This is a genomic window from Pseudomonas sp. Sample_16 (genome assembly GCF_004307665.1).
Lineage (GTDB): Bacteria > Pseudomonadota > Gammaproteobacteria > Pseudomonadales > Pseudomonadaceae > Aquipseudomonas.
Genome location: NZ_RCOB01000218.1, coordinates 1 through 112,648, shown reverse-complemented (window position 1 = coordinate 112,648; position 112,648 = coordinate 1). Strand labels below are relative to the sequence as shown.

The following is a 112,648-nucleotide window of genomic DNA, read 5'->3' as shown; positions in this document are numbered from 1 at the left end:
TTACGGATTACCGGATCTCAATGACATGCGCCTGAGCCTGCACGACTCCTTGAATCGCGCCCGTTTGCACATCGAACGATTTATCGAAGCCTACGAGCCGCGATTGAGCAATGTGCGTGTGTACTCTCAATTACAGCAACACGATCTGCTTCGTTTGGGCTTCTGTATTGAAGGCTTGCTGGAGGTCGATGGTTTCAAGCGTCAGGTCAGTTTTGCCGCTCGCTTGGATGGCAATGGTCAGGTCATGGTGAGCCAATGATATCTGGAGCTCGCCATGTCATTTAATCACTACTACCAAAGTGAACTCACCGCGCTTCGCCAGTTGGGTCGTCGATTTGCCGAGCGCAATCCGGCATTGTCTTCTTACCTGGGGCAGACCGGGCAAGACCCTGATGTGGAGCGTTTGCTGGAAGGTTTTGCCTTTCTGACCGGACGTTTGCGACAAAAGCTCGACGACGAATTGCCTGAGCTCAGCCATTCGTTGATGCAACTGCTATGGCCCAATTACATGCGGCCGGTTCCGGCCTTCAGCATGTTGCAATTCAGTCCCCTGGCACGTTCGGAGCCTGCGTTGACGGTTGCGCGCGACACGCCAGTGGAGAGCGTACCGATCGAAGACGTGCGTTGCCGTTTTCGCACGTGCTATGCCACCGAAGTGACAGCGCTGGATCTCGTTGGGTTGAGCCACTCCGTCAAGGGTGATGGTTCGCTGTTGAGCCTGCGGCTGCAATTGACGGCTGACGGTCATCTGGGCGAGTTGCAGTTGCGCCGCTTGCGCCTGCACTTTGCTGGCGAACGTTACATCAGCCAAATGCTGTATCTGAGCCTTTTGCGGAATCTGCAAGGTGTCGAGTTGATTCCGCTGGATGAGACGGGTGAGCCGCTTGTCGGGGCCAATGATCTGCCAATGACATTGCAGCTAGCAGATGAGTGTGTGCAACCGGTGGGTTTTGCCGAAGGCGAAGCGTTGATGCCATATCCGCTGAATACCTTCCGCGGTTATCGCTACCTGCAGGAGTATTTCGCTTTTCAGGATAAATTCCTGTTCGTCGATATCAATGGTCTCGACCTGCTCAAGACCTTGCCTGAAGAAAGCATCAAGCAAGTGCGAGGTTTGGAGTTGCGCTTCGATATTCGCAAAAGCGCACTGCAACGACTGCGTCCGACCCTTGATAACGTGAAGCTTCACTGCACACCCATCGTAAATTTGTTCAAACACGATGCGATGCCGGTACGACTCGACGGCAAACAGGATGAATACCTGCTTTTGCCTGCCCGGTATAACCAGCAAAGCTGCGGTGTGTACTCAGTGGAAACCGTTACCGGCTGGCGGCCGGGTGGATTGGGTTATCGCCAGTATGTGCCGTTCGAATCGTTCGAGCATGATCCCAGCTTCGATGTGCCGACCCGGCGGCCGCATTACAGCGTGCGCCAGCGGCCGTCCTTGGTGCACGACGGCCTCGACACTTACTTAAGCTTCGGCACGCACCGTGCCGACGTGCAGGAAACCCTTTCGATTGAGCTGGTCTGCACCAACCAGAACCTTGCGCGCAAACTCAAGCTCGGTGACATCAATCAAGCCTGCGAACGGACACCTGAGTGTTTGAGCTTTCGCAACATCACACCGGTCACCGCGTGTTTTGCGCCACCGCTCAATCGGGACTTTCTCTGGAAGTTGATCAGCAACATGTCGCTCAACTACCTGTCCCTGGCGGACGTCAATGCACTGAAAGTGATTCTCCAAACGTATGACTTGCCCCGCTACTACGACCAGCACGCTGAAAAAATCAGCAAGCGACTGCTCGGTGGGCTGAAGTCGATCAAGCATCAGCACGTCGACAGATTGCACCGAGGATTACCGGTTCGGGGTTTGCGAACGGAGCTGACCATCGATCCGCAAGGGTATATCGGCGAAGGCGATCTGTTTGTGTTCGCCTCGGTCCTCAATGAGTTTTTTGCGCTTTATGCCAGCCTCAATTCGTATCACGAGCTGCGGGTCATCAGCACACAGGGAGAGGTGTACCAATGGCTACCCCGCATGGGTCTGCAGCCTCTCCTTTGAGTAGGCTGAGTCAAGTCATACGCGAGTATTCGCTGTTCCAGGCGGTGCTGGCCGTCATGGATCGGCTGCGCGAGGCGCACCCCTGCATGAGCGAAGAAGAACTGTACGAGCAGTTGGAGTTCCAGGCCAATCCAAGCTTGGGTTTCCCGGGCAGTGACGTCGACCGCGTGGAGTTTTTTCAGGAGCACGGGCAGTTGCGAGCGCGATTGCGTTTCAACCTGATCAGCCTGACAGGCTCCGGTTCACCCCTGCCTGCGTTCTATGTCGAGCAGGCCTTGGGTGACAGCGAAGACGGTAACGCGACTCGCAGCTTCCTCGATCTCTTTCACCATCGGCTGCAGCGATTGATGTTGCCGATATGGCGCAAATACCGGTATCGCGCCGGCTTCAAGAGCGGCGCCATCGACCCTTTTTCGGCGCAACTGTTTGCTCTGATCGGTCTGGGTGGAGCTGAAATCCGCAAGGCTGGCGAGCTGAACTGGAAACGTCTTTTGCCCTACCTCGGGCTCCTCAGTTTGCGTGCCCACTCGGCAGCCCTGATCGAATCCGTGCTGCGTTATTACTTCAAGCACGCCGAGATTTTCATCGAGCAATGCGTTGAGCGTCGCGTCGACATTCTGCATGAGCAACGCAATCGCCTTGGTCGTGCCAACAGCACGCTGGGCGAGGATCTGGTACTGGGCGAATACGTTCGTGATCGCAGCGGCAAGTTTCGGATTCATATCCGTGAGCTCGACTGGCAACGCTTTCATGAATTTCTGCCGGTCGGTTTCGGCTATCAGCCCCTGTGTGCACTGGTTCGGCTCACCCTGCGAGATCCGCTCGACTACGACATTCGCCTGCTGCTGCGCCAGGAAGAGATCCACGAATTTCGCATAGGCGAGCGGAGCGCCTGCCGCCTGGGGTGGACCAGTTGGGTAGGGCGTGAGCACGCCGACGGTCTTGTGACCCTGGGCAGCAACATTCATTAAGGACGTGACTGATGATCAACGTGGACCTGCAACAACTCATTCAGGCGCTGGACGCCCAAAGCCGCCGTGATCTGGAAAGCGCTGCCGAACGTTGCGTCGGACGTGGCGCCGGCAAAGTGCTCATCGAGGACTTGCTTCTGGCCTTGCTGGAGCGTCCGCAAGGTTTGCTCGGCCGTGCATTGCAAGACGCTGAAGTCGATGCGGGGGACCTGATCAGGGCTTTGCATTTGCCGGCCGAGCATAGCGCTTCACGCAACCCGGTGTTCGCTCCAGAGTTGGTGCAATGGCTGCAGGATGCTTTGCTGGTGGCGAATCTCGAATTGGGGCGCAGCCAGATAGACCAGGCCGCGCTGATTCTCGCACTGCTACGTAATCCAATGCGTTACGCCGGCAGTCGTTATCAACTTTTGCTCGCCAGGCTGAACGCCGAGCGGCTGAGGGAGTGTGCGTTGTCGGAGCAACCGCAGCACGCCACCAATCACATAGCCAAGGGCGGTGAGTCACTGTTGGAGCGATTTACCCATAACCTGACTCAGCAGGCCCGTGACAACGATCTGGACCCGGTTTTGTGTCGCGACGATGCGATCCGCCAGATGATCGACATCCTCGCCCGCCGCCGTAAAAACAACCCGATTGTGGTGGGTGACGCGGGCGTCGGTAAAACGGCTGTCGTTGAAGGTCTGGCCTTGCGAATCGTTGCCGGTGACGTACCGCCGGAGTTGCGCGGTGTCGAGCTGATGTCGCTGGACATGGGCTTGTTGCAAGCCGGTGCAAGCGTAAAAGGTGAGTTCGAGCGGCGCCTCAAAGGTGTGATCGATGAGGTCAGGGGATCGCCCAGACCAATCATTCTGTTTATCGACGAGGCGCATACCCTGATCGGCGCTGGCGGCACTGCCGGTGGCTCCGATGCGGCCAATCTGCTGAAGCCGGCGCTGGCCCGAGGCGAATTGCGAACCATCGCGGCAACCACTTGGACCGAGTACAAAAAATACTTCGAAAAAGATCCTGCACTGGCCCGCCGTTTCCAGCCGGTGCAATTGCTTGAGCCCACCGTCAGCGAAGCCGTGACGATTCTTCGTGGCCTCGCCGTTGTGTATGAAAAAAGCCACGGAATCTATTTGCGCGATGATGCCGTGGTGGCGGCCGCGAAATTGTCTGCTCGTTACCTTACGGGCAGGCAGTTGCCAGACAAGGCGATCGACGTTCTCGACACGGCATGCGCCCGAGTCCGCATCAGCTTGGCCGCTGCCCCGCAAAGCCTGCAACAGTTGCAGGCCGAGCTGGCGGAAAGTGAGCGAAAACGCCAGGCGCTACGCCGCGATGCCGAAGCGGGTGTGTTGATCGATCATCAATCCTTGCACGCTCTGGAAGCGCACCTGCACGATCTCGAAGTGGAAACAGCAGCGCTGCAGACCCGATGGCTCAAGCAGGTCGGCATGGCCGAGTCTGTGTTGAATCTACGCCGGCAACTGTTCCAGGCGCGGGCTGCGATTGGCATCGACGAGGGTGGCGAATGCTCCGAACGGCACGCCGATGAAATCCAATGTGTGGCGACGTTGGAGGCGGCTCTCACTGAGTCTCATCGTGCTCTGATCGAAGCGCAGGGCAATGAACGACTGGTGAGTTTTGAAGTGTGTCCGCGCCTGGTAGCCGAAGTGGTGAGTGCTTGGACCGGTGTGCCTCTTACGCAGCTGGCCCGAGAGCACAATGCCAAGGTCGCCGGTTTTGCCAATGACCTGCACAAGCGTATTCGTGGTCAGCAACCCGCCATTGAGGCATTGGATCGTGCAATGCGCGCAACGGCTGCCGGGCTGCACAGGCCAGACACACCGGTAGGTGTGTTTCTGTTGGTAGGTCCGAGTGGTGTCGGCAAAACCGAAACTGCGTTGGCGCTCGCAGACCTGATGTATGGCGGTGATCGTTTTATCACCACCATCAACATGTCTGAATTTCAGGAAAAACACACAGTCTCGCGCCTGATCGGTTCGCCCCCCGGTTATGTCGGTTACGGTGAAGGCGGCATGCTCACTGAAGCAGTACGTCAGAAGCCGTATTCGGTTGTATTGCTGGATGAGGTCGAGAAAGCCGATCCAGACGTCCTCAACCTGTTCTACCAGATATTCGACAAAGGCGTGGTCAACGATGGTGAAGGACGGGAAATCGACTTTCGCAATACGCTGATCCTGATGACCTCGAATCTGGGCAGTGAGCAGATCAGCGAGCTTTGCAAAGATGCCGGGCGGCCCGCCGCACAAGTGTTGGAGCAAGCCATTGAGCCTATCCTCAGCCAGCATTTCAAACCGGCATTGTTGGCGCGCATGCGTGTCGTGCCTTATTACCCCGTTGGCGGGTCGGTACTGCGCGAGTTGATTGAAATGAAACTCGACCGTTTGGGCGAGCGCATGCACCGTCGCAAGCTGGGTTTCACCTACGGACAAAGCCTCGTCGATCACCTGGCCGAGCGCTGTATTCAAAGCGACAGCGGTGCGCGCTTTATTGACCACTTGTTGGATCTGCATGTACTGCCTCGAATAGCCGATCGTGTACTCGATTCGATGGCTACAGGACAGTCCCTCAGGCATGTCCATGCGACGCTGGATGCCGATGCCTGTGTTGTCTGCGAGTTTGTCTGAAATGGGGGCGATGCTCGCGAACCTGAAGCAGCCGTTGGTGTACGCCGAGGCCCTGGTGGAGCAGTTCTCCGGGTTGTCACGGGCGGCAGATGGCGACGAGTTGCTGGGGGATTTCTTGCGCGGGGTCACGCAACTGAGTGGTTGCGAGTTGGCGCAGTTATACCTTCTGGACCCGACTCACAACGCTCTCGGGCTCAACAGCGAGTGCCTCGACGGAATTCTGCAACCCCGGGCCGGCTCGAGTTTGCAGGCGGATTACAGTGATCGAGCATTGCTGCACTTTGCGCTGCGCCAGAACCGCGTGGTGTGTCTCGGTTCATTGAGCGACAGCCTGCATGACACGGATTTCCTGCCGTTTCAGCCCAGACCCTGGCAATCGTTGTTGTGTGTGCCGTTATTGAATCAACGAAAAGCGGTTGAGGGTTTAGTGCTGTGTGCCAGCCATCGATCGATTGAACTGCAGGGATTCGCCGGCTCCCTTGGTCAGTTAGGAGCGTTCGCACTGCGCCAGACACAACTGTTGCAGCGCTTGCGCCAACCTGGCGGCAACACGCGGCCTGTGCCGGTCAGTATCCCGAATGCCAGTGGTTATGGACTGATCGGTAAAAGCCCCGCCATGCGTCGCACCTATTCCCTGATCAACAAGGTCGTTCATAGCCCCTATACCGTACTGTTGCTGGGTGAGACCGGTACCGGCAAGGAAGTAGTCGCGCGAGCCATCCACGCGGCTGGGCCTCGACGCACTCAGGCATTCATCGTGCAGAACTGTGCGGCATTCGCCGAGACCCTGTTGGAGAGTGAGTTGTTTGGCTATCGCAAAGGTGCGTTCACCGGCGCCGACCGGGATCGTCCCGGCCTGTTCGATGCGGCTAACGGCGGCACCTTGTTTCTTGATGAAGTCGGCGACATGCCGTTGTCTATGCAGGCCAAATTGTTGCGGGTTTTGCAGGAGGGAGAAATTCGACCGTTGGGTTGCAACGACACCCATAAAGTCGATGTGCGGATTGTTGCGGCGACGCACCGGGATTTGTCGTTGTTGGTCAGCGAAGGCAAGTTTCGCGAGGACTTGTACTACCGCCTCGCGCAGTTTCCGATCGAGTTGCCGGCTTTGCGCCAGCGTGAAGGCGACATTCTCGACCTGGCTCGTTACTTCGCGGACAAGGCTTGTGCACTCCTGCAACGGGATGCGGTGCTTTGGTCCGATGCGGCGCTTGGCCATCTGGCTGCATATACCTTTCCAGGCAACGTGCGTGAGCTCAAAGCAATGGTAGAGCGAGCCCTGCTCTTGTGTGACGGCGGCGAATTGTTGCCGGGGCATTTTTGCCTGCCCATGGACCTGCATGCTGAAGACAAAAGCCTGCACCTGCGCGAACGGCTGGCGCGATTCGAACGCAACCTGATGATCGATTGCCTGCGCAAAAACCACGGTAATCAGACGCGCACCGCCCGTGAACTCGGGTTGCCGCGCCGCACGCTGCTGTACCGGCTGGGGCGCTTGAACATTTGCGCTGGGGATCTCGATGGATAGCGCGCCGTCTCGGTTGCCGATTCGATTGCCTGCACTCACTTTCTTTTTCAGTTCTTCGGAGACTCCGCATGCCTGTTCGCTACTGGCCTGCCGTCTTGCTGACTTTCGTCGTTGTAAGCGGCGTGGTTGGTTGCGGTGGTAATTACAAATTCAACGACAACACCTATCGCCCCTTGGGTGATCCGCATGCGGCCCATCGCGGCCAGTGACTGCAAGGAGCATCAACAAGATGGAGCTGGTTCTCGAAATACTGAGCAGCAAGCAGTTCGTACCGACAGATTTGTGCCAGAAAACCTTCACCCCGTCAGGCGGAATGATCGGCCGAGGTGAGGATTGCGACTGGATCATTCCGGACCGCAAGCGTCACCTTTCCAGCCGACACGCCTTGATCAGCTGCCGCGACAATGCGTTCTTCCTGACCGATATCAGCAGCAACGGTATTCAGGACTGCTCAACCGGTACACAACTGCCCAAAGATAAAGCGATGCCTATCGAAACCGGCAGCGTTTATCTGCTGGGTGATTTCGAAATCCGTGCGCGACTCAATGACTTGTCCACGGCATTTGAAACCCAGGCCAGCAGGCCGCGAACGACAGTCAACATCATTCCTGATGAAGTCTTCCTCAATTTCGATCCGTTGAGTGCCGTGGATCAGCAGCAACGTGTTGCCTTCGACTTGGACGAGTTCACGGCTCTCGATACGATTTTTCAGGAGCCGATGCAATGTGCTGACTTTGCACGCATCGACATGGAAAACATGAGAGTGCCGCAGTTGGTTGATGCCCCTCAGGCATCTGAACCGCTAACGACTCACAAACCTGCCGAGCGCCTGACTGAAGATTTCTGGAAGCGTTTTGGTACTGCGCTGGGCGTGGAGCTGGACGGTCTCGAGACTGGCGCCCGCGAAGCGTTGGCCTTGAGAGCCGCGCAATTGCTCAAGCAGAGCATCGGTGGCTTACAGCAAAGCCTGCGCACCCGCAACGAACTGAAAAACGAGCTTCGGCTGGCGCAGACGACATTGCAGGGTATCCATTCAAACCCGCTCAAGTATGGGATCGATACCGAAGAGCTGTTGGGCATGTTGCTGGCCAACAAGTCAGGTCAGTTACCGGCAGATCAAGCCATCTCCCGCGCTTTCCGCGACCTTCAGGCGCACCAGGTGGCTTTGCTCGCCGCCAGCCGCGCGGCGGTCAAGGGTGCCGTAGAACATTTTTCACCGCAGCAACTGACGCTTCGTTTCGAGCGTGAAAGCAAGTCATTGCTGGGAACCTCTGGCAGTCGCTGGAAAGCCTATGGCCGTTATCACCAGGCGCTGCTTCAGGATGGTGAATGGACTGAACGTTTGTTGGCCCGTGACTTTTCCCAAGCCTATGAAGAGCAGATTCGTTTGATCTCTACCCTCCACAACGACCTTCAGGGATGACAGACATGTTTCGGCGTTCGACTGTTTTTATCAAGGCGCTGACCGCGCTGACCGCGCTCATGCTATTGACCGCATGCGCTTCGCTATCACCGTATTCCTCGTTGTCGAAAATCAATCTGAAGCTGTCCGCGAGTGACCAGCTGAACCCGGACATCAACGGTCGTCCTTCACCGATTGTCGTGCGTCTTTTTGAGCTCAAGCACCCGGTTGCATTCGAGAGTGCCGACTTTTTCAGCCTCTATGAACGAGCCGCGAAGTCCCTGGCCCCGGACCTGGTGGCAAGTGAAGAGTTGCAACTGCGTCCCGGCGAACATCATGAACTCAAGCTCAGCGTGCAATCGCAAAGCCGTTACGTAGGCATTCTCGCCGCCTACCGCGATCTATCGGAAACCCGATGGCGCTACACCGTGCCAATCACAACGGGAGGCGTCACCCACATCGACCTGACTCTTGATCAGGCCGGCATTCATGGCAGCAGCGAAGCGTTTGTACAGGCGGACAATTGAGCATGAACTTCCATAAAGTCATATGGCAGGAGGGAATGTTGCTGCGTCCGCAGCACTTCCAGCACAACGATCGATATCTGGACCATCAAATAAAGTCCCGCACTCAGTTACTGGGAAGTTTCACCTGGGGGTTCCTGAGCCTGGAAGTTGATTCGCAGTTTCTCAATATGGGCAAACTGGTGGTCAACCGTGCCTCGGGAGTCCTGCCGGATGGCAGCCTTTTTGAAGTGGGTGGCAGCACTCAACCGCTGGTGCTGGATGTTCCTGTGAATACCGGCAATACAGCGATTTATCTGGCGTTGCCTCTGGTGACCGGCAACCACATCGAAGCCCGCCGTCAGGAGCAGACGGATGTGTTGGCGCGATATGTCGCGTATGAGCGTGAGGTTGCAGACTCCAATGCCGGTGACGGTGGTGCAAGCCAGGTCAAATGCGCTCGCCCAGACTTTCGCTTACTGCTTGGCGAGCAGCAAGACGATCAGGGTTTTGTGAGATTGAAAATCTGCCGGGTCCTCGACACCACGCCCGACGGGGTCATCAGTCTCGATCCGGATTTCGTACCGACATACATCCAGATGCACTCATCGAGCTACTTGCTGTCGTGCTTGAAAGAGGTGATCAGCATGCTCGGCCACCGGGGTGACACCCTTGCTGAAAGGATCCGTTCGAATGGGAAAGTGGGAGGTGCGGAGGTCGGCGATTTCATGATGCTGCAATTGATCAATCGTACTGAGCCGTTGTTGCGTCACTATCTCAGTCTGCAACATGTTCATCCGCAAGAGTTGTATTGCACGCTATTGACCCTGCTGGGCGAGCTGGCGACTTTTTCCAGCGACAGTAAGCGTCCGCGAGCGGATATCCGTTATGAACACAGTGACCAGGGTGCGAGTTTTCGCAGGCTGATGGAGGCGATCCGTCAGGTGCTGTCGATGGTGCTGGAGCAGCATGCCATCGAGTTGCCGATGCAGGCGCGTCAGTACGGGATCATTGTTTGCCCTCTGCATGACACCCAATTAGCGGGTTCGGCTTCGTTCGTGTTGGCTGCCAGTGCCGACTGCGACAGTGAAGAGCTGCGCCATCGATTGCCCGCGCACCTCAAGATCGGCACGGTTGAGAGCATCCGCCAATTGGTCAATCTGCATTTGCCGGGTTTCAAAATCAGACCCTTGCCCGTGGCACCGCGTCAGATCGCCTTTCACGCGAACAAAACCTATTTCATTGTTGAACTCGGCTCCGAAGACCAGGCACAACTCGAACGCTCTGGTGGGTTCGCGTTTCACGTCAGCGGTGAAGTCGCGGAGCTGGAATTGAAGTTCTGGGCCATCAGGAATTGAGCGACATGATCAAGGACATGCAATACGCCCAGGATGACAAAACTGTCCTGCTCGACCGTCTCGGCCGTGGCCCGGCACACGGGCCACTGACTGATTCGGCGGCCCCACCGAAATTCGAGCAACTCGAAGACCGCATGATCTACGCCGCTCGGCAGGCGCCGCAGGACACCTTCAAAGTCAGCCGCAACGCATTGGTGGCGTCGGCATCATGCCTGCTCTCGGAAGTGGTGCGGCTCAAGCATTGCGCTAACGGTGAAGACCTGCCCAACCTCAATCGGCGGTTGAGCGCGGCAGTGGAGCACTTTGCGGTCAGCGCATTGCGTGCCGGTGTCGAAAGCAGCCAGGTTTCAACTGCACGTTATGTGCTTTGCACGGTGGTGGATGAGGCGGTGGTGACGACTGCATGGGGCAAGGAAAGCGAGTGGTCACAAATGAACCTTCTCAGCAGGTTTCACAATGAAACCTCTGGTGGTGAAAAATTTTTCCAGCTGCTTGATCGATTGTCGAAAAACCCGGTCAAGCACCTGTCGTTGCTGGAACTGATGTACCTGTGCCTGTCGCTGGGATTCGAGGGTAAATACCGAATTCAGGCGCGCGGTCTTGTGGAACTTGAAAGTCTTCGTGATGCGCTTTTCCGGCAGATTCGCCTGTTGCGTGCAGATGTTCCATACGAACGGGCAACTCGCAGCGACGGCAACGATGAAGGCAAGCGGCAAAAACTTATTCATACCGTGCCGTGGTGGATGATGGCGCTGATCACCGTGATTTGCCTGATGGTGATGTATTCGGGATTCGCCTGGGTCTTGAGTGAACAGCGAGCTGTCGTTTTGCAACCGCTCCAGCAAATTGACCAGGCCGCGATTCGATCGCAGCTTCAACCATGGAAGGGCCGCGAGTGATGACAAGTTTGTTCGCAAAAGCCGACGCCTTTCTGCGCAAAACCTGGGTGTGGAGTCTGCTGTCGGTTCTGTTGACTGCACTGCTGGTCTGGTATGTCGGGCCACTGTTGGCGATAGATGATTTCAGATTCTGGGAAAGCCCGACGTCTCGCTTGCTGAGTATCAGTGTGATGTTTCTGGTATGGGGGCTGACCATGGTTTACGTCAGCTGGCGCAGCGGTGTCCAAAAACAAGCCGAGGTGCGCGAGCAGGGCGTGGATCGTGCGCTGATAGAGCAGCGAATTGATGAACAGCGCCGGGATCTGAGAGCGCGGTTCAAGGACGCGGGTAAAATTCTCAAGACATCGAGTTTCTATCGCAAACACAGCGAGCGGGGGCGACGCGATTTGCCGTGGTACTTGCTGATCGGCCCTCAGGGGTGCGGTAAAACCACACTGTTGAATGTTTCCGGGCTGGAGTTTCCCTTCAACCAACTTGATCGTAAATTGATTGATCAGCCGCAAAAGGCACGCCCTTGCGACTGGTACTTCGCCGAAAGCGGCGTACTCATTGATACGCCCGGACGCTACCTGAGCCAGCTGGATGTCGACGTTGATGCTGACGGTTGGGCCACGTTGCTGGGATTGTTACGCAAGCGCCGCCGGACCCGCCCGCTCAATGGTGTTCTGGTCACTCTCCCGGTGCAAATGCTCCTTGCTCATGACTCCGAAGCTCTTCAGATGCTGGCGCGTAATGTGCGTGCACGTTTGCAAGAGGTGCAGCAAACACTGCATATCGAGCTGCCTGTCTATCTGGTTTTGAGCAAGGCGGACCAGCAGCCTGGCTTTGATGAGTTCTTTGATCAGCTGACTCGGGATGAAAGTGATCAAGTTCTGGGTGTGAGCTTGAGCAAAGATCCGGGCACGGCTGATCCGAGTGCAGTACGTATGGAGTTCGAAGCGCTGCTGCATCGGCTCGATGGCCAAGTGATCATGCGCATGCATCAGGAGCGCGACCCTCTTTGTCGAGGTCGTATCCTCGACTACCCGCATCAACTGGGATTGGTCGGCGAGGGCCTTTGCCAGTTCATTGAAATGGCCTTGCGCAGTCAGGGCGGAAGTACATTTCGCGGTTTCTACTTCACCAGCGCCACTCGATCAGCAAAACCGCTTGCGTACGGTGGCGTGAACAACGATGGAGCGGCTTCGCTCGTTGGTTATCCACGGTTCATCAACCCTCTGTTCAACCAGGTCATTTTTCCCGAGGCAGATTCTGTACAACTGGACAAACGTGAGCGAAACCTTGTTTGTTGGAGGCAGCGAACGCTGTACATGTCATCGCTCGCGGCGCTGAGCCTGTTCGGTTTGTGGTGGGCCGGCGGGTTTTCGGCCAACCATGAGCGACTGGAAAGCTTGCGCACACTGGTGCAAACCTGGACACATCAGCGATCGGCGTTGCCCCCTCAAGATAACGTGCTTTCGGTTCTGCAAAACCTCGATGCCATTCATGCTGCGTCTCGGGTATTCCCAACCGCCAGCGACGTTTCATACCTGGAGCGTGGTGGTTTGTATCAAGGCGAAGCTGCCAATCCAGTGATCATGAAAGCCTACGAGCGTGAGCTGGAATCGCACCTGCTGCCATCGGTGGCGTCGCTGTTGGAAGATCAGATTCGCAGCCGCCCGGTGGACCGTGAGCATTTGCTCAATAGTTTGCGTGCATACCTGATGCTGAGTCTCAACGATCGCCGTGACACGGTATGGCTGAAAGATTGGATAGCCAGCGATTGGTCCCGCCGGTACCCCGCAATCAACTCCGTGCAAAGCCGCCTGGAAGGACATCTCGAACGCTTGCTGAAGCAACCATTCAGTTTCCCGCTTAACGATTCATTGATCGTTCAGGCGCGGCAAATACTACGCAGCGAATCCATGGCCAACGTGGTTTACCGGGCGCTTCGTGATCAGGCTCGAACGCTTCCCGAATACCACCTGGATCAACATTTGGGACCACAAGGCGATCTGTTGACGGGTAGCCATGCCACGATCCCCGGGTTCTACACCCTGAACGGCTATCAGCAGTATTTTTCGGTACAAGGTGGCGCGCTGGTCACGAATATTTTGCGCGACAACTGGGTGTTGGGTGAGAGCTCGCAGATCAGTGCCATGGAACTGCGGCGCTTAATGGTCGAACTGGAACAATTGTACTTTCGTGATTACGCCAATGTCTGGGGCGATGCCATCGGGCGGATCGCATTGCAACCAATCGAGGACGCCGCGGGCGCTGCCGAACAGTTAGCCAGCATGACGTCTGCCAATTCCCCTGTGCTGCAGCTGCTGGTGCAAATTCGCGAGAACACGCGCATTCCTTCGATCGCCGACAGCCTGGATGAAGCGGCGACATCAGCGCCAAAGCTTACGAGTGGTAATTTGGGCAAACTCGCTGCCGCCAACGTTCCGAAGGCTTCCGGGACATTGGTCGGTGATTTGCCCGATACGGCGAGAAAGGCGTTGCAACGTCGTTTCGAACCCTTGCATCGTTTGCTGGATGCCAACAACGGCCCGAGTGCTGAATTGACTGCGGTACTGCACGCGCTCAATGAGCTACAGACGCAGTTGGCGAGTCTGGCTCGGGCCGGCACTCCGGACCAGGCGGCGTACGAAATGGCCAAGGTACGCATGGGTAGCCAGCGAGACGCGCTGAGCATTTTGCGAACGGCATCCGGTCGTTTGCCGCGTCCGGTCGGGACCTGGTTCAACACGATTGCCGAAGACACTTGGCGTCTGGTGCTCAATGACGCTTATCGATTCGTCAACCAGCGTTATCAGACTGAGCTGTACAACTTCTACGGCAAGTCGATCAACAAGCGATATCCATTCAGCGCCCACAGCTCCAGTGATGTGGCGCTCAGCGACTTTCGCGAGTTCTTCAGGGCGCAGGGCCTTGTCGACAGTTTTTTTGACAATTACATGCGTCCATTTGTGAGCGGCGTGCCGGGTAGTTATCGTCTTAAAACCGTTGATGGACAATCACTGCCTATCTCCCGGGTTTATCTCTATCAGATGGCATCTGCACACGTGATCCGCCAGAGCTTTTTTGCCGAAGATCCTTCCGAACCGCAAGTACGATTCAAGCTGGAACCTTACTCGCTGGATCCCGTCATCAGTCGTGCCGAGTTCAGGTTTGGCGACAAGACCATGGAGTACCGACATGGGCCGATCATTGCAGCCTCATTCAAATGGCCTGTCGATGCCGAAGATGGACGTACAAGCCTGGTGCTCGACACAATGGTCGGGCGTCCGATAGGGATCGAGAAAAACACGGGACCCTGGTCGTTGTTCAGACTGCTGGACCTGATGCAGACCGAGTATCTGATCGGTCGTGATGTGTTGGTACTCAAAGCTGATCTGGGCGGGCTGCGCGCCAACTACCTGCTCATGAGTCAGCGCGCACCTAATCCGTTCGACATGGGTGTGCTCCGTACTTTCCGCATGCCGATGCAACTCTGATGTCGAAGAGTGGCGTCTGGCGCAGTGTTGCGCGCACCGATCCCGGGAAAACCCGAGCGCGCAATGAAGATGCTTTCCTGGATGATCCGGACAAGGGTTTGTGGGTCGTCGCGGATGGAATGGGCGGGTATCAGCGGGGTGACATTGCCAGCCGGTTGATCGTCGCCAGCCTCGCCGAATTGCCGGAGCGCAACGATTTCGAGGAACGGGTCCAAGGAGTACGTCAGTGCCTGCTGTGGCTCAATCGCCGCTTGAGTCAGGAGTTGACCGTGATTGCCGGGCGACATGACGACACCATCGGCAGCACCGTGGTGGCGTTGCTGATCGAAGGCACCCGCGCCGTCTGTATCTGGGCCGGTGACAGTCGTTGTTACTTGTGGCGCGAGCAACGGCTGTATCAGTTGACCAAGGACCATTCGCTGCGGCAGCAACTGATCGACGAACAGAAAATGGACGACCGACAGGCCTTGGTTCAACCACACTCGACCGCGTTGACTCGTGCAGTAGGCGCCAGCGAGCATCTGACCCTTGATGTGCTGGAGTTTGTGGTGCATCCCGCCGATGCGTTTTTGTTGTGCAGTGACGGTTTGTATCAAGGCTTGAGCAGTGAAACCTTGGGCCGTGCCTTGGACCGCCCCGCGCCGGGGGCCGCGTTGGCGCACTTGTTCGAGCATGTGTTAGACGGTCCGGCACGGGACAACCTGACCGGCGTGGTTATTCGCCAATGAACGAGGTCGGGGAGAATATGCTGGGCGGGCGATATTACCTCGAACGTCTGATCGGTGCCGGCGGGATGGGGGTGGTGTATCGCGCACGGGATTTGTTGCAGGAACAGTTCGGTGATCCCGAGCCCCATGTCGCGCTGAAAATGCTCAGCGATGAATATGCCGATTGCCTGGACGCCAGTGCCCTGCTTTTCAGTGAGTTTGCCCTGACCCGGCGTGTGCAACACCCCAATGTGCCCCGTTTGTTCAGTTTCGAGGTGGATACCCGGCAAAAAAGGGCTTTCATTACGATGGAGCTGATGCGTGGCCTGACCCTTGATAAATTGCTTTGCGAGCGCCCCTTGGGATTGCCGTGGTCAGAGCTGCAAGGCATCGCGCTTCAATTGCTTGATGCATTAGCCCATGCCCACAGTCGTGGCGTGCTTCACGGTGATATCAAGCCGAGCAATGTGATGCTCAGCGAGGAAGGCGTTCGGTTATTCGATTTCGGTTTGGGGTTGGCCGAGGAGGGTGTATTGCCCGGTCTACCAAAACTGAGCCGTCATTGCTTGCATGCCTGGACCCTTGGTTATGCTGCCCCGGAATTGCTGGATGGCTCACCACTGACGGTCAGCGCCGACGTCTACTCGGTGGCGTGCGTGATCTATGAACTGGCATGTGGCAAGCACCCTTTGCGTCGAGTGCCTTCAAATCAAGCCCGTGATGCGGGTTTGAAAATCGAGCCTCTGAGTACCAGGCATCTGCCCAGACAGTGTTGGACCTCCCTGAAAACAGCATTGGATCTCGACCCTTCGCAACGCCCTCTCTCGGTGTCCCCACTGCGTCAGGCCTTTGCTGGTGCCCGTGATTCAACGTTTTTACCGGCGTGGAGAGGAAAGTTTTTCAAAGGGTTCCGCCAATGACTTGGTAGTCATCAACGCCAAAAATAGGCTGATCTTCTTCCAACGTATCGCGATAGTGGCGTTATCACCCAAAATCGCTACACTGCGCCAGCCGTTCATTTTTCTTTTGAGGCTTGCGCATGAAATTTCGTTTTCTGCTGTGGATGATGGGTTTGTTGATGGGCAAGGCCAGCCGAACCAATCCTGCGTTTCAGCAGCAGTTGGGTGACAAGGAACTGGTGTTTCAACTACAGACCCTGGACGGGAAAGTGGCGCGGCATTTCCGCGTGAAGGACCAGCGCATCACCAGCCAATCGGGTGTGCACGCCGAGCCTGCTTTCGCCATTGCCTTCAAAGACGCTGCTTACGGCTTCGCCACGATGCAAGCGAAAAACAAGCAGTTGGCGTTCATGACAGGTATTCAGGACAAGTCGATCCAGATCAAGGGCAACCCGGCGCTGGTGATCTGGTTTCAGGGGCTGACCAAGTATTTGAGGCCGAAGAAGGCGAAGGCTTGAAGGCACAAGGTCTTGAGGTCTTGCGGGTAGCTCCAGCGAGAAATATGCGTGAGGGTAGTCCGAGCGCCTGGTCCATCCATCGGTGTTCGAACTGAACAATCGCTCGCATCAGTGCGAGCCGTGGACATGAAGCGAGCACGATCAAAGCCGCCGTTGACCAGAGACTGATATCGGCCAGAAGCCGACTATCGTGAGAGGGGGCGGCTGTTACAGGTCTGCCGAATTAATATGCTCACTGTAATACGTTTCGTTTGATCCCACAGTCATGCATTGGACAACAGACACTGCCGACGCCCACCACGGTGCGCGTCGACAGTCCACATCTCAATTGATGTGGTTGCCCACTACTTCAACAATTCGCTGAGCGATATGTTTGACATGGGTCTCTAGCGCAAAGTGACCCGTATCCAGCAACTCCACCACCGCATTCGGATTGTCGCGCGTGTAGGCCTCAGCCCCTGGCGGAATGAAGAACGGGTCGCCCTTGCCCCAGATCGCCAACGTCGGCAACTTTGTATCGCGGAAGAACTGTTGAAACGCCGGATACAGCTTCAGGTTGTTCTGGTAGTCGTAGAACAGGTCCAACTGAATGTCTTTGTTACCCGGCCGTTCCAGCAACAGCGCGTCCAGATAGTAAGCCTCGGGGGCGATGAGATCCGGATTGCTCACCCCTTCCACGTACTGCCAGCGGGTGCCTTCCAGATGCAGGATGGCATCGTTGATCACCTGCCGATTGGTCGGCGACGGGTCTGCCCAATACTTGCGGATCGGTGCCCAAGCCTCCCCCAGACCTTCGAGATAGGCATTGCCGTTCTGCGAAACAATCGCGCTCACCCGCTCCGGATAGGCCAGTGCCAGGCGCAGGCCGGTAGGCGCGCCGTAGTCGAAGAAGTACATCGCATAACGATTGAGTTCCAGCACATCGACAAACTGGCGAATCGTCTCGCCGATGGCATCGAAGGTGTAGCGGTAATTGCGCTGCGCCGGAACCTCGGTGAAGCCGAATCCCGGCAGATCCGGCGCGATCAGCCGGTACTTGTCCGCCAGCAGCGGGATCAGGTCGCGGAACTGGTGCGACGAGCTGGGGAATCCGTGCAACAGCAGCAGCACTGGTGCATCCGGAGCGCCCGCTTCTCGGTAGAAAACCTCGACGCCATCGGCTTCGACGGATTTGTAGGCAACCTGGATATGTTGAGACACGGTCATGGCTTAGCCCTCATGTAACTTGTCAAATTGAATTTTACCGGTTACAGGAATGTATTCTGCACAAGGCATGTAACTAGTCAAATAATTTTTATAGGTTACAATCTGCGCATCGGCTCAACCGGACATTGTCATGACCGCCTCCCCCATCGAACCGCCCACACCCCTGATACTGGCCGACCATCCGGCGCTGGACCTGTTGAACACACAAATGATGGTCGACGGTCAGCGCCGCGATCTGCTGACCAGCGATGCCGACGCGGCGCAGTGGCTGGAGCAGATCGGCTTCGGACCGGCGGATGAAATGGTGGTGGGTGACGGGCAATTGCTCGCCCGATTGCGCACGTTGCGCGACTGCATCGAAGACCTGCTCGCCGCTCGCCGGGAGAATCGCGTGGCGGACCCGTCGGCACTCAATACCTTTCTGCTGCAAGCGGTGCCGCAACTGGTCTGGGAGGAAGCGGGCGTCCCGCTGCTCGATCGCTTCCGACAGGCTGACGCCACTAACCAACGCCTTGGCCGCCTGGCCTACACCGCCGCCGAGCTGCTGGCCGAAGGTGATTTCAGCCTCGTGCGCAAATGCGAAAGCGCGGACTGTTCATTGATGTTTTACGACCGCACTAAGTCGCACAAACGACGCTGGTGCAGCATGGCGCTGTGCGGAAACCGGCATAAGGTCGCCGAGTTCCGCAAGCGGCGTCAGGGGGGAGCGGACTGAAGTTGGCGAGGCTGTCCGATCAGTGCAGATGCTGTCCGACCCATTGAGCAACGGTGAAGACAGTCGCTCCCACAGGCACTGCGCAAATCCTGTGGGCGCGTGGCTTGCCCGCGTAGCTTTTAAGGCTGGGAAAATTGCGAGGCCAGTTCGCGCAGCAGCACTTCGGCTTCGAGGACTTTGCTGACCACGTCGTTGGCCTTGTCGCGGCTCAGGCCGAGGCGTTCGAGCAGGGCTTCGGGGATGTCTTCGTCGGGGCCGGAGCCGATGCCGCGGCTGCGCAGCAGGCGTACTGCCAGGCACACCAGGTTCGGGTACTCGGCGTAGTTGCCGTCGTAGGCCGGGTCGTGCTGGAAGCGTAGCGCGGTGGCCAGTTCTTCGGGCATGTCCCAATAGCGCATCAGCCACGAGCCGATCTGTTCACGGCTGATGCCCAGCAGGTGTTGTTCGATGTAGCTGTGGCACAGGTGCGGGTTGACCTCCAGGTGACGGCAGATCAGCGAAAAGTGCGGCGGGAACACGTGGGCCAGCAGTAGGTAGCCGAAGTTGTGCAGCAGGCCGGCCAGGTAGGTCAGGCCGGCTTCCGGGCGCTGGGCGCGTGGCATGGCGCGGGTCAGGCCTTCGATGACGGCGGCGGTGTAGATCGATTGCTGCCAGTACGGCGTGCTGTGTTGCGGACGATCTTTGGGCAGGCTCAGGGTTTTGCCCAGGGCCAGGCCCAGCGCCAGGTTGATCACCAGATCGAAACCCAGTACCCGGACGATGGCGTCTTCTACCGAACGAATCTTGCCCGGCGAGGCGTAGTACGGCGAGGCCGCCCAGCTCACGACTTGCGCGGCCAGTGCCGGGTCGGTTTCGACCACGCCGGTGATGTCGTCGATGGTGGCGTTGGGGTCGACGCGCAGCTTGATGATTTTTTGCGCGGTTTCGGCCAGTGGCGGAATTTCGATGGTCGCTTCCAGGCGTTGCTGGATGCGTCGCGCGGTGAACGCTTGAACGGCCTGGGTGATTTCCTCGCGGTCATCGTCGGGGCGGTCGAGGTTCGGGCGGATGCTGGTCAGCGCTTCGCCGAAGTTGGCGGCGCTGGCTTTGCTGAGCATGGATTTGAACGCTTCGCTGGAGATCTCCAGCAACACGCCCGGCTCGCCGGAATTGACCAGCAGGCTCGGCTCACGCAGCAAGCTTTCTTCGTACAGGCAGGGCGAGGTAGTCAGTGATGGCAGGCCTGGCAGCAGGCTCAGGCTGTGTTTGCCGAGCATTTTTTCCAGGCGCTCAGTCGGTACGGCCGTGAGGCGGCGACCGGTGAGTTCGGTAAGGCGATTGAGGTCGAGCAACTGATTTTGCGCAAACAGCACCATCAGCGTGCCAACGGCGTCATCGAGCAGGACGGCTTGCACCTTGCGCGCCGGATTCAGGCCGTGATGGTCCAGGACCTCTTCATAGGCAATGCCCAGCTTGCCTAGCAGCATCCGTATAACCGACGGTGCGTGCGGAAGTTCGGGAGCGAGGGCTGCGTCGGTCATGGTCTGGATCCAGTTCAAAACAATTGCAGGAGTATAACCAGCTCTGTAGGAACGAGCTGATAGAAACTGCGACGGTGCTCACACTTGGCCGTATTGCTGCCCGTGACGCAGCCAGCGGTCGAGGAGCGGGCTGACATGGTCGGGCCAGCGTTCCAGCAGGGCTTGAGCGGCATCGCGCACCGCGGGTAGCAAGTCAGCATCACGCATCAGGTCGGCGACCTTGAATTGCAGCAGGCCCGTCTGCCGCGTGCCGAGCATTTCGCCAGGCCCGCGCAGTTCGAGGTCTTTTTCGGCGATGACAAAGCCGTCGTTGGTTTCGCGCATGATGCCCAGGCGCTGGCGCCCGATCTGTGACAGCGGCGGATGGTAGAGCAAAACACAATGGCTGGCCGCGCTGCCTCGGCCCACGCGGCCGCGCAATTGGTGCAGTTGTGCAAGGCCCAGGCGCTCAGGGTTTTCGATGATCATCAGGCTGGCGTTGGGTACGTCCACGCCGACTTCGATAACGGTAGTGGCCACCAGCAGTTGCAGGTTGCCGGCCTTGAACTCGGCCATCACTGCGGCTTTTTCCAGCGGCTTCATGCGGCCGTGAATCAAGCCGACCTTCAGCTCACCGAGCGCGGCAGTCAGGTCCTCGTAGGTGGTTTCAGCGGCTTGGCAGGTCAGCTCTTCGGATTCTTCGATCAGCGTGCACACCCAATAGGCCTGACGCCCTTCGGCACAAGCGCTGCGCACCCGTTCGATGACTTCGACGCGGCGGGTATCGGTGATCAATACGGTGTTGACCGGAGTTCGACCGGGCGGCAATTCGTCGAGGATCGAAGTGTCGAGGTCGGCGTAGGCGCTCATGGCCAGCGTGCGCGGGATCGGCGTGGCGGTCATGATCAATTGATGCGGGCACATCCGCCCGCCGACGCCTTTCTGCCGCAAGGCAAGGCGCTGTTGTACGCCGAAGCGGTGTTGCTCGTCGATGATCACCAGCGCCAGGTTCTTGAACTGCACTTCGTCCTGAAACAGGGCGTGAGTGCCGACCACCATCGGCGCGCCATTGGCGATTTGTTCCAGCGCGGCGACGCGGTTTTTGCCCTTGAGCTTGCCGGCCAGCCATGCGACTTCGATGCCCAGCGGTTCGAGCCAGCGCTTGAAGGTGATGAAGTGTTGCTCGGCAAGAATCTCGGTGGGCGCCATCAACGCGACCTGATAACCCGCTTCCAGGGCTTGCAGCGCAGCGAGGGCGGCGACCACGGTTTTACCCGAGCCGACATCGCCCTGAATCAGCCGCAACATCGGCTCGTGCTGGCTGAGGTCGTAGGCGATTTCGTTGCCGACCCGCTGTTGGGCGCCGGTGGGATTGAAGCCGAGGTTGGCCAGGTATCTGGCGGGCAGCCGGGTGGCTTTGGGCATCGCCGGCGCACGCAGCGCACGCATGCTTTCGCGCAGACGTTGCTGGGACAGTTGATGGGTCAGCAGTTCTTCAAAGGCCAGGCGGTGCTGCGCCCAGTGATGACCGAGGGCGAGTTCGTCGACATCGGCATCGGCCGGTGGGTTGTGCAGGTAGCGGATCGCGTCGGCCAGTGGCGCCAGTTGATAGTCCCGGGCCAGTTCGTTGGGCAGCCAGTCGGGCAGGCTGCTGGGGCCGAGCAAGGTCAGGGTTTGCATGCACAGTTGACGCAAACGTTGCTGCGTCAGGCCCTCGGTGAGCGGGTAGACCGGCGTGAGTGTCTCGTCCACGGGCGGCGGTTCGTCGCCGGTGATGGCGCGGTACTCCGGGTGATAAATTTCCAGTCCCGATGCGCCGGGGCGTGCTTCGCCGTAACAGCGAACCCGAGTACCGCGTTTAAGCCCTTCTTTTTGCGCATTGCTGAAATGGTAGAAACGCAGGCTGAGCCCGCCGGTACCGTCCTGCAGGCGTACTACCAGACTGCGACGGCGGCCCATGACTACGTCGGCGCCGCTCACGGTGCCTTCGACCACCGCATCCTGGCCCGGGCGCAATGCGCCGATCGGCACCACGCGGGTGCGATCCTGGTAGCGCAACGGCAGGTGAAACAGCACGTCCTGAAGATTTTCCAGACCGACCTTGGCCAGCTTTTCGGCCATGGATTCACCGACACCCTTGAGTGCCGTCACTGACACTTGCGACAACTCGGTCATGGCGTTGGCTTAACCGGCCGTTACCGGTGCAGCGGGTTTAGCCACCGAGCACAGGCGAATGGAGTCAGCGAGAATCTCGATGGCCTTCGGACGCGGGAAGCTCGCGCGCCAGGCAATGGCCACGGTGCGGAAAGGGACTGGAGCCGACAGCGGTCGAACTTCGATCACCCCAGGGGCGTAGTGGTGACTGTCGACTGCCGACAACGGCAGGATCGAGATGCCGAGACCGGACGCGACCATGTGACGGATGGTTTCCAGCGAGCTGGATTCGACCGTGGTGTGCTTGGCACCGTCGTTGCCCTTGGTCAGGGTCGGGCAGGCCTCCAGCACTTGATCACGGAAGCAGTGACCTTCACCGAGCAGCAGCAGGCTCTTGTCGTTGAGCAGGCTGGCGTCGATGGATTCTTTTTGCGTCCATGGGTGCTGGGCCGGCATCAAGACATAAAACGGTTCGTCATAAAGCTGCAACGTCAGCACGTCGGCTTCGCTGAACGGCAACGCGATGATGATCGCGTCGAGTTCGCCGTTGCGCAGCTTGTCGCGCAGGACGTGGGTGAAATTTTCTTCGATGTACAACGGCATCTGCGGGGCGACCCGGTGCAGTTGCGGGATCAGGTGCGGGAACAGGTATGGGCCAACGGTGTAGATCGCACCGACTTTCAACGGCGCGGTCAGCTGGTTTTTGCCGGCTTGTGCCAGTTCGCGAATGCCCTGGGCTTGTTCCAGTACCTTTTGGGCCTGAGCCACAATGCCTTCGCCAACCGGGGTCAGGCGCACGGCGCTTTTGCTGCGCTCGAAAATCAGCACACCGAGTTCGTCTTCAAGCTTTTTCACGCCCACCGACAGGGTCGGTTGGCTGACGTGGCAACGCTCGGCCGCGTGGCCGAAGTGCTGCTCTTGGGCGAGGGTAACGATGTAGCGTAATTCTGTAAGAGTCATAGCAAGCGTCCATGAAGTTGCGAGCCAAGCATACCGGCTGCAATCGATAGACGCACGTTATCAGACAGTATGTGCTGAGTGACACCGGGCAATGCGTGTTTGCCGTTTCCAGATATGCAAAAGGCACCTTTCGGTGCCTTGCAGGCTGGTTTGAGCCGATGAGCGCGGGGAGGCGTTTACCGTCGACGCTTTTCCAGCGAATAAACAAAAGGTGCAACGATTTCGATGGAGCCGTTGTTCAGCATGTCGGCCGGTGGTTTGGGCAGCGGCTGGGCGCGGCGGATCATGTCCAGGGTAGCCCGGTCCAGATCGGCGTTACCGGAGCGGCCCACCAGTTCGAACGACAACACATTACCTTCGGCATCCACGACAAAGCGCAGACGGTTCAAGCCTTCCTTGCCCCGCGATTGCGCGCTGGCCGGGTACTTCTTGTACTTGGCCAAGTGCGCAAGCAGAGTGCCTTCCCAACTGGCCTTGGCCGCCACTTGTGCGGGTGACGGACCGGGCGCCGGCTGAGCGGATTTCTCCGTGGGTGCCTGGGTCGGTTGCGTGTCGCTCGGTTTTTCCTCGGATGGTTTTTCCTTCGGCGGCTCAGGCTTTTTCTCCACCGGCTTGGGTGGTTTCGGCTTGGGCTTGGGCGGCTTGGGCTTGGGTACCGCAATCTCGGCTTTGGGCGCTTCGGCCAGCTTCGGGATGGGCAGTTCTTCCACCGGTGCTGGTGGCTGTGGCGGCGTTATCACCTTTGGCGGTGCCGGCGGTGGCGGGGCAGGAACCGGCGCCAGCTCGACCATCATTGCCTGCGGCGGCAGTTCGATGGGCGGGCGGGCGGTCCAGTTCAGCGCCAGCGCGATGGCCAGCGCGTGAACACCCAGCACGATGGCCAGGCTACCGCTGTAACGCGTCAACTTATGGCGCGTCTCGATCATTTTTTGGCTGCCGTCTCGAGTCCGACCAGGCCGACCTTCAGATAACCGGCCGAGCGAAGGTTGTCCATTACGCTCATCAGATCACCGTAATCCACGCCTTTATCGGCCTGGAAGAAGATCGTCGTGTCTTTCTTGCCTTGGGTCTTGGCGTCGAGGGTGGCGCCAAGGGCATCGGCTTTCACTTCGTCGTCGCCGAGGAACAGCCGTTGGTCGGCCTTGACGCTGAGGAACACCGGTTTCTCTGGCCGCGGCGCCGGTTTGGCGGTGGAGGCGGGCAGGTCGACCTTGATGTCCACGGTCGCCAGCGGCGCCGCCACCATGAAGATGATCAACAGCACCAGCATCACGTCGATGAACGGCGTGACGTTGATTTCGTGGTTTTCGGCCAGATCGTCGTCTGCGCCTTCTTTCAAATGCAGGCCCATGGCCGATTACCCCACTTTCACCATGTGCGGATGCGAACTGCGCTCAGGCTGGTGATCGAGGTCGCGGCTGACCAGCAGCAGGACTTCTGCCGAAGCGTCGGACACCTGCGCCTTGTAACCGGCGATGGAACGCGCAAACACGTTGTAGATCACCACCGCAGGAATTGCCGCAACCAGGCCGAGTGCGGTTGCCAGCAAGGCTTCGGCGATGCCGGGAGCCACGACGGCGAGGTTGGTGGTCTGGGTTTTAGCGATACCGATGAAGCTGTTCATGATGCCCCACACCGTACCGAACAGGCCGACAAACGGAGCGGTGGAACCGATGGTGGCGAGAACGCCGGTGCCGCTGCTCATGTTGCGGCCGCAAGCTGCTACCAGACGCTCAAGGCGGAAGCTGACGCGTTCCTTGATGCCTTCTTTCTCGCGGCTGCTGGCCGACAGATGCATTTCTTCCAGGGCATCATGGACCAACAGGTTGGCGAGGGTGCCCGGCTTGGTCGCAGAGGCGCTGGCTTCTTTGAGTGTGGTGGCTTTTTTCAGGTGGGCGATTTCGCTGCGCAGACGACGCTTGGCGCCCATCAGCTCAAAGCCTTTGGCAATCCAGATGGTCCAGGTAATGATCGACGCGATGGCCAGGCCAATCATCACAAGCTTCACGATGATGTCGGCGTTTTGGTACATGCCCCATGGCGACAGGTCATGCGCCATGCCCAGGCTGTTGTCGGCTTCGAGGACTTCAGGGACGTTTTCGCCGAGCGCTTGCGAAGCGGCTGCTGGCTGGGCCGGGTCGATCGCGACAGGCGCGGCGTTTTCGGCCGGGGTGGATGCGGCGGCGGCCGGGGTGGCAGGCGCTTGTGCGTCTGCGAAGGCGGCGGTCGGCGCCAGCATCAGGCTGAGCAGCACGGCGGCCACTGCGCTCCAGGCGCGAGGTCGTTTGGTTGGCGAAGCGGGGAGTTGATTGCGTGTCATGCTGGCCGGACCTGAGAGAGAAAAACGGGTCATGTTCTTCCAGGCCTCGAAGGGCCGAGAACAAAAGTGGCGTGCATTATTGCAAGTAATTCTTGTTAACAAAAGTAATAGAGTAACTTTATTTACGTCCCGCGATGACTGGTTGCCTGGTCTTTCTTGAGTGAGATCGCAACTACTTCTGTAATTTTCAGCGCATATTGGCGCTGGTTGTTGACGTAATGTGAACATTTCCGATTTCCATATCGTCCCGGTTGTGGCCGTCAAAAAATGAAAACCGAAGTTTTTGTCCGGGCCTGATTTGGGGACGAGGTTTCACCGCGCAAAAATTTGCACACAAAAACGCGCATATTCCGTCGGCGGACGGGGAAAGTCTTGGTTGTTATGGCGCGTTTGTTTTCCGCTCCCGATCTGGCAGGTGCCGTCTTCAGGCGAAAGAAACACCTGAGCCTGCCAGCAGCTTTATTCAAATGCAGGCCATTTCAGAAACTCCTGATATACCGCTCATCCGCTTCCTGATGAAATAGCTCTCCAGGATCTGCATTGCGCATCAAGCACCAGGAGGGAGTCAAAGTGAGTTATCTAAAGAATTTGTACTGGAAGCGCTGGATTAGGGGGCGTAATTGCAAGCTCGCCGGCGGATTGAACTCCCTGAGCAAAAAGACTGAATTGATCCTTGAGGACGGCGTTACCTTGGGCAGGATTGATATCGATTCACCACGTCTCGATATTGGCGCCCATACCTACATTCGCAGCGGTGGTCATCTATTGCTGGTGTCGTCGATCGGCCGTTTTTGTTCGATTGGTTCGGGGGTGATCATCGGTCAGGAAAAGTACACGCACCCTACTGGGTGGTTGAGCTCACATCCCTTTCAGTACACCGCATCGCCGCTCGCTTACCAAGCCAGGGCTGAAATGGCGGAGGTTGGCCATGACGTGTGGATTGGTCACAACGCCATGATTCTGGAAGGGGTGAAGGTTGGAACGGGCGCCGTTATTGCCACGCGCGCAGTCGTGGCTGAGGATGTGCCGCCCTATGCCATCGTCGCAGGCGTGCCTGCCAAGGTTATCCGGTTCAGGCACTCGCCAGCCTTGGTTGAACGTATGTTGGCGAGCCGGTGGTGGGATATTGACGTTGCAGCGTTGAAGCAACTATCACTCGACGAACCTTCGGCGTGCCTGGAGCAGTTAGAGCAAGTTACGGCTTCGAACGCGGCGCGATACCAAAAAATCAGAGTGACCAGGCGAGGCTGTCAGCTGACCGGCTAAAGCATTTAATTCATGCCCTCCCGTTTGATCCGGCGGATCGTCGACAATAAAAAGGGCTACCCGACGATTTGGGTGGCGCTTTCTATACCCAGCGATCGAAGGTAGAGCGAAAGATGGAAAGCTTCTCGCAAATGTCTTCTGCGCTGAGCAGCCGTGTGCTTGCGTCCGCTATCCGGTTCACCAGGTTGCGTTCTTTGGAGTCATGTAAATGACCCATATCTTTTTTTCCTTCATTGCTAGCCGCTCGTCCATTACCGGGGCTAGTCTGTGCGTTTCCAAGGGGAGTTTTTCTGATGTCCGCGCCTTCTGTTTTGATCGCCGGTTGCGGTGATGTCGGCAGCCGTCTCGCCACGCAACTGCTGGCTGGCGGGTGGGAGGTCCATGGGTTGCGGCGTGACGTTTCGCGCTTGCCCGAGGGTGTCATCGGCGTTGCCGGCGACCTGTTCAATAAGGACTGCCCGCAGACCTGGCCGGTCGGTGCGGTGGATTACGTGGTCTATTGCGCAGCCGCCACCGATCACGATGAGGCGGGCTACCGTGCCGCTTATATCCAGGGCTTGCAGCATGTATTGGAGTGGCTCGACGATTATGGGCAGGTGCCCAATCGCCTGTTGTTCGTGTCCAGCAGCAGTGTCTACGGCCAGCAGGCGGGCGAATGGGTCGACGAGACTTCGCCGGCCATCGCGGCTGGTTACTCTGGGCGAGTGATGCTCGAAGCCGAACAGATCGCGCTCAACAGCGGCATTCCAGCCAGCATCGTGCGTTTGACCGGCATTTACGGTCCGGGTCGTGAATGGCTGCTGACTCAGGTCCGCCGCGGGTACCGGGTGGCGGTCGATCCTCCGCTGTATGGCAACCGGATTCATGCCGATGACGCCGCTGGGTTGATGGCGTGCCTGCTTGAGGCGGATCGGCGCGCAGTGAAGCTGGATGACGTCTACATTGGCGTCGATGACGCACCGGCAGCGTTGGCGGATGTCGTGGGCTGGTTGCGCGAGTATCTGGGTGTGACCGAATGGGCCGATGATGCCAGCGTGCGGCGCACGGGCAGCAAGCGCTGCAGCAATGCACGGGCGAAAGCATTGGGCTGGACGCCAAAGTATCCGAGCTTTCGTGAAGGTTATGCAGCCATTCTTGAAGGCCGCAGCTGACGTTCAGTCACCCGAAAACCTGTAGGAGCCGGCTTGCTGGCGATAGCAGTATCAGATTCAAAGCAGATGTTGAATTTGAAGGCCCTATCGCCAGCAAGCCGGCTCCTACAAGCGGGTGGCTTTCAATGGGTTGCTTATTGTTTCTCGAGCAACCACTTGCGATCACCCGGAGTGAACTGGGGCATTTCATCCGCCTGCGCGGTGTTCACGGTCTGGAAGATTTCCAGTTCTTTGCCTTTGCGGGCAAAGATCCAGGCATTTCCCTGGCCGTTGAGTTGCAGCCACATGTTGTCGTTGCCGCCGCTCATCGATGCGCAATCACCCGCCAGACACAGGGCATAGCGGTCACTCCCTGGCAGGCCGGTCACTTGGCCGTCGGCCTGGAACTGCACGGTATTGCCTTCACCGGGGCCGCTGACGACTTTCCAGCTGCCGCCCATGTAGGCTGAATACAGCGCGCGTTCAAAGCTGGCGCCGATCGGAGCGCCATCCGGTACCGGAATCGACGCACGGTCGAAGACCTGGGCCGGTTCGTTTTCGCTGGCGGCCTGGCTCAATTGTTTGCCGTCGCGCTTGAGCTCGCTACCGGAGCTGCCATAAAAGTCGATTTTCCAGGCGCCGGACTCTTCGCCGAGCAGCTTGCCGTCGACATTTTCAAAACCATTGGTGTAGCGGGCCTGGCCGGCCTTGGTGTTGACGTCCCATTCCAGGTTCGGGCCATAGGCCTGGAGCGCTTCACGCAGGGGAACGCCTTTGGATGCAGCGTCAATCGCCACCTGGTTGATCCAGGTGCCGCTGATATCACGGTCGGCAGGGTCGCTGGCACATCCGCCCAGGAACAGGGCGAGCAGCGAGAGAGCAAGCGCTTTGCGCATGGGTGGAATCCTTTCAAGCTTTCTTTACAGCAGAGCCGTTGGCGCAGCCATAGGCTGCGCCGCACGCATTACTCGATGACCAGGATGGCATCCATTTCAACCTGCGAACCCTTGGGCAGGGCTGCTACGCCGATAGCGGCGCGAGCTGGGTACGGTTGGTCGAAGTATTTGCCCATGATCTCGTTGACCTTGGCGAAGTGGCTCAGGTCGGTGAGGAAGATGTTCAGCTTGACGATGTCCTTGAACGAACCGCCGGCGGCTTCAGCCACGGCTTTGAGATTCTCGAACACCTGGACGGTCTGGGCTTCGAAGCCTTCAACCAGTTCCATGGTCTTTGGGTCCAGTGGAATCTGACCGGACATGTAAACGGTGTTGCCTGCCTTGATCGCCTGGGAGTAAGTACCGATGGCGGCCGGGGCCTTGTCGCTGGTGATAACGGTCTTGGTCATTGATGACTCCTTGTAAGAGGTGGCAACGTTTGTGCGCTATGCACGCATGCGGGTGATGCGAATCACCCCGGTGAGGGCACGCAGTTTCTTGATCACGCGGGCCAGGTGTACACGGTCGTGCACGCTGACCACCAACTGGACCACGCTGATACGACCATCGCGTTCGTCCATGCTGATTTTCTCGATGTTGCCGTCGGCCGCGTTGACGCTGCTGGCCAGCAGCGCGATCAGGCCACGCTGGTGTTCCAGCTCCACGCGCAGCTCGACGTTGAATTCGCCGGTGACGTCTTTGGCCCATGACAGCTGGATGCATTTTTCCGGGTTATGACGGATTTCGCTGATGTTGCGGCAGTTGTCCAGGTGCACGACCATGCCTTTGCCTGCGGACAGGTGGCCGACAATCGGGTCGCCCGGGATTGGCGTACAGCATTTGGCATAGCTGAGTACCAACCCTTCGGTGCCACGAATTGCCAGCGGACCTTCCGGGCTTGGCAACTGTTCGCCTTCGCCGAGCAGTCGACGAGCCACCACATAAGCCATGCGATTGCCCAGGCCAATGTCTTCCAGCAAGTCTTCGATCAGTTCCTGGCGGTATTCAACCAGCATCGCCTTGACCCGCTCGGCCGGGATTTTCTCCAGCGAGCTGTCGAAACCGTTGAGGACCTTGTTCAGCAGGCGTTCGCCCAGGCTGATGGATTCGGAGCGACGTTGCAGCTTGAGCGCATGGCGGATGTGTGTCCGCGCCTTGCCGGTGACCACGAAATTGAGCCACGCCGGATTCGGCCGCGCGCCGGGCGCGCTGACGATCTCGACCGTGGAGCCGCTTTGCAGCGGTTCGGACAGCGGCGCGAGACGGCGGTTGATCCGGCAGGCAATGCAACTGTTGCCGACATCGGTGTGCACCGCGTAAGCGAAATCGACCGCCGTGGAGCCTTTGGGCAGCTCCATGATCCGGCCTTTGGGCGTGAACACGTAGACCTCGTCCGGGAACAGGTCGATCTTCACGCTTTCGATGAATTCCAGCGAGTTGCCCGCACGCTGCTGCATTTCCAGCACGCCTTTGACCCACTGGCGAGCGCGGGCGTGCGTGCCTTTTGGCTGCTCGTCGCCGCTGGATTTATACAGCCAATGGGCGGCGATGCCGTTGTTGGCCATTTCTTCCATTTCGCGGGTGCGGATCTGGATCTCGATCGGTACGCCGTGCATGCCGAACAGTGTGGTGTGCAGCGATTGGTAGCCGTTGGCCTTGGGAATCGCGATGTAGTCCTTGAAGCGACCCGGCAGCGGTTTGTACAAATTATGTACAGCACCCAGCACGCGGTAGCAGGTATCGACCTTGTCGACGATGATCCGGAACGCATAGACGTCCATGATCTCGTTGAAGGCCCGACGCTTGCCGCGCATTTTCTTGTAGATGCCGTAGAGGTGTTTCTGGCGACCGCTGACCTCGCCCTGAATGCCGTCGACGGCCAGGCAATGGCTGAGGGACTCTTCGATCTTGTTGACGATTTCCTTGCGGTTGCCCCGGGCGCGCTTGACCGCCTGGTAGATCCGCGCGGAACGCATCGGGTGCATGGCCTTGAAGCCGAGGTCTTCGAATTCTATGCGGATGGCGTGCATGCCCAGCCGGTTGGCGATGGGCGCATAGATCTCCAGGGTTTCCTTGGCGATGCGCCGGCGTTTTTCGCCGGACAGCACTTCCAGCGTGCGCATGTTGTGCAGGCGGTCGGCCAGCTTGACCAGGATCACGCGAATGTCACGCGCCATGGCCATGGCCATTTTCTGGAAGTTTTCGGCCTGGGCTTCGGCTTTGGTCTCGAAGTTCATCTGGGTCAGTTTGCTGACCCCATCAACCAGTTCGGCCACGGTTTCGCCGAACTGCGCTTGCAGCGCTTCCTTGGCGATACCGGTGTCTTCGATCACGTCATGCAGCATGGCCGCCATCAGGCTCTGATGGTCCATGTGCATGTCGGCAAGAATATTGGCCACGGCAAGAGGATGCGTGACATACGCCTCGCCGCTACGGCGGCGTTGGCCGTCGTGGGCTTGTTCGGCGTAGAAATACGCTCGGCGGACCAGGTTGACCTGGTCTTTGCCGAGGTAGGTCGATAAGCGATCGGCGAGGGCGTCTATGCTCGGCATGATGTCTCCTGCCGTAAGCTGTGATCCCGCGCCGTGCTACGTCGACCAGGCATAGGCTTAGACGGCCTCGTTGGACTCGTCCTCGAATGCAGCAAAAAGCGGTTCATCTTCAACGATTTCGGCTTCAGCGATAGCTGCGTAGTCGATCAGGCCTTCAGCGATTTCACGCAGGGCGACGACGGTAGGCTTGTCGTTTTCCCAGGCTACTTTCGGCTCTTTGCCGCCGGTGGCCAGTTGACGGGCACGCTTGGTAGAGAGCATGACCAGCTCAAAGCGGTTATCCACGTGTTCTAGGCAGTCTTCAACGGTTACGCGGGCCATGGTCTTCCTCGTAGCAAATGCAATATGCGCGCTGCCCGGATGGGCGAGCGGACTCAACAGTTTAAAAAATCACCAGCGATTAGGGAAGCGCTGATTTTTTGATCAAGCCCTTCAACGCGCTGCAAGTGCCAATGTAAAGCCCTTGCAGCGGTTTTGGGAAGTGCTCTTTAACCGAGCAATTCAGCCAGCAATTTGCCGTGGCGCTGTTGCTGGCGCTTCTGAATCAGCTGATTGGCGCGAAAAATCGCCTTCAGATCGTGCAGTGCGTGGGCGAAATCGTCGTTGATGATCAGGTAGTCATAGTCGACATAGTGGCTCATCTCGCTGACGGCTTCGCGCATCCGGCCATCGATGATTTCGTCGCTGTCCTGGCCGCGATTGGTCAGGCGCTGATGCAGGGCTTCAAGTGACGGCGGCAAGATGAAAATCGAACGGGCCTGAGGCATCAGCTTGCGCACTTGCTCGGCGCCTTGCCAGTCGATTTCCAGAATCAGGTCGTGTCCTTCGTCCAGGGTCTGCTGCAAGTGGCTCTGCGAGGTCCCGTAGAGATTGCCGAACACTTCGGCGCGCTCGAGGAAATCCCCGTGTTCGATCATCTTCACGAACTCGCTGCGCTCGACGAAGTGATAGTTCACGCCGTTCACTTCACCGGGGCGCATGGCGCGGGTGGTGTGCGAGACCGAAACGCGAATTTCCGGATCGGCGTCGGTCAGGGCCTTGACCAGGCTGCTTTTGCCCGCGCCCGATGGGGCGGAAATGATGTAGAGGGTGCCGGTGCTGTGGGTCATGTCGGGGTTGCCTTACTCAATATTCTGCACTTGTTCACGCATCTGCTCGATCAACACTTTCAGGTTGACCGCCGCTTGGGTGCTGCGCGGGTCGAAGGCTTTGGAGCCCAGGGTGTTGGCTTCGCGGTTGAGCTCCTGCATCAGGAAGTCCAGGCGCCGACCGGCGGCGCCGCCAGACTTGAGTACACGACGAACTTCGATGATGTGAGTGCTCAGGCGATCCAGTTCTTCGGCGACGTCGCTTTTCTGCGCGAGCATGACCATTTCCTGCTCCAGACGCTGTGGGTCCATCTCGGCCTTCATGTCGGCGAAACGATCAAGCACTTTCTGGCGCTGGGTGGCGAGCATTTGCGGAACCAGTTCACGCAGGGTCACCACGTCTTCTTCAATGGACGTCAGGCGCTCATTGATCAGCCGTGCCAGCTCCGCGCCCTCTCGCTCGCGTCCGGCCTTGAGCTCTTTCAGGCCCTGGTTGAACAGCGCCAGTGCCTGGGCATTCAAGGCTTGCGGGTCGGTGGCGTCACCTACAAGTACGCCGGGCCAGGCCAGGACTTCCAGCGGGTTCAGTGCTGCCGGGTTCTTGATCAGGCTGGCAACGGTCTCGGCGGCGGCGACCAGTTGTGCGGCGCGTGCCTGGTCGACTTGCAGCGGTTTGCCGGTGTTTTCTTCGGTGAAGCGCAGGGTGCATTCGAGCTTGCCCCGGGATACACCTTGGCGCAGGGCTTCACGGACGGCACCTTCGAGGTCGCGAAAGGACTCCGGCAGGCGCAGGTGGGGTTCCAGGTAGCGGCTGTTGACCGAGCGCAGTTCCCAGCTCAGGGTGCCTTGGACGCCGGCGCTTTCGACGCGGGCGAAGGCGGTCATGCTGTGCACCATGGAGGTACCTCGCAGTGCAGATCGGCGCGGAACTGATGTTCAGGCAATCCGATATCAATGAATTAAAGCCGACTGGCAGCAAAGGCGCAGGATTGTAGCGCAGTGGCGCCAATGCGCCCAAACACACGGAGTGACAATCGGCTGCAGGTCGTCGGGCACGGGCTGTTCAGAGCCTTCGCTCGTCCGAGTAATTTTTTAGAAGTGCCCAGGCGTGGCTGGCGGCTCTATAATGCTTCGCAGTTTTCCGTCCCCGTACAGGTATCCCTTATGAAACGTCCAAGTGGTCGCGCTGCCGATCAGCTCCGCTCGATCCGCATTACCCGCAACTACACCAAACATGCCGAGGGATCTGTACTGGTCGAGTTCGGTGATACCAAGGTCATCTGCACCGTCAGCGTCGAAAACGGCGTGCCGCGCTTCCTCAAGGGCCAGGGCCAGGGTTGGCTGACCGCCGAGTACGGCATGCTGCCACGCGCCACCGGCGAGCGTAACCAGCGTGAGGCGAGCCGCGGCAAGCAAGGCGGCCGTACCCTGGAAATCCAGCGCTTGATCGGGCGTTCCCTGCGTGCTGCGCTGGACATGTCCAAGCTGGGCGACGTCACCCTTTACGTTGACTGCGATGTGATCCAGGCCGATGGCGGTACTCGCACCGCGTCCATCACCGGCGCCATGGTCGCCCTGGTCGATGCCTTGAAAGTGATCAAGAAGCGCGGCGGCCTCAAAGGCGGCGACCCGCTCAAGCAAATGATCGGTGCGGTGTCGGTCGGCATGTACCAGGGCGAGCCAGTGCTCGACCTTGATTACCTGGAAGATTCGGCGGCAGAGACCGACCTGAACGTGGTGATGACCAGCACTGGCGGGTTCATCGAAGTTCAGGGCACTGCCGAAGGCGCACCGTTCCAGCCGGAAGAATTGAATGCCATGCTGGAACTGGCAAAGAAAGGCATGAACGAGATTTTCGATCTGCAAAAGGCTGCGCTGGCAGACTGATCGGACCGAAGTACACAAGGAGGACGCCATGAGTGAAGAACAACAGCTGCTTCCCACCCCGAGCAAAGAAGTTCGGCAGTGGGCAATGTTTTGTCACTTGTCTGCCTTGTTGGGGATCTGGATTCCGTTCGGTACCCTGATCGGCCCGTTGATTCTCTGGCAGATGAAGCGTGAGATGGACCCGTTCGTCGATGCGCAAGGCAAGGAGGCGCTGAACTTTCAGATCACCGTCGCCATTGCTTCTGCCATTTGTTTCTTGCTGATGGTGGTGATTGTCGGGTTCTTCCTGTTCGGTCTGGTGGCGATAGGTGCGTTGGTACTGACGATTATCGCCGGGGTCAAGGCTAACGAAGGGTTTCCGTATCGGTATCCGTTTACGTGGCGGTTGATCAAGTAAGCCTGTAGATGCTGTTAGCGAAATGCCCCGACTTGTCGGGGCATTTGCGTTTTTATTATCAAGTTACTTGTTCTTGTAATCTGCGCTTACTTCTTTACATGTTTGGTCACAACTGCAAGACATCAGCTCTTCCCGCATCCTTGGCAGTAAGACTTTACGATTGTTAAAGTTGTCGCACGAAATACCTCTAAGAAATATTTCGATATATTCAGGCCATTGACGGATCCTGAAAGTAAAAGCAATCAGTGTTGAAAACAATCAACCTGTTCAATAGGCGTGTCCAGGTAAACAGTTCGCCTCTGAATGAAAACCCAAGATTATCCCAATGGTTCAACTCGATTTTTATGGAACACTTGTCGCCGCTTCCTTGGTTCTTTTGCTGGGGCGCGGGCTCGTCACACGTGTCGGCTTTTTGCGCGCTTACAATATTCCTGAGCCTGTAGCAGGCGGCTTATTGGTAGCCTTGGTTCTTTTGGTATTACGATCGCTCGATATGGAAGTCCGATTTGATACCTCGCTACAAACGCCATTGATGTTGGCGTTTTTCGCCACGATCGGGTTGAGTGCAGACTTCGCCAGCCTGAAAAAAGGCGGACGCATAGTGGGAATGTTTGTATTGGCGGTCACCGGCTTGCTGGTGGTGCAGAACGCCATGGGCATTGGATTGGCAACGGCTTTGGGGCTCGATCCCCTGATGGGGCTGCTGACAGGCTCGGTGACGCTGGCGGGTGGTCACGGTACCGGGGCTGCATGGGGGGCGACGTTCAGTGAGAAGTACGGTCTGGCTTCCGCCTCTGAACTTGCGATGGCCTCCGCGACGTTTGGCTTGGTGCTGGGCGGTTTGATTGGTGGGCCGGTCGCTCGCCTGCTGATCAAACGGACTCAGGTGCCCGGCTGCCGCGAGCAAGACAAGCCGCGGATACCAAAAGGCTTCGAGCAACCGAACAAAGAACGCTCAATCACCCCGTTTTCCTTCATTGAAACACTCGCACTGATCGCGGTCAGCTTACTCGCGGGCAATCTCCTCAATGGCATGCTCCGCGAAACCGCATTTGAGTTGCCGACGTTCGTCTGCGTATTGTTTGTGGGTGTGCTTTTACGAAACGGGCTTTCAGCGTTGGGCTTGTACCAGGTGTTCGAGCGCGAAGTCTCTGTGTTGGGGAATGTCAGTTTGTCGCTGTTCCTGGCGATCGCGCTGATGTCACTCAAGTTGTGGGATCTGGCGGCACTGGCCTTGCCGTTCTTTATAATTCTGGCCGCGCAAACGATGGTCATGGCGCTCTTTGCGATATTCGTAACATTCAGAATCATGGGCAGTAACTACGACGCGGCCGTGCTGGCGGCAGGACATTGCGGCTTTGGACTGGGTGCAACACCAACTGCCATCGCCAACATGCAGGCCGTGACACAGCGCTATGGACCTTCGCAAATAGCGTTTCTGGTTGTGCCGATGGTGGGGGCTTTCTTTATCGACATTATCAATGTCATCGTGATCAAGTTGTATCTGGCGCTGCCGTTTTTCGGCGCTGCTTGAAGTACCGGTCACTGAGCACCGCCATAAAAAATGCCCGTATCCTGCGATACGGGCATTTTTTTATCTTCGAACAACGTCGAACTTCATTGTCAGCGACAAGTGTTTAGATCGTCAGCGTCCAATCGTAGTCCACGATCAGCGGCGCATGCTGCGAGAACCGTGGCTGACGCGGCAAGCGTGCGCTGCGTACGAAGCGGCGCAGACCCGGGGTCAGCAGCTGGTAATCGAAGCGCCAGCCGAGGTTGAGCATTTCGGCCTGTTCGTTGTCTGGCCACCAGCTGTACTGGTCACCTTCACGGCTGACTTCGCGAAGGGCATCGACATACCCCATGTTGCCGACAATCTCGTCCATCCAGGCCCGTTCAGGCGCCAGGAAGCCCGGAGATTGCTGGCTGTCGCGCCAGTTCTTGATGTCCAGCTTCTGTTGCGCCACATACAGCGAGCCACAATAAATGTACTCGCGGCGTTTGCGCCGTTGCTTGTCCAGGTACTTGGCGAAGTCATCCATAAGCTTGAACTTCTGGTTCAAGTCTTCATCGCCGTTCATGCCCGATGGCAGCAACAAGGTTGCAATACTGACTTTGTCGAAATCGGCTTGCAGGTAGCGCCCGTAGCGGTCGGCCGTCTCGAAACCGAGACCGCTGATGACAGCCTTCGGTTGCAACCGCGAGTACAAAGCCACGCCACCTTGGGCGGGGACTTCGGCGTCGCAGGCATAAAGGAAGTATCCATCCAGTTGGAAGGCTGGATCGTCCAGTTCAAAGGCGGAGGCACGGGTGTCCTGCAGGCAGATGACGTCGGCATTCTGTGCTTGCAGCCAACTGAGCAAACCTCGCTCGACTGCAGCCTGAATACCATTGACGTTCACACTGATGATCCGCATAAATGGCCCCAAAAATCGCGTGCGTGTATGATACACGGCGTCAAGCTAATTAGCTAAATCCGTGGTATTTGGGGTTTTTTTCATGCAAGCGTATCAGCGCGATTTCATTCGTTTTGCCATCGATCGCGGCGTTTTGCGCTTCGGTGAGTTCACCCTGAAGTCCGGGCGTACCAGTCCTTACTTCTTCAATGCGGGCCTGTTCAATTCAGGTTCGGCCCTGGCGCAGCTGGGTCGTTTCTACGCCGCTGCCATCGCCGAAAGCGGTATTGCGTTCGATGTTCTGTTCGGTCCTGCCTACAAAGGCATCCCTTTGGCGGCGACCACTGCCGTGGCATTGGCCGAGCATCACAACCGTGACCTGCCATGGTGTTTCAACCGCAAGGAAGCCAAGGCCCACGGCGAGGGCGGCAGCCTGGTCGGCGCGCCTTTGACCGGCGATGTGCTGATCATCGACGACGTGATCACCGCCGGCACCGCTATCCGCGAAGTGATGCAGATCATCGCTTCCCAGGACGGCGCCAAGGCAGCTGGCGTGCTGATTGCCCTGAACCGTCAAGAACGTGGCAATGGTGAGTTGTCGGCGATCCAGGAAGTCGAGCGTGATTTCGGTATCCCGGTGATCAGCATTGTCTCGTTGAACCAGGTGCTGGAGTTCCTGGCCGATGATCCGCAGCTCAAGCAGCATTTGCCGGCGGTTGAAGCCTACCGCGCGCAGTTCGGCGTCTGACCACAATCCCCCTGTGGGAGCGAGCCTGTGTGGCGAGGGAGCTTGCTCCCGCTGGGCTGCGTAGCAGACCCAAAAAGTTTGTGAGTGCTGCGCACTCAAGCGGGAGCAAGCTCCCTCGCCACAAAAAGTGGATTGTCGCAGGGATTGCAGGCAGAAAAAGACCCCGCTCAGCCAGGCTGAGTGGGGTCTTTTGTTTTGAGTCGTCAGCGCAGTTTCCGCCATTTTCCGACCAGTTTTAATGCCAACCCCAGGTTGAACAGCGCAAACACCAGCAGTGCCACGACGACTAACACGTAAAGCGTTCGGTCCACGTTGAAATCCCATAGATCCAGCGTGCTGCTTCTCATGATCCTCACGGCGGCTGGCAAGTTGACGTAAAACAGCGCCATGAAGGCGCACGTCAGCGGTACGGCGCGGCTAAACAAAACCCCCAGCACTTTCCCCCGGCTGCGTTTTCTGGCCAACGGGCCTGACTCTTTGTCATCCAGTTCCAGCGCCTCATGCAACCGTGGCCAAGCCAGGTTGAACATGAATGTGGTCAGGGTCAGCAGCAAGCCGCTGACCGCGACAATGTCACTGAACGGCATTGAGCCTCAGGGTTTGGCACAACAAAGCGTGGGAGTCTTCGCTGATTTCGAACTGCCCGGCACTGCCCTTGCGTTTGGTGATGGGTTTGAAGGTCGGCTCGTTTTGTGTGATCAGCATGTTCAGCTCATCGCGAATCACGTCTGAACTGATCACCACCAGATAAACCGTCTGCGCATGCTCGGCCGTTTCGATCACTGATCGCATGCTGTGCTGGAGGATCTCGTCCAGTTGATTGCGAAACCGTGAAACCGTGTTTTTCAACAGGGTTTTACTCTGGCTCTGCGTCAGTTGGAAAATCGTCGATATCTGCGATTCAGTGGGCAACGTTTGCCCGAAGTAACTTTGAATCAGGTAGAGCAATCGATCCTGCTTGGCCTCATCGGCCCTGCTGGGCATGCCGCCTTCGACCAGCATCTTCAGGTATTCGGTCAGGCTCGCCTTGGCTATTCGCTCCAGGGCATGGGCGATTTCGCTGTCGGAAATCCTCAAGGTCTTTTTCACCGGCTCCTTCTGCTCGAGGTTGAAAGCCTGGGCATCGATCGTGAACGAGATCTGCATGGTTCAGACCTCCGTGATTACTTGGCAGGCTCGTTTGGGTACGGATCTGCCACGGCATCACCTTGGCCAGTCAGGATGTTCCAGCCATTGAGTACGTGGGTCCCTGGTTGGAAGTCCGGGCACGGTGGAAGAGAAGTCTTTGATTGATTGCTGTATTCGCGCCCGCAATCTGCGCATGCGTAGGTGCCTGCTGAAACGTCGCTGCCGTAGGGAACGTAGTCTTTTTGCATGGGGAAGATCTCCTGTGGATTCAGGGAAGATCGTATGCAGATTGTTTCTTTTGGGATGTCGGACGTTTCGCTTATTTGCGTCGGGCAATTCCTGTAGGCATAAAAAAGATCGCAGACTTGTTCAACTCCTACGGAAGTTTCGTACATCCGAAACCATCCAGTTGGAGCTGCCGCAGGCTGCGATCTTTTTCGTCTTTATTGATCAGGGACGCTTGCGATTGCTGATCAAGGTGCCCACGCCGGTATCGGTGAAGATTTCCAGCAGAATCGCGTTCGGTACGCGCCCATCGATGATCAGCGAGCTGCCCACGCCGCCCTGGACGGCTTCCAGTGCGCAACGGATCTTCGGCAGCATGCCGCCGTAGATGGTGCCATCGGCGATCAGATCGTCGACCTGTTGGGTGGTCAGGCCGGTCAGGACCGTCCCCGACTTGTCCATCAGGCCGGCGATGTTGGTCAGCAGCATCAACTTCTCGGCTTTCAGCGCTTCGGCGACTTTACCGGCCACCAGGTCTGCGTTGATGTTGTACGACTCACCGTTGGCGCCGACGCCGATTGGCGCGATCACCGGGATGAAATCGCCCTTGACCAGCAGGTTGAGCAGGTCGGTATTGATGCCGACGACTTCGCCCACATGGCCGATGTCGATGATTTCCGGCGTGGTCATTTCCGGGGTCTGGCGGGTGACGGTGAGCTTCTTCGCACGAATCAGCTCGGCGTCTTTACCGGTCAGGCCGATGGCGCTGCCGCCATGTCGGTTGATCAGATTGACGATGTCCTTGTTGACCTGGCCGCCCAGGACCATTTCCACCACGTCCATGGTCGCGGCGTCGGTGACGCGCATGCCGTCGACGAAATGGCTTTCGATCGACAGACGCTTGAGCAGGTCACCGATTTGCGGGCCACCGCCGTGAACGACCACCGGGTTGATCCCCACGGCTTTCATCAGCACGATGTCGCGGGCGAAGCCGGTTTTCAGCTCCTCGCTTTCCATCGCGTTGCCGCCGTATTTGATCACCAGCGTCTTGCCGACATAGCGGCGAATGTAAGGCAGCGCTTCGGACAGGACCTTGGCGGTGTTGGCGGCGGCTTCGCGTTCGAGGGTCATTCAGGGCTCCGGGTGAATCAGAACGGTAGTTGGAGATCAGGTGCAACGCGCTTCAACTGGACTTTGAAAACGTCCTTGATGCGCGAAAGTTCTGCCTCGTCATCGGCCTCGAAACGCAGTACCAGCACCGGTGTGGTGTTGGAGGCGCGAACCAGGCCCCAGCCTTTGGCATAGTCGACTCGCACGCCGTCTATGGTGGTCAGGTCAGCGCCTTCGCCCCATTGCGCGTCGTGCAATGCATCAATGATGCTGAATTTGCTCTCTTCGGTCACATGGATATTGATTTCAGGCGTAGAAATATCGTTCGGGAACGTCGCGAACAGCTCTTCGGCCGAGGATTTTTCCTTGCTGAGGATTTCCAGCAAGCGCGCAGCGCTGTAAATGCCGTCGTCGAAACCGAACCAGCGCTCCTTGAAGAAGATGTGCCCGCTCATTTCGCCGGCCAACAGGGCACCGGATTGTTTCATTTTCTTTTTGATCAACGAGTGACCAGTCTTCCACATTAGCGAACGACCGCCATATTCCTTGATCAGCGGGATCAGGCGGCGGGTGCATTTGACGTCGAAGATGATTTCAGCGCCCGGGTTGCGCGCTACGACGTCGCGGGCGAACAGCATCAGCAGGCGGTCCGGGTAGACGATGCTGCCGGTGTTGGTCACCACACCGACACGGTCGCCATCGCCATCGAAGGCCAGGCCGATGTCAGCATTGGTTTGCTTGACCTTGGCGATCAGGTCTTCAAGGTTTTCAGGCTTGCCCGGATCCGGGTGGTGGTTCGGGAAGTTGCCGTCGACTTCGCAGAACAGCGGGATGACTTCGCAGTTCAGCGCTTCGATCAGTTGCGGGGCAATCACGCCTGCCGCGCCGTTGCCGCAATCGACCACCACTTTCAGGCGTCGAGCCAGTTTGATGTCCTGGACAATTTCGGTGCTGTAGCGATCGAGAATTTCGACTTTGCTGATGCTGCCTTGCCCGCTGCTCAGGTTATTGGTCTTGAGGCGCTCATGCAGGGCCTGGATCTGTTCGTTGGCCAGGGTGTCGCCGGCAATGACGATTTTGAAACCGTTGTAGTTCGACGGGTTGTGGCTGCCGGTCAGCATCACGCCGGATTTGCCGGCCAGCACGTTGGCGGCGTAGTACAACGCAGGGGTTGGCACCAGGCCGACATCGCTGACGTGGCAGCCGCTGTCGGCGATGCCTTGAATCAATTTTTCCACCAGTTCCGGGCCTGACAGGCGACCATCACGGCCAACGGATACATTGGGCTCGCCCTGCGCCAGGCTTTGGGAGCCGACAGCGCGGCCAATCCAGTAGGCGGTCTCGGCGTTCAGGAACTCCGGGACAGTGCCACGGATGTCATAGGCGCGGAAGATGCTGTCAGGGAACTTGGGTGCAATTTTGGCCGGGGTGTTCATCTGTGGAAATGCTCCATCTCGAAAGTGACTGGACAGGCCGCCGAATCACAGGGCGGCCGGCTCAAACTGAAGGGTATGACGGCGATTTCCACAGAGAGTTCGTGGTGTGAAAGGGCCATGACGCCTCGACGGGCGTGGCTTTCGGCCGGCAAAACCTTGATTTACGGTGTTAAAACCGCCGCAGTATGTCGAGATTTTTGTGGCGAGGGAGCTTGCTCCCGCTTGGGTGCGCAGCGCCCATGAAATCTTTTTGGCCGCTACGCAGCCCAGCGGGAGCAAACTCCCTCGCCACAATGTCTTTATCCGGTTACTTGGTGCCGCTATGGCCGAAACCACCCGTGCCGCGCTCGGTTTCAACGAATTCTTCAACCATCTCGAAGTGAGCCTGCACAACGGGTACCAGCACCAATTGCGCCAGGCGCTCGCCAACCGGCATGGTGAATTCGGTCTGGCCGCGGTTCCAGCAGGATACCATCAGCGGTCCCTGGTAATCGGAGTCGATCAGGCCGACCAGATTGCCCAGCACGATGCCGTGCTTATGGCCCATGCCCGAACGCGGCAGGATCAGCGCCGCCAGGTTCGGGTCACCGATATAGACCGACAGACCGGTAGGGATCAGCACGGTTTCACCTGGTTTGATGACGGTGTCCTGCTCCAGCATGGCGCGCAGGTCGAGGCCGGCGGAGCCTGGCGTGGCGTACTGTGGCAGCGGGAATTCGGTGCCGATGCGGGGGTCGAGGATCTTGGCTTGCAAAGCGTGCATGTAAATTAAACCTGGTTCAGACGTTCGGCGATAAAAGTGATCAGCTGGCGAGCAATCTTGCTCTTGCTGGTCTGGGCGAAAAGTGTGGCGTGAAGCTCACGGTCGATCACGCTGCAGGCGTTTTCTTCGCTGTTGAAGCCAATGCTCGGGTTGGCGACGTCGTTGGCGACGATCAGATCGAGGTTCTTGTCTTTCAGCTTGCGGGCAGCGTAATCGAGCAGGTGTTCGGTTTCAGCGGCGAAACCGACACTGAACGGACGGTCGGGGCGGGTGGCGATGCTGGCCAGGATGTCCGGGTTGCGCACCATTTGCAGGACAAAACCGTCGCCGCTCGTAGGGTCTTTCTTGAGTTTTTGTGGGGCGACGACTTCCGGGCGGTAATCCGCGACCGCAGCCGAGGCGATGAAAACGTCACAAGGAATCGCGGCCTCGCACGCAGCGAGCATGTCGCGGGCACTCACCACATCGATGCGGCTGACGCGATCCGGTGTCGGCAAGTGCACCGGGCCACTGATCAGCGTGACTCGGGCACCGGCTTCTACCGCGGCTTCGGCCAGGGCGAAGCCCATTTTGCCGGAGCTGTGGTTAGTGATGTAGCGCACCGGGTCAATGTTTTCCTGGGTCGGCCCCGCGGTAATCACCACGTGTTTGCCGGTCAGCGCCTGACGCTGGAAGCAGTCGGCGGCGAGCAGCGCGAGGTCGGTGGCTTCGAGCATGCGCCCAAGGCCCACGTCGCCGCAGGCCTGGCTACCGGAGGCCGGGCCGAACACCTTGATGTCACGGCTTTCGAGGGTCTGCAGGTTGGCCTGGGTGGCAGGGTCGCGCCACATGGCCTGGTTCATCGCCGGCGCAACGGCAACAACGGCGTCGGTAGCCAGCACCAGCGTGGTCAGCAAGTCATCGGCAATGCCTTGGGCCAGACGGGCGAGCAAATCCGCTGTGGCAGGCGCGATCAGTACCAGATCGGCCCATTTGGCCAGTTCGATGTGGCCCATGGCCGCTTCGGCTGCCGGGTCCAGCAGGTCGAGGTGCACAGGGTGCCCGGACAGGGCCTGCATGGTCAGCGGGGTTATGAACTCGGCGCCGCCACGGGTCATGACCACGCGGACTTCGGCACCCTGGTCCATCAACCGGCGAACCAGGTCGGCGCTCTTGTAGGCAGCGATGCCGCCGCCGACGCCCAGAACAATGCGTTTCCGATACAGCCGCTGCATAGGCCTGCCTTTCAATTCGTTGATGACTGCGTGGCGATACCCCCTCCCCAGGAGTGAAATCGCTCGCAAAAAAGATGGGCTACGATATCACAGCGTCCGCTACGGAACAGCGGCGCCCACAGACAGGGAGGTGTTATGAGTATTCGTGATTGGCCGGCGGCGGAACGGCCACGGGAGAGGTTGCTTGAACAAGGTTCAGGAAGCCTGTCGGACGCCGAATTGCTGGCAATTTTCTTACGCACGGGCGTAGTGGGTAAAAGCGCCGTGGACCTGGCGCGGCATTTGTTGAACGAGTTTGGCAGCCTGCGTTCGTTGCTGGAGGCCGATCAGGAAACGTTCAGCAAGCAGTTGGGGCTCGGGCCGGCGAAGTTTGCACAGTTGCAGGCTGCTCAAGAAATGAGCAGGCGTCATTTGGCCGAGCGTGCGCGCCAAAAGTCGGCACTGGAAAATCCGCATGCGGTTCGTGAGTACCTGAAATCGATGTTGCGTCATGAGCCACATGAGGTGTTTGGTTGTCTGTTTCTCGATTCCAGGCATCAGGTTTTGACGTTCGAGACGCTGTTTCGCGGTTCCATCGACAACACCAGTGTTCATCCGCGAGAGGTGGTCAAGCGCGCTTTGGCCAATAACGCCGCGGCGTTGATCCTCTGCCACAACCACCCGTCGGGCAACTCCGACCCCAGCCAAGCCGACCGGGTGCTGACCAAGCGCCTGCAAACGGCGCTTGAGCTGATCGATGTGCGGGTGCTCGACCATTTCATCATTGGCGACGGAGATCCGCTGTCGATGGCCGAGTATGGGTGGATGTAGCGGGGCGCTGAGAGCGAGCTTGTGTGGCGAGGGAGCTTGCTCCCGCTTGAGTGCGCAGCGCTCACAAGATCTTTGGGGCCGCTACGCAGCCCAGCGGGAGCAAGCTCCCTCGCCACAAAAACCGCTCCCATGGTTTCTACTTGAGGTTGACCTTCGAGTAGTCCTGACGGCCGAACGGGCTCACCGAATACCCCTCGACATCCTTGCGCGTCAAGGCGAATGCCGTCGGATGAGCCAGCGGCAGCCACAACGCCTGTTGCTGGATCTGCGTTTGCGCCTGTTCGTAAAGCTTGCTGCGCACGCCTTGCTCGCCGGTGGTCTTGCCGGCGCTGATCAGCTTGTCCAGATCGGCATTGCAGTAGCGAGCGAAGTTGGTGCCGGACTTGACCGCGGCGCAGGAAAACTGCGGCGTGAGGAAGTTGTCCGGGTCGCCGTTGTCACCGGCCCAGCCCATGAACAGGATGTCGTGCTCACCGGCCTTGGCGCGGCGGATCAGTTCGCCCCATTCGATCACCCGGATTTCCGCCTGGATGCCGATTTCCGCAAGATCGGATTGCAGCAATTGGGCGCCGAGACTCGGATTAGGGTTTAACAGGCTGCCAGAGGGGCGTGTCCAGATCGTCGTCTGAAAACCGTCCTTGAGCCCGGCCTTGGCCATCAATGCCTTGGCTTTCTCGACATCGTGGGGGTAACCCGGCAAGCCCCTGGCGTAGCTCCAGGTGTTGGGCGGGTACGGCCCGCTGGCGGGTTCGGCGGTGTCTTCGAACACGGCCTTCACGTAGTTGGCCTTGTCGAAGGCAAGGTTGATCGCCTGACGAACTTCTGGCTTGTCCAGCGGCGGATGCTGACTGTTCAGGGCGACGAACGCGGTCATGAAGGCGTCAGTCTTTTCGACTTTCAAGGTCGGTTCTTTCAGCGCGGCTTGTACGTCCAGTGGTTTGGGCGACAGGGCAATCTGGCACTCGTTGCGGCGCAGTTTCTGCAATCGCACGTTGGCGTCAGGGGTGATGGCGAAGATCAACGGGTCGACCGCAGGCTTGCCAGCGAAATAGTCAGGGTTGGCCTTGTAGCGGATCGAGGCGTCTTTCTGGAAGCGGCTGAATACGAACGGGCCGGTACCGATTGGCTGATTGTTGAGCTTTTCCGGGGTCCCGGCCTTGAGCAGTTTGTCGGCATATTCGGCCGAGTAGATCGAGGCAAAACCCATGCTCAGCGTCGGCAGGAACGTCGAGTCCGGGTGATCGAGGGTGAAGCGCACGGTCAGCGGGTCGAGGGCGTCGATTTTCTTGATCAGCGCTGGTAGTTGCATTGATTGCGCATGCGGAAAGCCGCTCTGGGCGACTTTGTGCCACGGGTTGGCCGGGTCGAGCATACGGTCGAAGCTGAATTTCACGTCTTCGGCGGTCAGTTCGCGGCTCGGACTGAAATACTCGGTGCGGTGAAATTTCACCTTCGGGCGCAACTTGAAGATGTAGACCAGGCCATCGGGGCTGACCTCCCAGCTATCGGCGAGGCTGGCGACCACTTTGCCGCTGGCGGTGTCGAAATCCACCAGGCGGTTCATCAGCACGTCAGCCGAAGCATTGGTGGTGGTCAACGAGTTGTACTGCACAACGTCGAACCCTTCGGGGCTGGCCTCGGTGCAGACGCTCAAGGCGGCAGCCTGGGCCAGCGGGCTCAGCATCAGAGGGGCAAGCAACAGCGGTAGGGCAGCGAGGCGCATGGTCGGATTCCTTTACAGATCGAAGGCCCATCTGCAAGTGCAGTCTGGAAAAGGCTTACCCTAGTGGGCTCTTTTGCAAATGACTATCCCCTTTTTCATTTTGAGGGGACTATAGGCCACTTGTTTGGGTGAGCCTTGATTGAGAAAACCTCGGATTTGACCTGGAAAGCATTTCTCTGCGACGAGCGGTCGGAATCGACGACAGCCTTTATCCAAAGCGCCTGGCGCCGGAAAATCGGGTTTTTTATCTACTCAAGGCACACCGAATGTTGTTGCTCTTGAGTCTTTCTGGTATAAAGCAGCGCTCTTTTCTAGGGGCCCGGTTCCTTCACTGTAGGTGTAGCCGGTAAGACCTCTAAAGAAACGCGGCGCCTGGCGCCAAATGACTGAGAGATTAAGCGGCCAACCCATGCCGGGTTGGGCATGTGGTTTTAGAGGGCTGAGGCATGTCGAGAGTATGTCAAGTTACCGGTAAGGGTCCGGTGACTGGGAATAACATTTCCCACGCAAACAACAAAACCCGTCGTCGTTTCCTGCCGAACCTGCAGCATCACCGCTTCTGGGTTGAAGAAGAGAAACGTTTCGTGCGTCTGCGCGTATCTGCCAAAGGCATGCGTATCATCGACAAGCGCGGCATCACTGTCGTGCTGGCCGAAATCCGCGCCGCTGGCAAGATCTAAGGGAGCTAATCATGCGTGAATTGATTCGTTTGATTTCGAGCGCCGGTACTGGTCACTTCTACACTACCGACAAGAACAAGCGCACTACTCCGGACAAAATCGAGATCAAGAAATTTGATCCGGTTGTTCGCAAGCACGTGATCTACAAGGAAGGCAAAATCAAGTAATTGATTTTTCTTCCTTACGAAAAAGGCCCGTATCGCGAGATACGGGCCTTTTTTGTTTTGATTGTCTCGTCCTGAATCAGGGTTCGATGAATCAGCCGCAGGTGATTCTGGCAATGGTGCCAACGTGATTCATTGAAATGATCAGGCGATTTCTATCGGGATCTTCGAATCCCGCAGAAGAATTGAAAGTAATGCTGGTTGCTCGCGACGTTTTGAAGGCTTCTTCGTATACGGCGCTCGTCAGCATTTCCCCAACCAGGTGTTGCACCCTTCGGGCATCGCACATTTGCCTCTCGCCATCGGCATGCGCCAGTGTAAAGGCTGAGAGGGTGAGGCTCGCCAGCAGCCCGCAGATAAAATATTTGTTCACGTTTTCGCTTCCTTGAGAATGATGAACTCGAGGCTCCATGGAGGAGCGTCGACAGTATCTTTGCGGGGTGGCGACGGCGTGCGGTAGATAATTAGGTCACTGGCTCGATCGTGACAAATCGGCTTGACCGGAAAATGACCCCCATCAAGCGACAGGGGACATTTGGCGTTCTGAAGTGGGTGCTACGCTTTCTGTTCAAACGCTACATAAATCTTGCGACAGGCTTCCAGTACTTCCCAGGTACCCCGAAACCCGGCCGGGATCACGAAGCGATCGCCTGCCCGCACCGTTTTGCTGTTGCCATCGTTATCGCGCAGAACCGAAACCCCTTGAACGATCTCGCAGTACTCATGCTCGGTGAAATTCACGTGCCATTGGCCGATAGCGCCTTCCCACACGCCGGCATTCAATTGGCCGCACGGGCTGTTGTAGTGGTTGTACACCGCTTGTTCGGGGTCGCCCTTGAGGACTTTGGCCGGGTCTGGGCGGTAGCGTTCGGGCTGGGTGGTTGCCTGGCTGAAGTCGACGATGTCCTGGATGCTCATTTTTGTAATCCCCCGTGATTGCGGCGCGAGTGGTTGGTAAAGCCAAAGTCTATGTTTATTAAATTGAACATCGCAAGGCCGTTTGCCGACGTTATGTCAAATATATTGAAACTTCCCCTGCCGCTGGTTTAGGGTGGTGGTTGCCTTGGGCCGCAAGCAGGCTGGCCGGGCAGAATTCCTGACAGCGCCCGCGAAGAACGCGGGTGTCGTATTCAATAAGAGGAGGACACTCGCATGACCACCCTGACCCGTGCCGACTGGGAACAACGCGCCAAAGACCTGAAGATCGAAGGCCGCGCCTATATCAATGGCGAGTACACCGACGCCGTTAGCGCCGAGACCTTCGAGTGCATCAGTCCGGTCGACGGCCGTCTGCTGGGCAAGATTGCCAGCTGTGACGCCGCTGACGCCCAGCGCGCTGTGGAAAACGCTCGCGCCACCTTCAATTCCGGCGTCTGGTCGCGCCTGGCACCGACCAAGCGCAAAGCCACCATGATCCGTTTCGCCGGCCTGCTCAAGCAGCATGCCGAAGAGCTGGCCCTGCTTGAAACCCTGGACATGGGCAAGCCGATCAGCGATTCGCTGTACATCGACGTTCCCGGCGCGGCACAAGCGCTGAGCTGGAGCGGTGAAGCCATCGACAAGATTTATGACGAAGTCGCCGCGACTCCGCACGATCAGCTGGGTCTGGTGACCCGTGAGCCAGTCGGTGTGGTCGGTGCCATCGTGCCGTGGAACTTCCCGTTGATGATGGCGTGCTGGAAACTCGGCCCGGCGTTGTCCACCGGTAACTCGGTGATCCTCAAGCCATCGGAAAAATCGCCACTGACGGCCATCCGCATCGCCGCGCTGGCCGTTGAAGCCGGTATCCCGAAAGGTGTGCTGAACGTGCTGCCAGGCTATGGTCATACCGTCGGCAAGGCCTTGGCCCTGCATAACGACGTGGACACTCTGGTGTTCACCGGGTCGACCAAGATCGCCAAGCAACTGCTGATCTACTCCGGCGAATCGAACATGAAGCGCGTCTGGCTCGAAGCCGGCGGCAAGAGCCCGAACATCGTGTTTGCCGACGCACCGAACCTGCAAGAAGCCGCTGAAGCCGCTGCAGGCGCTATCGCCTTCAACCAGGGCGAAGTCTGCACTGCCGGCTCGCGCCTGCTGGTGGAGCGTTCGATCAAGGACAAATTCCTGCCGCTGGTGATCGAGGCGCTGAAAACCTGGAAGCCGGGCAACCCGCTGGACCCGGCGACCAACGTCGGTGCGCTGGTGGATACCCAGCAGATGAACACCGTGCTGTCTTACATCGAATCGGGTCACACCGATGGCGCCAAGCTGGTGGCCGGCGGCAAGCGCATCCTGCAGGAAACCGGTGGCACGTATGTTGAGCCGACGATTTTCGACGGTGTCAGCAACGCGATGAAAATCGCCCAGGAAGAAATTTTCGGGCCAGTGTTGTCGGTCATCACGTTCGACAGCGCCGAAGAAGCCGTCGCGATCGCCAACGACACGCCTTACGGCCTGGCCGCCGCGGTGTGGACTGCCGATATCTCCAAGGCTCACCTGACCGCCCGCGCCCTGCGTGCCGGTAGCGTTTGGGTGAACCAATATGACGGTGGCGACATGACGGCGCCGTTCGGTGGCTTCAAGCAGTCCGGTAACGGTCGCGACAAGTCGCTGCACGCGTTCGACAAATACACCGAGCTGAAGGCGACCTGGATCAAGTTGTAAGTCGTTAAAGGAGGTCTGCCGCAGAAACAGGCCTCTCAAACGACGCAGATCCCTTGTGGGAGCGAGCCTGCTCGCGATAGCGGTGTGACAGTCGACGAAAATGTTGAATGTTCTACCGTCATCGCGAGCAAGCTCGCTCCCACAATGTTTTGTGCGGCACATAACAATATCCACAGGAGCGTGGAACATGCGTTGGGCGACGTATTTCGCCGTGTTGGCGTCTGTCTTGAGTGTTGGCCTGGCCCTGGGGGTCAGCATGCCGCTGGTGTCGTTTCGCCTGGAAGGCTGGGGTTATGGCTCGTTTGCCATTGGCGTGATGGCCGCGATGCCGGCCATTGGCGTGCTGTTGGGCGCGAAGATTTCCAGCCATCTGGCGGCGCGTCTGGGCACGGCCAATCTGATGCGTCTGTGCCTGTGGGCTGGCGCCGTGTCCATCGGTTTGCTGGCGCTATTGCCGAGCTACCCGATCTGGCTGGTGTTGCGCTTGATGATTGGCGTGATCCTGACCCTTGTATTCATCCTCGGTGAAAGCTGGATCAATCAACTGGTGGTCGAGCAGTGGCGCGGTCGATTGGTGGCGCTGTACGGCAGCAGTTATGCGCTGAGCCAACTGGCCGGGCCGATTTTGTTGGGTGTGCTGGGCACCGAGCACGATTATGGCTTCTGGGTCGGCGTCGGTTTGCTGGTGGCGGCCCCATTGCTGTTGTTGGGACGCAGCGGTGCGCCCAGCAGTGAAGCGTGCAGTGTGACCCTTGGCGATTTGCTGACCTTTTGCCGTGGCTTGCCGGCCATTGCCTGGGCGGTGTCGCTGTTCGCCGCTTTCGAAGCGATGATCCTGACGCTGTTGCCGGTGTATTGCCTGCGCCAGGGTTTCACCACGGAAATCGCCTTGGCCATGGTCAGCACGGTAGTGGTCGGTGATGCCTTGCTGCAATTGCCGATTGGCGCACTGGCGGATCGCGTGTCGCGGCGTTCTTTGTTCACCGGTTGCGCGGTCATTTTGCTGGTCTCGAGCCTGGCGATTCCGATGCTGATCGACACGCTGCTGATCTGGCCGTTGTGGGTGCTGTTCGGCGCCAGTGCCGGTGGCTTGTTTACCTTGTCGTTGATCCTGATCGGCGAGCGTTATCGCGACGATGCACTGGTCCGCGCCAACGCGCATATCGCGCAGTTGTGGGGCATTGGCTGCCTGCTTGGGCCATTGATCGCCGGTGCCGGGAGTCAGTGGATCAGCGGGCATGCGTTGCCATTGTTGATGGCGGCCGGGGCCTTTGGCCTGGTGATTCTGGTGTCACGCCAAGGAGCGTTTGGCGCGGTGGCCGAGCCGGCCTAGAGCAACCGCTCCAGGCCAACCGTATTACTGAACCACGCGTTGAAGTGTCGCCACCAACTGCCCGGTTCCTTGGTCAAGGTGTGCATTTTGCCGTCGTCTTCGGTCACCCATACCACCTGGTCTTTTTCCAGTTTTACCTGATAACTCAGAGTTGGCGCCATGCCCTGTAACGCCAGTTCGCGGACGCGGGCCGCCAGTTCTGGGCTGTCCACCAATACGCCGACTTCGGTGTTCCACAACACCGAACGCGGGTCGAAGTTGAATGAGCCGATGAAGGATTTCTTTTGATCGAAAACGATCGCTTTGCTGTGCAGGCTTGAGTCGGACTCACCATAAGACCTGCGGGAAAACAGGCGAGGGCCGCTACCGCTTTCATCGCCGGGCTGACGACGCAGCTCGAAAAGCTGCACGCCATGCTCCAAGAGTGCCTTGCGATACGGCGCATAGCCGCCATGCACCGCTGGCACGTCCGTGGCCTCCAGCGCGTTGGTCAGCAATCGCACCGACACCCCGGCATCGGCGCGGCCCGTGAGGTACACCAGCCCTGGTTCGCCAGGTACAAAGTATGCCGAAACCATGACCAGCTCTTTGCTGACGCCATTGAGTTCCGGTGCCAATTGAGTGGTCAGCAGCAATTGCGGATCGGGCTCACCTTTGGCCAGTACCTTGCTCGGCGCATCCCACAGCGCCTGGTTCCAGGCCCAGATCAGCTCTTTGCGCCAGATATCCAGACGCGGTTCGGTGGCGAACTTCATCAGCTGCTGATAGAGCGCGTGATTCTGCTTGCGCGACTCCTCCAGAGATTCTTCCAGCCGTGTGCGGGTGTTGGCCAGGTCCTGGGCAGTCGGCTTGCTCGATACGAACGCATCGATCGGTTTGCTCAGGGCGCTGTTCCAGTACTGGTCGAAACTGTGCCCCAACTGCTCAGCCACCGGGCCGACACCCAGGATGTCGATGTCGGTGAAATTCAGATTGGGTTCGGCGTCGAAATACTCGTCCCCCAGATTGCGGCCGCCGACGATGGCCATGCTGGTATCGGCCAGCCACAACTTGTTGTGCATGCGCCGATGCTGCTGCGAGAGGTTGAACAACCGGCCCATGGTGCGTGTGACGCCAGTGCTGCGGCCCAAATGCAACGGATTGAACACGCGAATCTGGATCTGCGGATGTGCCGCCAGCGTGGCGATGGTGCGGTCCAGGCCGTCGCTGGTGGTGTCGTCGAGCAGAATGCGTACGCGCACGCCGCGATCGGCGGCCTTGAGCAATTCCTCCACCAGCATTCGCGTACTGATGCCGTCATGGACGATGTAGTACTGCAGGTCGAGGCTGCTTTGAGCGTTGCGAATCAATTCGGCGCGGGCGGTAAAGGCCTCGGTACTGTCGGACAACAGGCGAAATCCCGACTGTCCTTCATGGGAAGCCGCCTGGGCCTGGACCGAACGGCCAAACGCCGAGGCACTCGCCGGCAGCGCCTGGCTCGGTTCGCGCTGCACATCGAAACTGGCGCAACCGCCGAGGAGCGACGCGAGCAACGCAAGAGCAAGCAGGGGCTGTCTGACTCTCACGTGGGCTCGTTCCGGTTGGCGGCAGATGTTGGCATATGGACGCTGATATCCGCAAAAAGGTCAGTCGGGCAATCCGTCGTCGGCCAGCAGCTTGATGGCGGCGGCGCCGACCTTGCGCACGGCTTCTTCAATCTGTGCCGTTGGTTTGGCAGCGTAGTTCATGCGCAGACAATTGCGGTACTTGCCGGATGCGGAAAAAATGCTGCCGACCGCAATCTGTACGCCCTGATCGTACAAGGCACGATTCAGTTTCAGTGTATCGAAGCCTTCCGGTAGTTCTACCCACAGCATGAAACTGCCTTGAGGGCGGCTGGCGCGGGTGCCGGCGGGAAAGTAACGGCTCACCCAATCGATCATCATGTCGCGATTACGCTGATATTGCGTGCGCATCCGCCGCAAATGCGGTTCGAAGTGTCCGCCCTTGAGGAATTCGGCAATGGCAATCTGCGGTTGCGGCGCGGTGGAACCGGTGCTGATGTATTTCATGTGCAACACCCGCTCCAGATACCGCCCCGGCGCGACCCAGCCAATGCGCAGCCCGGGCGCCAGGGTCTTGGAAAAGGAGCTGCACAGCAGGACGCGGCCATCCTCGTCGAAGGATTTGATCGTGCGCGGGCGCGGATAGGTATAGGCCAGTTCGCCATACACATCGTCCTCGATGATCGCCACATCGAAACGCTGTGCGAGCATCAGCAACGAACGTTTGCGCGACTCCGGCATGATGTAGCCCAGTGGATTGTTGCAGTTCGGCGTCAACTGGATGGCCTTGATCGGCCATTGCTCCAGCGCCAGCTCCAGTGCGTCCAGGCTTATTCCCGTGAGCGGGTCGGTGGGGATTTCCAGGGCTTTCATGCCCAGGCCCTTGAGGGTTTGCATGGCGCCGTGAAAGCTCGGCGAGTCTACGGCCACGATGTCTCCCGGCTCGCAGATGGCGCGGATGCTGGTGGACAGCGCTTCATGGCAACCGGTGGTTACGACCAGATCGCCCGGCCCCAACTGACAGCCGGAGTCGAGCATCAGGCGGGCGATTTGCTCGCGCAGTTCGAGGTTGCCGTGGATGTTGTCGTAATACAGGCCGGGCATGTCCTGTCGCCGGCTGATCCGCGCCAGGTCGCGCAGTAGCGGCTTCATGGTGGGCGAAGTGATGTCCGGCATGCCTCGCCCAAGCTGTACGACATCCTTGCGCGGTACCGCGCGGATCAGCTCCAGCACCTGATCCCATTGTGAGATGTCCACCGGGCGCTGGGCCGGGCGGCCCACCGCCGGCAGCTCCGGCAATTGGCGACTGGCTGGCACAAAGTACCCCGACTTGGGCCTCGGCATGGCCAGCCCGCTGTCCTCCAGTACCCGATACGCCTGTTGCACGGTACTCAAGCTGACCCCGTGTTCAACGCTTAACGCCCGCACCGACGGCAGTCGATCGCCGGGGCGATAGAAGCCCTGTTCGATCCGCGTACCGAGCAATTCGGCGAGATTGACGTAGAGGGTCATGGCGCAGCCTCGAGGTGATTGAGTCGGTTAACCAGTACAGATCAAGCAAAAATCTTCGATTCAGAGGTGAATTCAGTAAATCTGTATGGAGTTAATACAGTTGCTTTGAATCTGTAACGCTTTTCGTCGCCCGCGCATCATGGAATCTCTGGCTACCCAAGTAAACAGGAGCATTCAAAATGAACGGTTTGAGCGATGTGCGGCTGACGTTACACAGTCAGGAACTGGAGGCAGGGCAACAGGACAATTCGCGCCATGCGCTCAAGCGCAACGCGCCGTCCGGCCTGAGCCGCTGGGATCTGTTCTGGCAGCGCCTGCACACGCGCAAGGCGTTGCTGGCCCTGACGCCTGATCAGCTCAAGGATGTCGGGCTGACGCGGGAGCAGGCGCGGGAGGAGGGGCTCAAGCCGTTCTGGCGGATCTGAGTTTTTGTGGTGTTTTTTCGGGCCTCATCGCGGGCAAGCCTTGCTCCTACAGTTAGTGTTGATCTCAAGAGTGACGCATGACCTGTAGGAGCAAGGCTTGCCCGCGATGGCGTCGGCACCAACGCCATAAATGTCTCAGGCCAACTCTTTAAGCCGATGCCACAACATCCCCAATGCCAGCAACGGCGAACGCAAATGCTTGCCGCCCGGGAAGGTGATGTGCGGCACTTTGGCAAACAGATCAAACCCACCGCTGTGCTGACCACTGATAGCCTCGGCCAGCAGCTTCCCTGCCAGGTGCGTGGCGTTCACACCATGACCGGAGTAAGCCTGGGCGTAATACACGTTTGGTTGGTCCATGAGTCGGCCGATTTGCGGCAGTCGATTGGCGCCGATGCCGATCATGCCGCCCCATTGATAATCGATCCTCACATCGCTCAGGCGTGGAAACACCTCCAGCATCTTTGGTCGCATATAGGCCGCAATGTCTTTCGGGTCGCGCCCGGAATAATGGCAGGCGCCACCAAACAGCAAGCGACGGTCCGCGGAGAGTCGGTAGTAATCCAGGGCCACCCGTTGATCACAGACCGCCATGTTCTGTGGCAGCAGGGCGTGGGCCAGCTCTTCGCTCAGGGGCTCGGTGGCGATGATGTAGCTGCCGGCGGGCAGCACTTTGCCGCTGAGTTGCGGATTGAGGCCGTTGAGATAGGCATTGCAGCCGAGTACCAGGGTTTTGGCGCGGACTGAGCCTTGGGCGGTATGGACCTTTACCTCGGGACCGTAGTCGATGCGGGTAACGGCGGATTGCTCGAAAAGTTGCACGCCCAGTTGCTGTGCAGCGGCTGCTTCGCCCAGCGCCAGGTTAAGCGGATGCAAATGGCCGGAGCCCATGTCGATCAAGCCGCCCACGTAGCGGTCGGAACCTACCACAGTGTGCATTTCATCAGGTTGCAGCAGCCGGGTTTCATAGCGGTAACCGAGGCTGCGCAACTCTGCGGCATCTTCGGCGAAGCCCTCGAGATCACGGGGTTTGTTAGCCAGGTCGCAGTAGCCCCAGGTCAGGTCGCAGGGAATCTGGAATCGCTCGATTCGCTGTCGGACGATTTCCACGGCTTCCAGGCCCATCAGTTTCATCTGCCGTACGCCGTCGACGCCAATCACATTGGTGAACTGGTCGAGGCCGTGGCCGATCCCACGAATCAACTGGCCACCGTTGCGTCCGCTGGCTCCCCAGCCAATCTTGCGGGCTTCGAGCAGTACCACGCTGAGACCGCGCTCGGCCAACTCCAGCGCCGTGTTCAACCCCGAGAACCCACCGCCGACCACGCACACATCGGCCAGCACTTCACCGGCGAGCGCCGGATAATCCGGTTGCGGCAGGCTGCTGGCGGCGTAATAGGAGGAAGTGTGCTGGGCACGGGCGTTCATGCGCGTCATCCTGGTTTCTATGTTCAGAAAATTTGCCGGAGCATAAGCGGACCTACCCAGAGGGGCAACATTGGTCGGCCGGCGCTGTCTGGATCAAGGCTTTTGCGTCAGAATCCGCATCTATTCCACCTTCGGTCGATGCTTCAATGAGTTGCAACAGCCAGAAAATCCGCACACTGCGCCAGCAGATCCCCTCGTTCGAGTGCGTGCCCGGTTGCCATGACTGCTGTGGGCCGGTGACCACCTCGCCGGAAGAAATGTCACGCCTGCCGCGCAAGACCCGGGCCGAGCAGGAAGCCGCCATGGATGAACTCAATTGCGTTCATCTCGGCCCGCACGGTTGCACAGTGTATGACGAGCGACCGCTGATCTGCCGGTTGTTCGGCACCACCAAGACCTTGCCATGTCCCAACGGGCGCGGGCCGGTCGAACTGATTCACCCGAGGGTCGAGAAACAGGTCTTTGAGTACATGGCCTCGAATCGGCAGGTGTTGGTTTAACAGATCGCAGCCTTTTAATCCGGAATCGGCAAGGTCAGGCTCTCTTTCACCTCTTCCATCACGATGTAACTCTTGGATTCGCGCACATGCGGCAGCTTGAGCAGGATGTCGCCCAGCAGTTTGCGGTACGAAGCCATCTCGGAAATCCGCGCTTTCACCAGGTAGTCGAAATCCCCTGACACCAGATGACACTCCAGCACGTGCGGCAGCTTCAACACTGCACGTCGAAACTCTTCGAAAGTATCGCCGGATTTATAGTCGAGGCTGATCTCGACGAACACCAGCAGGCTGCCCTTCAAATGCTGCGGATTGAGCCGCGCGTTGTAGCCCATGATGATCCCTTCGCGCTCCAGGCGCCGGACCCGCTCGGTACAGGGCGTGGTCGAGAGCCCGACCTTTTCCCCCAGTTCGGTAAAAGAGATACGCCCGTCCGCTTGGAGAATCCGCAGGATATTGCGGTCGATCTTGTCCAGTTCCCGTTTGGTCTGAGTATTGGTACGCATAGGGGATGCGCCTCCGTGAAAAGGGTTTTTGCCGAGAATTGTCGCCAAATATAGGCGCTTATATAGTGAAAAGCACTGGCAAATCTTTTTTACACTGCGCACATCTGAAGCTCTGAACAACAAACGTCAGCGGTTTGCCGCGATGAGGGAAATAAAAATGCGCGTCATGGTCTTGGGTAGCGGCGTCATCGGTACCACCAGTGCTTACTATCTGGCGCGTGCCGGGTTTGAAGTGGTGGTGGTCGACCGGCAGCCAGCCGCTGCCATGGAGACCAGTTTCGCCAACGCCGGCCAAGTGTCGCCGGGTTATGCCTCGCCGTGGGCCGCGCCGGGCGTGCCGCTCAAAGCCATCAAGTGGCTGCTGCAGCGCCACGCCCCGCTGGCGATCAAGGCCACCGCCGACATCGATCAATACCTGTGGATGGCGCAGATGCTGCGCAACTGCACCGCCAGCCGTTACGCGGTGAACAAGGAGCGCATGGTCCGCCTGTCCGAGTACAGCCGTGATTGCCTCGACGAACTGCGTGCCGAGACCGGCATTGCCTACGAAGGCCGCAGCTTGGGTACCACCCAGCTGTTCCGCACCCAGGCCCAACTGGACGGCGCGGCGAAAGACATCGCCGTGTTGAAAGAGTCCGGCGTGCCGTTCGAATTGCTCGACCGCGAAGGCATTGCCCGCGTTGAGCCGGCATTGGCCAGTGTCACCGACATTCTCGCCGGTGCCCTGCGCCTGCCGAATGACCAGACTGGCGACTGCCAGATGTTCACCACCAAGCTTGCCGAAATGGCGGCGAACCTCGGTGTGCAATTCCGTTTTGGCCAGGACATCCAGCGCCTCGACTTCGCCGGTGACCGCATCAACGGCGTGTGGATCGACGGCAAGCTGGAAACCGCCGACCGCTACGTGCTGGCACTCGGCAGCTACTCGCCGCAATTGCTCAAGCCGCTGGGGATCAAAGCGCCGGTGTACCCGCTCAAGGGCTACTCGCTGACCGTGCCGATCACCAATCCGGCGATGGCGCCGACGTCGACCATTCTCGACGAAACCTACAAGGTCGCGATCACACGTTTCGACAACCGTATCCGCGTCGGCGGCATGGCGGAGATCGCCGGTTTTGATCTGTCACTGAACCCTCGTCGGCGCGAAACCCTGGAGATGATCGTCAATGACCTTTATCCTCAGGGCGGCAATCTGGCCGAAGCCAGTTTCTGGACCGGCCTGCGTCCGACCACGCCGGACGGCACGCCGATCGTTGGCGCCACCCCGTTCAAGAACCTGTTCCTGAACACCGGTCACGGCACCCTCGGCTGGACCATGGCGTGTGGTTCGGGTCGCTTGCTGGCGGACCTGATGGCCAAGAAAAAGCCACAGATCAGCGCCGAAGGCCTGGATATTTCCCGTTATGGCAACAAAACCCAAGAGACTGCAAAACATGTCAGTCCGGCGCCAGCTCACCAATGACACGATGAGCTCGCGGTTATAGCCGCTGCGCTTCAAGCCAGAGATTCCTCCCCCGGCGCTGGTAACGGTTCACGCCGTCCGCCAGTGCCGGTTCTTCGAAACGACCGACCAGAAGTCTGCCGCCATGCGCCCTGCCCGTGCCCTGATCGACCTCCAAGCCCTGCGTCACAACTACCAGATCGCCCGTGAAATCACCGGCGCCAAAGCCCTTGCGGTGATCAAGGCAGATGCCTACGGCCATGGCGCGGTGCGTTGCGCCCAGGCGCTGGAAGGCGAGGCGGACGGTTTTGCCGTGGCCTGTATCGAAGAGGCCCTGGAACTGCGCGCTGCGGGTATTCGCGCGCCGGTGTTGTTGCTGGAAGGTTTTTTCGAAGCCGATGAGCTGTCGCTGATCGTCGAGCATGATTTCTGGTGCGTGGTGCATTCGCTGTGGCAGCTCGAGGCGATCGAAAAGGCTGCGCTGAACAAGCCGATCATCGTCTGGCTCAAACTCGATTCGGGCATGCACCGGGTGGGCCTGCATCCGAAGGATTATCAAGCAGGCTATCAACGGCTGCTGGCCAGCGGCAATGTCGCGAAAATCGTGCTGATGAGCCACTTCGCCCGTGCCGATGAATTGAACAGCCAGGCCAGTGTCGAGCAGGCGGCGGTATTCGAAGCGGCGCGCCAGGGCTTGTCCGCTGAAATCAGCCTGCGTAACTCGCCGGCTGTGCTGGGCTGGCCGCAGATTCCCAGTGACTGGGTTCGCCCGGGCATCATGCTCTACGGCGCCACGCCTTTTGAGGAGGCCAACACCGTGGCCTCGCGCCTGCAACCGGTGATGACCCTGGAGTCGAAAGTGATCTGCGTGCGTGAACTGCCGGCTGGCGAGCCGATTGGTTATGGGGCGAAATTCATTACCCCAAAACCGATGCGCGTCGGCGTGGTGGCCATGGGGTATGCCGATGGTTACCCGCGCTTGGCGCCAACCGGCACACCGGTGCTGGTGGCTGGGCAGCGCAGCCAGTTGATCGGTCGGGTGTCGATGGACATGTTGTGTGTCGACCTGACCGATATCCCGCAAGCGGGACTGGGCTCGACCGTCGAGTTGTGGGGCAAAAACATCCTGGCCAGCGACGTGGCCATTGCCGCCGGCACGATTCCTTATCAGATCTTCTGCAACCTGCGTCGGGTGCCGATGCTCTATTCCGGGGACTGAAGCGCCGGAAGTCGCTTCGCCGAACAGGATTCAGGTCAAAGTGTTGTAAATACTGAACGCTGTCGCCATGATAACGCTCAATATTCCAACAAACTGAATCCCTGGAGGCTCCTGCATTGGACGTCGGCGAACGACTGCAATCGATCCGTAAGCTCAAAGGTCTTTCCCAGCGTGAGCTCGCCAAGCGTGCGGGCGTCACCAACAGCACCATTTCGATGATCGAGAAAAACAGCGTCAGCCCCTCGATCAGCTCGCTGAGGAAAGTGTTGGGCGGGATTCCCATGTCCATGGTCGAGTTCTTTTCCGAAGAAATCCTGCAGGAAATACCGACTCAGATCGTCTACAAGGCCAACGAGCTGATCGATATTTCCGATGGCGCCGTGACCATGAAACTGGTCGGCCGGGCACACCCGAGCCGGGCTATCGCGTTCCTCAATGAAATCTACCCGCCAGGCGCCGACACCGGTGAGGAGATGCTCACCCATGAGGGCGAGGAAACCGGAATTCTGGTGGAAGGTCGACTGGAGCTTGTCGTCGGGCTTGAAACTTTTGTGCTCGAAGCGGGCGATAGCTACTACTTTGAAAGTACCAAGCCGCACCGTTTCCGAAATCCGTTCGACGCGCCGGCGCGACTAATCAGCGCAGCTACACCGGCAAACTTTTAAGAAAAGAGGCGCCCTGCCAGCATGGCCGAGGCACCCGAGCCGTTTTACCGTTGCACAACAAGACCCCTTCGACTTTGGGGTTGTTTCAGTGTCGCGGGCTTACCGCTATACTTGCGCCCGCCTGCGAACCGTGGCCGTAGGCGTGACTAGCCACCATTGAGGGTGAACGCGTGAATCTAATTATGAAAATGCTGGCCGTACCAGCAACCGTATTGGCCCTCTGGGCTGTCAGCGCTCAAGCTGCGACGAACGACGAAATTGCCAAACGCCTCGAGCCAGTCGGCCAGGTGTGTGTTCAAGGTAAAGAGTGCAAGGGCATGGAAGTCGCCGCTACTGCCGGCGGCGGTGGTGGTGCTAAAGCACCTAAAGATGTGATTGCCAAGCACTGCAACGCTTGCCACGGTACCGGCCTGCTGGGTGCGCCGAAAATCGGCGACAAGGCTGCCTGGAAAGAGCGTGCCGATCACCAGGGCGGCCTCGACGGCATCCTGGCCAAAGCCATTACCGGTATCAACGCGATGCCGCCTAAAGGCACTTGCGCCGATTGCACCGATGACGAACTCAAAGGCGCGATCAAAGAGATGTCCGGTCTGTAACAGCCCGACTCTGACGCCAAAAAGCCGCTTGCGAGCGGCTTTTTTGTGCCTGCGATTGCAAATAAACCGCGCCCTCCCTGTAGGAGCGAGCCTGCTCGCGAAAAAACCAACAGACGCAACGGGGCATCAGACACTCCGCGTTATCGTTGACGACCAGCGCGAGCAGGTGGTTTGCGCCGTGCACAAAAACTGCGGCGAACATCAAAACCTGTGGGAGCGCGGCTTGCCCGCGATGACGTCGGCACAAACAACATCCTTGCTGCCTGACACTCCGCTATCGCCAGCAGGCTGGCTCCCACTTTAAAGACTGTTCATTGCAGCAAAGACCCGGCAAGCTCGGTCCAACCCCACGTCATGGAATGTAAGGGAGGATCGGATGGTGCAGCTGTGTTCTATCGAGCAAGCAGTCGACGATGTACTGGCGCGGTTGCCAGCGCATATTCACATGGGCCTGCCCCTGGGCCTGGGCAAGCCCAACCATTTCGTCAACGCGCTGTATCGGCGCGTGGCGCAGTTGCCGCAGCGGCAGCTGACGATCTACACCGCGTTGTGCCTTGGTCGCCCGCCATTGGGCGACGGCTTGCAAAAGCGCTTTCTCGAGCCCTTCATCGAAAATGTCTTCGGCGATTATCCGGAACTGGAGTTTCTAGCCGATCTGCGCCGCGACAGCTTGCCGGTCAATATCCGCATCCAGCAGTTCTTCATGCAACCTGGCAGCCTGCTCAACAGCGCAGCGGCGCAGCAGGATTACGTCAGCAGCAATTACAGTCACGCGGCTCGGGACATCAACGCCGCCGGGTTGAACCTGGTGGCGCAACTGGTTGCCAGCCACGCTGATCATCCCGATCGCTTGAGTCTGAGCTGCAACCCGGACATCACCCTCGACCTGTTGCCGATGATCGCCAGGCGCCGGGCTGCCGGCCAGACCATTCTGATGGTCGGCCAGGTGCATAACGATTTGCCCTACATGCCCGGTGATGCCGAAGTCGGGATCGATACGTTTGACCTTTTGATTGACGAGAAAGACAACACAACCCTGTTCTCGACGCCGAACATGCCGGTGGGTTTGCAGGATCATCTGATCGGCCTGCATGCCAGCACACTGGTGCGCGATGGCGGTACTTTGCAGATCGGCATCGGTTCCATGGGCGACGCGCTGACGGCGGCGTTGCTGGCGCGCCAAGCCGACAACGACGGTTACAAGGCAGTGTTGGCGGATGTAAATCTCAGCCAGTGGGCGCAACTGATCGAGCGCGAAGGCGGCATCGAGCCATTCGCCAGAGGCCTTTACGGTTGCAGCGAAATGTTCGTCAACGGCCTGCTGGTGCTGGCCGATGCGGGCATCGTGCGGCGCAAGGTGTACCCCGATGTGCCGACCCAGCAGCAGGCGAATGCCGGCACCCTCGACGAAGCGGCGCAAACCGATGGCATCTCGGTCCACGGCGGTTTCTTTCTCGGGCCGCGCAGTTTCTATGAGCGCTTGCGTGAGTTGCCGCAAAACAAGCGGCTCGAATTCAACATGACCCGCATCAGCTACATCAACGAGCTATACGGTCAGGAAGAACTCAAGCGTTTGCAGCGCCTCGATGCGCGGTTCATCAACACGGCGTTTACCGTGACCCTGCTGGGGGCTGCCGTGGCGGATCAGCTCGAAGACGGGCGCGTGCTCAGCGGCGTAGGCGGGCAGTACAACTTTGTGGTGCAGGGTCATGCACTGCAAGGCGCGCGCTCGGTGTTGCTGCTGCGCAGCTGGCGCGAGTCGGGGGGCGAGGTCAGTTCGAACATTGTTTGGGAGTACGGCCACTGCACCATTCCGCGGCATCTGCGCGATATTGTGGTCACCGAATACGGCATCGCCGATCTTCGCGGCAAAACCGATGCAGCAGTGATCGAAGCCTTGCTCAATATCAGTGACTCACGCTTTCAGCCCGGGCTGATCGAACAGGCGCAAAAGGTTGGCAAGCTACCGAAGGATTTCCACCTCGATCCGCGCTTTACCGACAACCGCCCTGAACGTTTGCAGGCGATCGCCGCGCGGCATGCGCCGCTGTTTCCCGAGTATCCGTTGGGCTGTGATTTCACCGAAGTGGAGCGGGACGTGTTGCGGGCGCTGAACTGGTTGAAGAGCAAGTTCAAGCTGAGCGAGATTCTGGAGTTGGGCAAGGCGGCGCTGGATGCACCCGAGGCTTCGACATTTCCCGGACACCTGGAGCGAATGCAGCTGAGCCAGCCGGAAGGGTTGAAAGAAGACCTTTATCAACGCCTCCTGCTAACCGGCCTGAAGGCTACCGCGCAATAGCTGCCACCCAACACAACTGTGGGAGCTGGCCTGCCAGCGATGAGGCCCTGACATTCAACATCTTCGTTGGCTGTCTGGCCGCCATCGCTGGCAAGCCAGCTCCCACAGTGATTTGCGGTGTGGTTATTCGATGAAGGTCACAACGCCATCTTTCAGCGACTTGACGCGCGCCAGCGATTCCACGCGATAGCCCTGAGAATCCAACTCGGCACGCCCACCCTGGAACGATTTCTCGATCACGATGCCCAGGCCGGCTACGGTCGCGCCAGCCTGCTTGATGATCGAGATCAGCGCCTGGGATGCCTTACCGTTGGCCAGAAAGTCATCGATGATCAGCACGCGGTCGCTGCTGGTCAGGTGGCGCGGGGAGATCGCCACGGTGCTTTCGGTCTGCTTGGTGAACGAGTAGACGGTCGCCGACAGCAGGTTTTCGGTCAGGGTCAGGGACTGGTGCTTGCGGGCGAAAATCACCGGTACACCGAGGTTCAGGCCGGTCATGATCGCCGGTGCAATGCCCGAGGCTTCGATGGTGACGATCTTGGTGATGCCCGAGTCCTTGAACAGCGAGGCGAACTCGTCGCCGATCAGCTTCATCAGGGCCGGGTCGATCTGGTGGTTCAGAAAGGCGTCGACTTTCAGGACCTGGTCGGAAAGCACGATGCCTTGTTCACGAATTTTCTGGTGCAGTGCTTCCATGAAGCTGTCCTCTGTTGGCGCCTTTTGCGCCGAAGGTGTCAATAAAAGTGTCAATTCTAGCGCTTTAACATCGCGCGTATATCCGCCAATGCGTTGTTTCCGCGCACGGCTTTGACTTCGGTCGGGGTATCGTCGTTGCCTTCCCAGGCGAGGTCGTCCGGTGGCAACTCATCGAGGAAGCGGCTCGGCGCGCAATCGATGATCTCGCCGTACTGCTTGCGCTTGGCAGCGAAGGTAAAGGCCAGGGTCTGGCGCGCGCGGGTGATGCCCACGTAGGCCAGGCGGCGTTCTTCTTCGATGGTATCGGCTTCGATACTGGAGCGGTGCGGGAGGATTTCCTCTTCCATGCCCATGATGAACACGTAGGGGAATTCCAGGCCCTTGGAGGCGTGCAAGGTCATCATCTGCACGCCTTCGGCGCCGTCTTCTTCTTCCTGCTGACGCTCGAGCATGTCGCGCAAGACCAGTTTGCCGATGGCGTCCTCGACGGTCATCTCGCCTTCTTCGTCCTTCTCCAGGGTGTTTTTCAACGCCTCGATCAGGAACCAGACGTTGCCCATGCGGTAGTCGGCGGCCTTGTCGCTGGAGCTGTTGGTGCGCAGCCAGTTCTCGTAGTCGATGTCCATGACCATGCTGCGCAGCGCCGAGATCGGATCTTCGCCGGCACACTGCTCGCGGACCCTGTCCATGAAGCGCTTGAAACGCGACAGGCGATCGGTGAAGCGGCTGTCCAAGTGCTCACCCAGGCCGATTTCGTCGGTGGCGGCGTACATCGAGATCTTGCGCTCGGTCGCATAGTTGCCGAGTTTTTCCAGGGTGGTCGAGCCGATCTCGCGGCGCGGCACGTTGATTACCCGCAGGAAGGCGTTGTCGTCGTCCGGGTTCACGATCAGGCGGAAGTAGGCCATCAGGTCCTTCACTTCCTGACGTCCGAAAAAGCTGTTGCCACCCGACAAACGATACGGCACCTGATGGTGCTGCAATTTCAGCTCGATCAACTTGGCCTGGTAGTTGCCGCGATAAAGGATCGCGAAATCGCTGTACGGACGGTCGGTGCGCAAGTGCAGGCTGAGGATTTCCATGGCCACGCGCTCGGCTTCGGCGTCCTCGTTGCGGCAGCGGATCACGCGGATCTCGTCGCCGTGGCCCATTTCACTCCACAGCTGCTTTTCAAATTCGTGCGGGTTGTTCGAAATCAGCACGTTGGCGCAGCGCAGGATGCGGCTGGTGGAGCGGTAGTTCTGCTCCAGCATCACCACTTTCAAGGACGGGTAGTCTTCCTTGAGCAGCATCAGGTTTTCCGGGCGAGCGCCGCGCCAGGCGTAGATCGATTGGTCATCGTCGCCCACCACGGTGAACTGGTTGCGCTTGCCGATGAGCATTTTCACCAGCAAGTACTGGCTGGCGTTGGTGTCCTGGTACTCGTCCACCAGCAGGTAGCGCACCTTGTTCTGCCACTTTTCCAGGATGTCGGCATGTTCTTCGAACAGTTTCACCGGCAGCAGGATCAGGTCGTCGAAGTCCACCGCGTTGAACGCCTTGAGCGTGCGCTGGTAGTGGGTGTAGACGATGGCAGCGGTCTGCTCTTTGGGGTTACGCGCGTTTTCCAGGGCCTGGGCCGGCAGGATCAGGTCGTTTTTCCAGGCGCCGATCATGTTCTTGATCTCGTCGACACCGTCGTCGCCCGAGTATTCCTTCTGCATGATGTCGGTCATCAGGGCCTTGACGTCGGTCTCGTCGAAGATCGAGAAGCCCGGTTTGTAGCCCAGCCGCACGTGTTCCTTGCGGATGATGTTCAGGCCCAGGTTGTGGAAGGTGCAGACCGTCAGCCCGCGACCTTCACCGGCACGCAGCAGGGTGCCGACCCGTTCCTTCATCTCGCGGGCGGCCTTGTTGGTAAAGGTCATGGCGACGATGTACTGGGCGCGGATGCCGCAGTTCTGGATCAGGTGCGCGATTTTGCGCGTGATCACGCTGGTCTTGCCGGAGCCTGCACCGGCGAGCACCAAAAGAGGGCCGCCGACGTAGCTCACGGCTTCTTGCTGCCGGGGATTGAGTCGGGACATAGGTAAATTCAGGAGTCAGTCACGAAATGGGCCGGCATTTTAACAGGCTCAGCAAATTGTGCTGCTCTCTCCGACTTGTGACGCAACACGCGATCTCTAATTGCCGCTTTTGTTACTTTCACGCAGGATGCGCAACGGATTTGCGTCTAATGTTCGTAATTCCGGATACAAAGACCTCGTTTGATAACTGATGTCATTGTCATTAGTTGTCGGCACGGCATAATGCCCGTCGCCTACATCTTTGCAGAGTCTAGGGAGCTAGCTTGTCTACGCCTGTCGAACCCTTGCGTTTGCTGCTACTGGCCGAAGAGCCAGCGTGGGCAGCGTTGTTGCGCGAGTGTCTGGCTCCGATGGGGAGCTCGGCCGTGCTCATCAGCGCGCCGAGTTGGGAGTCGGTCAGCAGTCTGTTCGATGACAACCGCAGTGCGGTGTTATTGACGATCCCGGCTCTTCAGCCGGCGCCGGGCCGTTGCTGTCTGCCGACGGTGTTGCTGCTTGAGCACGAGCCGCTCACACCGCCCGACGGCGTCAGCGACTGGCTGGTACGCGAGCATCTCGACCCCGGCATGCTGCGCCGCTGCCTGCGGCATGTGCGCGAACGTGGCGTGCTGGAGACCACTTTGCAACGCCTGGCCGAGCAAGATCCGCTCACCGGTATTGCCAACCGCCAGGGCTTCCAGACCCTGCTGACGGCGCGCCTGGCGGAAAACGACGGTCGCGGTCTGGCGCTCGGGCATCTCGACCTCGATAACTTCCGTCATGCCAACGACGCCCTCGGCCATCAGGCGGGCGACCGGTTGATCCTGCAAGTGGTCGCCCGGCTCAAAAGCCAGCTCGAAGCCGGTGATCAACTGGCGCGGCTGGGCAGCGATGAGTTCGCGCTGCTGATCGACACCCGCCGCGCCCCTCTACGCGCCGAGTGGATGGCCGAACGCATCACCGAAGCGCTGGCCGAGCCCTATTGGGTCGATGGCGAAAGCCTGTTGATCGGCTCCAGCCTGGGCATCGCCCATGCCCGTGCCCAAGCCGGTGCCGACCCGTTGATGTGGCACGCGCACATCGCCATGCAGCAGGCCAAGAGCACTCAAGGCTGCACCTTCCACATCTTCAACGAACGCATCAATCGCAATGCCCGCAGCATTGCCGATCTCGAAACCGAGCTGCGCCGGGCGTTGCGCCGCGATGAGCTGGAGCTGCACTACCAGCCACGCCTGAACCTTGAGGACGGGCAGATCGTCGGTCTCGAAGCGCTCGTGCGCTGGCGTCACGCTGAACGCGGGTTGTTGCCGCCAAGCGAATTCGTGCCGCTGGCCGAACAAAGCGGCCTGATCGTGCCGCTGGGTTACTGGGTGATTTCCCGTGCCCTGCGTGACATGCAGGCATTGCTGGAGCTGGGTTTGCCGCCGTTGCACATGGCGATCAACTTGTCGTTCCGTCAATTCCAGGACAGCCAGTTGCTTTCGACCTTGAGCCGGTTGATTGCCGAGCGCGGCGTCGAGGCACAGTGGCTGGAATTCGAATTGACCGAAACCGCGGTGATGCGTCGTAGCGATCTGGTGAAGCAAACCATGGATGCCCTCGGGCGTCTGGGCGTGCGCTTCTCCCTCGACGACTTCGGCACCGGGTTCTCATCGTTCGTGCACCTCAACAGCCTGCCGATCACTTTGCTGAAGATCGACAAGAGCTTTGTCGGCGGCATGGAGCAGCGCGAAGAGAACCGCAAACTGGTCCACGCGATGATCAACCTGGCGCACAACCTCAATCTCGAAGTCGTCGCCGAAGGCGTGGAAACGCCAGAGCAACTGGAATTGTTGCGCGGGTTCGAATGCGATCAAGTGCAGGGCTATCTGATCAGCAAGCCGTTGGCGCTGGCGGACCTGGTGGAGTACCTGATGTTTGGCAGCAGCCAGCAGCCAGCGCTGGAAGTGGTGGTGTAACCGTAACGCTTGCAGGAATGCGCTTTGGGTGGCGAGGGAGCTTGCTCCCGCTGGGTCGCGCAGCGACCCCAAAAGCTTTGCGACAGCTGCGCAGCTGAGCGGGAGCAAGCTCCCTCGCCACACAATCCCCGGGGATTTCAGTCAGGTTGAGCCATCCGGAAACCTTCCTTAAGTGTTGGCTCCCGCCGAATCATCCGCTTCATCTTCCACTCAAACGCCAGCGTCAAACTGACCGCTGCGCAAGCCAGTCCCAGCGCCAGGCCCCACCAGACGCCCGTCGGCCCCCAGTTCAAATGGAACGCCATCCACCATGCGGCCGGTGCGCCGATCAGCCAATAGCATCCCAGGCCGACCAGGAACGTGGTCTTGGCATCCTTGAGCCCGCGAATGCAGCCCATGGCAATGGTTTGCGTGCCGTCGAACAGCTCGAACCACGCCGCTACCGCCAAGAGGCTCACGGCCAGATTGATGACTTCACGGAACGCCGGGTCGTTGTGGTCCAGGAACAGGCCGATCAACTGATTCGGCAGCAGCCAGAAGACCATTGCGAAACACAGCATCGCCGCCGCACCGAAGGCGATGCCGACCCGGCCGGCCAGTCGCGCATCGAGCAATTGCCCGGCGCCGTAATGCTGACCGATGCGCATGGTGATGGCGTAGGAAATGCCCGCCGGGACCATGAACGCCACCGAGACGATTTGCAGGGCAATCTGGTGCGCCGCCAGTTGCGTGCTGCCCATGGTGCCCATGCACAACGCCGCGAACGCAAACAGTCCGACTTCCACTGCATAGGTGCCGCCAATCGGCAGACCCAGTCGCCACAGTTCCTTCAGATACTGTCGGTTGAGCCGCAGCAACCCCTGGCGCAGCGGATACGCCTCGTACGCAGGATGCCGGCGAATGTGCCATGCCAGCGCCAGGGCCATGAGGTTGGCGACAATCGCGGTGACCAGGCCGATGCCCATCAAACCGAGTTTCGGCAGGCCGAACATGCCGGTGATCAACGCGTAGTTGAGCAGGAAGTTGGCCACCGTGCCGCCCAGGCTGATAACCATCACCGGTGTCGCGCGGCCGATGGCGCTGGTGAAGCCGCGCAAGGCCATGAAACTCAGATAACCGGGCAGGGCGAACGGCAAAAAGATCAGAAATTGCCCCGCCGCTTGTACGTTGCTTTCGGTCTGGCCGAACAGCAGCAACACCGGTTTGAGGTTCCACAGCAGTAACCCGGCGCCCAGCGCCATCAACCAGGCCAGCCACACTCCGGCCTGGGTCAGTCGGGCCGCGCCAAGAATGTCGCCCGCGCCCTGACGGATCGCCACCAGCGTACCGACCGCCGCGATCACGCCAATGCAGAAAATCGACACGAACGAATAGGTCGCCGCACCCAGCCCGCCACCGGCCAGCGCCTCGGGACTCAGGCGGGCCATCATCAAGGTGTCGGTGAGCACCATCAGCATGTGCGCCAACTGTGAGGCAATCAACGGCCCCGCCAGCCGCAGGATGGCCCAGAGTTCAGTACGTGCTGGATGCTGCATGGTCATCAGGCTCGATCATCAACGTGAAGAGGAAAGCACCGATTCTCGGCGCTTCACGGGGTTTGCACAAAGGGATAAAAAGGATGGATGGCATGATTCAAACTCATGCTGCAGAGTTTCTGCTAGGGTGGCCAAGTCCCGCTGTAGGAGCATTCCCAATGTCACGTCGTCTTCCTCCCTTGTATGCCCTGCGCGCATTCGAAGCGGCGGCGCGGCACAGTTCGTTTACCCGCGCAGCCGAAGAACTGTCGATTACCCAAAGTGCCGTGAGTCGTCATATTCGTACCCTCGAGGAGCATTTTGCCTGTCGCTTGTTCCATCGCAGTGGCCGCAACTTGCAACTGACCGAGTCGGCGCGACTGATCCTGCCCGGCATACGCGAGGGCTTCACAGCACTTGAGCGAGCCTGCAATACCCTGCGCGCCGAAGATGACATCCTGCGCATGAAGGCGCCGTCGACCCTGACCATGCGCTGGCTGCTGGCGCGGCTCAGTCGATTTCGGCACCTGCAACCGGGAAATGAAGTGCAATTGACCAGTGCCTGGATGGACGTAGATTCGGTGGATTTCAACCATGAACCGTTCGACTGCGCAGTCATCCTCAGCAACGGGAACTTTCCTCCGGACTGGGAGGCAAGTTTCCTGTTCCCCGAAGAACTCATTCCTGTGGGCGCACCGAATCTTCTGAAGGATCAACCCTGGGACGTAGCGCGTCTGGCCAGTGCCGAACTCTTACATCCAACGCCCGATCGGCGCGACTGGCGCAATTGGCTGGAGCATATGGGCCTGACCGATCAAGTGTCGCTCAAGGGTGGGCAGGTCTTCGACACGCTGGAGTTGGGCATGATCGCCGCCGCTCGAGGATACGGTGTTTCCATGGGGGATCTGCTGATGGTGGCGGAAGATGTCGCCCAGGGGCGGTTGAGTCTGCCGTGGCCGACGGCCGTCGCCAGCGGTGAGCATTATTACCTTGTCTGGCCGAAAACGCGCCCGGGAGGCGAACGTTTGCGCCGTCTTGGCGACTTCCTGCAGAGCGAAGTACGAGCCATGGAATTGCCGGATGTCCACCGATTGAGCTGAATCGATAGAGCTGCCTGGGTGATGGCTTTAAGCTATATCCCGGCGAATTACTCAAGTATCTCGATTTGCCGCCGAAAATCTGCATGTTAGGACCTTCGTGCAGGTTCGACATATTGTCCATTATTAGAAATGTTGCTGAGCATTGGGGTCGGGATGATCCAGTCGCTCGGCCAGGAGCTGTCATGTCTCAACCTCGTGCCCGGATCGCCTCACAGCTTGGTCTCGCGCTTGCCGTGATACTGGCCATTGTCATCACCGGCAGTACCTTGTTCGCCCTGCGTTCGCTGGACACGGCCAACCTGGCGACCCGCGAAGAGCACTTGGCCAGTGAGGCCCGGTTGCTGGCCGATCAGTTGAGTACTTTCCACGGTACATTGCGCGAAAGCACCCAACGCCTGGCAGGGCTGTTCGAGAAGCGCTTCAGCGCGGGCCTTACCGTGCACCCGGATGAACCGGTGAATGTGGCGGGCACGCAGACGCCTGGCCTGCATCTGGGAAGCGAAGTGCTCAACAACAACTTCAAGGAAGTTGATGAGTTCAAGCAGATGACCGCGGGTGTGGCCACGGTGTTCGTGCGCAGCGGCGAAGAATTCATTCGCGTCAGCACCAACGTCACCAAGCAGGACGGCAGCCGCGCCATCGGTACGGTGCTCGATCATGCGAACCCGGCCTATGCTCGATTGATGGCGGGGCAGAGCTTCGTCGGTCGATCCCTGCTTTTTGAACGTTTTTACATGTCGCAGTACACGCCGCTGCGTGACAGCAGCGGCAAGGTGTTCGCGGTGTTGTACGTAGGTTTTGATTACACCGATGCGCAGAAGGCCCAGTTCGAAAACCTCAAGCGCTTCCGCATCGGCCAGACCGGTTCGCTGGCGCTGCTGGATGAGCAAAACAAATGGCTGGTGCCGATTGCCGGTGTAGAAGCCCTGGACCAGGCTGTCCCGGCCATCAATGCGCTGGCGAAAACCCCGGGTAAAGGCGAGTTCTGGAGCGACAAGACCGAAGACTTCTACAGCATCGCCGTGCCGTTCGAGGGGGGGCCGTGGTCGGTGGTGGCGAGCATGCCGAAAACCGAAATCAGCGCCGTGACCTGGAGCGTCGGTATTCAGTTGGCAATCGGCAGTTTGCTGGCGATGCTGATTGCGGTGGGTTCGGCGGTCTGGTTATTGCGCAGCAAACTCGCGCCGTTGGGTGATCTGGTGCGTCAGGCCGAAGCATTGGGTGCCGGTGATTTGAGCGTGCGCTTGAACGTGTCGAGCAACGACGAGATCGGTCAACTGGCCCGCGCCTTCAACCAAATGAGCCAGGCGCTGTCGACGATGGTCGAGCACATCCGCAAGGCCTCGGTAGAGGTCAACAGTCGTGCCCAGGCGCTCTCGGGGCTGTCCGGTGGTGCCTACGAAGGCATGGAGCAGCAGTCGGGCGAGATCACCAGCATGGCCGGTGCCGTCGAAGAATTCAGCGCCACGTCCCTGAACATCGCCGACAACATGGGCAACACCCAGCGTCTGGCTCAGGAAAATGCGCAACAGACGCAAATCGGTCGCACGTCGATGGATGAAGCGTCCTCGTCTCTGGAGCAAATCGCCGGGGCGTTGAACAGCACTGCAACGGTGATCAATACCCTGGGTCAGCGCTCCCAGGAAATCGGCGGCATCGTCGGCGTGATTACCTCGATTGCCGAACAGACCAACCTGCTGGCGCTGAACGCGGCGATCGAAGCCGCCCGCGCCGGCGAGCAGGGTCGTGGCTTTGCCGTGGTGGCCGACGAAGTCCGTAACCTGGCATCCCGTACCCGCCAGGCGACTGACGAAATCTCCGGCATGATCCAGAGCATCCAGCAGGAAACCGGCAATGCCATCAGCACCATGGAGCAGGGCAACGTGCTGATGCAGGAAGGCTTGTCGCGTAACGCCAACGTCGCTACGGCATTGGCGCGCATCGACGAACAAAGTCGCTCGGCCGGTCAGCAATTCGCTGCGATCACCACGGCGACCCAAGAGCAGAGCAGCACCGCGACCTTGCTCAGCAGCAATTTGCAGAGCATTGCGTTGGCCAACAGTGAGCAGCGTGAAGTGGTAGCCAATCTGGCAGTGACCGCCAAAGAGCTGGAGAAACTGGCGGCGGATCTGCGTTCCGAGGTTGATCGGTTTCGGTGAGGTGTTGCTGACATAGACTTTGCGTGCGAACTCGCCCTCACACCGTCCGTATTACACAGGATAGGGTGAGGGCCTGCTCGCGAAGGCATCAGTGTCGATTGTTGAGTTATCGCAGCGTCAAACCTGTTTTTCTTACTTGCTGAAACGTTTCCGCAGCGCTATAAAAATGGCACAACTCCAATAAAGGCTGCTGCCATGTCCCCGCTTAAACTTGCCGTCGCCCTCGGCGCGCTGTCCGCTGCTACCCACGCCATGGCCTGGGACTACGTCCTTCTCGATGCTGACAAGCCCGCGCAAAACTGGACCATCACCAGTGAGCAGCTTGGCGTGAAAACCGATAAACCCTTTTCCGTGAGCCTGCGCACGTTGCACGGTGGGCGGCAGGAAGGTGTCAGCATCGTTGATATCGATAACGGCACAATGAAACTCTCGGTGGTGCCGACCCGGGGCATGAATGTCCTGCACGCCTCTGTTGGCAACGTGCGCATGGGTTGGGATTCGCCCGTCAAGGACGTGGTCAACCCGGCCTTCATTGAACTCAGCGGGCGCGGTGGTCTGGGCTGGCTGGAAGGCTTCAATGAACTGGTGACCCGCTGCGGTTACGAATGGGTCGGCCATCCCGGCATGGACAATGGTGAGCTGCTGACGTTGCACGGTCGCGCTGCCAACATCCCGGCCAGTACCGTCACGCTGCACATCGACGAAAAACCACCCTACGCCATCAGCCTTCGCGGCGAGCTGAAAGAGCAGGCCTTCAAGAAAGTCGACTTTTCGGTTGTCACTGAACTGGTCACCCAGCCCGGCAGCGTGCGTTTCGTACTCAACGATACGCTGACCAACAACGGCGATTATCCAAAGGAATACCAGACGCTTTACCACAGCAACTTCAGTAGGCCGTTCCTTGAGCAGGGCGCACGTTTTGCCGCGCCGGTTAAACAGGTTTCGCCCTTCAACGACAAGGCCAAGGGCGATTTGGCGGACTGGAATACATATCGCGGGCCGACCAAGGATTACGACGAAACCGTCTATAACGTCGTGCCCTATGCTGACGCCAAAGGCGAAACCCTGACTGTTTTGCACAACCAGGCTGGAAGCCTCGGTGTTTCCGTTGGCTTCAATACCCAGCAGTTGCCCGTATTTTCCCTTTGGAAAAACACCGATACCCAAGGGCAGGGCTATGTCACCGGCCTTGAACCGGGTACCAGTTTTTCCTACAACCGTCGCTATCAGCGACCGCTAAATCTGGTGCCTACCATTGCATCGAAGGAACACAAACAGTTTCAGATCAGCTACAGCCTGCTCGCGGACAAAGACGCTGTGGATAACGCCTTGAAGCGTGTGACCGAGATTCAGGCCGGGAGAGAAACCGAATTGCGGCAGACACCGCTGGTTGACCTGACCGAACATTAAGGCGTCGCTGGCCGGTATTGCAGCGCTTCGGCAAGGTGCTCACGTTTGATGGTATCGACTTGCTCAAGGTCGGCCAGTGTCCGGGCGACCTTGAGTAAACGATGCGCCGAACGCAGCGACAATGTCAGCCGTTCACAGGCTGACTCCAGCCATTTCTCATCAGCTGTGGATAACTGGCAGTGTCGCTTCAGCCCCGGCAGATCGAGAAACGCGTTGGCACAACCCTGGCGTTTCTGCTGTCGTTCTCGAGCCTCTGCCACCAAAGCAGCGGCACTGGCGCTGTCTTCTCCAGGCTTCACCTGCGGGTTCAACGCCGTCGCTTCACGCGCCACCGTCAGGTGTAGATCGATTCGGTCGAGCAGCGGTCCTGACAACTTGTTGCGATAGCGCTGCACCATGTCCGGCGTGCACGAACACTTGCCGCTCGGCTCGCCAAGATATCCGCAGGGGCACGGATTCATCGCCGCTACCAACTGGAAGCGTGCCGGAAAACGTACGCGATCCTTGGCCCGGGCAATGACGATATGCCCGGACTCCAGCGGCTCGCGTAATACCTCCAATACCTTGCGATCAAATTCCGGCAGTTCGTCCAGAAAAAGCACGCCGTGGTGGGCCAGGGTTATTTCGCCGGGTTGCGGTTTCGAGCTGCCACCAACCAAGGCTGGCCCCGATGCCGAGTGGTGCGGTTGACGGAATGGGCGCTGCGGCCAATGAGTCAGCGGCGCGCCACTGGCAACTGACTGAATTGCCGCCACCTCCAAAGCCTCGCTCTCGGCCAGGGGTGGCAGCAGCCCCGGCAACCGGCTGGCCAACAATGTTTTACCGGTTCCCGGAGGCCCGTTGAACAACAGGTTATGCGCCCCCGCAGCAGCAATCAGCAATGCCCGTTTGGCAGCCAGTTGCCCCTGCACTTCATTCAAGTCGGGATAAGGCTTGCTGGCATGCATCAACCCGTCAGACACATACGGCTCAACCGGCGTATGCCCGTTGAAATGCGCCACCGCTTCCAGCAAATGATCCACGGCGTAGACCTTCAACCCCGAGGCCAGACACGCCTCCTCGGCATTCGCTCGCGGTACCACCAGCGCACGACCAGCCTTGCGCGCCGCCAGTGCTGCCGGCAGCACGCCGCGTACCGGCCGTACCGCTCCTGACAACGCCAACTCGCCCAAGCATTCCACCTCGTCCAGTGTCAGACATGGCACCTGCACACTCGCCGACAGAATCCCCAAAGCAATCGCCAGATCAAACCGCCCGCCATCCTTGGGCAGATCCGCCGGAGCCAGATTCAAGGTGATCCGCCGCGCCGGAAACTGCAGCCCGGAATTGATGATCGCGCTGCGCACCCGATCCTTGCTCTCCTTCACCGCCGCCTCGGGCAGCCCGACCATGGTCAGGGAGGGCAAGCCATTGGCCAGATGGACTTCGACGGTGACAGCGGGGGCTTCCACGCCAATCTGGGCGCGACTGTGGACGATGGAGAGGGACATGGTGTTCCTTGAAATGTACAGGGGCCGCTTCCTGCGGTTCTTCAAGGGTAGTCAGGAGATGAGAGTTTCGCGTGGCGGGAGTGAAGGCAAAATTTCACGGGATGTTGCGAGCCATTCTGGGATGCCGGGTTTGGGATCAATAGATCGGAGCCTGCAGCAGCTCCTGCAAGCGAAGCGGAAGGTTGTTCCGACCTTCAATCGCGAGCAGGCTCGCTCTTACAGGGCTTGCGGCGTCACTCGGCTGGAGGAGTGAGCCTCGCTTCCAGTTCCGCAACCTTCGCTTCAAGCGCTTCCAACCGTGCCCGCGTGCGCGCCAGCACCACCATCTGGCTATCAAACTCTTCGCGACTCACCAGATCCAGTTTGCTGAAGCCGCTCTGCAGCAACATTTTGAACTGACTTTCGATTTCAGCTTTCGGCAGAGGCGTGTCGCCACTGAAGAGGCGGGAGGCGGTGCCGGTCAGGGCGTCGAGGAAGTCTTTGGGCGCGAGCATGGGAAGAGGTCCTGATAACAATGGCAGGCAGTGTATCACGCAGTGTCTATAGTCATTTTCGTGGGCAATGGATGCACGCTTTTCGCGCATGCGGACGGACGGCATCGCACCGTTGTTGTGCGTATCGCGTCGGGCATTGTGGTGATGATCTGGTCATCTGCGAGCAAGGGCTTGAAAACAGAGGATTTTGCGGAGATGGCAAGCTTTCTGCTTAGACGCTAGTGACCCATGCACTGATGCAGTCGCTGTGACGAATGCAGTGCGCCAGGCGAAACGGGGAAGTGTTTCGCAAGGAGCGGTTAACTGGCGTCGGACGGGCAAGTCAGAGCCGACGATGCGTTACAAAGCCAGGCACTGCGCTTAGACTTGAGACGGGTTTGTTTTCCTGGGGCAAGTCCACCAATTCGGGAGAGAGTTTTCATGAAGCTAGTCACTGCCATCATCAAGCCGTTCAAGTTGGACGACGTGCGCGAGTCGTTGTCCGAGATCGGCGTGCAGGGCATTACCGTTACTGAAGTCAAAGGCTTCGGTCGGCAGAAGGGTCACACCGAGCTGTATCGTGGCGCGGAGTACGTGGTCGATTTCCTGCCAAAGGTGAAGATTGATGTCGCCATTGACGACAAGGATCTCGACCGGGTTATCGAAGCGATAACCAAGGCCGCCAACACCGGCAAGATCGGTGACGGCAAGATCTTCGTGGTCAATCTGGAACAGGCGATTCGCATCCGTACCGGCGAAACCGATACCGACGCAATCTAAGCCGCCACAAACCCAACGCCCCAGGAGAAAACAATATGACTCTGCGTAAAATCGCAGGGCTAGGAGCCCTGTTGTCCCTCGTAATGCCCGGCCTGGCCATGGCGGCAGACGAAGTGGCAGCCCCAGTCCTCAACTCCGGCGACACCGCCTGGATGATGACCTCGACAGCCCTCGTGCTGTTCATGACCATTCCCGGCCTCGCGCTGTTCTACGGCGGCATGGTTCGGTCGAAAAACATTCTTTCCGTGATGATGCAGTGCTTCGCCATTACCGGTCTGATCAGCGTCCTGTGGGTCATTTATGGCTACAGCATCGCGTTCGACACCACCGGCATGGAGCAGGGCGTCGTCAACTTCAACTCGTTCTTCGGCGGCATGGGCAAGGCGTTCCTCGCCGGTGTCACGCCTTCGAGCCTGACCGGTCCCGCGGCGCTGTTCCCCGAGGCGGTCTTCATCACCTTCCAGATGACTTTCGCCATCATTACCCCAGCGTTGATCGTCGGTGCTTTCGCCGAGCGGATGAAGTTCTCCGCCATGCTGGTCTTCATGGGCATCTGGTTCACTCTGGTTTACGCACCGATCGCGCACATGGTCTGGTCCGGTAACGGCGGCCTGATGTGGGACTGGGGCGTGCTCGACTTCGCTGGCGGCACCGTGGTGCACATCAACGCCGGTGTGGCCGGTCTGATCGCCTGCCTGGTACTGGGCAAGCGCAAAGGCTTCCCGACCACCCCGATGGCGCCGCACAACCTCGGTTACACCCTGATGGGCGCGGCCATGCTGTGGATCGGCTGGTTCGGTTTCAACGCCGGTTCCGCCGCTGCGGCCAACGGCACTGCCGGCATGGCGATGCTGGTGACCCAGATCGCCACCGCCGCTGCCGCACTGGGCTGGATGTTCGCCGAGTGGATCACCCACGGCAAACCAAGCGCATTGGGCATCGCCTCGGGTGTGGTTGCCGGCCTGGTTGCCATCACTCCGGCCGCGGGCACCGTTGGCCCAATGGGCGCACTGGTGATCGGTCTGGCTGCAGGCGTGGTGTGCTTCTTCTGCGCCACCACCCTGAAACGCAAACTCGGTTATGACGATTCCCTCGACGCCTTTGGCGTGCATGGTATCGGCGGTATCCTCGGCGCGATCCTGACCGGTGTGTTCGCTGCACCGTCGCTGGGTGGCTTCGGCACCGTGACCGACATCGCCGCACAAGTGTGGATTCAGTGCAAAGGCGTGGGCTTCACGGTGATCTACACCGCGATCGTCACTTTTATCATTCTCAAGGTACTCGACGCCGTCATGGGCCTGCGTATCACCGAAGAAGAAGAGGCTGTCGGCATCGATCTGGCGCTTCACAACGAACGCGGCTACAACTTGTAAGCACGCGCATTGAAAAACTTGCCCGGCTTGCCGGGCATTTTTTTGTCTGCAATTTGTCATTGAAGTAAGCGCTGAAAGGTTTTTTCTTACAGCTTTGGCGGTGTTTACGACACGTGTTTTTGTACCGTCGATGGCTTACATGACTGGAGGATTATTAGGGCCTTTGTTTTTTCCCAGAGCGCGCTAGAATGCGCCCCGAACGTGCGGAGAACTGTATGTGGCAACAGACTCTGATAACCCTGCGGGCAAGGCCCCGGGGCTTTCATCTGGTAACGGACGAGTTACTCGCCGGCTTGCCTGAACTCAAGGCGTGTCGGGTCGGTCTGTTGCATTTGTGGCTGCAGCATACCTCGGCGTCGTTGACCATCAACGAGAACGCCGATCCGGCGGTACGTCGCGACTTCGAACGATTTTTCAATCGTCTGATCCCACAAGGAACAGACGGCTATGAGCATAACGACGAAGGCCTGGACGACCTCCCGGCGCACTTCAAGGCCAGCGTACTTGGCTGTCAGCTCAGTTTGCCGATCTCGGCAGGCCGATTGGCGTTAGGGACCTGGCAAGGTGTTTATCTGGGCGAGCACCGTGATCATGGCGGTGCTCGTAAAGTCCTCGCCACCTTGTACGGTGATGGGGCATAACCGCTGGTCAGCAGCGGCTGTTGATTTTTTTCCGGCAGCCTTCGACAGAGGGCAAAGCTGGGCTATAACTAATCTGCTTTTCGCAAGTCATGAGGTAGAACATGAGCGACGATGATCTGGAAAACGACGACCTCGAAGTAGGCGACGAAGACGAGGCCGAAGAAGGCCTGGAAGCAGCAGCGGAAGACGTTGCTGACGACGACGGCGGTGATGCGCCCGCGCCGACTGCCAAAGGCAAGGCCAAGGCCGCGGTATCGGTTGATGAACTGCCGAGTGTCGAAGCCAAGAACAAGGAGCGCGATGCCCTGGCCAAGGCCATGGAAGAGTTCCTTGCGCGTGGTGGCAAGGTGCAGGAAGTGGAGGCCAACGTGGTCGCCGATCCGCCCAAGAAGCCAGACAACAAGTACGGCAGCCGGCCTATCTGAGCCTGCTTCGCGCTTGCTGAAAAAGCCCGCCGTCGCCGCGGGCTTTTTCATGTCTGAAAAAAAACAGGGATGTTGCGACGCGTTCATTGTGGCGAGGGAGCTTGCTCCCGCTGGGTAGCGTAGCGACCTCCAAATGTTGTGCGACTGCTTCGCAGCCGAGCGGGAGCAAGCTCCCTCGCCACAAAGAATGAGGATTGTGTCAGGCGCAGGTGGTGTTCCAGCGAGCGAGCAACGCCGGCAACTCGGTCAGGCTGCGAATCTCGGCATCCGGCAGACGCTCGGCCTCCCAGTCCTTGCCCGCCGGGTTGAACCAGATTGCCCGCAATCCAGCCTGTTGTGCACCGGCAATGTCGTCGCCCGGATGATCACCGATATGCACCGCCGATTCCGGCACTGCACCACCGCGCTGCAGAGCTTCATGGAACAAGCGCGCGTCAGGTTTGGCGATGCCGATATCTTCGGCGCATAGCGCAAATTTGAAGTAGTCCGCCAGGCCTAGCCGACGCACATCGGCGTTGCCGTTGGTGACCACGCCGAGGGCGTAATGGTTGGCGAGGATTTCCAGGGTGGGTTCGACTTCGGGAAATACCTCGATCTGATGCCGGGCGTGCAAGAACACTTCAAAACTCTTGTCCGCCAGATCCGAGGCTTCTGCGTGGGTGTATCCGGACTCTTCCAGCGCCTGGAACAAGACGCGCCGACGCAAGGCGCTGATCCGATGCTTGAGTCCCGGCTCGCTGCTCAGAATGCGTTCGCGAATGGCCCACAAATGCTCCACCGGCACCGCACCCAGATTGGGCGCGTGCTCGGTCAGCCATTCACGCAAAACGGCTTCGGCGCTGACGATCACCGGGGCCGTGTCCCACAGGGTGTCGTCGAGGTCGAAGGTGATCAACTGAATACTCATGAATCATCGCCTTTCATGCGTTTGGCCCGTGGATGGGCGCTGTCGTAGACCGTGGCCAGGTGCTGGAAGTCCAGGTGGGTGTAGATTTGCGTGGTCTTGATGTCCGAATGGCCGAGCAGTTCCTGCACCGCCCGCAGGTCCTGGGAGGACTCCAGCAAATGGCTGGCAAAGGAGTGCCGCAGCATGTGCGGGTGCAGGTTTTGCCCCAGTTCACGTTCACCGGCCGCTTTGACCCGCACCTGTATCGCCCGGGGGCCGAGACGTCGGCCTTGCTGGCTGATAAATACCGCGTCATCTGCCGGGTTGGCCAGTGCGCGCAAGGGCAACCACTGTTCCAATGCCTCGCGAGCCTTCTGGCCCACCGGCAATAGCCGTGTCTTGCTGCCTTTGCCGAGCACCTGGACCATGCCGTCGGCAAGGTCGAGCTGCTCAAGATTGAGCCCGGTCAGCTCCGACAGGCGTAACCCGGAAGAGTAGAAGAGTTCGAGAATCGCCTGATCGCGACGCGCGAGAAAGTCATCCTCCACACCCCCTTCAAGCAATTGCAACGCGCGGTCGGTGTCGAGGGTTTTCGGCAGGCGTCGCTCGCCCTTGGGCGGTGCCAGGCCATTGGCCGGGTCGTGGTCGCACAGGCCTTCGCGGTTCAGATAATGATAGAGCCCGCGCACGGCTGAAAGCAGGCGCGCCAGGCTGCGCGAGGATTGGCCCTGGGCATGCAGACGGGCGATCAGGCTGCGCAAGCGCTGGATATCCAGCGCTGCCCAGCTGCCGATATTCTGTTTGACGCACCAGCCCAGCACCTTATCGAGGTCGCGGCGATAAGCCGACAGCGTGTGCGGCGACACCTGCCGCTCACTGCGCAGGTGTTCGCAGTAAGCGTCCAGTTGCCGTTCCATGTTCAGCGTACCGAGCGCAGGGAGCTGTTGACCCGTGGCAGCACGCGGCCCATCACTTCGGCGATGTAGCTGAGGAACAACGTGCCCACCGAACTTTTGTAGTGCTGCGGATCACGGCTGGCGATGGCCAGGATGCCGTGGATGCCTTGATGGCTGATGGCGACGACGGCAGTGGAGCCAATCTGCTTGCGCTGTTCTTCGCCGAACAGAAAGTCCAGCTCATGTTCACGCAGACTGCCGCTGACGCTTTTATCTTCCAGCAACAGGCCGCCGATGGCCACCTGTGCCTCGGCGTGGGTGACCCAGCGGCCCACCGGCATGGCGTTGTCGCCAAGCAGGATCAGACTGACGAAGGGCACCTGGAAATCCTGGCGCAGGCTGTCTTCGACGCAGATCACCACATCTTCCAGGCTGGTGGCGTCCATCAGCGCGAGAATCAGGCGGCGGGTCTTGTCGAAGAGTCGATCGTTGTCGCGGGCCACATCCATCAAATGCGAAAGACGATGGCGCAGTTCGATGTTGCGATCGCGCAGGATGGTCATCTGCCGCTCCACCAGGGACACGGTGTCGCCGCGCCGATGGGGAATGCGCATTGCCGGCAGCAGTTCTTCGTGCTCGACGAAGAAGTCCGGGTGAGCCTCCAGGTACGCGGCAATCGCCGCCGCCTCCAGGCTCTCGGACGGCGTTTCGTCGGACTGTCGGGCGGGTACCTGAGGCTTATCGGTCATGACGTTGGCTCACTCAAAGACGTACTTGTCCTTCGTATACGCGGACTGCCGGGCCGGTCATCAGCACCGGTTGGCCAGGGCCTGCCCACTCGATGGACAGCCGCCCACCCGGCAGGTCGATCAACAGCGGCGAATCCATCCACCCCTGGCTGATCGCCGCTACTGCAGCGGCACAGGCGCCGGTACCGCAGGCCTGGGTTTCCCCGGCCCCGCGTTCCCATACGCGCAACTGCGCTCGGCCCCGGTCGATGACCTGGAGAAAACCGACGTTGACCCGCGCCGGGAAGCGCGGGTGATGTTCGATTTTCGGCCCCAGTTCATGCACCGGTGCATTGTTGATATCGCTGACCCGCACGACGGCATGGGGATTTCCCATCGACACGGCAGCCAGCTCCACTGGCGTACCATCGACGTCAACCTGATAACTCGTCGCCTGTTCCGATGCCTGGAACGGGATATCGGCCGGTACCAGGCGCGGGGCGCCCATGTTCACGCCGATCTGGCCGTCACTGCGAACGTCCAGCTCGATGATGCCGCTTTTGGTCTCGACGCGAATCTGCCGCTTGGCGGTCAGGCGCTTGTCGAGAACGAAGCGGGCGAAACAGCGCGCACCGTTGCCGCATTGCTCCACTTCGGAACCATCGGAGTTGAAGATCCGATAGCGGAAATCCACATCCGGGTTGCTCGGTGCTTCAACGATCAGCAATTGATCGAAGCCGATGCCGGTGTGCCGATCACCCCATTGCTTGGCGTGCTTGGGCAGAATATGCGCGTGCTGGCTGACCAGGTCGAGGACCATGAAGTCATTGCCCAGGCCGTGCATTTTGGTAAAACGCAGCAGCATGGCTTACTCCGGCAGCAGGCTTTCGCCAGCAAACAACTCGGCTACCGTTTCACGGCGACGCACTTCAAATGCCTGATCACCGTCCACCAACACTTCAGCGGCGCGGCCGCGGGTGTTGTAGTTCGAACTCATGACAAACCCATAGGCGCCGGCCGAGTGCACGGCCAGCAGGTCGCCTTCTTCCAGGGCCAGTTCACGCTCTTTGGCCAGGAAGTCGCCGGTCTCGCAGATCGGGCCGACGATGTCGTAGGCGCGGGCAGCGGTGGTACGCGGGCGCACGGCGGTGACGTCCATCCAGGCCTGATACAACGCCGGGCGGATCAGGTCGTTCATGGCGGCGTCGACGATGGCGAAGTCTTTGTGCTCGGTGTGCTTGAGGTACTCGACCTGAGTCAGCAGCACGCCGGCGTTGGCGACGATGAAGCGGCCCGGCTCGAACACCAGCGCCAGGTCGCGACCGTCGAGACGCTCACGCACGGCCTTGATGTAGTCGGCAGCCAATGGCGGCTCTTCATCGCGATAACGCACGCCCAGGCCACCACCGAGATCGATGTGGCGCAGGTAGATGCCGCAATCGCCGAGACGGTCGACCAGGCCCAGGAGGCGGTCGAGGGCGTCGATGAATGGCGGCAGGGTGGTCAGTTGCGAGCCGATGTGGCAATCGACGCCGACCACTTCCAGGTTTGGCAGTTGCGCGGCACGCACGTAGACGTCTTCAGCGTCGGCGATGGCGATGCCGAACTTGTTCTCTTTGAGGCCGGTGGAAATGTACGGGTGGGTGCCGGCATCGACGTCCGGGTTGACGCGCAGCGAAATCGGCGCGCGAACGCCCAGCTCGGCGGCGACGATCTGCAGACGTTCCAGCTCGTCGGTGGATTCGACGTTGAAGCAGTGCACGCCGACTTCCAGGGCGCGACGCATGTCGTCACGGGTCTTGCCGACGCCGGAGAACACGATCTTGTCGGCACTGCCGCCGGCAGCCAGTACGCGTTCCAGTTCGCCACGGGAAACGATGTCGAAACCGGCGCCCAGACGCGCCAGGACATTCAGTACGCCCAGGTTGGAGTTGGCCTTGACCGCAAAGCACACCAGGTGCGGCATGCCTGCCAATGCATCGGCGTACGCCAGGTATTGGGCTTCGATGTGCGCGCGCGAGTAAACGTAGGTCGGTGTACCGAAGCGCTCTGCGATGGCAGACAGGGCAACACCTTCCGCGAACAGTTCACCGTCACGGTAGTTAAAAGCGTCCATGAGGTTCCCTTATTGGTAGACGTCGTGCTTGTGCGACTTGGACGGCTGCTTTTGCGAGGACTGTGCCTGCTCTGCAGGGTCCTGGCTATCGTCCGGCAGGTACAGCGGGCCTTTTTGACCACAGGCCGACACGAGGCAGGCGACCGCGAGGAGCGCGGCAAGGGAAGAGATCAGGCGCTTCATGGCGAAATCCTTGAAAATGCATTAATTGCGCCGGAGTATACCGGCCACCCGGCAGCTTGCCTATGCGAGGGGGCTCCCGTCCGGCGGGGCTTGGCTTGCTGCAGGCAAGTCGTGTGAATGCATTGTGGGAGAGGGCTTGTGTGGCGAGGGAGCTTGCTCCCACAGGAACAGTGTTTGATGTACCTATGGCATCGCTTGGTCGTTATCCTTTGCAATCGACAGGGCTCGCCCGTATCTTGCGGCGCTTGAGCCTGATCAGACAATTTTTGAGGTTGCCGCAATGAGTTTGTCCGAAGCCCGTTTTCACGATCTGGTCGATGAAACCCAGGAAAAGCTGGAAGACATCTTTGACGAAAGCGATCTGGATATCGATCTGGAGAGCTCGGCCGGTGTGCTGACCGTCAAGTTCGAGAATGGCACTCAGCTGATCTTCAGCCGCCAGGAGCCGCTGCGTCAGTTGTGGCTGGCGGCTGTTTCCGGTGGTTTCCACTTCGACTACGACGAAGAGAGCGAGCGCTGGATGTGCGACAAGAGCGAGGAGCAACTGGGTGAAATGCTTGAGCGCATCGTCAAGGCGCAGGCAGACGTCGAACTCGATTTCGAAGGTCTGTAAACGCGTGACACAGCCAGCGCCCGTCCGTCCGCCAAAGCCGCTCTACAGCAATGTCAGCCCAGCGGTGCCGTCGCCGTGCAGCGGTGTGTGCCGTCTGGATGAGCAAAAAGTCTGCCTGGGCTGCTTTCGCCATGTCGAAGACATCCGTGAATGGCGCTCGGCGGATGATCAGCGCCGGCGGGTGATTTGCGCCGAGGCTGCTCACCGCAAATCCTCGGGATAAAGGCTGTTGTGGCGAGGGAGCTTGCTCCCGCTCGGTTGCGAAGCAGCCGCACGCTTTTGGGGGCGCTTTGCTCCCAGCGGGAGCAAGCTCCCTCGCCACAATGGACCGCACGGAAGCCGGATCGCCCAGCTTGTATATTTTTTGAGCTGTGATAGTGTCCGGGTACGCCTCAACCCATCGAGGCTCGTGAAAACCCCGCCTTCTTCTGGCGGGGTTTTGCTTTTTTCGTGCAGAAGAAAGGAGTCTGCCCTGATCATGACCGCACCTTCCATCACCCTTACCCGTCTGGACGTTCAGCGTCTGGAGCGTCTGATCGACAGCCTGGATGACACGCTGCCGGGCGTTATCGCGTTGCAAACCGAACTGGATCGCGCCGATACCGTGGTCGGCCACGATGAAGTGCCCGCCGATGTCGTGACCATGAACTCCCGTGTGCACTGCCGCGAAGAAAGCAGTGGCAAGGATTACCACCTGACCTTGGTGTACCCGAAGGATGCCAATGCCGACGAAGGCAAAATCTCTATCCTGGCGCCGGTCGGCAGTGCGCTGCTGGGGTTGAAGGTCGGTCAACATATCGACTGGCCGGCACCGGGCGGCAAGACATTGAAGCTGACCTTGCTGGAAGTCGAATCGCAACCGGCCAACGGTGGCGATTACAACATCTGACCGCGTCTCAGACCTGCTCGAGCGCGGCGTTCAATGCACGCTCCAGGTCGGCCTTGTAGCGCAAATAAAGATTGCTTGAGCCGTGACCATCACCGAGCAGGCCCGCCAGATCCAGGTCGGTGATGTAGCAACGGTACCGTTCGCTCTCGCGGCGCTGCTCGACGATTTCCCGGGCGACCACGCTGAACAGCTGGTCGCCGTATTCCAGCTCTGAAAACTCCCGTTGATTGCAATACAGCGTGACCTGCACCTCGCCCGGTGCGGCTTTGCCGACGATCGCCTGTACGTCATAGAACGGTTTGTTGGCCGGGGTTTGCGGTGCTGGCCGGGCTTCGACCCGGCGCGCCCGACCCTGGCCGTGGGGCAAGAGTTGGAAGTAAAGGATGTCCGGGTTCTTCGGTTGCGCCGAATCCATCGGCAGTGCAGCGTCGCGCCGGTACTGGATCGACAGCAAAAACCGTTGCAAGGGCACCAGCAGGCTCTGCTCGTCATGCCAGGGCAACCGCTGATGCCACATGGCATTGAATTCATCGAGGACGTACAGATCAGCCAAGCCTTCATTCACCCGGTAGAACACCTGAATGCTGTCAGGCTGGCCCATGGGCAGCAGCAGTGACAGATCATGGTCTTGCAGCGCCATCGGGTCCAGCTGCAGCGGGCTGTAACCGGATTGCTCCTGTGCCAGGTATTCGAACAGGGCCGGCATCGATGTGAGGGCGGCATGTTTAACCTTGCCAGGCACCAGCTCCAGAACGTGGTAATGCTGCTGGACCTGGATCAGGTAGCGCAAATTGAGTTGGCTGAGCAGCAAGTTCTGCGCGGTGTCGAGAATGTCCTCGACGCGCTGGGCAATGAACTGCGCGCGGTTATGGCAAAAACAACGTACGCGCAACGTTGGCTGCAACGGACCATCCGGCAGGTTGTTGAGGTAATCGCGCAGGCAGTCGAGCAGGGCGTGAGGGCCGTCGTAACGATTGACCAGCACTTCGTTCCAGCTGTTGAGCGTGACCTGGTCAAGGGTCAACACCAGATTTTCGCGGACCCCTGCATAGCTCAGTGAGTCGGTGCGCTCGGTAGTCATCAGGATGTTCAAGTCGCGGTGATGCTTTAGCGGATCGACCCCGACGTTCACCAGAATCAGCACTTCGCTGGGCACGCTGGCGCGCAGCAAAGGCTCTTCGGCAACGGTTGGCAGTGGCAAGGGAATGCTTTGTTGCAGGCTGCCGAGCAGATTGAACAGCTCGAATTCGCTCATATCGCTGCTGCCGGGGTGCAAGGCGAGGCGCGTACTGCTGTCGATCACGCCGTTGCGGTGGCACCAAGTGAGCAATTCAAGCAGATGGCGGCTGCGCTTGATCGGCGCGAAATGCTCCCATTCGAGGGCATTGAGGCTGCCGTTGTACAAACCCCATTGGCTTTGTCCGGATTCTTTCTTGTCGGGCGAGTGCACCAGCGTCAGGGTGTCTTCGGCCAGGTCGGGGGCAATGCCCGGATTGATGAACTCGACCTTGTCGGCCTTGCGCTCGAACGCCGCGTAGAGACGACGGCCGAGCACGCTCAAGTCGCGTTTGTTGATCAGACTGACGGTTTGTTCGTTGCGGGCGAACTGGTTCAGGAAGCGGTAGCTGTAGTTCAGTTCGTTGACCAGGGCGCGGCGCTCCGATCCAACTTGCCTGACTTTCCACTGGCTGCGGCTGTCGAGCAGCGCCAGTTGTCGCTGGTCCCACTTCCATTCATGGGCCAGGCGTTCAAGCAGCGAGCGTTGCCAGCCCTGGGTACGGCCGCCGCTGCCGGTCAGTTTGCGGTTGACCTTCAGGTACAGCGCGCGACGCACCAGTTCCAGGCGTTCCGGTTCATTTCGGGCGACGAGATATTCTTCGATGCGCCGGTAAACCACGACATATGGATCCAGCTCATCGAGATCGAGCTGATTGGCGAACACCGCTTGCTTGAAGCGCAGGCTCAGGCACTGGACCCTGGGGTGTTCGCTGGCGTAAACCTCGGTCAGCAGCAGCTTGAGCACCGATTTGTACGGCGACTCGATGCCCTTGAACAGCTGCCACAGGCCGGCGCCAACAAACTCGCCGGGTGGAATAAAGGCCAGATGCCCCAAGTCCAGGCTTTCGTCGGCGCGGATGAAGCGCTTGGAGAGCAGCGTGTGAGTGTAGCGGTCGTAACTCGCCTCTTCGTAGACCGGCACCAGCCACCAGATCGGTGTGCGTCCTGCCAGCCAGATGGCAGTGCGATAGAACTCGTCGAGCAGCAGATAGTGCTGGGTGGTGCCGCAGTCTTCCGAACTCAGCTGTGTATCGCGCTCGCCGCGAACGAAACGAACCGGATCAATCAGAAAGAAATGCGCCTCCGCACCCTGGCTCGCCGCCCAGGCTTCAAGCAGTTGGCATTTCTTGCGCAGCTCGGCGAGCTCGTTTTCGGTCAAGTCCGGGCTGTGGCACACCCACACGTCCATATCACTCTGATCCGCCTGGGCCAGCGTGCCGAGGCTGCCCATCAGAAACAATCCGTGAATCGGCCTGGGCGGATTACTGCCGTGGCGCGGCTTGTAGGAAAACGATCGGGTCAGGCGCTGGGCTTCGGCCAGGACGTGGGTGTCCGGCTCGTAATTCGACACGCCGGCCGGCGTGTTGCCGGAAACGTAGCCTGGCAACAGTGGATGATTGACGTGGAAGAACAACGGCAAGAGGCTCAATACCAATTGCTGGCGAGTGGACAAGCCTTCTATGGCACGGGCCAGGCGGCCGTCATTGAGCTTCAGAAAACGTGCGCGCAGCTGGCTGAGAACCTTTCGGTCGATTCCCTCTTCCAGATCGGGGCGGATTTCATGGGTGCGGGTCATGTCAGCTCAAACCGGCTCGCGGGGCTCGGGTGTGGGGCTCTCGGGTGAGGGGCAGTTTAGCGCCTCGGCCACGGGATTTTTAAGCTGAATTTGTTTTTTGACGTCAGATTTCTATCGCCTGGCGACAGCGCTCGGCAGAAACGGGCAACCCGGCTGGCCCGCGGAAATCCCATGGCAGGGGTTTCCGTGGGCGAAGGGGCGATTCAGGCTGTTTCCTGGACGCTCAGAATGGTCAGGACTGTTTGTACGCTTTGAGCGGCATCACGGCCCAGGCTGGTCAGATAACCGCCATCGGGCTGGTCGATCAGTTCTTTTTCATGCAGGCGTTTGGCAGCGGCAATGTGTTTCGGGGCAGCGGTCTGATGAATTTTCAAACCTTCCTGGGAACTGTCCAGGTTGAAGAGTGCGAGGACTTCCAGTTCGGCAACCAACTCAGGGGTAAGCGACATAAGGACTCCAGACTTTCTAGGAATTGGACGACAGCGCCCCTAAGGTGATCTCACTCGTGCGGCATGTCCAGTGCTGGCGGCAGGGTTTTTTTGCCTGGGGCGGCTTTCCCCAGCTGCGGGGTGCCGCAGGAGCGAGGCTTGCCCGCGAAGAGCCGTGACGAGGTTTTCAGATAAACCGCGGCGAGGCTTACACGGGCACACACGCTGGTTTATTTCTTTTCCGGTGGCAGTTCCGGCAATGCGCGCAGCGCTGCTTCATACCATTGGGTGTTGAATGCGCGGTCTTCTTCGAGGATTGCGTCGATTTCTACCGCTAGAACGTGAGCCATCAGATTGAGGATTTCTTCGCGCTCGTAACCTACCAGGGTCAACTTGTTGAACGTTGCCTTGGCTGCTGGCGGGTTGTCGCTTTCGATCTGGTTTTCGATAGCTTCGACCAGCGTGTTCTCGGCGAACTCTTCTTCGTCGGCATCGATATCGGTTGGCTCGCTCATGGCAGGCTCCTTGGGAAAAGATGGCCAGTTTACCCGCATTCATGCCCGTGATGCTGCTGGCAAGAAACGCCGCAGCGTTCTATAAACAGGCACTGCCCACCCCGCACGGCCTGGAGGCTATGTGATGCTCAAGCTTTACGGATTTGCTGTCAGCAACTACTACAACATGGTCAAACTGGCTCTGCTGGAAAAAGGCCTGCCCTTCGAAGAAGTGCCGTTTTACGCCGGGCAAACCCCGGAAGCGCTCGCCATCAGCCCGCGTGGAAAAGTACCGGTGCTGGGCGTCGAGCAGGGTTTCATCAATGAAACCAGCGTCATTCTCGAATACATCGAGCAAAGCCAGAAAGGCACGCCGCTGCTGCCCAGCGATCCTTACGAGCGGGCGCAGGTGCTGGCATTGGCCAAGGAGATCGAGTTGTATATCGAACTGCCGGGCCGTGCCTGCTATGGCGAAGCGTTTTTCGGAACGACATTGCCGGATGCCATCAAGGAAAAGACCCGCACCGAGCTGCTGCTGGGCATGGCGTCCCTGGGCCGACACGGCAAATTCAGCCCTTACGTGGCGGGCGACAGTTTGAGCGTGGCGGATCTGTATTTCCTGTACAGCGTGCCGTTGGCGTGCGGGGTCGCCAAGAAACTGTTCGATATCGATTTGTTGGCCGAGCTGCCGGCAGCGAAGGCACTGTTGCAGCGGCTGGAGCAGAATCCGAATGTGCAACGGATTGCTGCGGACAAGGACGCGGCGATGCCGGCGTTCATGGCGATGATTGCAGCCAAGAAGTAGATTTGCAGCGCTCCTGAGTCAGCCATCGCGGGCAAGCCCCGCTCCCACAGTATTGTGTCGGTCAACAGATGGTGACTCGGCGCCAATCCTGTGGGAGCGGGCTTGCCCGCGATACTTTTAGCGGCTGGCGAGCAATGCCTGACCGCGTGCCACGGCTGCCTTGACCTGCGCCGGCGCGGTGCCGCCGATGTGGTTGCGCGCATTGACCGAGCCTTCGAGGGTCAGCACGGCGAATACATCCTGATCGATCTGGTCGCTGAACTTGCGCAATTCTTCCAGGCTCATTTCCGCCAGGTCCTTGCCGCTTTCAACGCCATACTTCACGGCATGGCCGACGATTTCGTGGCAATCCCGGAACGGCAGGCCACGACGCACCAGGTAATCGGCCAGGTCAGTGGCGGTGGAGAAACCGCGCAGCGCCGCCTCACGCATCATCGCGTGCTTGGGCTTGATCGCCGGAATCATGTCGGCAAAGGCGCGCAATGAGTCGCGCAAGGTATCGGCGGCGTCGAACAACGGCTCCTTGTCTTCCTGGTTGTCCTTGTTGTAGGCCAGCGGCTGGCCTTTCATCAAGGTCAGCAAGCCCATCAGCGCCCCGAATACCCGGCCGCTTTTGCCGCGTACCAGCTCTGGCACGTCCGGGTTTTTCTTTTGCGGCATGATCGAGCTGCCGGTGCAGAAACGGTCCGGCAGATCGATGAACTGGAACTGCGCGCTGGTCCACAGCACCAGCTCTTCGGAGAAGCGCGACAGGTGCATCATCGCGATGCTCGCGGCGGAACAGAATTCGATGGCGAAATCGCGATCGGACACGTTGTCCAGCGAGTTGCCGCCGACGGCGTCGAAGCCCAGCAGTTGCGCGGTGTACTCGCGGTCGATCGGGTAGGTGGTGCCCGCCAGCGCAGCGCTGCCCAGCGGCATGCGGTTGGTGCGCTTGCGGCAGTCGACCAGGCGCTCATAGTCGCGGCTGAGCATTTCAAACCAGGCCAGCATGTGGTGCCCGAAGGTAACCGGCTGAGCCGTCTGCAGGTGGGTGAAACCGGGCATGATGCTGCCGGCTTCGCGCTCGGCCTGTTCCAGCAAGCCTTTTTGCAGGCGGGTGATTTCGCTCAGGATCAGGTCGATCTCGTCACGCAGCCACAGACGGATGTCAGTAGCGACCTGGTCGTTGCGGCTGCGGCCGGTGTGCAGCTTTTTGCCCGTCACGCCGATTCGGTCGGTCAGACGCGCCTCGATATTCATGTGCACGTCTTCGAGATCGACGCGCCAGTCGAACTGGCCGGCCTCGATTTCAGCCTGGATGGTCTTCAGGCCATCGATGATGCTGTCGCGCTCGGCATCGGTCAGCACGCCGACCTTGGCCAGCATGGTGGCGTGGGCGATCGAGCCCATGATGTCGTGGCGATACAGGCGCTGGTCGAAGGTGACGGAGGCGGTGAAGCGGGCGACGAAGGCGTCGACGGGTTCACTGAAGCGGCCGCCCCAGGACTGATTGGTCTTGTCAGTGCTCATGAATTCGCTCGTATCGGCTGAAGAAAAATGGCGTTGAAACTGGCGCGGATAATAACAGGGTTGCCAATCGTGTCGGTGACACTGGTCGACTGGTTTTTCATGTCGTGAGTTGTGTCAGGTCAAGCCGTGGACGAATTGCACAACGATATTTTTCAATTGAGCAATATCGTCTCGGCAACCGTCTACAGTTGGACAATAGGATCAGCGCACTTCCTGGTGCCAAAGCTGACTATAAGAAGAGGGGTGTCCGTATTGCGTATCAGCAAACCCTGTGGCGATGTGTCGCCAAAGCGGGCCTGGGCCGCCAATCGCCCGGCAGATGAAAATTTAGCTGCCCGACAAGCGGCACTTTTTGACGCTCGCGCTAGTCTTAGCGTGGATCGCGGTGACGGACGTCACTTCACCTGTCTACGCTATCCTTGTGCAAGACTCACGCAGGAATCCAGCGCAATATGAATGTCCTGATCGTTGATGACGACCCCCTAGCCCGCGAGCGCCTGAGCCGAATGGTTGGCGAACTCGAGGGATACAGTGTCCTGGAGCCCAGCGCCACGAATGGCGAAGAAGCGTTGGCACTGATCGACAGCCACAAACCGGACATCGTGCTGCTCGATGTCCGTATGCCGGGCCTCGATGGCCTGCAGGTGGCCGCACGATTGTGCGAACGTGAAACTCCGCCCGCCGTGGTGTTTTGCACCGGGCCCGATGAATTTGCCGTGGAAGCCTTACAGGCCAGCGCCGTAGGCTATCTGGTGAAACCTGTGAGAACTGAACATTTACAAGACGCATTAAAAAAAGCCGAGCGCCCCAATCGTGTTCAACTCTCGGCCCTGACCCGTCCGGCTGCCGAAAGCGGCAGTGGTCCCCGCAGCCACATCAGCGCCCGCACCCGTAAAGGGATCGAGCTGATTCCGCTGGACCAGGTGGTCTACTTCATCGCCGATCACAAATACGTGACCTTGCGCCATGAAGCGGGCGAAGTGTTGCTCGATGAGCCGCTCAAAGCGCTTGAGGACGAATTCGGTGACCGTTTCGTGCGGATCCATCGTAACGCGCTGGTTGCCCGTGAACGCATCGAACGCTTGCAACGCACACCGCTTGGGCATTTCCAGCTGTTTCTCAAAGGCCTGAACGGTGACGCATTGATCGTCAGTCGACGCCATGTGGCCGGCGTGCGGAAAATGATGCAACAGCTTTGATTCGCTGTTCGCAGGCGAGTTTCACACCCGATTGCCGGATATCCGGGGCCAGGGAGGCCGAGTAGTTTCTGATACAAGTCAAAGTGGATTTGGCTGAGCTGTTATTATCCGTCGTATCTTTTCAGTACGGATTGATCCATGTCCTCTCGCCAAATCCGCATCGCCACCCGCAAAAGTGCTCTCGCCCTGTGGCAGGCCGAATACGTCAAAGCCCGTCTCGAACAGGCCCACCCGGGTTTGCTCGTGACGTTGGTGCCGATGGTCAGTCGAGGCGACAAGCTTCTCGACTCGCCATTGTCGAAAATCGGTGGCAAGGGCCTGTTCGTCAAGGAACTGGAAACCGCCCTGCTGGAAAACGAAGCCGACATCGCCGTGCATTCGATGAAAGACGTGCCGATGGACTTCCCCGAAGGGCTCGGCCTTTTCTGCATCTGCGAACGCGAAGACCCGCGTGATGCATTCGTCTCCAATACCTATTCCAGCCTGGACGAGTTGCCGCAAGGCAGCATTGTCGGCACGTCGAGCCTGCGCCGCCAGGCTCAGTTGCTGACCCGTCGTCCGGACCTGGAAATCCGTTTCCTGCGTGGCAACGTCAATACGCGTCTGGCCAAACTGGATGCCGGCGAATACGACGCCATTATTCTCGCCGCTGCCGGGTTGATCCGGCTGGGCTTTGAAGATCGCATCACCTCGGCCATCAGCGTCGACGACAGCCTGCCGGCCGGTGGCCAGGGCGCCGTGGGCATTGAGTGCCGGACTGCCGACAGCGAAATTCATGCGCTGCTGGCGCCGCTGCATCACCAGGACACCGCCACCCGCGTGACCGCCGAGCGTGCTCTCAACAAACACCTCAATGGCGGCTGCCAGGTGCCTATCGCCTGTTACGCCGTGCTTGAAGGCGAGCAGGTCTGGCTGCGTGGCCTGGTGGGCGACCCGAGCGGTGGCCTGCTGCTCAGCGCCCAGGCGCGTGCGCCACGTGGTGCTGCCGAAGCCTTGGGTGTGCAAGTGGCCGAGGATCTCTTGAGCCAGGGCGCCGCCGACATTCTCAAAGCGGTCTACGGCGAGGCAGGTCACGAGTGACTGGCTGGCGCTTGCTGCTGACGCGTCCAGCGGATGAGTCGGCAGCCCTGAGCCGTTTTCTGGCCGGGCAGGGGATTTTCAGCAGCAGCTTGCCGCTTTTGGACATCGTGCCGATCCCTGCCTCTGACACAATGCTAGGCGTGATTCAGAACCTCGAACGATTTTGTGCGGTGATCGTGGTCAGCAAGCCTGCTGCGCGAATCGGCGTCGAATTGCTCGAACGCTCCGGCTCGCAAGCAATGGGTGTGAAGTGGTTCAGTGTCGGTGCCGCGACGGCGCAGATCCTTGAGGATCAAGGCCTGGACGTGAGCTTCCCGGATGATGGGGACGACAGCGAAGCCTTGCTTGAACTTGCAGCGCTGCGCGAGGCTCTTGCCCGGCCGGATCCCGAGGTTCTGATCCTGCGCGGCGAGGGCGGGCGCGAACTGCTGGCCGAGCGCTTGCGTGAGCGAGGTGCTAGTGTCGAGTATCTGGAGTTGTACCGCCGCCAGTTGCCGATGTACCCGTCGGCAGCGCTGCCGGAGCGGATCGAAGCGGAACGCCTGAACGCACTGGTGGTCAGCAGTGGACAGGGTTTTGAGCACCTGCATCAATTGGCTGGCGATGCCTGGCCGCAATTGGCGCAGTTGCCGTTGTTTGTACCAAGCCCCAGGGTCGCCGAGCTGGCACGTGCCGCCGGAGCCCTGAAAGTTGTGGATTGTCGTGGTGCGAGCGCCGCGGCTTTGCTGACGGCGTTACGGGAGCATCCCGTGCCCGTTCTCTAATGCAAAGGATGGATACGTGAGCGAAACAGCCTTGCCAAAAAATGACTCGCGGCCTGTGCCAGATGCGCCGGTTGATACTCCTCTTGATGAAGCGCTGCCTCCTGCTGCCGAGCCGCGCCGAGGCAATGGACTGGCGATCGTCGCGATACTGCTGGGTGCCGCCGGCATTGCGGTAGGTGGTTGGGGTGTCTGGCAGGTGCGTCACCTGCAGGCGACCAACCAACAACAACTGAGCCAGGTGCAGGCGTTGAGTGACGAGGCGCAGAGCCTGAAGCTCAATGAACAGCGCCTGAGCGCGCGTCTGGAACAACTGCCCGGCGCCGATGTGCTGGAAGAGCGCAGCCGTCTGGTGATTCAGTTGCAGGGTGATCAACAGCGACTCAATCAACGTCTGGAAACGGTTCTCGGTGCCAGTCGCAAGGACTGGCGTCTGGCCGAAGCCGAGCACTTGTTGCGCCTGGCCAGCCTGCGGCTGTCGGCATTGCAGGACATCAGCAGTGCCCAGGCGCTGGTGGAGGGTGCCGATGAGATTCTCCGCGAACAGAATGATCCGGGTTCGTTTGCCGCGCGCGAACAAGTAGCGAAAACCCTGGTGGCCTTGCGCAGCACTGAGCAGCCCGATCGCACCGGTTTGTTCCTGCGGTTGGGCGCATTGCGCGATCAAGTGATCAGCCTCACCGAGCTCGCACCCGAGTACAAGGACCGCGGCGAATCCCTGCTCGGGCTGACTGCAGATGGCGACGGCGCCAGTCGCTGGGCGCAATGGTGGGATCAGATCTCGCGCTACATCCGCATCGATTTCAACGCCGACAAGAATGTTCGTCCGTTGCTGGCAGGCCAGAGCCTGAGCCAGGTGCGCCTGGCGCTGAGCCTGGCACTTGAACAGGCACAATGGGCTGCGCTCAATGGCCAGGCCGCGGTTTACAGCCAGGCGCTGGACGAGGCGCGGGATGTGCTCAAGGGCAATTTCAACCCGGACAACCCGCAAAGCAAAGTGATGCTCGAACAGGTGGCCGAACTGAGTACGCAGCCCGTCACGGTGGTCACCCCGGATCTGACCGGGACCCTGAGTGCGGTGCAGGGTTACCTGCAGCGACGTAACGTCAATGCCGAAGATTCGATCAAGCCGCTGGCCAAACCTGCCGCGAATACCGCGCAGGAGGCTACGCCATGAAGCGTCTCTATGTGATCGTGTTTCTGGTCATCGCTGCCGCCGCTGCGCTGGGACTGGCGATCGCCGAACATTCCGGTTACGTGCTGATTGCCTACAAGAGCTTCCGCTTCGAATCGAGCCTGTGGGCAACGCTGGCGTTGATTGCGGTGCTCTGGCTGGTGTTCTGGGGCATCAAGGCGTTGATCGAGTTGGTGACCACTTCCGGTGGCGTGGTCAATCCCTGGTCGCGACGCAATCGCAGTCGTCGGGTGCAGGTCGCGATCGAGCACGGGCAACTCGATCTGGCCGAAGGTCGCTGGGCCAGTGCGCAGCGGCATTTGCATCGCGCCGCGGAGGCCGAGCGCCAACCGTTGCTGTACTACCTTGGCGCTGCCCGCGCAGCCAACGAACAAGGCTTATATGAAGAGAGCGACAACCTGCTGGAGCGCGCTCTGGAGCGTCAACCTCAGGCCGAGTTGGCGATTGCCCTGAATCACGCGCAATTGCAGACCGACCGTGGTGATACCGAGGGTGCCCTGGCCACCCTGCAAGCGATGCATGAGCGCCATCCGCATAACGCACAGATGCTGCGCCAGTTGCAGCGCCTGCACCAGCAACGAGGCGATTGGTCGGCGGTTATCCGCCTGTTGCCGGAGTTGCGCAAGGATAAAGTCCTGCCCAAGGCTGAACTGGCCGAACTGGAGCGTCGTGCCTGGGGTGAAAACCTGTCCCTGGCAGCGCACCGGGAAGCGGACGGTACCGTCGGTTTGCAAGCGCTCGAACGCGCCTGGCAGCAACTGACGTCTGCTCAGCGCCAGGAACCGCAGCTGGTGCTGGCCTATGCTGAGCAACTCCGCCAGTTGGGCGCTCAGGCTGAGGCCGAAGAGACCTTGCGCACAGCGCTCAAGCGCAGCTACGACAGCCACTTGGCGCGTCTCTACGGATTGGTGCGTGGCAATGATCCGGCGCGTCAGCTACAAATCGCCGAAGGCTGGCTTAAGGATCATCCCGCCGACCCGAGCCTGTTACTGACCCTGGGGCGTCTGTGTCTGCAATCCAGCCTGTGGGGCAAGGCACGGGATTATCTGGAGAGCAGCCTGCGTGTGCAGCGCAATCCGGAAGCCTGCGCCGAGCTGGCGCGGCTGCTGGCGCAAATGGGCGACACCGAACGCAGCAACCAGTTGTTCCAGGAGGGCTTGGGCTTGCTGGACGAGCGCTTGCTGGCAGCGCCGTTACCGGTACTCGCTCACGCTTGATGGCGGGAAGTTGTCGCGTTTGTCCGTTGGCGAATTCTGCATGGAAGGCAATACAGAATGGCGAAAACCAGTCTGTTTTTGTCTTCCTATCGCATCTTAAGCATAGTCCTACAAAGGACTACACCTAATCTTCTAGCTTCTGTCGGGAATTCCCTACGTCCTTGCTGAAGTGTCGCTGTCCACCTGCCTTGAAAGGCTTGCGCGCTTTCCTCTACCGTAGCTATCTGTCCTTAATTGTTACGGAAAAGCCATGTCGTTGGCCTGCTCACGCTCCTTGTTTTTTGCACTTTTCATTGCGGGCGCCCTGGTGCTGGGCGTGTCTTACTATCTGCAATATGCCGTGGGTCTGAAGCCTTGCGGGTTGTGTCTGTTGCAGCGACTCTGCCTGGCGTTGCTGACGGGCGTCTGCCTGATCGCGGCGGTGCATGGGCCGGGCCGTCTCGGGGCATTCCTCTATTGGTTGCTGAATCTTGTCTGCAGCCTGGCCGGTACCGTGACTGCGTGGCGGCAGGTTTTGCTCCAGAGCGATCCGGCGCATCAGCTCTCGACATGTGTTCCGGATCTGCCTGAGGTATTCGCCAATGCGCCCTGGACGTGCATCCTGCGCCTGATGTTCAACGGCTCGATCGATTGCCGACAAGTCGCCTGGACCTTGTTCGACCTGAGCCTTCCTGAATGGAGTTTGCTGTTCTTCGTGGCAATGATGATTCTCGCGGTTTACCAGCTGTTGCGACTTGTGCGGATCAGCGTGCGGCGACCACTCGGCGGCGATTCGTCGCATCACGCCCTGGCACGCGATTAAACACTTGTATGAACTTTATCGCGTGCGTACCTTGAAGCCACAGTCGTGCGGGCATAATCTGGCCCGCACGTGTCATTGGAATTATGTTGCTCGATGACGCTCTGCCTGACCGCCCATTACAAGAGGCGTACAGGCATAGAGCAGCTGACCCACAAGGGAAGAGAGATCACCATGCTCGAAAGTTGTCAGAATGCTCAGGAACGCTGGGGTGGAGTGCACCTGTTGATCGATCGCTGGTTGCAGGAGCGCAAGGAGCTGATCGACGCCTACGACAAGCTCGGTGCAAAGCCTGAAGCTTTGGGCGAAAACAGAAAACCTTTGCAGGAATTCTGCGGCGTGCTGGTCGACTACGTTTCTGCCGGGCACTTCGAGATCTACGAACAGCTGACCGGCGAGGCCAAGGCCTTCAACGACAAGCGTGGTCTGGAGCTTGCCGAGACCCTCTACCCACGCATCGATGTCATCACCGAGAAACTCCTCGCGTTCAACGACCTGTGCGATGAAGGCAAGTGCGTCGCAGAGAAGTTCAAGGAGCTCGGCGGCCTGTTGCATGAACGCTTCGAACTGGAAGACTGCCTGATCGAAGTGCTGCACACCGCTCACAAGGAAGCCGATTCGGTCCAGGCCTGAAGCGCTTCGTGCAAAACCCGAAACGGCGTGCCAAGGCACGCCGTTTTCATTTCTGCTTTCAACCGGTAGCGCCGCGTAACTCGACTTCGAAGACCAGTGGTGTGAAAGGCGCGATCAGGTCGCCAGCACCCTCGGCGCCATAGGCTTGTGCCGAAGGAATCACCAGGCGCCATTTTGCGCCGACCGGCATTTGCTGCAGCGCAGTGCGCCAGCCACTGATCACGCTATCAAGACTGAACCACTGCGGCTGACTGTTCTGGTCGAACACTGTGCCGTCGGGAAGGCGACCGATGTACAACACCTGCACCTTGCCGTTCGGCCCGGCCTTGACGCCAGTCCCGGGTGCCAACTCGGTCAGCAGAATGCCATCGGCCAATTCGCGGACACCGGGTTTGGCTTTTTCATCGGCGAGAAATCGTTGCTCGTTTTCCAGTGCCAGTTCGCTCTGCGGCGCAGGCGATTGCATGGCGACCCGGGCTTCGTGCTCGGTGAGAATCTGCTCGATTCGCTCCTCTTTCAACGCCAGTGGTTTGCCTTGGTAGGCTTGTTGAAGGCCTTCGACCAACGCCTTGAGTTGCAGGTCGGGAACCTCTTGGCGCAAGCGCTCGCCCAGGCTCGCGCCCAGACTGTATGCGAGATCGTGGGCGTCATTTTCCTGGGCTTTTTCAGCAGCATGAGCCGCCGAAAAAATTACCCACAGCGATAAAAAAAGGTAGCGCGACATGGGCACTCTCCAACCTGGAATGCGGGCGATTATGCCAGTGTGAAGAGACTGAAAGGTGAACTGCTTTTTGCGTCGACGAAGAAGATTTTCGCTGGTTTGCAACGCACCGCTTTCGATAGTGTCAACATGCCCTAGCGGCGGTTGCAGCAGAGGTCTAGTATGAGCCGCAACTCACTTCAGCCAGGAGGTAAACCATGTCGGCCACCAAGAAGCCAGTAAACACTCCGTTGCACCTGCTCCAACAACTCTCGGGCAGCTTGCTCGAGCATCTGGAAAACGCTTGTTCCGAAGCCTTGGCTGATGCTGAAAAACTGCTCGCCAAGCTGGAAAAGCAGCGCGGAAAAGCGCAGGAAAAATTGCATAAATCCCGCACCAAATTGCAGGACGCCGCGGCAGCCGGCAAGGCCAAGGCGCAAGCCAAAGCCAAGGAAGGAGTGAAGGAACTCGAAGACCTGCTTGATGCTCTCAAAGAGCGCCAGTCGGACACTCGTGGCTACATTTTGCAACTCAAGCGCGACGCTCAAGAGAGCCTGAAACTGGCTCAGGGCATTGGTCGTGTACAAGAGGCTGTCGGCAAGGCGTTGACCCTGCGTTCGTCCAAGTCAGCCGCGGCCCCTGCGAAGAAAGCCGCTGCCAAACCGGCTGCCGCAAAAGCACCGGCCAAACCTGCCGCCAAACCTGTCGCTAAAACGGCGGCTGCCAAACCAGCTGCAAAACCTGCTGCGAGAACTGCTGCTGCCAAACCTGTTGCTGCCAAGCCGGCTGCTGCAAAAACAGCGGCTGCAAAACCTGCCGCGGCAAAAACCGCTGCAGCAAAACCAGCCGCAAAACCGGCGGTAAAAACTGCCGCTAAACCAGCCGCAAAACCAGCCGCTAAATCCGCTGCAAAACCTGCTGCCAGAACCGCCGCGGCGAAGCCTGCTGCCAAGCCGGCAGCCAAACCGGTTGCGGCCAAAATCGCGGCCAAGCCTGCGGCTAAACCAGCAGCAAAACCTGCAGCAAAACCTGCGGCGAAAGCACCGGCTAAACCCGCTGCCAAACCGGCCGCTAAAACGGCTGCGGCAAAACCTGCCACTGCCGCCAAACCGGCAACTGCCAGCGCCGCCAAACCGGCCGCCGCCAAACCCGCTGCCAAACCAGTTGCAGCAAAACCAGCGGCCAAACCTGCTGCTAAACCAGCCGCCAAACCCGCAGTGAAAAAACCGGTTGCCGCCAAGCCCGCGACCGCACCTGTTGCCAAGCCAGCCACTCCGGCTCCCGCTGCAGCACCTGCTTCGACGGCCACTACCTCGACAACTGCACCAGCACCAACGCCGGCCGCTGTTCCGAGCGCAGCAACCTCCACGCCTACCAGCGCTTCCTAAGTGCCGGTTACCGCGACGCGCAGCTGATGCAGCGCGTTGCGGTCGAGGTGGGCGGCGTCTGCCGTCACGCCTTCCAGCCAGGCCGATAGATCGGCCGTCTCTTCCTGCGGCCAGTTTTGGGCCGTTTGCTCCAGTCGCTGTAACAGATGCCGTTCGGCTTCCAGCTCCAAGGTCTTCACTTGCTCGCGCAACGTATGCAACCCGGCGTCTCTTGCTGCCGCGTCTTTCCATTGCATGCGCAACGCCCGTAACGGTCGCACGACATCCGCATCCCAGGTTCGGGCTATCTCTCGAAGTTGCTGCAAGCGCTGTTCGTTACAGCTGATTCTTCGCTCCTCCAGCCAAGCCGCGCACAGCAGCAGGCAGACATTGACTCCCGCCGCCTGCAATTGCAGGCACGCCTGCTCGACACCCGGGCGGGCGTAGGTAGTGAGGGAAAAGCTCCACAGGTCAGAGGACATAGTGCTACTCGCGCCAGTTGCGAGCGAAGCTGGTAGACTCCGCCGCCATTATGATTCGACTTCAGAACCTGACTTTACAGCGTGGCCCGCAACGTCTGCTAGAAGACGCCGAGCTGACCCTGCACGCCGGCCAGAAAGCCGGCCTCATCGGTGCCAACGGCGCCGGCAAATCGAGCCTGTTCGCCTTGCTTCGGGGTGAACTGCACCCGGATTCGGGTGATTGCTTGCTGCCGGGCGACTGGCGTATCGCCCACATGCGCCAGGAGGTCGACACGCTCGATCGCCTGGCGGTCGACTACGTGCTCGATGGCGACTTGCGCCTGCGCCAGGTACAGCGAGACCTGGCGGCAGCCGAAGCGGCCCATGACGGTGCCGCACAGGCCCGCCTGCACTCCGAGCTCGACAGTGCCGACGGTTACACCGCCGATGCCCGGGCGCGCAAGTTGCTGGCCGGTCTGGGCTTCACTAACGAGCAGATGGATCGTCAGGTCGGGGATTTCTCCGGCGGCTGGCGGATGCGTCTGAACCTGGCGCAGGCCTTGATGTGTCCATCGGACCTGCTGCTGCTCGACGAACCGACCAACCACTTGGACCTCGATGCCATTATCTGGCTCGAAGAGTGGCTCAAAAGTTACCCCGGCACCTTGATGCTGATTTCCCACGACCGGGATTTCCTCGATGCCGTGGTCGATCACGTGGCCCACGTCGATCAGCGCAAGATCACGCTGTATCGCGGTGGCTACAGTGCCTTCGAACGCGCCCGCGCCGAACGCCTGGCCCAGCAACAGCAGGCCTATGAGAAGCAGCAGGCGCAACGTGCGCACATGGAAAGCTACATCGCCCGCTTCAAGGCTCAGGCTACCAAGGCCCGTCAGGCCCAGAGCCGGATCAAGGCGCTGGAGCGGATGGAAGAGCTGACCGCGGCTCACGTCGATTCGCCGTTCGATTTTGTGTTCCGCGAATCGCAGAAAATTTCCAGCCCACTGATCGACCTGTCTGATGCTCGCCTGGGTTACGGCGACAAAGCGGTGCTGGAGAAGGTCAAGCTGCAACTGACCCCCGGTGCACGGATCGGTTTGCTCGGGCCGAACGGTGCCGGCAAATCGACCCTGATCAAGAACCTTGCAGGCGAGCTGTCGCCGCTGGCGGGTCGCTTGACCCGTGGTGAGAACACCGTGGTCGGTTACTTCGCCCAGCATCAGTTGGACTCGCTGGATTCCAAAGCCAGTCCGTTGCTGCATTTGCAGCGCCTGGCACCCACCGAACGCGAACAAACCCTGCGCGACTTCCTAGGTGGTTTCGACTTCCGAGGCGCGCGAATCGACGAGCCGGTGCTGAATTTCTCCGGTGGCGAGAAGGCGCGCCTGGCGCTGGCGTTGATCGCCTGGGATCGGCCGAACCTGCTGCTGCTCGATGAGCCGACCAACCACCTGGACCTGGAAATGCGCCTGGCGCTGACCATGGCCTTGCAGGAATTCAGTGGCGCGGTATTGGTGGTTTCCCACGACCGTCACCTGCTCAAAAGCACCACCGACAATTTTTATCTGGTGGCGGACGGCAAGGTCGAAGAGTTCGACGGCGATCTGGAAGACTACACCCGCTGGCTGGTGGATTACCGCCAGCGCAATGCGCCGGTAAGCAATACGCCGGTCAATCCGGACAAAACCGACAAGAAGGCCCAGCGTCAGGCTGCAGCCGCGTTGCGTCAGCAACTGGCGCCGCACAAGCGTGAAGCGGAAAAGCTCGAAGCCGAGCTGGGCAAGCTGCACGAGAAACTGGCGAAGATTGATGCCAGCCTCGGTGACAGTGACATCTACGAGCCGGCGCGCAAGAACGACTTGCGTGATCTGCTGGCCGAACAAGCCAAGCTCAAAGTACGCGAAGCGGAGCTGGAAGAGGCCTGGATGGAAGCTTTGGAACTGCTGGAAAGCATGCAGGCGGAGCTGGAGGCGCTGTCCTGATGGAGGCCTTCAGACTTCCGTTGCCGGCCATGTGGGCCGAACCGATATGGCTCGGCGTGCAAATCCTGCTGATCCTGCTGGCCGGTTACCTGGCCCAGCGTTTTGTCGCCAAGTGCCTGACCCGCCTCGGCGAGCGCTACCCGTTCCCGCCACAGTTGCTGATGCCGCTACGCGGTGGCCTGCGTTGGCTGATCATGGGCAGTGCCCTGATTTTCGTAATGGAACGCCTGGGAGTGTCGGCCACGGTGCTGTGGACGGCGTTGTCCGGTTTTGTCGCGGTAGCGGCGGTGGCGTTTTTCGCCATGTGGAGTGTGTTGTCGAACCTGCTGTGCGCGATCCTGATTTTCACCGTTGGCCCGTTTCGCCTGGGCGATGTGGTCGAACTGGTGGACACCACCGACAAACCCGGGGTCAAGGGCCGTGTCGTGGCGATCAATCTGCTCTACACCACATTGATCGAAGCCGAAGAGCTCGGCACCGGCAGCGCGATGGTGCAAGTGCCCAACAGTTTGTTCTTCCAGCGTTCGGTTCGGCGTTGGCGGGGGACCGACATGTTCCCTTCGAGCGGGTTCGAAAAGTAAGCCGGCTTGGGATCGCAGCCTTTTCACATGCAAAAAATCGGTAGTCACCAGCCCAAAGCCGCATTAGCTTAGACGTCTGTCACGAGTTCGAGTCGAGGTGTGCAATGGAGCTTCAAACATGGCTGGCGTTTTTTGCCGCCTGCTGGGTGATCAGCCTGTCACCGGGCGCCGGCGCCATTGCGTCGATGTCCAGCGGCCTGCAATACGGTTTCTGGCGCGGCTATTGGAACGCCTTGGGCCTGCAACTGGGCCTTGCGGTGCAGATCGCGATTGTTGGCGCCGGTGTCGGCGCGATTCTCACCGCCTCCGCCACAGCCTTCTACGCAATCAAATGGTTTGGCGTGGCGTACCTGGTGTATCTCGCCATCAAGCAATGGCGCGCGTTGCCTGGCGACATGAGCGATGACGCGGCAGTGCGGCAGATCGGCAAACCGATGGCGCTGGTGTTCCGCGGGTTTCTGGTAAACATCAGCAACCCCAAGGCGCTGGTGTTCATGCTCGCGGTGTTGCCGCAGTTCATCGACCCGCACGCGCCACTACTGATCCAGTACGTGATCATTGGCGTCACCATGATTTGCGTCGACCTGATCGTCATGGCCGGGTACACCGGGCTGGCCTCCAAAGTGCTGCGTCTGTTGCGTACACCAAAACAGCAGAAGCGCATGAACCGCACCTTTGCCGGACTGTTCATTGGCGCGGCGGCGTTCATGGCCACCTTGCGTAAAACAGCGGTGTAGACACCCGTCAGTACAAAAAAGGCGACCTTTGCGGGTCGCCTTTTTCGTTTCAGGGATTCGGTACCCGCGACACGCTTGTCAGGGGCTGGCTCGCGCAGGATGTTTGTCAAAACAGCACAACAAAGCTTGAGTGAAAGTGATTGGGAGGGAACAATATGTTACTTCGTATTTCCAGCTGAGAATCATTCATGAGTGCCCCGTCCCGTTTCCTGGCCTGGCTGATAGCGCCTGTGTTTGCCCTGTGCAGTTTCAATCTGCTGGCGGACACGGTGGAAGGCGCACCGCAAGCACTGCATTTACTCGACTATATCGGTGCGGACTACCCGGGTGCGGTACAAGCAGGCAACGTCGTCAGCGAATCCGAGTACCGCGAGCAGCTGGAATTCGTCCAGGTCTTGCAAGGTTTGGTGGCGGCCATGCCAGCGAAACCGGAAAAGGCTGAGCTGGTGCAGGGCATCGGCAAGCTGCACAGCGCCATTGCTGCGCGTCAGGAGGGGGCCGAGGTTGCCCGTCTGGCGCGGCAACTGGGGGCAAAACTGGCAGTGGCCTATGAGGTCAGTCAGGCACCGATCATCACTCCGGATCCGACCCGAGGGGCGCCGCTGTACGCCCAGCATTGCTCGGTGTGCCATGGCGATACCGGCGCGGGTGACGGTCCTGCGGGCGTCGGTCTGACCCCGCCACCCGCCAATCTGCGTGATAACGCGCGCCTGGATCACCTGAGTCTTTACGCGATCTACAACACCTTGAATCTGGGGGTGGAAGGCACCGATATGCCCGCCTTCGGCGATCAACTCGATGATCGTCAGCGTTGGGACCTGGCCACGTACATCGCCAGCTTCAGCGCCGATCCGGCGACCGTCAGCAGTGACAAGTCCTACAACATTGCCGATCTGGCTCGCCAGACTCCGGCCGAAGTGCAGGCCGTGGACGGTGCGCAAGCGGCGGCGATATTCCGTGCCCAACGGGCACAACCGCCGCAGGTCAAGCGTGGCCCGGCGCAATTGCTCGATTACACCGCCGCGACCCTGGACAAGAGCGTTGCAGCCTATCGTGCCGGCGAACACGATCAGGCCTATGACTTGTCGGTGGCGGCCTACCTGGAAGGCTTCGAACTGGTCGAAAGCTCCCTCGACAACGTCGACGCCAACGTGCGCAAAGACACGGAAAAATCGCTGATGGCTTACCGTCAGTCGTTGCAGGATGGCTTGCCGGTAGAGCAGGTCGAGCAGCGTCTGGAGGCGGCCAAGGCCAAACTGAAAATCTCCGCCGGTTTGTTGGGCAGCGATGGCTTGAGCTGGTCCCTGAGCTACATTTCCGGCCTGCTGATTCTATTGCGCGAAGGTTTGGAAGCGATCCTGGTGCTGGCGGCGATTCTCGCCTTCTTGCGTAACACCGGCCAGCAATCGGCCGTGCGCAGCGTCAACGTCGGTTGGGGGCTGGCGCTGGTCGCGGGGTTGGCCACCTGGGCGCTGGCGGCGTATGTGATTGATGTCAGCGGTTCCCAGCGTGAATTGCTCGAAGGCGCGACGGCGCTGTTTGCCAGCGTCATGGTGCTGTGGCTCGGGGTGTGGATGCATGATCGTCGTCACGCCGCGGCCTGGCAGGATTACATCAAGAGCAGCCTGGTGGGCGGTGGCGGGCGTTTCGGCTTTGCGATCCTGGCGTTCTTCTCGGTGTATCGCGAGCTGTTCGAGGTGATTCTGTTCTACGAAACCCTGTGGTTGCAGGCAGGTCCTGCTGGCCATGATGCGGTGCTGGCGGGTGGTGCCACGGCACTGGTGCTGCTGGTGGGCCTGGCGTGGGTGATATTGCGCGGCTCGGCAAAACTGCCGTTGGCGCTGTTTTTCAGCATTAATGCCGCTTTGTTGTGTGCGTTGTCGGTGGTGTTTGCCGGGCATGGCGTGAAGGCGTTGCAGGAGGCCGGGATCTTCGGCACGCGACCGGTGCCGTTCTTTGAGTTCGACTGGCTGGGTATTCATGCCGATGCGTATTCGTTGAGTGCGCAGGCTGTGGCGATCATTGCGATCGTCGTGTTGTATGGTCGTAGCTGGGTAGTCGAGAAGCGTCGGTTGGCGGTTTCTTAAACAGCATTCGCTGCGCTCATGATCGCGGGCAAGCCTTGCTCCTACAGACGGCGCTATCCTGTAGAGCATGGCTTGCCCGCGATGCTTTTAACGAGGAAAACACAATGCGTGTCTGGATCGATGCCGACGCCTGCCCGCGGGCGGCCAAGGATCTGGTGGTGAAGTTTGCCCTCAAGCGCCGTTTCGAAGTGGTGCTGGTGGCCGGACAGCCGCAGATCAAGCCAGGCCTGGCGCTGGTGAAGTTGATCGTGGTGCCGAGCGGCCCGGATGCCGCCGACGACTATCTGGTGGAACATGCAGTCCCCGGTGAGCTGGTGATTTGCAGCGATGTGCCGCTGGCCGACCGGTTGGTGAAAAAGGGCGTTGGGGCATTGGACCCGCGAGGCAAGGAATTCGACTCGCAGAACATGGGCGACCGGCTGGCGGTGCGCAACCTGTTCACCGACTTGCGCGAGCAAGGGCAGATGAGCGGCGGGCCGGCGCCGTTTGGCGAGCGCGAGAAACAGGCGTTTGCCAATGCGCTGGACCGGATCTTGACGCGGCTATCGCGCCAGTCTTGAGCGGATGCAGTCGTTGTGGCGAGGGAGCTTGCTCCCGCTGGGTTGCGAAGCAACCCCCAAACCTGCCGCGACAGTTTTCAGAAAAATCGCAGCAATCGGTTTTGCGACTGCTGCGCAGTCGAGCGGGAGCAAGCTCCCTCGCCACAGGAGTCAATCGCCGCGACGGGTCAAGCGTCGTTTTCGTGGGTCAGTTCGAGGACGCGGTCGACCAGTTTGTTGATCCCTGAAGCCGCTTCACTGATCGATTGCGCCAGCATGTAGGCTGGGGTACTCACCAGTTTGCGCGCCTTGTCTTCAACGATGTCACTGACGGCGCATTCCTGGTGGGTGGCGCCCATCTTGTTCAGCGCCGTCGCCGTGTCGGCATCGTTGCCGATGGTGCAGGTCACACCGGGGCCATAAATCTTTGCCGCCAGGGCTGGCGAGATGCAGATCAGCCCCACTGGTTTGCCGGCTTCGGCAAAGGCTTCGGTCAACGCCAGCACGTCGGGCTGCACGGTGCAGCCGGTGCCCTCGATGGCGAAGTTGGAGAGGTTCTTGGCCGAGCCGAAGCCACCGGGAATGATCAGCGCATCGAAGTCTTCGGCGTCGGCTTCGCGGATGTCCTTGATTTCGCCGCGGGCGATGCGCGCCGACTCCACCAGCACATTGCGCGATTCGGGCATTTCTTCGCCGGTCAGGTGGTTGATCACATGCAGTTGCGCAATGTTTGGCGCGAAACACTGCACCTGCGCGCCGCGCTGGTCCAGGCGCAGCAAGGTAATCACACTCTCGTAGATCTCGGCGCCGTCGTACACACCACAACCGGAAAGGATCACTGCAACTTTTTTGCTCATGGGCTTTTTCTCCAGATTCATGGCGTTAAATGTCCACTAATTTGTCACTCGTTGCCATAGGGTTAATTCGCGGGTACACCTAGCATCTGTCCTCAGGATTCCGACCAGGGCGCGTCATGGACTTCATTCTGTATGCAGTGCCGTTTTTCTTTGTATTGATTGCCATCGAACTGGCGGCCGACCGCTGGCGCGGGGTGAGCAACTATCGGCTGGCAGACGCCATCAACAGCATCAGCACCGGCGTGCTGTCCACCACCACGGGTCTGCTGACCAAAGGCGTGGGGTTGCTGACTTACGCATTTGCCCTCAAGCACCTGGCACTGTTCGAACTCTCCGCCGACAGTGTCTGGGTCTGGGTATTCGCTTTCGTGTTCTATGACTTCTGCTATTACTGGCTTCACCGCATGGGCCATGAACGCAATATTCTCTGGGCTGCGCATTCGGTGCATCACCAGAGCGAGGACTACAACCTTTCCACCGCCCTGCGCCAGACCAGTACCGGGTTTCTGCTGAGCTGGATCTTCTACCTGCCCATGGCCGTCGCGGGCGTGCCCTTGCTGGTGTTTGTCAGCGTCGCGGCGCTGAACCTGCTGTACCAGTTTTGGGTGCACACCCGGCATATTCCCAAACTCGGCTGGTTCGAGTGGTTCTTCGTCACGCCATCCAATCATCGGGCTCACCATGCACAGAACGCTCTCTACATGGATCGCAACTACGGCGGGGTGTTCATTATTTGGGACCGTCTATTCGGCTCGTTCCAGGAAGAGGACGACAACGAGCCGGTGATTTTCGGCGTGACCACGCCGCTGGCGAGCTGGAATCCGTTGTGGGCGAACGTGCAGTTCTACGCGCAGTTGTGGGCCGACGCGCGGCGTGCCGAAAGTACCTGGGACAAGCTGCGGATCTGGTTCATGCGCACCGGTTGGCGGCCGGCGGACGTGGCCGCCAAATACCCGATGAACAAGCCGGATCTGAGCCAGTTCCGCAAATTCGAAGTGCCGCTGGACGGGCGTCAGCAGCTCTATGTGCTGTTGCAATTCTGCGTCTACGTCGCGCTGGGCAGCTATTTGATGAACCTTGAGCCGAGCCTGCCAACGGCCGCATTGGTGCTTGGCTGGGGCGCCGTGGCGCTGGGGCTGTTCGTGCTGGGCGTGGCCCTGGAGAATCGCCCTTGGGCATTGAAGGTGGAACTGTTGCGGCTGGCGTCCAACGTGCCGCTGGTGTGGCTGGCGCCGTTGGTGGGGCTGTGGCCGGCCAGCGCGGTGGGCTGGATCGGCCTGCTCAGTTACAGCCTGCTGAGCGGTATCGGTCTTTACTGCTGTCGAAACCGCTTCACTCGATTGGCTTAGTTTCGCCGGTTTTCGCCTGTTCGGCTTTCAGGGCCTGCTCGTCGGCGTAGACCTGTCTGGCCAGGCGGGCGTTCTTGAAGCGCCGGCGCAACCACAAGCCCAGGCCCAGAATGAGCAGGGCGCCGAGGACCCACAGTTCGTATTTCTTGATGCTGCCGAGCATGCCCTCCAGCACCGCGCCGAAGTGATAGGCGGCCGCCGCCAATGCAGTGGCCCAGATCGCCGCGCCAATTCCGTTGAGCAACAGGTAGCGTCCCGGTGGATAGCCCGACAGGCCGATCGCCACCGGCATCACTGTGCGCAGTCCATAGACGAAACGGAAGCTCAGGACCCAGATGTCCGGGTGCTTGCGGATGTGTTCCAGCGCCCGATCACCCATCATTTGCCAGCGTGGTTTGCGCGCCAGCAACTTGCGCCCATGCTTGCGCCCCATGAAATACCATAGCTGATCGCCGGCATAACTGCCGAAGAACGCCACGACCACCACCAGGTTGATGTCCATGTATCCACGGAACGCGAGGAAGCCTGCGAGCACCAGAATGGTTTCGCCTTCGAAAAACGTGCCGAGGAACAAGGCAAAGTAGCCGAAGTCATGCAGAAATTGTTGGAGCATTGTCTGGGTGCTGGCGAAATGAACGCGCAGCCTAACCCTTCGCACACATTCAGGAAAGTGTCCAAATGTGTCTCGACGTGAACATTTCCTACAAGGACAATGGAATGCGGCTACATGTCGCGGTGTGCGCACAACTGTCACACGTTCGTCATAATGGCCGCTTATAACTGTCACGCTCGCACGCCTGCGGGCTCAGGAGTCTGCCGTGAGCTTTACCCCCGCCAACCGTTTGTTCCCTGCAACCCGCCTGCGCCGCAACCGTCGCGATGATTTCTCGCGCCGACTGGTCCGTGAAAATGTGCTGAGCGTCGATGACCTGATTCTGCCGGTATTTGTGCTGGACGGTGAAAACCGTCGTGAAGCGGTGGCGTCGATGCCGGGCGTCGAACGCCTGACCATTGATCTGTTGCTCGAAGAAGCGGCCAAGTGGGTCGAGCTGGGAATTCCGGCGCTGGCACTGTTCCCGGTGACCCCGCCAGGGCTGAAGTCGCTGGACGCCGCCGAAGCCTGGAACCCTGAAGGCATCGCCCAGCGCGCCACTCGCGCCCTGCGTGCGCAATTCCCTGAGCTGGGTGTGATCACCGACGTCGCTCTGGACCCGTTCACCACTCATGGCCAGGACGGTATCCTCGACGAAGAAGGCTACGTGCAGAACGACATCACCGTCGATGCACTGGTCAGGCAAGCCTTGTCCCATGCCGAAGCCGGTGCGCAGGTGGTCGCCCCGTCGGACATGATGGACGGGCGCATCCAGGCGATCCGCGAAGCGCTCGAAGTGGCCGGTCACGTCAACGTGCGGATCATGGCCTACTCGGCGAAGTACGCCAGCGCCTACTACGGCCCGTTCCGCGATGCGGTCGGTTCGGCACTGAACCTGGGCAAGGCCAACAAGGCCTCCTATCAGATGGACCCGGCCAACAGCAACGAAGCCCTGCACGAAGTGGCGGCTGACTTGTCAGAAGGCGCAGACATGGTCATGGTCAAGCCAGGCATGCCGTACCTGGACATCCTGTGCCGGGTCAAAGAAGAGTTCAAAGTGCCGACCTTTGTTTATCAAGTCAGCGGCGAGTACGCCATGCACATGGCCGCGATCCAGAACGGCTGGTTGAGCGAAGGGGTTATCCTCGAATCCCTGACCGCCTTTAAACGTGCAGGCGCTGATGGCATCCTGACGTACTTTGCCGTTCGTGCCGCTCAATTGTTACGAGAGCAAAAATAGCCCTCCCAGGAACATGTGATGAATACCGAAGGACTCACGGAAGTTGCCGTACAAGACGCTCAACCTGTGGTCGAGCAAATCGCCGAGACCCCGCCGGAGCTGGAGCCTGCTCCACCCGCGGCGGTAACCGAGCCCGCCCCGGCGGCGCCGGCGATTGCCATTCCCGGCCTGGATGACAGCAGCCTGTACATCCATCGCGAGTTGTCGCAACTGCAGTTCAACATCCGCGTACTGGAACAGGCGCTGGATGAGACCTATCCGTTGCTGGAGCGGCTGAAGTTTCTGCTGATCTTCTCCAGCAACCTGGACGAGTTCTTCGAAATTCGCGTCGCCGGCCTGAAGAAGCAAATCACTTTCGCCCGTGAGCAGGCGGGGGCCGATGGCTTGCAGCCGCATCAGGCCCTGGCGCGCATCAGCGAACTGGTGCACGGCCACGTTGACCGCCAGTACGCGATTCTCAACGACATTCTATTGCCGGAGCTGGAAAAACATCAGGTCCGCTTTATCCGTCGTCGTCACTGGACGACCAAGCTGAAAACCTGGGTGCGCCGTTATTTCCGCGACGAGATCGCGCCGATCATCACCCCGATCGGTCTCGACCCGACGCACCCGTTCCCGTTGCTGGTGAACAAGAGCCTGAACTTCATCGTCGAGCTCGAAGGCATCGACGCCTTCGGTCGCGACTCCGGCCTGGCGATCATCCCGGCCCCGCGCCTGCTGCCGCGCATCATCAAGGTGCCGGAGGAAGTGGGCGGCGCCGGCGACAATTATGTGTTCCTGTCGTCGATGATCCACGCCCACGCCGATGACCTGTTCCAGGGCATGAAGGTCAAGGGCTGCTACCAGTTCCGCCTGACCCGAAATGCCGACCTGGCGCTGGATTCCGAAGACGTCGAAGACCTTGCCCGCGCCCTGCGTGGTGAGCTGTTCTCGCGTCGCTATGGTGATGCGGTGCGTCTCGAAGTCGCCGATACCTGCCCGAAACACTTGTCCGATTACTTGCTCAAGCAATTCAACCTGAGCGAGACCGAGTTGTACCAGGTCAACGGTCCGGTGAACCTGACGCGTCTGTTCAGCATCACCGGTCTGGACAGCCAGCGCGAGCTGCAATATCTGCCGTTCACCCCGCAGATCCCGAAGCTGCTGCAAAACAGCGAGAACATTTTCAGTGTGATCAGCAAGCAGGACATCCTGCTGCTGCACCCGTTCGAGTCGTTCACCCCGG

The 112,648-nt window shown here is 59.4% G+C and carries 105 protein-coding genes and 3 pseudogenes (1 of these 108 cut by a window edge); 61 read left to right on the top strand and 47 right to left on the bottom strand.

Features of this window, described 5'->3' with window-relative positions:
• The 14 genes and pseudogenes from tssE to D8U69_RS28720 form a co-directional block, all read left to right on the top strand.
• Positions 1-259: the 3' portion of a type VI secretion system baseplate subunit TssE gene (gene tssE / locus D8U69_RS28785; RefSeq protein WP_056854193.1), read on the top strand. Its footprint begins 152 nt before the window's first position; 259 of the gene's 411 nt are visible here — the last part of the coding sequence; its start codon lies beyond the left edge, outside the window; it ends in the stop codon at positions 257-259.
• Between the two features lie 15 nt (positions 260-274).
• Complete coding sequence (tssF, locus tag D8U69_RS28780) at positions 275-2,062, top strand: type VI secretion system baseplate subunit TssF (protein WP_130908619.1); 1,788 nt, start codon at positions 275-277, stop codon at positions 2,060-2,062.
• Positions 2,026-3,033: a type VI secretion system baseplate subunit TssG gene (tssG, locus tag D8U69_RS28775; protein WP_130908618.1), complete on the top strand. Its 1,008-nt coding sequence runs from the start codon at positions 2,026-2,028 to the stop codon at positions 3,031-3,033. Before tssF ends, tssG begins: the two co-directional genes overlap by 37 nt.
• An 11-nt stretch (positions 3,034-3,044) precedes the next feature.
• On the top strand, positions 3,045-5,666 hold the full coding sequence (gene tssH, locus D8U69_RS28770) for a type VI secretion system ATPase TssH (RefSeq protein WP_130908617.1): 2,622 nt from the start codon (positions 3,045-3,047) through the stop codon (positions 5,664-5,666).
• A gap of 10 nt (positions 5,667-5,676) precedes the next feature.
• Positions 5,677-7,194 carry a sigma 54-interacting transcriptional regulator gene (locus tag D8U69_RS28765; protein WP_130908622.1) on the top strand — a complete coding sequence of 506 codons (1,518 nt, stop codon included), beginning with the start codon at positions 5,677-5,679 and terminating at the stop codon, positions 7,192-7,194.
• Positions 7,195-7,262: 68 nt separating this feature from the next.
• Positions 7,263-7,403 (top strand): hypothetical protein, encoded by a 141-nt coding sequence (locus D8U69_RS28760; protein WP_056854189.1) that lies wholly within the window; start codon positions 7,263-7,265, stop codon positions 7,401-7,403.
• 20 nt (positions 7,404-7,423) lie between these two features.
• Entirely contained in the window at positions 7,424-8,617 is a 1,194-nt protein-coding gene (gene tagH, locus D8U69_RS28755) for a type VI secretion system-associated FHA domain protein TagH (RefSeq protein WP_130908616.1), read from the top strand.
• Between the two features lie 5 nt (positions 8,618-8,622).
• Entirely contained in the window at positions 8,623-9,123 is a 501-nt protein-coding gene (gene tssJ, locus D8U69_RS28750; protein ID WP_130903789.1) for a type VI secretion system lipoprotein TssJ, read from the top strand.
• A gap of 2 nt (positions 9,124-9,125) precedes the next feature.
• Entirely contained in the window at positions 9,126-10,457 is a 1,332-nt protein-coding gene (tssK, locus tag D8U69_RS28745) for a type VI secretion system baseplate subunit TssK (RefSeq protein ID WP_130908615.1), read from the top strand.
• Between the two features lie 5 nt (positions 10,458-10,462).
• On the top strand, positions 10,463-11,356 hold the full coding sequence (icmH, locus tag D8U69_RS28740) for a type IVB secretion system protein IcmH/DotU (RefSeq protein ID WP_130908614.1): 894 nt from the start codon (positions 10,463-10,465) through the stop codon (positions 11,354-11,356).
• Positions 11,356-14,838, top strand: a complete 3,483-nt coding sequence (gene tssM / locus D8U69_RS28735) for a type VI secretion system membrane subunit TssM (RefSeq protein WP_177434607.1) — start codon at positions 11,356-11,358, stop codon at positions 14,836-14,838. The genes icmH and tssM overlap by 1 nt, the downstream gene beginning before the upstream one ends.
• Positions 14,838-15,566 (top strand): PP2C family serine/threonine-protein phosphatase, encoded by a 729-nt coding sequence (locus D8U69_RS28730; RefSeq protein ID WP_056854183.1) that lies wholly within the window; start codon positions 14,838-14,840, stop codon positions 15,564-15,566. The genes tssM and D8U69_RS28730 overlap by 1 nt, the downstream gene beginning before the upstream one ends.
• Before the next feature lie 14 nt (positions 15,567-15,580).
• Positions 15,581-16,465 (top strand): annotated as a pseudogene (locus D8U69_RS28725) (serine/threonine-protein kinase); the annotation flags it as partial.
• Positions 16,466-16,584: 119 nt separating this feature from the next.
• On the top strand, positions 16,585-16,962 hold the full coding sequence (locus tag D8U69_RS28720) for a hypothetical protein (RefSeq protein WP_056854182.1): 378 nt from the start codon (positions 16,585-16,587) through the stop codon (positions 16,960-16,962).
• 324 nt (positions 16,963-17,286) lie between these two features.
• Here the strand turns inward: D8U69_RS28720 and D8U69_RS28715 are convergent, their stop codons facing one another.
• The gene (locus D8U69_RS28715; RefSeq protein ID WP_056854181.1) at positions 17,287-18,168 is read right to left on the bottom strand and encodes an alpha/beta hydrolase; all 882 of its coding nucleotides are present in this window, start codon (positions 18,166-18,168) and stop codon (positions 17,287-17,289) included.
• Positions 18,169-18,298: 130 nt separating this feature from the next.
• Here D8U69_RS28715 and D8U69_RS28710 point away from each other — a divergent pair, with 130 nt between their 5' ends.
• Positions 18,299-18,883, top strand: a complete 585-nt coding sequence (locus D8U69_RS28710) for an ABATE domain-containing protein (protein ID WP_056854180.1) — start codon at positions 18,299-18,301, stop codon at positions 18,881-18,883.
• Between the two features lie 119 nt (positions 18,884-19,002).
• Here the strand turns inward: D8U69_RS28710 and D8U69_RS28705 are convergent, their stop codons facing one another.
• The 6 genes from D8U69_RS28705 to exbB form a co-directional block, all read right to left on the bottom strand.
• Entirely contained in the window at positions 19,003-20,403 is a 1,401-nt protein-coding gene (locus D8U69_RS28705) for an aminoacyl-tRNA deacylase and HDOD domain-containing protein (protein ID WP_056854179.1), read from the bottom strand.
• A 78-nt stretch (positions 20,404-20,481) separates the two neighbouring features.
• Positions 20,482-22,557, bottom strand: a complete 2,076-nt coding sequence (gene recG, locus D8U69_RS28700; RefSeq protein WP_130908611.1) for an ATP-dependent DNA helicase RecG — start codon at positions 22,555-22,557, stop codon at positions 20,482-20,484.
• Between the two features lie 9 nt (positions 22,558-22,566).
• A complete protein-coding gene (locus D8U69_RS28695) occupies positions 22,567-23,496 on the bottom strand; it encodes a hydrogen peroxide-inducible genes activator (protein WP_056854177.1) in 930 nt (309 codons plus the stop codon).
• 176 nt (positions 23,497-23,672) lie between these two features.
• A complete protein-coding gene (locus D8U69_RS28690) occupies positions 23,673-24,422 on the bottom strand; it encodes an energy transducer TonB (protein WP_056854176.1) in 750 nt (249 codons plus the stop codon).
• On the bottom strand, positions 24,419-24,847 hold the full coding sequence (exbD, locus tag D8U69_RS28685; protein ID WP_056854175.1) for a TonB system transport protein ExbD: 429 nt from the start codon (positions 24,845-24,847) through the stop codon (positions 24,419-24,421). Before exbD ends, D8U69_RS28690 begins: the two co-directional genes overlap by 4 nt.
• A gap of 6 nt (positions 24,848-24,853) precedes the next feature.
• Positions 24,854-25,816, bottom strand: a complete 963-nt coding sequence (exbB, locus tag D8U69_RS28680; protein WP_056854174.1) for a tonB-system energizer ExbB — start codon at positions 25,814-25,816, stop codon at positions 24,854-24,856.
• Between the two features lie 570 nt (positions 25,817-26,386).
• Between exbB and D8U69_RS28675 the strand changes: the two genes are divergently transcribed.
• On the top strand, positions 26,387-27,082 hold the full coding sequence (locus D8U69_RS28675; RefSeq protein ID WP_130903855.1) for a CatB-related O-acetyltransferase: 696 nt from the start codon (positions 26,387-26,389) through the stop codon (positions 27,080-27,082).
• Between the two features lie 293 nt (positions 27,083-27,375).
• Positions 27,376-28,233 (top strand): SDR family oxidoreductase, encoded by an 858-nt coding sequence (locus D8U69_RS28670; RefSeq protein WP_130903796.1) that lies wholly within the window; start codon positions 27,376-27,378, stop codon positions 28,231-28,233.
• Between the two features lie 134 nt (positions 28,234-28,367).
• Here D8U69_RS28670 and D8U69_RS28665 read toward each other — a convergent pair whose 3' ends face one another.
• The 6 genes from D8U69_RS28665 to D8U69_RS28640 all read right to left on the bottom strand — a co-directional run bounded on the left by D8U69_RS28665 (position 28,368) and on the right by D8U69_RS28640 (position 33,684).
• Positions 28,368-29,108, bottom strand: coding sequence for a hypothetical protein (locus D8U69_RS28665; RefSeq protein ID WP_130903797.1), 741 nt, complete (start codon positions 29,106-29,108; stop codon positions 28,368-28,370).
• A 68-nt stretch (positions 29,109-29,176) separates the two neighbouring features.
• Positions 29,177-29,557 carry a RidA family protein gene (locus D8U69_RS28660; protein ID WP_003229509.1) on the bottom strand — a complete coding sequence of 127 codons (381 nt, stop codon included), beginning with the start codon at positions 29,555-29,557 and terminating at the stop codon, positions 29,177-29,179.
• 36 nt (positions 29,558-29,593) lie between these two features.
• Complete coding sequence (spoT, locus tag D8U69_RS28655; RefSeq protein WP_056854171.1) at positions 29,594-31,699, bottom strand: bifunctional GTP diphosphokinase/guanosine-3',5'-bis pyrophosphate 3'-pyrophosphohydrolase; 2,106 nt, start codon at positions 31,697-31,699, stop codon at positions 29,594-29,596.
• Positions 31,700-31,756: 57 nt separating this feature from the next.
• Positions 31,757-32,020, bottom strand: coding sequence for a DNA-directed RNA polymerase subunit omega (gene rpoZ / locus D8U69_RS28650; RefSeq protein WP_007921129.1), 264 nt, complete (start codon positions 32,018-32,020; stop codon positions 31,757-31,759).
• Between the two features lie 167 nt (positions 32,021-32,187).
• Positions 32,188-32,808 carry a guanylate kinase gene (gmk, locus tag D8U69_RS28645; protein WP_056854170.1) on the bottom strand — a complete coding sequence of 207 codons (621 nt, stop codon included), beginning with the start codon at positions 32,806-32,808 and terminating at the stop codon, positions 32,188-32,190.
• Between the two features lie 12 nt (positions 32,809-32,820).
• A complete protein-coding gene (locus tag D8U69_RS28640) occupies positions 32,821-33,684 on the bottom strand; it encodes a YicC/YloC family endoribonuclease (RefSeq protein WP_056854169.1) in 864 nt (287 codons plus the stop codon).
• A gap of 267 nt (positions 33,685-33,951) precedes the next feature.
• Here D8U69_RS28640 and rph point away from each other — a divergent pair, with 267 nt between their 5' ends.
• The 3 genes from rph to gltS all read left to right on the top strand — a co-directional run bounded on the left by rph (position 33,952) and on the right by gltS (position 36,605).
• Positions 33,952-34,674, top strand: a complete 723-nt coding sequence (rph, locus tag D8U69_RS28635; protein ID WP_047535109.1) for a ribonuclease PH — start codon at positions 33,952-33,954, stop codon at positions 34,672-34,674.
• 28 nt (positions 34,675-34,702) lie between these two features.
• Entirely contained in the window at positions 34,703-35,071 is a 369-nt protein-coding gene (locus D8U69_RS28630) for a DUF4870 domain-containing protein (protein ID WP_056854168.1), read from the top strand.
• A gap of 325 nt (positions 35,072-35,396) precedes the next feature.
• Positions 35,397-36,605, top strand: coding sequence for a sodium/glutamate symporter (gene gltS, locus D8U69_RS28625; RefSeq protein ID WP_056854167.1), 1,209 nt, complete (start codon positions 35,397-35,399; stop codon positions 36,603-36,605).
• A 103-nt stretch (positions 36,606-36,708) separates the two neighbouring features.
• Here gltS and D8U69_RS28620 read toward each other — a convergent pair whose 3' ends face one another.
• Positions 36,709-37,488, bottom strand: coding sequence for an exodeoxyribonuclease III (locus D8U69_RS28620; RefSeq protein WP_053163881.1), 780 nt, complete (start codon positions 37,486-37,488; stop codon positions 36,709-36,711).
• An 82-nt stretch (positions 37,489-37,570) separates the two neighbouring features.
• On the opposite strand from D8U69_RS28620, the gene pyrE reads away from it, so the two are divergent.
• Positions 37,571-38,215, top strand: coding sequence for an orotate phosphoribosyltransferase (gene pyrE, locus D8U69_RS28615; protein WP_008047079.1), 645 nt, complete (start codon positions 37,571-37,573; stop codon positions 38,213-38,215).
• A 203-nt stretch (positions 38,216-38,418) separates the two neighbouring features.
• On the opposite strand, the gene D8U69_RS28610 is transcribed toward pyrE, so the two are convergent.
• The 7 genes and pseudogenes from D8U69_RS28610 to coaBC form a co-directional block, all read right to left on the bottom strand.
• On the bottom strand, positions 38,419-38,802 hold the full coding sequence (locus D8U69_RS28610) for a hypothetical protein (RefSeq protein WP_130903800.1): 384 nt from the start codon (positions 38,800-38,802) through the stop codon (positions 38,419-38,421).
• Positions 38,789-39,361, bottom strand: coding sequence for a hypothetical protein (locus D8U69_RS28605; protein ID WP_130903801.1), 573 nt, complete (start codon positions 39,359-39,361; stop codon positions 38,789-38,791). Before D8U69_RS28605 ends, D8U69_RS28610 begins: the two co-directional genes overlap by 14 nt.
• Before the next feature lie 17 nt (positions 39,362-39,378).
• Positions 39,379-39,591, bottom strand: coding sequence for a hypothetical protein (locus D8U69_RS28600; RefSeq protein ID WP_056854164.1), 213 nt, complete (start codon positions 39,589-39,591; stop codon positions 39,379-39,381).
• A 202-nt stretch (positions 39,592-39,793) separates the two neighbouring features.
• Positions 39,794-40,699 carry an acetylglutamate kinase gene (gene argB / locus D8U69_RS28595; protein WP_008047078.1) on the bottom strand — a complete coding sequence of 302 codons (906 nt, stop codon included), beginning with the start codon at positions 40,697-40,699 and terminating at the stop codon, positions 39,794-39,796.
• Positions 40,700-40,716: 17 nt separating this feature from the next.
• Positions 40,717-42,120: pseudogene (locus tag D8U69_RS28590) on the bottom strand (phosphomannomutase/phosphoglucomutase); the annotation flags it as partial.
• Positions 42,121-42,421: 301 nt separating this feature from the next.
• Positions 42,422-42,877, bottom strand: a complete 456-nt coding sequence (gene dut / locus D8U69_RS28585; RefSeq protein WP_056854162.1) for a dUTP diphosphatase — start codon at positions 42,875-42,877, stop codon at positions 42,422-42,424.
• 5 nt (positions 42,878-42,882) lie between these two features.
• Positions 42,883-44,091 carry a bifunctional phosphopantothenoylcysteine decarboxylase/phosphopantothenate--cysteine ligase CoaBC gene (gene coaBC, locus D8U69_RS28580; protein ID WP_056854161.1) on the bottom strand — a complete coding sequence of 403 codons (1,209 nt, stop codon included), beginning with the start codon at positions 44,089-44,091 and terminating at the stop codon, positions 42,883-42,885.
• Between the two features lie 135 nt (positions 44,092-44,226).
• Here coaBC and radC point away from each other — a divergent pair, with 135 nt between their 5' ends.
• A complete protein-coding gene (gene radC, locus D8U69_RS28575) occupies positions 44,227-44,901 on the top strand; it encodes a DNA repair protein RadC (RefSeq protein ID WP_056854160.1) in 675 nt (224 codons plus the stop codon).
• Between the two features lie 136 nt (positions 44,902-45,037).
• Here radC and D8U69_RS28570 read toward each other — a convergent pair whose 3' ends face one another.
• Positions 45,038-46,624, bottom strand: a complete 1,587-nt coding sequence (locus tag D8U69_RS28570; protein ID WP_130908610.1) for an ABC transporter substrate-binding protein — start codon at positions 46,622-46,624, stop codon at positions 45,038-45,040.
• 446 nt (positions 46,625-47,070) lie between these two features.
• Between D8U69_RS28570 and rpmB the strand changes: the two genes are divergently transcribed.
• Together rpmB and rpmG are read left to right on the top strand one after the other, a co-directional pair.
• On the top strand, positions 47,071-47,304 hold the full coding sequence (gene rpmB / locus D8U69_RS28565; RefSeq protein WP_003176907.1) for a 50S ribosomal protein L28: 234 nt from the start codon (positions 47,071-47,073) through the stop codon (positions 47,302-47,304).
• 11 nt (positions 47,305-47,315) lie between these two features.
• On the top strand, positions 47,316-47,471 hold the full coding sequence (rpmG, locus tag D8U69_RS28560; protein ID WP_007894709.1) for a 50S ribosomal protein L33: 156 nt from the start codon (positions 47,316-47,318) through the stop codon (positions 47,469-47,471).
• Positions 47,472-47,562: 91 nt separating this feature from the next.
• Here the strand turns inward: rpmG and D8U69_RS28555 are convergent, their stop codons facing one another.
• Together D8U69_RS28555 and D8U69_RS28550 are read right to left on the bottom strand one after the other, a co-directional pair.
• Positions 47,563-47,841: a hypothetical protein gene (locus tag D8U69_RS28555; protein WP_130903804.1), complete on the bottom strand. Its 279-nt coding sequence runs from the start codon at positions 47,839-47,841 to the stop codon at positions 47,563-47,565.
• A gap of 182 nt (positions 47,842-48,023) precedes the next feature.
• Positions 48,024-48,386 (bottom strand): cupin domain-containing protein, encoded by a 363-nt coding sequence (locus D8U69_RS28550; RefSeq protein WP_056854157.1) that lies wholly within the window; start codon positions 48,384-48,386, stop codon positions 48,024-48,026.
• A gap of 234 nt (positions 48,387-48,620) precedes the next feature.
• Between D8U69_RS28550 and D8U69_RS28545 the strand changes: the two genes are divergently transcribed.
• Together D8U69_RS28545 and D8U69_RS28540 are read left to right on the top strand one after the other, a co-directional pair.
• A complete protein-coding gene (locus tag D8U69_RS28545; protein ID WP_130903805.1) occupies positions 48,621-50,114 on the top strand; it encodes an aldehyde dehydrogenase in 1,494 nt (497 codons plus the stop codon).
• Positions 50,115-50,301: 187 nt separating this feature from the next.
• The gene (locus D8U69_RS28540) at positions 50,302-51,447 is read left to right on the top strand and encodes an MFS transporter (RefSeq protein WP_056854155.1); all 1,146 of its coding nucleotides are present in this window, start codon (positions 50,302-50,304) and stop codon (positions 51,445-51,447) included.
• On the opposite strand, the gene D8U69_RS28535 is transcribed toward D8U69_RS28540, so the two are convergent.
• Positions 51,444-53,012: a phospholipase D family protein gene (locus D8U69_RS28535; RefSeq protein WP_130908609.1), complete on the bottom strand. Its 1,569-nt coding sequence runs from the start codon at positions 53,010-53,012 to the stop codon at positions 51,444-51,446. The two genes, D8U69_RS28540 and D8U69_RS28535, sit on opposite strands and share 4 nt — an antisense overlap.
• A gap of 60 nt (positions 53,013-53,072) precedes the next feature.
• The gene (locus tag D8U69_RS28530) at positions 53,073-54,503 is read right to left on the bottom strand and encodes a PLP-dependent aminotransferase family protein (protein ID WP_056854153.1); all 1,431 of its coding nucleotides are present in this window, start codon (positions 54,501-54,503) and stop codon (positions 53,073-53,075) included.
• 179 nt (positions 54,504-54,682) lie between these two features.
• Between D8U69_RS28530 and D8U69_RS28525 the strand changes: the two genes are divergently transcribed.
• Positions 54,683-54,928 carry a DUF1127 domain-containing protein gene (locus tag D8U69_RS28525; RefSeq protein ID WP_056854152.1) on the top strand — a complete coding sequence of 82 codons (246 nt, stop codon included), beginning with the start codon at positions 54,683-54,685 and terminating at the stop codon, positions 54,926-54,928.
• Positions 54,929-55,063: 135 nt separating this feature from the next.
• Here D8U69_RS28525 and D8U69_RS28520 read toward each other — a convergent pair whose 3' ends face one another.
• Positions 55,064-56,356: an FAD-binding oxidoreductase gene (locus D8U69_RS28520; RefSeq protein ID WP_130908608.1), complete on the bottom strand. Its 1,293-nt coding sequence runs from the start codon at positions 56,354-56,356 to the stop codon at positions 55,064-55,066.
• A 146-nt stretch (positions 56,357-56,502) separates the two neighbouring features.
• Here D8U69_RS28520 and D8U69_RS28515 point away from each other — a divergent pair, with 146 nt between their 5' ends.
• Positions 56,503-56,856: a YkgJ family cysteine cluster protein gene (locus tag D8U69_RS28515; protein WP_056854150.1), complete on the top strand. Its 354-nt coding sequence runs from the start codon at positions 56,503-56,505 to the stop codon at positions 56,854-56,856.
• A gap of 14 nt (positions 56,857-56,870) precedes the next feature.
• On the opposite strand, the gene D8U69_RS28510 is transcribed toward D8U69_RS28515, so the two are convergent.
• Positions 56,871-57,359 (bottom strand): Lrp/AsnC ligand binding domain-containing protein, encoded by a 489-nt coding sequence (locus tag D8U69_RS28510; RefSeq protein WP_007975155.1) that lies wholly within the window; start codon positions 57,357-57,359, stop codon positions 56,871-56,873.
• A 157-nt stretch (positions 57,360-57,516) separates the two neighbouring features.
• Here D8U69_RS28510 and dadA point away from each other — a divergent pair, with 157 nt between their 5' ends.
• The 5 genes from dadA (at position 57,517) to D8U69_RS28485 (ending at position 63,579) form a co-directional block, all read left to right on the top strand.
• Entirely contained in the window at positions 57,517-58,821 is a 1,305-nt protein-coding gene (dadA, locus tag D8U69_RS28505; RefSeq protein ID WP_056854149.1) for a D-amino acid dehydrogenase, read from the top strand.
• A 124-nt stretch (positions 58,822-58,945) separates the two neighbouring features.
• Entirely contained in the window at positions 58,946-60,019 is a 1,074-nt protein-coding gene (alr, locus tag D8U69_RS28500; RefSeq protein ID WP_056854148.1) for an alanine racemase, read from the top strand.
• Positions 60,020-60,135: 116 nt separating this feature from the next.
• Positions 60,136-60,684, top strand: coding sequence for a cupin domain-containing protein (locus D8U69_RS28495; protein WP_056854147.1), 549 nt, complete (start codon positions 60,136-60,138; stop codon positions 60,682-60,684).
• A gap of 182 nt (positions 60,685-60,866) precedes the next feature.
• Positions 60,867-61,280 carry a c-type cytochrome gene (locus tag D8U69_RS28490; protein WP_056854146.1) on the top strand — a complete coding sequence of 138 codons (414 nt, stop codon included), beginning with the start codon at positions 60,867-60,869 and terminating at the stop codon, positions 61,278-61,280.
• 376 nt (positions 61,281-61,656) lie between these two features.
• A complete protein-coding gene (locus tag D8U69_RS28485) occupies positions 61,657-63,579 on the top strand; it encodes an acetyl-CoA hydrolase/transferase C-terminal domain-containing protein (RefSeq protein WP_130903806.1) in 1,923 nt (640 codons plus the stop codon).
• 123 nt (positions 63,580-63,702) lie between these two features.
• Here the strand turns inward: D8U69_RS28485 and D8U69_RS28480 are convergent, their stop codons facing one another.
• On the bottom strand, positions 63,703-64,275 hold the full coding sequence (locus D8U69_RS28480; protein WP_056854144.1) for a xanthine phosphoribosyltransferase: 573 nt from the start codon (positions 64,273-64,275) through the stop codon (positions 63,703-63,705).
• 56 nt (positions 64,276-64,331) lie between these two features.
• The gene (gene rep / locus D8U69_RS28475) at positions 64,332-66,341 is read right to left on the bottom strand and encodes a DNA helicase Rep (protein WP_007975144.1); all 2,010 of its coding nucleotides are present in this window, start codon (positions 66,339-66,341) and stop codon (positions 64,332-64,334) included.
• A 263-nt stretch (positions 66,342-66,604) separates the two neighbouring features.
• Between rep and D8U69_RS28470 the strand changes: the two genes are divergently transcribed.
• Entirely contained in the window at positions 66,605-68,278 is a 1,674-nt protein-coding gene (locus D8U69_RS28470; RefSeq protein ID WP_130908607.1) for a bifunctional diguanylate cyclase/phosphodiesterase, read from the top strand.
• A 137-nt stretch (positions 68,279-68,415) separates the two neighbouring features.
• Here the strand turns inward: D8U69_RS28470 and D8U69_RS28460 are convergent, their stop codons facing one another.
• Positions 68,416-69,813 carry a NorM family multidrug efflux MATE transporter gene (locus D8U69_RS28460; RefSeq protein WP_130908621.1) on the bottom strand — a complete coding sequence of 466 codons (1,398 nt, stop codon included), beginning with the start codon at positions 69,811-69,813 and terminating at the stop codon, positions 68,416-68,418.
• Between the two features lie 158 nt (positions 69,814-69,971).
• On the opposite strand from D8U69_RS28460, the gene D8U69_RS28455 reads away from it, so the two are divergent.
• The 3 genes from D8U69_RS28455 to D8U69_RS28440 all read left to right on the top strand — a co-directional run bounded on the left by D8U69_RS28455 (position 69,972) and on the right by D8U69_RS28440 (position 74,461).
• On the top strand, positions 69,972-70,892 hold the full coding sequence (locus tag D8U69_RS28455) for a LysR substrate-binding domain-containing protein (protein ID WP_056854142.1): 921 nt from the start codon (positions 69,972-69,974) through the stop codon (positions 70,890-70,892).
• 182 nt (positions 70,893-71,074) lie between these two features.
• Positions 71,075-73,051 (top strand): methyl-accepting chemotaxis protein, encoded by a 1,977-nt coding sequence (locus D8U69_RS28445; protein ID WP_130903809.1) that lies wholly within the window; start codon positions 71,075-71,077, stop codon positions 73,049-73,051.
• Positions 73,052-73,246: 195 nt separating this feature from the next.
• Complete coding sequence (locus tag D8U69_RS28440) at positions 73,247-74,461, top strand: aldose 1-epimerase family protein (RefSeq protein WP_130903810.1); 1,215 nt, start codon at positions 73,247-73,249, stop codon at positions 74,459-74,461.
• Here D8U69_RS28440 and D8U69_RS28435 read toward each other — a convergent pair.
• The gene (locus D8U69_RS28435) at positions 74,458-75,951 is read right to left on the bottom strand and encodes a YifB family Mg chelatase-like AAA ATPase (protein WP_056854139.1); all 1,494 of its coding nucleotides are present in this window, start codon (positions 75,949-75,951) and stop codon (positions 74,458-74,460) included. The two genes, D8U69_RS28440 and D8U69_RS28435, sit on opposite strands and share 4 nt — an antisense overlap.
• A gap of 233 nt (positions 75,952-76,184) precedes the next feature.
• Complete coding sequence (locus D8U69_RS28430) at positions 76,185-76,445, bottom strand: accessory factor UbiK family protein (RefSeq protein WP_130903811.1); 261 nt, start codon at positions 76,443-76,445, stop codon at positions 76,185-76,187.
• Positions 76,446-76,865: 420 nt separating this feature from the next.
• Here D8U69_RS28430 and glnK point away from each other — a divergent pair, with 420 nt between their 5' ends.
• From glnK to sutA, 4 genes are all read left to right on the top strand, one after another.
• The gene (gene glnK, locus D8U69_RS28425) at positions 76,866-77,204 is read left to right on the top strand and encodes a P-II family nitrogen regulator (RefSeq protein WP_002555808.1); all 339 of its coding nucleotides are present in this window, start codon (positions 76,866-76,868) and stop codon (positions 77,202-77,204) included.
• Between the two features lie 35 nt (positions 77,205-77,239).
• The gene (locus tag D8U69_RS28420) at positions 77,240-78,577 is read left to right on the top strand and encodes an ammonium transporter (protein ID WP_130908605.1); all 1,338 of its coding nucleotides are present in this window, start codon (positions 77,240-77,242) and stop codon (positions 78,575-78,577) included.
• A gap of 215 nt (positions 78,578-78,792) precedes the next feature.
• Positions 78,793-79,218 carry a secondary thiamine-phosphate synthase enzyme YjbQ gene (locus D8U69_RS28415; RefSeq protein WP_056854129.1) on the top strand — a complete coding sequence of 142 codons (426 nt, stop codon included), beginning with the start codon at positions 78,793-78,795 and terminating at the stop codon, positions 79,216-79,218.
• A 101-nt stretch (positions 79,219-79,319) separates the two neighbouring features.
• The gene (gene sutA / locus D8U69_RS28410; protein WP_034147693.1) at positions 79,320-79,643 is read left to right on the top strand and encodes a transcriptional regulator SutA; all 324 of its coding nucleotides are present in this window, start codon (positions 79,320-79,322) and stop codon (positions 79,641-79,643) included.
• 199 nt (positions 79,644-79,842) lie between these two features.
• Here the strand turns inward: sutA and D8U69_RS28405 are convergent, their stop codons facing one another.
• Genes D8U69_RS28405 through D8U69_RS28380 form a run of 6 tightly spaced genes read right to left on the bottom strand, consistent with a single transcriptional unit; the run spans position 79,843 to position 84,452 of the window.
• The gene (locus D8U69_RS28405) at positions 79,843-80,550 is read right to left on the bottom strand and encodes an HAD-IA family hydrolase (RefSeq protein WP_056854128.1); all 708 of its coding nucleotides are present in this window, start codon (positions 80,548-80,550) and stop codon (positions 79,843-79,845) included.
• Positions 80,547-81,446: a tyrosine recombinase XerC gene (xerC, locus tag D8U69_RS28400; RefSeq protein WP_056854127.1), complete on the bottom strand. Its 900-nt coding sequence runs from the start codon at positions 81,444-81,446 to the stop codon at positions 80,547-80,549. Before xerC ends, D8U69_RS28405 begins: the two co-directional genes overlap by 4 nt.
• A 2-nt stretch (positions 81,447-81,448) precedes the next feature.
• Entirely contained in the window at positions 81,449-82,174 is a 726-nt protein-coding gene (locus tag D8U69_RS28395) for a DUF484 family protein (RefSeq protein WP_130903813.1), read from the bottom strand.
• Between the two features lie 13 nt (positions 82,175-82,187).
• A complete protein-coding gene (gene dapF, locus D8U69_RS28390; RefSeq protein ID WP_056854125.1) occupies positions 82,188-83,018 on the bottom strand; it encodes a diaminopimelate epimerase in 831 nt (276 codons plus the stop codon).
• A 3-nt stretch (positions 83,019-83,021) separates the two neighbouring features.
• A complete protein-coding gene (gene lysA, locus D8U69_RS28385; RefSeq protein WP_056854124.1) occupies positions 83,022-84,269 on the bottom strand; it encodes a diaminopimelate decarboxylase in 1,248 nt (415 codons plus the stop codon).
• A gap of 9 nt (positions 84,270-84,278) precedes the next feature.
• A complete protein-coding gene (locus D8U69_RS28380; RefSeq protein ID WP_082557570.1) occupies positions 84,279-84,452 on the bottom strand; it encodes a lipoprotein in 174 nt (57 codons plus the stop codon).
• Positions 84,453-84,732: 280 nt separating this feature from the next.
• Here D8U69_RS28380 and cyaY point away from each other — a divergent pair, with 280 nt between their 5' ends.
• The 3 genes from cyaY (at position 84,733) to rnk (ending at position 85,954) form a co-directional block, all read left to right on the top strand.
• On the top strand, positions 84,733-85,065 hold the full coding sequence (gene cyaY, locus D8U69_RS28375; protein WP_056854123.1) for an iron donor protein CyaY: 333 nt from the start codon (positions 84,733-84,735) through the stop codon (positions 85,063-85,065).
• Between the two features lie 4 nt (positions 85,066-85,069).
• Positions 85,070-85,288: a DUF1289 domain-containing protein gene (locus D8U69_RS28370; protein ID WP_082557569.1), complete on the top strand. Its 219-nt coding sequence runs from the start codon at positions 85,070-85,072 to the stop codon at positions 85,286-85,288.
• A gap of 255 nt (positions 85,289-85,543) precedes the next feature.
• Positions 85,544-85,954, top strand: coding sequence for a nucleoside diphosphate kinase regulator (gene rnk, locus D8U69_RS28360; protein ID WP_056854122.1), 411 nt, complete (start codon positions 85,544-85,546; stop codon positions 85,952-85,954).
• A 7-nt stretch (positions 85,955-85,961) separates the two neighbouring features.
• On the opposite strand, the gene D8U69_RS28355 is transcribed toward rnk, so the two are convergent.
• The 3 genes from D8U69_RS28355 to D8U69_RS28345 form a co-directional block, all read right to left on the bottom strand.
• Complete coding sequence (locus D8U69_RS28355; protein WP_130908603.1) at positions 85,962-88,808, bottom strand: class I adenylate cyclase; 2,847 nt, start codon at positions 88,806-88,808, stop codon at positions 85,962-85,964.
• A 203-nt stretch (positions 88,809-89,011) separates the two neighbouring features.
• Complete coding sequence (locus D8U69_RS28350) at positions 89,012-89,257, bottom strand: TIGR02647 family protein (RefSeq protein ID WP_056854120.1); 246 nt, start codon at positions 89,255-89,257, stop codon at positions 89,012-89,014.
• A gap of 209 nt (positions 89,258-89,466) precedes the next feature.
• Positions 89,467-89,751 (bottom strand): hypothetical protein, encoded by a 285-nt coding sequence (locus D8U69_RS28345; protein WP_056854119.1) that lies wholly within the window; start codon positions 89,749-89,751, stop codon positions 89,467-89,469.
• Between the two features lie 124 nt (positions 89,752-89,875).
• Between D8U69_RS28345 and D8U69_RS28340 the strand changes: the two genes are divergently transcribed.
• Positions 89,876-90,535 carry a glutathione S-transferase gene (locus tag D8U69_RS28340; protein ID WP_056854118.1) on the top strand — a complete coding sequence of 220 codons (660 nt, stop codon included), beginning with the start codon at positions 89,876-89,878 and terminating at the stop codon, positions 90,533-90,535.
• Positions 90,536-90,652: 117 nt separating this feature from the next.
• Here D8U69_RS28340 and argH read toward each other — a convergent pair whose 3' ends face one another.
• Positions 90,653-92,047: an argininosuccinate lyase gene (gene argH, locus D8U69_RS28335; protein WP_130903816.1), complete on the bottom strand. Its 1,395-nt coding sequence runs from the start codon at positions 92,045-92,047 to the stop codon at positions 90,653-90,655.
• A 452-nt stretch (positions 92,048-92,499) separates the two neighbouring features.
• Between argH and D8U69_RS28330 the strand changes: the two genes are divergently transcribed.
• From D8U69_RS28330 to D8U69_RS28300, 7 genes are all read left to right on the top strand, one after another.
• Positions 92,500-93,246: a LytTR family DNA-binding domain-containing protein gene (locus D8U69_RS28330; protein WP_056854116.1), complete on the top strand. Its 747-nt coding sequence runs from the start codon at positions 92,500-92,502 to the stop codon at positions 93,244-93,246.
• A gap of 138 nt (positions 93,247-93,384) precedes the next feature.
• Complete coding sequence (gene hemC / locus D8U69_RS28325) at positions 93,385-94,326, top strand: hydroxymethylbilane synthase (RefSeq protein ID WP_056854115.1); 942 nt, start codon at positions 93,385-93,387, stop codon at positions 94,324-94,326.
• Positions 94,323-95,090 carry a uroporphyrinogen-III synthase gene (locus D8U69_RS28320; RefSeq protein WP_130908602.1) on the top strand — a complete coding sequence of 256 codons (768 nt, stop codon included), beginning with the start codon at positions 94,323-94,325 and terminating at the stop codon, positions 95,088-95,090. Before hemC ends, D8U69_RS28320 begins: the two co-directional genes overlap by 4 nt.
• 16 nt (positions 95,091-95,106) lie before the next feature.
• Positions 95,107-96,264 (top strand): uroporphyrinogen-III C-methyltransferase, encoded by a 1,158-nt coding sequence (locus D8U69_RS28315; RefSeq protein WP_056854113.1) that lies wholly within the window; start codon positions 95,107-95,109, stop codon positions 96,262-96,264.
• The gene (locus D8U69_RS28310) at positions 96,261-97,499 is read left to right on the top strand and encodes a heme biosynthesis protein HemY (RefSeq protein ID WP_130908601.1); all 1,239 of its coding nucleotides are present in this window, start codon (positions 96,261-96,263) and stop codon (positions 97,497-97,499) included. The genes D8U69_RS28315 and D8U69_RS28310 overlap by 4 nt, the downstream gene beginning before the upstream one ends.
• A 250-nt stretch (positions 97,500-97,749) precedes the next feature.
• Positions 97,750-98,301, top strand: coding sequence for a disulfide bond formation protein B (locus D8U69_RS28305; RefSeq protein WP_056854111.1), 552 nt, complete (start codon positions 97,750-97,752; stop codon positions 98,299-98,301).
• A gap of 171 nt (positions 98,302-98,472) precedes the next feature.
• Complete coding sequence (locus tag D8U69_RS28300) at positions 98,473-98,931, top strand: Rsd/AlgQ family anti-sigma factor (protein WP_056854110.1); 459 nt, start codon at positions 98,473-98,475, stop codon at positions 98,929-98,931.
• 58 nt (positions 98,932-98,989) lie between these two features.
• Here the strand turns inward: D8U69_RS28300 and D8U69_RS28295 are convergent, their stop codons facing one another.
• Entirely contained in the window at positions 98,990-99,655 is a 666-nt protein-coding gene (locus D8U69_RS28295; protein ID WP_056854109.1) for an FKBP-type peptidyl-prolyl cis-trans isomerase, read from the bottom strand.
• Positions 99,656-99,849: 194 nt separating this feature from the next.
• On the opposite strand from D8U69_RS28295, the gene D8U69_RS29580 reads away from it, so the two are divergent.
• Positions 99,850-101,019, top strand: coding sequence for an AlgP family protein (locus tag D8U69_RS29580; RefSeq protein WP_130908600.1), 1,170 nt, complete (start codon positions 99,850-99,852; stop codon positions 101,017-101,019).
• On the opposite strand, the gene D8U69_RS28285 is transcribed toward D8U69_RS29580, so the two are convergent.
• Positions 101,016-101,480: a TIGR02444 family protein gene (locus tag D8U69_RS28285; protein ID WP_130908599.1), complete on the bottom strand. Its 465-nt coding sequence runs from the start codon at positions 101,478-101,480 to the stop codon at positions 101,016-101,018. The genes D8U69_RS29580 and D8U69_RS28285 overlap by 4 nt on opposite strands.
• 50 nt (positions 101,481-101,530) lie before the next feature.
• On the opposite strand from D8U69_RS28285, the gene D8U69_RS28280 reads away from it, so the two are divergent.
• The 5 genes from D8U69_RS28280 to D8U69_RS28260 all read left to right on the top strand — a co-directional run bounded on the left by D8U69_RS28280 (position 101,531) and on the right by D8U69_RS28260 (position 107,406).
• Entirely contained in the window at positions 101,531-103,441 is a 1,911-nt protein-coding gene (locus tag D8U69_RS28280; RefSeq protein WP_130903821.1) for an ATP-binding cassette domain-containing protein, read from the top strand.
• Complete coding sequence (locus tag D8U69_RS28275) at positions 103,441-104,022, top strand: mechanosensitive ion channel family protein (RefSeq protein ID WP_130908598.1); 582 nt, start codon at positions 103,441-103,443, stop codon at positions 104,020-104,022. The genes D8U69_RS28280 and D8U69_RS28275 overlap by 1 nt, the downstream gene beginning before the upstream one ends.
• Before the next feature lie 104 nt (positions 104,023-104,126).
• Complete coding sequence (gene rhtB, locus D8U69_RS28270) at positions 104,127-104,759, top strand: homoserine/homoserine lactone efflux protein (protein WP_130903822.1); 633 nt, start codon at positions 104,127-104,129, stop codon at positions 104,757-104,759.
• Positions 104,760-104,947: 188 nt separating this feature from the next.
• Positions 104,948-106,846, top strand: coding sequence for a cytochrome c/FTR1 family iron permease (locus D8U69_RS28265; protein WP_130903823.1), 1,899 nt, complete (start codon positions 104,948-104,950; stop codon positions 106,844-106,846).
• 104 nt (positions 106,847-106,950) lie between these two features.
• Positions 106,951-107,406 (top strand): YaiI/YqxD family protein, encoded by a 456-nt coding sequence (locus tag D8U69_RS28260; RefSeq protein ID WP_130908597.1) that lies wholly within the window; start codon positions 106,951-106,953, stop codon positions 107,404-107,406.
• A 167-nt stretch (positions 107,407-107,573) separates the two neighbouring features.
• On the opposite strand, the gene elbB is transcribed toward D8U69_RS28260, so the two are convergent.
• Complete coding sequence (gene elbB, locus D8U69_RS28250) at positions 107,574-108,242, bottom strand: isoprenoid biosynthesis glyoxalase ElbB (RefSeq protein WP_056854101.1); 669 nt, start codon at positions 108,240-108,242, stop codon at positions 107,574-107,576.
• 116 nt (positions 108,243-108,358) lie between these two features.
• Between elbB and D8U69_RS28245 the strand changes: the two genes are divergently transcribed.
• Positions 108,359-109,591, top strand: coding sequence for a sterol desaturase family protein (locus D8U69_RS28245; RefSeq protein ID WP_130908596.1), 1,233 nt, complete (start codon positions 108,359-108,361; stop codon positions 109,589-109,591).
• On the opposite strand, the gene D8U69_RS28240 is transcribed toward D8U69_RS28245, so the two are convergent.
• On the bottom strand, positions 109,575-110,204 hold the full coding sequence (locus D8U69_RS28240) for a DedA family protein (RefSeq protein WP_056854099.1): 630 nt from the start codon (positions 110,202-110,204) through the stop codon (positions 109,575-109,577). The genes D8U69_RS28245 and D8U69_RS28240 overlap by 17 nt on opposite strands.
• 205 nt (positions 110,205-110,409) lie before the next feature.
• On the opposite strand from D8U69_RS28240, the gene hemB reads away from it, so the two are divergent.
• Complete coding sequence (gene hemB / locus D8U69_RS28235; protein WP_056854098.1) at positions 110,410-111,423, top strand: porphobilinogen synthase; 1,014 nt, start codon at positions 110,410-110,412, stop codon at positions 111,421-111,423.
• A gap of 18 nt (positions 111,424-111,441) precedes the next feature.
• Positions 111,442-112,648 (top strand): annotated as a pseudogene (locus D8U69_RS28230) (RNA degradosome polyphosphate kinase); the annotation flags it as partial.

Excerpts from the sequence above, each read along its gene's own strand:
- D8U69_RS28295 (WP_056854109.1), bottom strand. The coding sequence starts at position 99,655 with ATGTCGCGCTACCTTTTTTTATCGCTGTGGGTAATTTTTTCGGCGGCT.
- D8U69_RS28660 (WP_003229509.1), bottom strand. The coding sequence starts at position 29,557 with ATGACCAAGACCGTTATCACCAGCGACAAGGCCCCGGCCGCCATCGGT.
- gmk (WP_056854170.1), bottom strand. The coding sequence starts at position 32,808 with ATGACCCACAGCACCGGCACCCTCTACATCATTTCCGCCCCATCGGGC.
- D8U69_RS28620 (WP_053163881.1), bottom strand. The coding sequence starts at position 37,488 with ATGCGGATCATCAGTGTGAACGTCAATGGTATTCAGGCTGCAGTCGAG.
- argH (WP_130903816.1), bottom strand. The coding sequence starts at position 92,047 with ATGAGCACTGACAAGACCAATCAGTCCTGGGGCGGCCGCTTCAGTGAA.
- D8U69_RS28690 (WP_056854176.1), bottom strand. The coding sequence starts at position 24,422 with ATGATCGAGACGCGCCATAAGTTGACGCGTTACAGCGGTAGCCTGGCC.
- D8U69_RS28265 (WP_130903823.1), top strand. The coding sequence starts at position 104,948 with ATGAGTGCCCCGTCCCGTTTCCTGGCCTGGCTGATAGCGCCTGTGTTT.
- exbB (WP_056854174.1), bottom strand. The coding sequence starts at position 25,816 with ATGACACGCAATCAACTCCCCGCTTCGCCAACCAAACGACCTCGCGCC.
- D8U69_RS28280 (WP_130903821.1), top strand. The coding sequence starts at position 101,531 with ATGATTCGACTTCAGAACCTGACTTTACAGCGTGGCCCGCAACGTCTG.
- lysA (WP_056854124.1), bottom strand. The coding sequence starts at position 84,269 with ATGGACGCTTTTAACTACCGTGACGGTGAACTGTTCGCGGAAGGTGTT.
- D8U69_RS28260 (WP_130908597.1), top strand. The coding sequence starts at position 106,951 with ATGCGTGTCTGGATCGATGCCGACGCCTGCCCGCGGGCGGCCAAGGAT.
- rpmG (WP_007894709.1), top strand. The coding sequence starts at position 47,316 with ATGCGTGAATTGATTCGTTTGATTTCGAGCGCCGGTACTGGTCACTTC.
- D8U69_RS28610 (WP_130903800.1), bottom strand. The coding sequence starts at position 38,802 with ATGCCGTTCAGTGACATTGTCGCGGTCAGCGGCTTGCTGCTGACCCTG.
- D8U69_RS28340 (WP_056854118.1), top strand. The coding sequence starts at position 89,876 with ATGCTCAAGCTTTACGGATTTGCTGTCAGCAACTACTACAACATGGTC.
- D8U69_RS28350 (WP_056854120.1), bottom strand. The coding sequence starts at position 89,257 with ATGTCGCTTACCCCTGAGTTGGTTGCCGAACTGGAAGTCCTCGCACTC.
- D8U69_RS28545 (WP_130903805.1), top strand. The coding sequence starts at position 48,621 with ATGACCACCCTGACCCGTGCCGACTGGGAACAACGCGCCAAAGACCTG.
- tssK (WP_130908615.1), top strand. The coding sequence starts at position 9,126 with ATGAACTTCCATAAAGTCATATGGCAGGAGGGAATGTTGCTGCGTCCG.
- D8U69_RS28710 (WP_056854180.1), top strand. The coding sequence starts at position 18,299 with ATGACCGCCTCCCCCATCGAACCGCCCACACCCCTGATACTGGCCGAC.
- D8U69_RS28665 (WP_130903797.1), bottom strand. The coding sequence starts at position 29,108 with ATGCGCAAAGCGCTTGCTCTCTCGCTGCTCGCCCTGTTCCTGGGCGGA.
- gltS (WP_056854167.1), top strand. The coding sequence starts at position 35,397 with ATGGTTCAACTCGATTTTTATGGAACACTTGTCGCCGCTTCCTTGGTT.
- coaBC (WP_056854161.1), bottom strand. The coding sequence starts at position 44,091 with ATGCAGCGGCTGTATCGGAAACGCATTGTTCTGGGCGTCGGCGGCGGC.
- spoT (WP_056854171.1), bottom strand. The coding sequence starts at position 31,699 with ATGCCGAGCATAGACGCCCTCGCCGATCGCTTATCGACCTACCTCGGC.
- D8U69_RS28380 (WP_082557570.1), bottom strand. The coding sequence starts at position 84,452 with ATGAAGCGCCTGATCTCTTCCCTTGCCGCGCTCCTCGCGGTCGCCTGC.
- D8U69_RS28345 (WP_056854119.1), bottom strand. The coding sequence starts at position 89,751 with ATGAGCGAGCCAACCGATATCGATGCCGACGAAGAAGAGTTCGCCGAG.
- alr (WP_056854148.1), top strand. The coding sequence starts at position 58,946 with ATGCGCCCTGCCCGTGCCCTGATCGACCTCCAAGCCCTGCGTCACAAC.
- rph (WP_047535109.1), top strand. The coding sequence starts at position 33,952 with ATGAAACGTCCAAGTGGTCGCGCTGCCGATCAGCTCCGCTCGATCCGC.
- D8U69_RS28695 (WP_056854177.1), bottom strand. The coding sequence starts at position 23,496 with ATGACTCTTACAGAATTACGCTACATCGTTACCCTCGCCCAAGAGCAG.
- recG (WP_130908611.1), bottom strand. The coding sequence starts at position 22,557 with ATGACCGAGTTGTCGCAAGTGTCAGTGACGGCACTCAAGGGTGTCGGT.
- D8U69_RS28355 (WP_130908603.1), bottom strand. The coding sequence starts at position 88,808 with ATGACCCGCACCCATGAAATCCGCCCCGATCTGGAAGAGGGAATCGAC.
- glnK (WP_002555808.1), top strand. The coding sequence starts at position 76,866 with ATGAAGCTAGTCACTGCCATCATCAAGCCGTTCAAGTTGGACGACGTG.
- D8U69_RS28715 (WP_056854181.1), bottom strand. The coding sequence starts at position 18,168 with ATGACCGTGTCTCAACATATCCAGGTTGCCTACAAATCCGTCGAAGCC.
- tagH (WP_130908616.1), top strand. The coding sequence starts at position 7,424 with ATGGAGCTGGTTCTCGAAATACTGAGCAGCAAGCAGTTCGTACCGACA.
- D8U69_RS28485 (WP_130903806.1), top strand. The coding sequence starts at position 61,657 with ATGGTGCAGCTGTGTTCTATCGAGCAAGCAGTCGACGATGTACTGGCG.
- D8U69_RS28600 (WP_056854164.1), bottom strand. The coding sequence starts at position 39,591 with ATGCAAAAAGACTACGTTCCCTACGGCAGCGACGTTTCAGCAGGCACC.
- D8U69_RS28445 (WP_130903809.1), top strand. The coding sequence starts at position 71,075 with ATGTCTCAACCTCGTGCCCGGATCGCCTCACAGCTTGGTCTCGCGCTT.
- dadA (WP_056854149.1), top strand. The coding sequence starts at position 57,517 with ATGCGCGTCATGGTCTTGGGTAGCGGCGTCATCGGTACCACCAGTGCT.
- D8U69_RS28540 (WP_056854155.1), top strand. The coding sequence starts at position 50,302 with ATGCGTTGGGCGACGTATTTCGCCGTGTTGGCGTCTGTCTTGAGTGTT.
- D8U69_RS28515 (WP_056854150.1), top strand. The coding sequence starts at position 56,503 with ATGAGTTGCAACAGCCAGAAAATCCGCACACTGCGCCAGCAGATCCCC.
- rep (WP_007975144.1), bottom strand. The coding sequence starts at position 66,341 with ATGTCCCGACTCAATCCCCGGCAGCAAGAAGCCGTGAGCTACGTCGGC.
- elbB (WP_056854101.1), bottom strand. The coding sequence starts at position 108,242 with ATGAGCAAAAAAGTTGCAGTGATCCTTTCCGGTTGTGGTGTGTACGAC.
- dut (WP_056854162.1), bottom strand. The coding sequence starts at position 42,877 with ATGCACGCTTTGCAAGCCAAGATCCTCGACCCCCGCATCGGCACCGAA.
- hemC (WP_056854115.1), top strand. The coding sequence starts at position 93,385 with ATGTCCTCTCGCCAAATCCGCATCGCCACCCGCAAAAGTGCTCTCGCC.
- D8U69_RS28490 (WP_056854146.1), top strand. The coding sequence starts at position 60,867 with ATGAAAATGCTGGCCGTACCAGCAACCGTATTGGCCCTCTGGGCTGTC.
- D8U69_RS28310 (WP_130908601.1), top strand. The coding sequence starts at position 96,261 with ATGAAGCGTCTCTATGTGATCGTGTTTCTGGTCATCGCTGCCGCCGCT.
- D8U69_RS28720 (WP_056854182.1), top strand. The coding sequence starts at position 16,585 with ATGAAATTTCGTTTTCTGCTGTGGATGATGGGTTTGTTGATGGGCAAG.
- rnk (WP_056854122.1), top strand. The coding sequence starts at position 85,544 with ATGACCGCACCTTCCATCACCCTTACCCGTCTGGACGTTCAGCGTCTG.
- xerC (WP_056854127.1), bottom strand. The coding sequence starts at position 81,446 with ATGGAACGGCAACTGGACGCTTACTGCGAACACCTGCGCAGTGAGCGG.
- D8U69_RS28275 (WP_130908598.1), top strand. The coding sequence starts at position 103,441 with ATGGAGGCCTTCAGACTTCCGTTGCCGGCCATGTGGGCCGAACCGATA.
- sutA (WP_034147693.1), top strand. The coding sequence starts at position 79,320 with ATGAGCGACGATGATCTGGAAAACGACGACCTCGAAGTAGGCGACGAA.
- argB (WP_008047078.1), bottom strand. The coding sequence starts at position 40,699 with ATGACCCTCGAACGCGAAGCCGCCGCCAACACCGCCAAGGTCCTGTCC.
- D8U69_RS28245 (WP_130908596.1), top strand. The coding sequence starts at position 108,359 with ATGGACTTCATTCTGTATGCAGTGCCGTTTTTCTTTGTATTGATTGCC.
- D8U69_RS28440 (WP_130903810.1), top strand. The coding sequence starts at position 73,247 with ATGTCCCCGCTTAAACTTGCCGTCGCCCTCGGCGCGCTGTCCGCTGCT.
- D8U69_RS28415 (WP_056854129.1), top strand. The coding sequence starts at position 78,793 with ATGTGGCAACAGACTCTGATAACCCTGCGGGCAAGGCCCCGGGGCTTT.
- D8U69_RS28430 (WP_130903811.1), bottom strand. The coding sequence starts at position 76,445 with ATGCTCGCGCCCAAAGACTTCCTCGACGCCCTGACCGGCACCGCCTCC.
- D8U69_RS28455 (WP_056854142.1), top strand. The coding sequence starts at position 69,972 with ATGTCACGTCGTCTTCCTCCCTTGTATGCCCTGCGCGCATTCGAAGCG.
- rpoZ (WP_007921129.1), bottom strand. The coding sequence starts at position 32,020 with ATGGCCCGCGTAACCGTTGAAGACTGCCTAGAACACGTGGATAACCGC.
- D8U69_RS28305 (WP_056854111.1), top strand. The coding sequence starts at position 97,750 with ATGTCGTTGGCCTGCTCACGCTCCTTGTTTTTTGCACTTTTCATTGCG.
- tssH (WP_130908617.1), top strand. The coding sequence starts at position 3,045 with ATGATCAACGTGGACCTGCAACAACTCATTCAGGCGCTGGACGCCCAA.
- D8U69_RS28670 (WP_130903796.1), top strand. The coding sequence starts at position 27,376 with ATGTCCGCGCCTTCTGTTTTGATCGCCGGTTGCGGTGATGTCGGCAGC.
- dapF (WP_056854125.1), bottom strand. The coding sequence starts at position 83,018 with ATGCTGCTGCGTTTTACCAAAATGCACGGCCTGGGCAATGACTTCATG.
- D8U69_RS28480 (WP_056854144.1), bottom strand. The coding sequence starts at position 64,275 with ATGGAAGCACTGCACCAGAAAATTCGTGAACAAGGCATCGTGCTTTCC.
- D8U69_RS28525 (WP_056854152.1), top strand. The coding sequence starts at position 54,683 with ATGAACGGTTTGAGCGATGTGCGGCTGACGTTACACAGTCAGGAACTG.
- D8U69_RS28730 (WP_056854183.1), top strand. The coding sequence starts at position 14,838 with ATGTCGAAGAGTGGCGTCTGGCGCAGTGTTGCGCGCACCGATCCCGGG.
- D8U69_RS28530 (WP_056854153.1), bottom strand. The coding sequence starts at position 54,503 with ATGACCCTCTACGTCAATCTCGCCGAATTGCTCGGTACGCGGATCGAA.
- D8U69_RS28550 (WP_056854157.1), bottom strand. The coding sequence starts at position 48,386 with ATGAGCATCCAGGACATCGTCGACTTCAGCCAGGCAACCACCCAGCCC.
- D8U69_RS28520 (WP_130908608.1), bottom strand. The coding sequence starts at position 56,356 with ATGAACGCCCGTGCCCAGCACACTTCCTCCTATTACGCCGCCAGCAGC.
- radC (WP_056854160.1), top strand. The coding sequence starts at position 44,227 with ATGAGTATTCGTGATTGGCCGGCGGCGGAACGGCCACGGGAGAGGTTG.
- exbD (WP_056854175.1), bottom strand. The coding sequence starts at position 24,847 with ATGGGCCTGCATTTGAAAGAAGGCGCAGACGACGATCTGGCCGAAAAC.
- D8U69_RS28285 (WP_130908599.1), bottom strand. The coding sequence starts at position 101,480 with ATGTCCTCTGACCTGTGGAGCTTTTCCCTCACTACCTACGCCCGCCCG.
- tssJ (WP_130903789.1), top strand. The coding sequence starts at position 8,623 with ATGTTTCGGCGTTCGACTGTTTTTATCAAGGCGCTGACCGCGCTGACC.
- D8U69_RS28420 (WP_130908605.1), top strand. The coding sequence starts at position 77,240 with ATGACTCTGCGTAAAATCGCAGGGCTAGGAGCCCTGTTGTCCCTCGTA.
- rpmB (WP_003176907.1), top strand. The coding sequence starts at position 47,071 with ATGTCGAGAGTATGTCAAGTTACCGGTAAGGGTCCGGTGACTGGGAAT.
- D8U69_RS28605 (WP_130903801.1), bottom strand. The coding sequence starts at position 39,361 with ATGCAGATCTCGTTCACGATCGATGCCCAGGCTTTCAACCTCGAGCAG.
- D8U69_RS28395 (WP_130903813.1), bottom strand. The coding sequence starts at position 82,174 with ATGACCGATAAGCCTCAGGTACCCGCCCGACAGTCCGACGAAACGCCG.
- tssF (WP_130908619.1), top strand. The coding sequence starts at position 275 with ATGTCATTTAATCACTACTACCAAAGTGAACTCACCGCGCTTCGCCAG.
- D8U69_RS28510 (WP_007975155.1), bottom strand. The coding sequence starts at position 57,359 with ATGCGTACCAATACTCAGACCAAACGGGAACTGGACAAGATCGACCGC.
- D8U69_RS28570 (WP_130908610.1), bottom strand. The coding sequence starts at position 46,624 with ATGCGCCTCGCTGCCCTACCGCTGTTGCTTGCCCCTCTGATGCTGAGC.
- D8U69_RS28435 (WP_056854139.1), bottom strand. The coding sequence starts at position 75,951 with ATGTCCCTCTCCATCGTCCACAGTCGCGCCCAGATTGGCGTGGAAGCC.
- D8U69_RS28630 (WP_056854168.1), top strand. The coding sequence starts at position 34,703 with ATGAGTGAAGAACAACAGCTGCTTCCCACCCCGAGCAAAGAAGTTCGG.
- rhtB (WP_130903822.1), top strand. The coding sequence starts at position 104,127 with ATGGAGCTTCAAACATGGCTGGCGTTTTTTGCCGCCTGCTGGGTGATC.
- pyrE (WP_008047079.1), top strand. The coding sequence starts at position 37,571 with ATGCAAGCGTATCAGCGCGATTTCATTCGTTTTGCCATCGATCGCGGC.
- D8U69_RS28640 (WP_056854169.1), bottom strand. The coding sequence starts at position 33,684 with ATGGTGCACAGCATGACCGCCTTCGCCCGCGTCGAAAGCGCCGGCGTC.
- D8U69_RS28460 (WP_130908621.1), bottom strand. The coding sequence starts at position 69,813 with ATGCAGCATCCAGCACGTACTGAACTCTGGGCCATCCTGCGGCTGGCG.
- D8U69_RS28705 (WP_056854179.1), bottom strand. The coding sequence starts at position 20,403 with ATGACCGACGCAGCCCTCGCTCCCGAACTTCCGCACGCACCGTCGGTT.
- icmH (WP_130908614.1), top strand. The coding sequence starts at position 10,463 with ATGATCAAGGACATGCAATACGCCCAGGATGACAAAACTGTCCTGCTC.
- D8U69_RS28330 (WP_056854116.1), top strand. The coding sequence starts at position 92,500 with ATGAATGTCCTGATCGTTGATGACGACCCCCTAGCCCGCGAGCGCCTG.
- tssG (WP_130908618.1), top strand. The coding sequence starts at position 2,026 with ATGGCTACCCCGCATGGGTCTGCAGCCTCTCCTTTGAGTAGGCTGAGT.
- D8U69_RS28765 (WP_130908622.1), top strand. The coding sequence starts at position 5,677 with ATGCTCGCGAACCTGAAGCAGCCGTTGGTGTACGCCGAGGCCCTGGTG.
- D8U69_RS28240 (WP_056854099.1), bottom strand. The coding sequence starts at position 110,204 with ATGCTCCAACAATTTCTGCATGACTTCGGCTACTTTGCCTTGTTCCTC.
- D8U69_RS28300 (WP_056854110.1), top strand. The coding sequence starts at position 98,473 with ATGCTCGAAAGTTGTCAGAATGCTCAGGAACGCTGGGGTGGAGTGCAC.
- D8U69_RS28405 (WP_056854128.1), bottom strand. The coding sequence starts at position 80,550 with ATGAGTATTCAGTTGATCACCTTCGACCTCGACGACACCCTGTGGGAC.
- D8U69_RS28760 (WP_056854189.1), top strand. The coding sequence starts at position 7,263 with ATGCCTGTTCGCTACTGGCCTGCCGTCTTGCTGACTTTCGTCGTTGTA.
- tssM (WP_177434607.1), top strand. The coding sequence starts at position 11,356 with ATGACAAGTTTGTTCGCAAAAGCCGACGCCTTTCTGCGCAAAACCTGG.
- cyaY (WP_056854123.1), top strand. The coding sequence starts at position 84,733 with ATGAGTTTGTCCGAAGCCCGTTTTCACGATCTGGTCGATGAAACCCAG.
- D8U69_RS29580 (WP_130908600.1), top strand. The coding sequence starts at position 99,850 with ATGTCGGCCACCAAGAAGCCAGTAAACACTCCGTTGCACCTGCTCCAA.